The organism is Paraburkholderia aromaticivorans, from assembly GCF_002278075.1.
Classification (GTDB): Bacteria; Pseudomonadota; Gammaproteobacteria; order Burkholderiales; family Burkholderiaceae; genus Paraburkholderia; species Paraburkholderia aromaticivorans.
The window spans coordinates 114112-229454 of record NZ_CP022989.1 but is presented as its reverse complement, the minus strand read 5'-3'; the positions used below and the strand labels follow the sequence as shown (position 1 = coordinate 229454).

Sequence of the window (115343 nt, the reverse complement as noted above, 5' to 3'; positions counted from 1 at the left end):
GGAGCGCCGCTACAAGCTGATGAGCAAGCTCGGCGTGCGCAACCTCGCCGGCTACAACAACAAGATCGACGAAGCCGCCAAACGCGAAGAAAAGCTGCCGAATCCGTTCAGCCTCACGCCGGACGATCCGGAGCCGCTCACGCGCCTGCCGAATATCGTGGTGGTGATCGACGAACTGGCCGACCTGATGATGGTGGTCGGCAAGAAGGTCGAAGAATTGATTGCGCGGATCGCGCAGAAGGCGCGCGCGGCCGGCATCCACCTGATTCTGGCCACGCAGCGTCCGTCGGTGGACGTGATCACGGGTCTCATCAAGGCCAACGTGCCGACGCGGATGGCCTTCCAGGTGTCCTCGAAGATCGACTCGCGCACCATTCTCGACCAGCAGGGCGCGGAATCGCTGCTCGGCATGGGCGACATGCTGTATCTGCCGCCGGGCAGCGGCTTGCCGGTGCGCGTGCACGGCGCGTTCGTATCGGACGAGGAAGTGCATCGCGTGGTCGACAAGCTCAAGGAACAGGGCGAGCCGAACTACATCGAAGGCATTCTCGAAGGCGGCGTGACGGGCGAGGGCGACGAAGGCTCGGCGGGCGCGGGGGGAACCGGATCGGGCGACGGCGAGTCCGACCCGTTATACGACCAGGCGGTCGACGTCGTGTTGAAGAACCGCCGTGCGTCGATCTCGCTGGTGCAGCGGCATTTGCGCATCGGCTATAACCGTGCGGCGCGCCTGCTCGAGCAGATGGAGAACTCGGGCGTGGTATCGGCCATGTCGTCGAACGGCAATCGCGAAATTCTCGCGCCGGCGCGGGAAGCGGAATAGAGCGAACGACCTCGGTGTTTTGCGGCGCGGCGGCAAGTGTGCCGTCGGTTGCGAAGTCGAGGCGCGTCGCTACCCCGGCTCAGCGCAGGGAGCAACCGGCAGATTGGCGCTTTGCGGCGCCGGCCGACTCTCTAAGGCTCGTTTAAGGCTGATCGCCTAAGCTGGTATCGCAGGCAGGCACGGGCCTGCCGAACGCGGGCCACCGGGCTTCGCGCGCGGCACCCACCGCCACGGGGGCGCACAAGCTTCGCCCATGCGCCGGCGGTCACGGCCGCTCAACGAATTCAATCAAGGGAGAAAACCATATGCAGCGATTCGCGCAGCAGCACGCTCGAGAGAATGCTCAATCCGGCCGTTTCGGCCAGCTCGCCCGGACGCTCGTACGTAGCGTGGGCAGTGTGGCGATCGGCGCAACGGTGCTCTTCGCATCGCAGGCGTTCGCGAGCGGCACCGAGCAACTGAAAGCGTTCGTTTCGCAAGTGCATTCGGCGCGCGGCACGTTCGTGCAGCAGGAAGTGCGGGCGCCGAGCAAGGCGCAGGGCGCGAGCGGCACGCTGTCCACCACGGGCACCGGCAAGACCGGCACGTCGAGCGGCACCTTCACGTTCGCGCGTCCCGGCAAGTTCATCTGGCAATACGAGAAGCCCTATGCCCAACTGCTGCAAGCGGACGGCGACAAGCTCTTCGTGTACGACAAGGATCTGAATCAGGTGACGGTGCGCAGTCTCGGCGGCGCGCTCGGCGCGAGCCCGGCGGCGATCCTGTTCGGCAGCAACGATCTCGACAAGAACTTCACGCTGCGCGACGCGGGCGTGAAGGCCGGCATCGACTGGCTCGAACTGACGCCGAAGGCGAAAGACACGCAGTTCCAGCGCGTGGGCATCGGCTTCAAGGACGGCAATCTGGAAGCCATGGAACTGCACGACGTGTTCGGCAACGTCACGCTGTTGACCTTCTCGAACATTCAGAAGAACCCGCCGCTGCCGGCCGACGCGTTCAAGTTCACGGTGCCGAAGGGCGCGGACGTGATCAACGAATAAACCGCCCGCGGGCGGCGAGCGATGAGCAGAAAGCCGCGCACCGTGCGCGGCTTTTTTTTCATCGCGCGCCGCTAGCGTAGCCGCTACTCATCTGCCTGCAAAACCTGCACGGGATGCGCAGCCTTCATATCGTCGATAAACGCCTCGACGATATCCGTGCGATGCTGCCGCGCGCGCGTGACCATATGAAACGCGACGCGGTAGCGCATCTGCGCCGGATTCAGCGCCGCGAGCAACCCCTGCTTGACGAACGGCGCCGCGAAATGCCCGGGCAAGTAGCCGAGATGATGCCCCGAGAGCACGAGCATCGCGACCGCTTCCATGTTGTCCGCGACGGCGGTGACGTTGTGCGGCGTGGTCGAGCTTTCGGCTTCGGGCAGCGGATAACTGCGCCACGCCCATTCATGCTGCGCGGCCTCGGCGGGCGGCACGTCGCCCGCCTGAACAAACAGCGGATGCCCCTTCGCGCAATAGGCGAACTGATCTTCCGCGAACACCTCGGTGTATTCGAGCGACGGCACGCGGTGCCAGAAATAGCCGATGCCGATCTGAATCCGCCCATTGAGCAGCAATTCTTCGAGTTCACCGGGCGAGCGCACCAGGATCGAGAACCGCACCGACTGATCGCGCGCCCGGAACCGGCCGATCGCGTCGCTGATGCGCGCGCTCGCCGACACCGGCGTGTGGCCGATCATGCCGATATCGAGCGTGCCGACCAGCTTGCGGCCCACGTTGCGCGCCTGCATGCCGAAGGTGTCGACGGCCGACAGCAGCGCGCGGGCGGCGTCGATGAACTGCTCGCCGCGCGCGGTCAGGCTGAAGCCGCCGCGGCCGCGCTCGCACAGCCGGTAGCCCAGGCGCGTTTCGAGTGTGGCAAGCTGTGTGCTGATGGTCGACTGGCCGACGTTGAGGGTTGCCTGGGCCGGCGACACGCCGCCCGCGTCGACAATGGCGAGAAAGACGCGGATCAGCCGCAGGTCGAGATCGGTGAGTTGGGAGAACATGGGTCAGAATACATCGCCGGAAATCAATGTGAAGTTTGTGCCGTAGGTATTTTAACTTCTGGGAAACTGCTCAAGAATCGAGATTCGCCCGGCAAGGTGCGGTTCAGACGCTTCTCCTCGGCCGGTCCGCCTGATTTTGCTTGCTGCCCTTTTTCATTGCCGAGACACGATGAATACCTCTTCCTTCATTCACCCCGAAGCCGGCGAACGGCCGCAGCCGCTGTCCGGCAACGCCATGCCCCGCTGCGGCGGCATTGCGACCATGATGCGGCTGCCGAACGTCGGCTCGGCCGAAGGGTTCGACGCCTGCTTCGTCGGCGTGCCGTTCGATCTCGGCACCTCGAACCGCACCGGCGCGCGCTTCGGGCCGCGCCAGATCCGCAGCGAGTCCGTGCTGCTGCGCCCGTACAACATGGCGACGCGCGCCGCGCCGTTCGATTCGCTGCGCGTGGCCGATCTCGGCGACGTCGCGATCAATCCGTACAACCTGCACGACTCGATCAAGCGCATCGAAACCGCGTACGACGAAATTCTCCAGCACGATTGCAAGCCGATCACGCTGGGCGGCGATCACACCATCGCGCTGCCGATCCTGCGCGCGATTCATCGCAAGCACGGCAAGGTCGGCCTGATTCACGTGGACGCGCACGCCGACGTCAACGACACGATGATGGGCGAGAAGATCGCGCACGGCACGCCGTTCCGCCGCGCGGTGGAAGAGGGCTTGCTCGATTGCGAGCGGGTCGTGCAGATCGGTTTGCGCGGCACGGGCTACGCGGCGGAAGACTTCGACTGGTGCCGCGATCAGGGCTTCGAAGTCGTGCAGGCCGAGGCCTGCTGGAACCAGTCGCTCGCGCCGCTGATGGCGCGTGTGCGCGAGCGCATGGGCGACGGCCCGGTCTATATCACGTTCGACATCGACGGGATCGATCCGGCTTTTGCGCCGGGCACGGGCACGCCGGAAATCGCCGGTCTGACGGTGCCGCAGGCGCTGGAAATCATTCGCGGCTCGCGTGGGCTGAATATCGTCGGCTGCGATCTGGTGGAAGTCGCGCCACCGTACGACCCGTTCGGCACGACCGCGCTGCTCGGCGCGAATCTGGCGTTCGAATTGCTGTGCGTGTTGCCGGGCGTCGAGTATCGGGCATCCACGCGCTGAAGCGATGTGAGCGACGAGAAAAAGGCCTGCAATTGCAGGCCTTTTCGCGTTTCTGGGTGCGTGGCGCGCCTCAAGCCTCAGGCATACGCGGTCTTGCGCGTCGACACGAAGGCCAGATAGCACACCGCGCCGATCACCAGCGCGGGCAAGGTCGCGCCGAGATTCGGCAGCCATTGATTGATCGCCTGATACGCGGCGATGCCGATGGCCCACGCAAGGAAGGCGCTCAGATGCCAGCCGCCCGAGAAGCCGTAACGGCCGCGCACGTCGGCGAGCAAGGCCGCTTCGATACGGCGCTTGCGCACGATGAAGTGATCCACCAGCACCACGCCGAACAGCGGCGCGAACACCGAGCCGATCAGCAGCAGGAAGTTCTGGTACTTCGCCATCGGCACGAGCAGGGCGATCAACGTGCACAGCGCGCCGAACGCCGCCGACAGGAGGGGCACGCTGCCGCGCGTCCAGAACGTGCCGGTCGACACCGCGGCGGAGTGAATGTCGGCGAAGGCGTTGTCGATTTCGTCGATCAGGATCAACAGCAACGCGAGGCCGCCGCCGGCTTGCGCCAGCGCGCCCGTGAGCAGCGCGTCGCCGCCGCCTGCCGCGAGGCCGTAGACCGCGCCGAGCGCATAAAACCAGATATTGGCGATGCCGTAGCCGAGCAGCGTGCCACGGAACGTCTCACCGGCACGCCGGCCGAAGCGCGTGTAGTCGGCGATCAGCGGCAGCCATGACAGCGGCATGGCGACCACCAGATCGATGGCGCCGCCGAACGACATCTCGCCCGTACCCGGGCGCTGCATCAGCGCAGCCAGATCGTGTTTCGCCAGCAGATTCCACGTGAGCCACGCCGCGCCCGCGAGCAGCAGCCAGATGCCCCACCTGCGCAGAAAGCGCCGCACGAACGAGAGCGGGCCGCTGATTGCCAGCAGCGTCGCGAGCAAGCCGAAGATCACGGTCCAGATGAGCGGCATGGAGAGACCGAAGGCCTGCTTGGCGAGGGCGTCGGCGGAATCGCGCATCACGATCACTTCGAACGAGCCCCAGCCGACCAGTTGCACCGCGTTCAGCACGGCGGGCACCGACGCGCCACGCACGCCGAGCGTCGGCCGCAGCGACGACATCGCCGCGAGCCCCGTATCCGTGCCGATCACGCCGGCCAGCGCCAGTAGCACCACGCCGATCACGCTGCCGATCACGATGGCGAGCAGCGCATGCGGCAGCGACAGGCCCGGCACCAGCAGCGCGCCCGCTTGCGCGACCAGCAGCCCGATGCCGAGCGAGAACCAGAGCGCGAACGCGTCGCCGGTGCGAAACGCGCGGCGCGCGTCGGGCACCGGCGTGAGCGGTGCGTAGGTGGAACCGGCGTCGCCGGCGAGTGGATCTTGTGCCATCTGGTCTTGTCCCTGTTGGTGTTGCTTGCCGACCTGTCTGCGACGTTGCGTCGGCGGTTGCGTCTGCTGTTATGTCCGCGCTCGGGCTCCGGTTGCGAGCCCGATTGCATCGTCCGTTTGTGTTGTCCGTCTGCCGTCTGTATTGCCCGTTAGCGCCGTCCGTTTGCGGATTTTTGCACGGGCGCGGCCATGCGCGTCGTCCCGGTGTGGCGCGCGGCCTTCGTCCGGGCGCCGTCACTGTCATAATGCAGGACGTTGCCCGCACTTTCTCGTGCTGGCGTGGCTCACCGGCAGTACGCCGCCTTCACACGGACCGCGTCCGGAAAAGCCGAGATTATCCCCAAAACGTCATGTTTGAAGAAACCCGTGCCAATGTTCCGCTCGCCGAACGCCTGCGGCCCCGCAATATCGACGAAGTGATCGGCCAGAAGCACCTGCTTGGCCCGAACAAGCCGTTGCGGGTCGCGTTCGAATCCGGCGAAGCCCATTCGATGATCCTCTGGGGCCCGCCCGGCGTCGGTAAAACCACGCTGGCGCGGCTCATGGCCGATGCCTTTCATGCCGAATTCATCGCGCTGTCCGCGGTGCTCTCGGGCGTCAAGGATATCCGCGAGGCGGTCGAGACCGCGCAGATTCATCGCGCGAACGGACATCAGACGCTCGTGTTCGTCGACGAAGTGCATCGCTTCAACAAGAGCCAGCAAGATGCGTTCTTGCCGCACGTCGAGTCGGGGCTGTTCGTGTTCGTCGGCGCGACCACCGAAAATCCGTCGTTCGAAGTGAACAGCGCTTTGCTCTCGCGGGCCGCGGTCTACGTGCTGAAAAGCCTGACCGACGAAGAGCAGCGCGAGTTGCTCGATCGCGCGCAAAAGGAATTGGGCGGCCTCACCTTCACCGACGAAGCCCGCAACGCGCTGATCGGCTCGGCCGACGGCGACGGCCGCAAGCTGCTGAACAACCTGGAAATCGTCGCGCGAGCGGCGTCGCAGCAGAAAACCACCGAGATCGACGGCGCCTTGCTCGGCAGCGCGCTCGCCGAAAATCTGCGGCGCTTCGACAAAGGCGGCGACGCATTCTACGACCAGATCAGCGCGCTGCATAAATCGGTGCGCGGCAGCAGCCCGGACGGCGCGCTGTACTGGTTCTGCCGCATGCTCGACGGCGGCGCGGACCCGCGTTATCTGGCGCGCCGGATCGTGCGCATGGCGTGGGAAGACATCGGCCTCGCCGATCCGCGCGCCGCGCGCATCGCGCTCGACGCCGCCGAAACCTACGAGCGCCTCGGCACGCCCGAGGGCGAACTGGCGCTGGCGCAGGCCATCATCTATCTGGCGGTCGCGCCGAAGTCGAATGCGGGATACAACGCGTATAACGAGGCGCGCCGCTTCGTCAGCAAGGACCAGTCGCGCGGCGTGCCGGTGCATCTGCGCAACGCGCCGACCAAGCTGATGAAGGAACTCGGCTACGGTCACGAATACCGTTACGCGCACGACGAGCCCGACGCGTACGCGGCCGGCGAGACCTATCTGCCGGAGAACATGCGCGATCCGCATTGGTACGAGCCGACACCGCGCGGTCTGGAGGGCAAGATCGGCGACAAGATGGCGCGTCTGGCCGAGCTCGATGCGCAGTGGCGCAGCGAGAACAAGCCGAAGAAGGGCTAGGTTTGCCGGCGCCTCTTGCGCTGCGGCTTGCTTCGCGCATGGTTTCGCGCCTCGCTTTGGGCTTCGATGTACGCCTGGTTTCATGCGTCGCCATGCCCCTCGTTCCGCGCCGCAGCGCGCACCTTGCCGGCATTGCGCACCCGCCGACCATCTAACGCACCGGCCGCCCGCGCCGGTGCGCTAAAATCCTCCCTTCATACAACGAACACCCGCCCCATCCCATGCTCGACATTCAGCTGCTGCGCAAAGACCTCGACGGCGTCGCCAAGCGCCTCGCCGACCGCGGCTATACCCTCGACGTGGCGGCCTTCACCGCGCTCGAAGCGGAACGCCGCGACACCCAGACCCGTACCGAAGAGATGCAGGCGCGCCGCAACAGCCTGTCGAAACAGATCGGCGCGATGAAAGGCAAGGGCGAGGACACCTCGGCGGTGATGGCCGAAGTGGGCGGTATCGGCGACGAGATGAAGGCGTCGGCGGCGAAGCTCGACGAGATCCAGAAGCGTCTGTCGGACCTGCTGCTCGGCGTGCCGAACCTGCCGCACGAAAGCGTGCCGACGGGCAAGGACGAAACCGAAAACGTGGAAGTGCGCCGCTGGGGCACGCCGCGCCAGTTCGAATTCGAGGTGAAGGATCACGTCGATGTCGGCACGCCGCTCGGGCTCGATTTCGAGGCCGGCGCGAAGCTCTCGGGCGCGCGCTTCACCCTGCTGCGCGGCCAGATTGCACGGCTGCATCGTGCGCTGGCGCAGTTCATGATCGACACCCACACGCAGCATCACGGCTATACGGAGATCTACACGCCGTACATCGTGAATCCGGAAATTCTGTACGGCACCGGCCAACTGCCGAAATTCGCCGACGATATGTTCCGCGTCGAGAAAGGCGGTGACGAGAACACGGTCACGCAGTATCTGATCTCCACGTCGGAAATTTCGCTGACGAACACGGTGCGCGACAGCATTCTCGAAGCGGACGCGCTGCCGATCAAGCTGACCGCGCATTCGCCGTGCTTTCGCTCGGAAGCGGGCTCGTACGGCCGCGACACACGCGGTCTGATCCGCCAGCATCAGTTCGACAAGGTCGAGATGGTGCAGATCGTCGCGCCGGAGGCGTCGTATGACGCGCTGGAGCAGATGGTCGGCCACGCTGAGACGATTCTGCAGAAGCTGGAACTGCCGTATCGCGTGATTACGCTGTGCACGGGCGACATGGGCTTTTCCGCGGCCAAGACGTACGACCTGGAGGTGTGGGTGCCGGCGCAGAATACGTATCGCGAAATTTCGAGCTGCTCGAACACGGAGTCGTTCCAGGCTCGCCGCATGCAGGCGCGTTATCGCAATGCGCAGGGCAAGCCGGAGCTGGTGCACACGTTGAACGGCTCCGGTCTGGCCGTGGGCCGCACGCTCGTCGCGGTGCTGGAGAACTTCCAGAACGCCGACGGCTCGGTCACGGTGCCGGCGGCGTTGCGTCCGTATCTGGGTGGCCTAGAGCGGCTGGAATTGCCGGCCGCCTAATCTGGGCACGGCCGTCGCCAAGTCTCGTTGAAAATTTTTTGACGAGGGGCTTGGAAATCGAATTCAGCTGTTCTATAATCTTTCTCTCCCAAGCAACGACCCGCTTGGATCTGACAAAGCAGTGGCCTTAGTAACCCGGTTGCTGCGAGTTGGAAGACCCGGAAAGGTGGCAGAGTGGTCGAATGCGCTGGACTCGAAATCCAGTGTACCTTTAGGGGTACCGTGAGTTCGAATCTCACCCTTTCCGCCAAATTTAAAGAACCCCGCAGAATGAAAATTCTGCGGGGTTTTTGTTTTCCAGTTCCAAAAAGCGACCTGTCAAAAAAACGTCTAGGGCGATCGCGGCGGCGCATCACGAGTGGCTCATGATTCGGGGCGGTGGTTCAGGTCGAGCGTGGCGCGAGCGCACCCCCGACTGGCATTCAACTCGTCGTGCCGCAGGTCGTTTCGTGCGCGTATCGCCGCGCGCGAACGCCTCTTTGACGAACTGCTCGCTGAGACAATAGGCATCGCCCGCGTTCTGAACGACCGCGCGATATGCCGGGGCACACAGACCGGCGCCAGATGGCATTACCTGCCTTCGCACGATTCGCCCGCCCAGCGCTGCCACATCAAATGGCTCGAATGGAGACGAGTCGGACTAATGTCGAAAGCCCTGGAAACATTGAACGAGAGCGTGTCCTGAATCGGTAAAACGGGCGCCATCGGGCGCCGGTAGCGTCCCTGCCGGGCACCTTCGCCTGTCCGCAAATTCCCCCGCCGTTGCATCCAATTCCGCCCTCGCTGCGTAAATCCCCTCAAGGACGCGCAAGCCCCGCAAGATCCCACTAACCGACCGCGCGCCCCCGACCAGGAGACGCGCCCATGATCCCTTCCGCACCGACCTCAGCACTACCGCGCGGCTCGCGGGTCGCGGTCATCGGCGCCGGTATCTCGGGTTTGGCCAGTGCTTATCTTCTCGCGCGCAACCATCGTGTCACGCTGTTCGAATCGGCCGGCTACCTGGGCGGCCACACCAATACGGTGGACGTGACGCTCGACGGCCATACGTGCCCCGTCGACACCGGTTTCCTGGTGTTCAACGAGCGCACCTATCCGAACCTGATCGCGCTGTTTGCCGAGCTGGGCGTGCAGTCGCATCCCAGCGAGATGACCTTCTCGGTCTCGCTCGACGGGGGCCGGCTCGAATGGGCGGGCACCAGTCTGAACACGGTGTTCGCGCAGCGCCGCAACCTGTTTTCGCCGACCTTCATCGGCATGCTGCGCGACATCATGCGCTTTAACGGCAGCGCGCAACGCAACCTCGAACTGGCGACGCAAACGCGCGCGTCGATGGGCGAGCTGCTGACGCAAGGCGGCTACGGCGGCGCGTTCCAGCGTCAATATCTGCTGCCGATGGCCGCCGCGATCTGGTCGAGCGCCACCGCCGATATCCTCGCCTTTCCGGCCACGACCTTTCTGCGCTTCTGTCTGAACCACGCGTTGCTGCAGGTGAATCGCCGGCCGCAGTGGAAGACGGTGGTCGGCGGCGGCCGGGAGTATGTGCGGCAGATCGCCGGCACGCTCGATGATGTCCGCCTCGGCACGGCGGTACGCGGCGTGCGGCGCGATGCCGACGGCGTCGACGTGTTCAGCGACAGCGGCACCGAGCGCTTCGACGCGCTGGTGTTCGCCACCCACGCGCCGACCACGCTGCGCCTGCTGGAAGACGCCGACCATCACGAGCGCGGCGTGCTCGCCGCCGTGCGCTATCAACCGAATGTCGCGGTGCTGCATACGGATACGAATCTGCTGCCGCGGCGTGAGCGCGTGTGGTCGGCGTGGAATTACCTGGGCCGCCGCGGCGTCGACGGCACGCATCCGGTGTGCGTCAGCTATCTGGTCAATCAGTTGCAGCCGCTGCCGTTCAGGACGCCGCTCGTCGTCACGCTCAACCCGGTGAGCCAGCCGGCGCCGGGCACCGAACTGCGCCGCTTCGTCTACGATCATCCGCTGTTCGATCTGGCCGCGATCGATGCGCAGCACCGCCTGCCTTCACTACAAGGCAAGCGCCGCACCTGGTTCGCGGGAGCGTGGACGGGCTACGGCTTCCACGAGGACGGTCTGAAATCGGCGTTGCGCGTGGCCGCGGATTTCGGCGCATTGCCGGCATGGGCCAAGCTATGAAGCCGCCGGGCGACAGCGATACCGACGCCGGCAGCGCCACCGGCAACGCCGGTCCGGCAGCCTGGCTTCTGACCGGCAAGGTGATGCACGAACGTCTGCGGCCGAAGCATCATCGCTTCACGTATCCGGTGTTTTACGTGCGCTGCGATCTGGACCGACTGGCCACGCTCGAGAGCGGCTGGTTCGGCATCGACCGTTGGCGGCCGTTCAGTCTGCACCGGCGCGACCACGGTCCGCGCGACGGCAGCGACCTTGCCACGTGGATGCGCGCGCAACTATCGGACGCGGGCATTGCGCAAGCGAACGGCCGGATCTGGCTGCAAGCGTTCCCGCGCGTGTTCGGCTACGCGTTCAATCCGGTCAGCTTCTGGTTCTGTCACGATCGCGACGGCCGGTTGCGCGCGCTGCTGGCCGAAGTGCGCAATACCTTCGGCGAGCGGCACAGCTATCTGCTGAGCGCGGACGGCCACGCGCCGATCACCGCGGACACGCAGCTCATGTGCCGGAAAGTGCTGCACGTGTCGCCGTTTTGCCGCGTGGAAGGCGGCTACACCTTCCGCATCAAGGAAACGCCCCACAGCGCCTCGGTCGCGATCGACTATCGCGACGCGGACGGCCTGCTGATCCGCACCGCACTGGGCGGCCGCCTGACACCGCTGACCCGCGCGAGCGCGCTCGCCGCGCTGCTGCGCCAGCCGCTGCTGACGGTCGGTGTCGTCGTGAGAATTCATTGGCAGGCCTTGCGCCTTGTCCTCAAGAAAGCGCCGTTCTACGGCAAGCACCCCGCGCCGGCCCGCACCGCCGACGCGCCCACCGATCACGCCGCAGCCGGTCAACCGTCCACCGCTGCGCGCCCCGTTTCGTCCGATTGAGGAGATTTCGTCATGGCGTTTTCAAGAACCCTGAGCGGGCACCAAACCGCCCCCGCGTCAGGCCGTCTGTTTCTCGCCTTGCTCGAGCGGATCCAGGTGGGGCATCTGGTGCTGATCACGCCCGACGGACAACAACGCGTATTCGGCGATCCTCACGCGGCGCCCGGGGCGCGCCTGGAGATGCATGACTGGCGCGCGTGCGGCGCGATCCTGCGCAAAGGCGATATCGGTTTCGCCGACGCATGGCGCGCCTTCTGGGTCGATACGCCCGACCTGGCCGCGCTGCTGCGCGTCGCGATCCGTAACGAGCGGGCGCTGCAACGCACGGTATATGGCGGCTGGCTCGCGCAACTCTGGTACGGGCTGCGTCACAAGCTGAGGCCGAACACGCGCTCGGGCAGCCGGCGCAACATTCATGCGCACTACGACATCGGCAACGCGTTTTACGCGCAGTGGCTCGACCCGAGCTTCACCTATTCGAGCGCGGTGTTCGACGGCAATGTGCACCAATCGCTCGAAGACGCGCAGCATGCGAAATATCAACGGATCATCGATACGCTCGGTTTGCGCGAAGGCATGCACATTCTGGAGATCGGCTGCGGGTGGGGCGGCTTTGCGCTGCACGCGGCACGCCTGGGTATCCACGTGCATGGTGTGACGATCTCGCCGGCGCAACTCGAAGCCGGCCAGAAACGTGTGAGCGAAGCGGGCCTGAGCGGACTTGTGCAACTCGAACTGCGCGACTACCGCAGCTTGACCGGACAGTACGACGGCATCGTATCGATCGAAATGTTCGAGGCGGTCGGCGAAAAATTCTGGCCGACGTATTTCCGCATTGTGCGCGAACGTCTGCGGCCGGGCGCTCGCGCGCTGGTGCAAACCATCACGATCGACGACTCGCACTTTGCCGCGTATCGCGCCACGAGCGACTTTATCCGCGAGTTCATTTTTCCGGGTGGCATGTTGCCGAGCCCGCAGCGCTTCGCGCAGGCGGCGCGGCGCGGCAGGCTCGCCGCTTGCACGTCGCTCGCCTTCGGGCGCGATTACGCGGAAACTCTGCGCCGTTGGCGCGCCGCGTTCGAAGCGCAACTCGACACGATCCGCACGCAAGGTTTCGACGAGGTCTTCGTGCGGACGTGGCGGCTGTATCTGGCGTATTGCGAAGCCGGCTTCGACGAAGGACGCACGGACGTGATGCAGTTCGTTCTCTCGAAGGCAGATTGACGTGCGCGCGCTCGCGGCACTCGTGCTGGTGTTGTGGGCCGGCGCGGCCTGCGCCGACTGGCGCGGCGACGTGCAGGCCGCGAAACTCGTCGGCGAAGGCGATTTCAGCGTGCTTGGCTTCCAGCTATATCGCGCGCAAATGTGGAGCGAACGCGTGCCGGTCGATTATGACGAACGCTTCGCGCTGCATATCGTGTACGCGCGCGGCGTCACGCGCGAGCGCCTCGCGGACACCGGGATCAGCGAGATCAAGCGTCTGGCGTCCGCGCCGATACCCGCCGATACGTTGGAACGCTGGCGCGCGAACATGCTGCGGGCCTTCGTGGACGTCGGTCCCGGCGACCAGTTGAGAGCGGTCTATCTGCCGGAGAAGGGCGTGCGCTTCTATGCCGGCGACCACCTGAGTTCCGAAGTCGACGATCCCGCGTTCGCGCGCGCATTCTTCGGCATCTGGCTCGATCCGTCGACGCGCGCGCCTACCTTGCGCAAGCATCTGCTCGGCATGGCGGCGGACTGACGTGCGGCGCGCCGCACGAGGCTCAGGCGTCGTGGCCGAGCGTGCTTTGCTTCGGGCACTCCGCATCGACCGCATTCACCGCATTCACCGCATTCACCGCATTCACCGCATTCACCGCCGCAGCCGGCGTGCCCGCGCAAGCCGCGCCGCCGGTTTTCGCATGACGCCGTATCTGATAGACATTGCTGCCCATCCCGGACGACGAGGCGCCCAGCGCGCGCGCCGGGTGTTCCCGCTGCGGGGTTCGCGTGAGCTGTGCGCCGATGAAGGCGCTCGTGTCGTCGAGCACCGGCGCGAAGCCGCGCAACGGCCCCGCGATCGCGCCCACCAGCAGCGCATGCCCGACGCCCGGATAGTGCTTCACTTCGACATCCGTGTCGCCTGACGCACGCAGTTTCGCCGCGAGCCGGTCGGTGTTGCCCGGATCGACAGTCGTATCGCGCTGGCCCGCTGCGAGGAACACTGGCGGTTCGTCGCCTGCCACGAAATTGATCGGCTGACTGGCAACGCGCAAAGCGGGTGGAAAAATCTCTTCGAGTGTGGCGTCCTGCAGCGGCAGGAAATCGTACGGCCCAGCGAGGCCGACCACGCCGCTAAGGTCGCTTTTGCGCATCTGCTCGCGCGGCGAGATAGCGGCCATCGGTGGCGAGCAGCATCACGATATGCGCGCCCGCCGAGTGCCCCATCAGAAAGATTCGCGACGGGTCGCCGCCGAACTCGGCCGCGTGATCGCGCGCCCAGCGCACGGCCGTGGCGGCGTCGTCGACAAAACCGGGGAATGCCGTGTCGGGCCACGTCCGATAGTCCGGCACCACGGCGACGAAGCCGCGCGAGGCAAGCGCCGCGCCGACGAACAGATAGCTGCTGCGTGAGCCGTTCTGCCAACTGCCGCCGTAGAAGAACACCACCACCGGGCGGCCGTGCGAACCGGCTCGCGGCACGCCGGCAGTGGGCATGTAGACGTCGAGTCGCTGACGCGGCGCGTTGCCGTAGGCGAGGCCGTTCTCGGCCTGGAAACTCTTGTGCGATACGGCGGCGTTGAGCACGTCGGCGGCGCCGCAGCCGCCGAGAGCGGCGAGTGCCAGCGTGGCGGTGAAGGTCAGCAGGCGTCGAGCCATGGGAGCGGGGTCCGTCCGAAGAGATGCATTCGAACTATGTACGCAGCAACCCCGCAACCGGATGCAAACGCGCCGCGGCCCGATCGACTTAACCAGCGCTCAACCAGCGCTCAACCGGCGCTCATCCGGCATGAGCCGGCGGCCACGGCGGCATCCAGGCCACCGGTAGCGGCATGATGAGAGCGAGCGCCAGCACGACGACATTGCCGGGGATCGCCGCCATCGTGGTCGCCCGACGATTCCGGCCGCGGCCCATCGGATCGTGACAATCAATCAGCATGCCTGATTGATCCATTCGATGGACAAGCGCTGCTTACGCGTTGCCAGGGCGCGAGGCGCGGCCGCAAAGCCGTCTCCGTTCTGCTCAGAAAAACGCCATGATGCAGGGAGCGGAAGCGAGTCCTCAAACGCTTTACGGAGCGAATCCGCCGCCGGCCGCGGACCTCGCAAACCATTTCCCTGCGCGCTCGCCGCATGGCGTGCGATGAGCGTGGCCAGCGGATGCGCCGCAGCGCCCGGGCCGTCGCTCGAGTGTCAGCGCGGCCAGTTTGGCGCGGCTCGCGGCGACCCCGCGGCGATCCTCTGTACAATTGCCCGATCGATTGAACATCGACATTCCTATTCGACCCACATCGACCGAATTCATGGCCATTACCTACAAGACTCCCGACGACCTCGCCAAGCTGCGCATTTCCGGCCGCCTCGCGGCCGACGTGCTGGCGATGATCGGCGAGCACGTCAAGGCTGGTGTCTCCACCGACGAACTGGACACACTGTGCAACGACTACATTGTCAATACGCAAAAGTCGATTCCGGCAAATGTCGGCTATTTGGGCTTTCCGAAGACCGTTTGCACCTCGGTCAATTCGGTGGTGTGCCACGGCATTCCGAATCGCGGTGAGGTCCTGAAAGACGGCGACATCATCAATATCGACGTCGCGATCATCAAGGACGGCTACTTCGGCGACACGAGCCGCATGTATTGCGTCGGCCAGCCGAGCACGGTGGCGCGCCAACTGATCGACACGACGTATGAAGCGATGCTCGCCGGCATCCGCGAAGTGAAGCCGGGCGCCACGCTCGGCGACGTGGGCCATGCGATCCAGAAGATCGCGCAGCGCGACGGCTTCTCGATCGTGCGCGACTATTGCGGGCACGGCATCGGCAAGGTCTACCACGAAGATCCGCAGGTGCTGCATTACGGCCAGCCGGGGCAGGGCGTACGCCTGAAGCCGGGCATGGTCTTCACGATCGAACCGATGATCAACGCCGGCCGCGCCGGCACCACGGTGCAGCGCGACGGCTGGACCGTCGTCACCAAAGACCGCTCGCTGTCGGCGCAATGGGAACACATGATCGCCGTGACCGACGAGGGCTACGAACTGCTGACCCCATGGCCGGACGGCACCGGCAGCTACGAGGCGCCATAAGCATGCGTGGCGCACTGCGTGCGGCCGCATGGCCGCAGGCGGGCGCGCGAAATGCTGCTGAGTCTGTGCGCGCTCCGTGTGTGCCGTCACAATCCGGTAAAGAATGATTTGACTCTCGCGCCGGTTCGGTTAAAGCTACGCCTTAGGATTTCAAGGGGTTTTCGTCTGCATGAGTCCGTCATTGACCGTTCGCCGTATCGCCGCTGATCAGGGCGCCGTTTTCCGCGAACTCCGTACTGCGTCGCTGCGGGAGGCGCCCTATGCCTTCGGCGCCACGCTCGAGGACGCGTTGTCGGCCGACGCCGCCAGTTTCGACGCCACCGCCGCGGATCATGCGGTTTCCTTTACCGTTACCACCTTCATTCTCTACACCGAGGGCCATCCGGCCGGACTGATCGAAGCGCATTTCGACGACAGCGCGGCGCGCCGCGCGTTCGTCTGCGAATTGTGGGTGGCGCCGGCCGTGCGTCATCTGCGAGGCGGCGAATTGCTGGTCGATTCGGCCGCCGCGTGGCTCGCCAATGAAGGCGCCACGGAAATCTACGCGTGGGTTGCCGACGCCAACCGCAATGCCATGCGTTTTTACGAAGCGCTCGGCTTCGGTCCGACCGGCGAGCACCGGCGCGTCGCGCGAGCACCGGACCAGGCCGAAAGTCTGCTGGTGCGCCACGTGCCGACCTCTTCGCAGGTGTTTCAGCAGTGACCTCGCGAGCGGCGCGTCAGCCTGCCGCTCGATTCCCATTCGTGTCTTCTCAGCGTGCGTCGCCCGGGCATTGGCGTGACGCGCGGCCTGAATGGCCGCCATGAGGGCTACGTCAAGGGCTACGTCAACGGCCACCACGGGCCGCCACGGGCCGTCGCGAGTCCGGCGAGCGGCTCGCGCATGGCCGCATCGTCATCGCGTCCGTCCGCTCTCCCGGCAAAAAAGCTCGCCGCGCGCGTCGACGCCTGTAAAATACGCAAAAATTTTTGCCGAACGCTATGTCGCCCAAGAAATCGCCCTTTTTCGAACTTCGCAGCGGCTCTGTCGACACGCTCCTGTTCGTGGTCAAGACAACCGACCTCGACGCCATGCGTGCCGAACTGACCCGGCGCTTCGAGGCGACCCCTGAATTTTTCGCTAACGACGTCGTCGCGATCGACGTGCGGCGCCTCGCCGAGAACGAACGCGTGCCGCTCGCCGAGATCGCGCAACTGCTCGACAGCGTGCGCATGCGCCCGGTAGGCGTGGTCGCCAACGCGCAGCAGGGCTGGGCAGCGGAATCCGCGTTGCCGCTGCTCGAAGCGCGCGACCGCCGCGGCGCCGCCGCTAAATCTGCTGACGAAGAGAGCGCCGCTGCTACGGCGCCGGCTGTCACCGCCGCGACGGCCACGCCGCCGACCGACCTGTTCGAAGCCGCCGCGCTCACGCCGGCAAACGGCACGCCGGCCACGGCCGCGGCAGTGGAGCCCGCGCCCGCAGCGGAGCCGGTGCGTCTTGCCACGTCGTCGCAAACCATGGTGGTCGACAAGCCGCTGCGCTCCGGCCAGCGCATTTACGCCAAGGGCGACCTGGTCGTGCTAGGCCTCGTGAGCTACGGGGCGGAAGTGATCGCCGAAGGCAACATCCATATTTACGCGCCGCTGCGCGGCCGGGCGCTGGCCGGCGTGCAGGGCAATCACGACGCGCGCATTTTCTGCACGTGTCTGGAGCCGGAACTCATCTCGATCGCAGGCATCTATCGAACGACCGAGAACCCGCTGCCGGCCGACGTGCTCGGCAAGCCGGTGCAGATCTGGCTCGAAGAAGAGAAATTGATGATCGAACCGCTGCGGCTCACGTAAGCGACGTGAAGTCGACATGGTCGACGTAAAGCGGCGCGCTGCCTCGATCAGCCCGAGGCGCGCAGCGTTTCACGGCAAATATGGCCGCACATAATTGATGAAATTGACGAACACAAGGTAAGGGTAATGGCAAAAATCATTGTGGTGACTTCGGGCAAGGGTGGCGTGGGCAAGACGACCACGAGCGCGAGTTTTGCATCAGCCCTCGCTCTGCGTGGCAGCAAAACCGCCGTGATCGACTTCGACGTCGGCCTGCGTAACCTCGACCTCATCATGGGTTGTGAGCGCCGCGTGGTGTACGACCTGATCAACGTGATCCAGGGCGAAGCGAATCTGAATCAGGCGCTCATCAAGGACAAGAAGTGCGAGAACCTGTTCATCCTGCCGGCCTCGCAGACGCGCGACAAAGACGCGCTGACCATGGAAGGCGTCGAGAAGGTCATCAACGATCTGATCGCGATGGATTTCGAATACATCGTGTGCGATTCGCCGGCCGGCATCGAGTCGGGCGCGCTGCTCGCCATGCATTTCGCCGACGAAGCGCTGATCGTGACGAATCCGGAAGTCTCGTCGGTGCGTGACTCGGATCGCATTCTCGGCATTCTGTCGTCGAAGACCAAGCGCGCGATCGAAGGCAAGGAGCCGATCAAGGAACACCTGCTGATCACCCGCTACAACCCGAAGCGCGTCAGCGAAGGCGAAATGCTGTCGCTGACCGATATCCAGGAAATTCTGCGCATCGACCTGATCGGCGTGATTCCGGAATCGGAAGCGGTGCTGCACGCATCGAACCAGGGCTTGCCGGCGGTGCATCTGGACGGCACCGACGTGGCCGAAGCCTATAAAGACGTCGTGTCGCGTTTCCTCGGCGAGCAGAAGTCGCTTCGCTTTACCGACTACCAGAAGCCCGGGCTGCTGCAGCGCCTCTTCGGCACCAAGTAAGGGGAGCGCACGTAATGTCGATTCTTTCGTTTTTGCTGGGCGAGAAGAAGAAGTCCGCGTCGGTAGCGAAGGAACGCCTGCAGTTGATCATCGCGCATGAGCGCGCCGGCGGCCATGCGCCTGCCGATTACCTGCCTGCGTTGCAACGCGAACTGGTGGCCGTGATCTCGAAGTACGTGAAGATTTCCCATGACGATATTCGCGTGAGCCTCGAACGTCAGGACGATCTCGAAGTGCTCGAGGTCAAGATCGAAATACCGCAGGCCTGATCGTTCGGGGCCTGTTTCTTGCCGCAGCCGGTTTCCTCTGACGCGCCCGCGCGCCACCTTGCGTTACGTCATCCGGACGCAACGCAAGGTGGCGCGCGGGCGCGCCGGTTCGCGCCGCTTTGCCGCTTATCTTCGTCGTCAACAGTTCTTCAGGGTTCAGGCGCCCGGCCGTGCGCCGCCGGCGTCTTCGGCGGGACGCTCACCGTCGGCTTGCGCTTCGCCCTGAACAGGTGCTTCCACTTCAGGCACTTCAGGCGCCGGTGCGGGCGCGGGTTGCGGCAACGGCGCCAGATAGCGCGCCGACAGCGACTCGTACAACGGCGGCGTGAACACGCGCGATACGCGGCTCGCAATCAACGCGGTGGCCATCAGCGAAATCACTAGCGCGTGGCCGTTGATCATCTCCATCACGATCACGAACGAGGTGATCGGCGACTGCGTGACGGCGGCCAGGTAGCCGACCATGCCGAGCGCGATCAGCATGGGTAAATCCATCGAGCCGAACACCATGTGCAGCAGATTGCCGAAGCCCGCGCCGATCGACAGCGACGGCGCGAAGATGCCGCCCGGAATACCGGGCAGGTACGAGCCGACCATCGAGATCATTTTCAGGAACGGATAGAAGACAGACAACTGCGCGTGCCCCTCGAGCAATCCGCGCGCTTCCGCATAACCGCTGCCGAACGTCGTGCCGCCCGAAACCAGACCGACCACCGCGATCGCCAAACCGCACAGCGCGGCAAACGCGACCGGCCGCTCGGCATGCAATTGACGCAGCGGCGCCGGAATCCAGCGCCCCGTGTTCAGCAGCAGCCAGCCGAACGCCCCGCCCGCGAGGCCGGTGACGACCGCCGTGAGCAGCACGGCGAGCGCCATTAGATTGGGGAAGTGCGCGCCGATCTGAATGGTGCCGAAATAGGTGTAATTGCCGTTCAGCCCGAGCGCGACCACGCCGGCGATGATGATCGCGGTGATCAGCACGCCGCTCGTGCGCGCCTCGAAGCTGCGTGTCAGTTCCTCGATCGCGAAGACGATCCCGGCAAGCGGCGTGTTGAACGCGGCGGACAAACCCGCCGCCGCGCCGGCCAGCACCAGTTGCCGTTCGATCAATGCATTCGAGCGTGGATAGAGCCGCCGCAGATTGAACATCAGCGCGGCACCGACCTGCACGGTCGGACCTTCGCGGCCGATCGTGAAGCCGCCGAGAATCGCCAGAAACGACACGGCGATCTTGCCGAACAGAATGGGAAACGAGAGCAGCCGCGCGCCGTATTCACCGGGCTTGGCGTGAAGCGTGGCGATGACCTGCGGAATGCCGCTGCCTTCGGCACCGCGGAAGAAGGTGCGGGTGAGCCAGACGGCGAGCGCCGCGACCGCGGGCGTGATGATCAAGGGCGCCCACACATGTTCGTGTTGAACCGCGCGGAATTCGCTATAGCCCCAGTCGATCAGCCTCGCGTAAAGCACCGCGACGAGACCGACCGCAATCGCGCCCAGCCAGAAGACACCATATTGGCGCCAGAGTCGCCTTGCGCGGCGAACGACGCTGAACGAGCGGAGCGGGAGAGGCACGAACATGAGCGAGTGCAGGCGCAAAGGGTGCAGTATAAGGCGCGCCGGGCTCACAAATCGGTGTGAAAGTATTTTGAAATGGTGTAAAAGGGCTTTCTGTAAGGCGGTCGACGTAACTCGCTGTATTCATGACCGAAATGCTCTTTGCCCGGTTCGGTCAAGATCATCCCATTCGTCGGCTAAAATGTGTGGATGTTCGAACCACTCACAGGTCTTTAATGAAGCGAGTCCTGATCGTCAAGGTCACTTCCCTCGGCGATATCGTGCAGGCGCTGCCGGTCGTCGCCGATATCAAACGCGCGTTTCCCGGCGTTCAGGTGGATTGGGCCGCCGACGAAGCATTCGCCGAAGTGGTGCACTGGAGCGAGAACGTGGACCGCGTGCTGTGCGCGCCGTTGCGCCGCTTCAAGAAAGCGCGCCGGTGGGCCGATTTCAAATCGATCTGGGCGTCCATCGCCGAACTGCGCGCGTATCGCTACGATTTCATCATCGACATTCAGGGCGTGTACAAGAGCGCGATCATCGCGTTTCTGGCGCGTTCGTCGCGGCGCATCGGCTACCAGGCGCCGGACCTGGGCGAGCGCGGTGCCGCGTTTGCCTATACCGGGCGGTTCAGCCGGCGTCCGCAGTGCAATGCATGGCACGGCATGCGGATCAACGCGGGTGAGGCGCTCGGCTATCAGGTAGAAGGCCCGGCGGTGTTCAAGCTGCGTCTACCGGAGCCCGTCAGATTGCCGTTCGCGTCGAACGGCGCGCCGGTCGCGGCGTTCTTTCACGCCACCTCGAAAGACGACAAGAAATGGCCGGTGAGTCATTGGGTGGCGATCGGCCGCGAATTGACGCAGCGCGGTTTTCAGCTGGTGCTGCCGTGGGGCTCGGAAGGCGAGCGGGTCGAAGCGGAGCAGATCGCGTCGCAGTTGCCGGGCGCGACCGTGCTGCCGAAAATGAGCGTCACCGAAATCGCCCAGATGATCGACGCGTGCGCGCTCGTGATCGGCACCGACACCGGCTTCGTCCATCTTGCGCACGCGTTGCAGAAGCGCACGGTGATGATCTTCGTGGCGACCCCGCCGTCGCATTACGGCATCGAATCGCCGTTCCGCTCCATCTCCATCGGCGACGGCAAATCCGTGCCGTCTATCGGCGCCGCGCTCGAGGCCATCGACTACGTTCATACCGAGCCGCACGAGGTGGCCGTGCAACACGGCTCCGCCGCTGCCTGAGCGTGGCGTCTGTGGGTCTTCCTTGCGCAATCGTTTGCCTGAAAAGAAAAGAGGCGTGACGCGCAGTCCGCTCGAGCCAACGAGCGCCGCCTCGTAACGCCTCCGAAAAACGCCCGTGTCGGGGAACAGCGGGCGGAGAGGAACCGTTGCAAACCACTTGATCGGGCATGCACTGCGCGGTGAAAACCTTTGCGCGCGCAGTGTTGAAGCGAGCGCTTCGCAGCCGGACTTGACCCGGTTCGCCCGCAGGGCACGAGGTGTGAGCGTGACCACGCTCACATGCCGCGCTTTGGCTCCCCGCAGCCCATCTTGCAGCGGGCGCTGCGCATTACACGCCTGTTAAATCTGTCGCTTTTCGTTGATTGCCTGACTGCCTGGCCGGGCCTGTCCCGCGTCGCGCCAAGGCGTCGTGGCCGCGTGTTCATTCGCATGCATGGCGCCTCGCATCGGCGTCTCGCGCCGCGTATGCGCCGCCAGCAAGGCACCCGCCGGGGCATTCTGTTCAAAGCAGTATAGGCGGTGTTTTCTTCTGACGTGAATTCGTCGCGAGCGTGCCCCGGACGCGGCCTGTTGCAGGTGTCGATGATGTAACACCTTGGTGATCTTCCCTTACAAATGGCAACGTTCGCGCGAGGCGCCGTCGTGTTCAATCGAGTCATTCGGGGGTTTCGGCTCGAATGAATCTGACTCGATGGAGAAAAAAATGAAACGTTTAGTCTTGAGCCTGATCGCAGGCACGCTGCTCGCAACGGCGCTCGGTGGCTGCATCGTCGCACCTGCGCCGGGCTATTACTACGGCGGTGGTGGTTACTACCATCACGGCGGCTACTACTACCGCTAAGTTTCCCGCCGGGTGCCGTCGCGCCGGATGGCGCCGCGGCATCCGTGCGTATCAGGCCAGCAGCATTTCGAACGCGACGACTGCGGCGATGGCCGCGGCATTCGCCGCCAACGCTTCCACGACGATGCCTTTCCATGTCGCCGGACGAAAGCGCAATGCAAGCAGCAGCGAACCTAGCAGCGCCAGCGCAATGATCATCACGATATCCGCGTTGTGAAGATGAACGTTCATCCCTGCCTCCCTGCACGCCATAGGGTTATTTGAGTCGAGTATAGGCATGTCAAAAAGACGCGCAAGGCAGGAGATTTACTCAGGAATGCTCGTCAAGCAGAGGGCGTGAAGCGGGGGCGGCGGACGATGCCGCCGCGGCGCGAGAATCGCACGCCGCGGCCACATCGAGGGGGAAACATCGAGGGGGAAACATCAAGGGAAAGCAGGCGCCGAAGCGCCGCGCCCCGTTACATCAGCTGTGTATCGCGCGTTTCGCGCATGCACAGCACGCCGATCATACTGACGGCCGCCGCGATCGACACATACGCGCCTACCCACGGCAGCCCGCCGCGCGCGGCGAGCATCTGGGCGATATACGGCGCCACGGACGCGCCGAGAATCCCGCCGAGGTTGTACGAGACGCCCGCGCCGGTATAACGCACGTTGGTCGGGAACAGTTCGGGCAGCAGCGCGCCCATCGGCGCGAAGGTCACACCCATCAGGAACAGCTCGATGACGAGGAACAGCAGCACGAGCGGCGTCTGTCCGCTGCCGAGCAGCGGCGCCATCGTGAAGCCCGACAGGATCGCCGCGATGATGCCGACGATCAGCACCGGCTTGCGCCCATAACGGTCGGCCGCCCAGGCCGACAGCGGCGTGGCGAGCGCCATGAACACCACGGCGATGCACAGCAGGCCGAGGAACGTCGGCCGCGGAATATGCAGCACGGAGACGCCGTACGACAGCGAGAACGTGGTGGCGTTGTAGAACAACGTGTAGCAGACCACCATGGCGAGCGCGCCGAGCAGGGTAGGCACCCAGTGTTGCGACAGCAGCGTGGCGATCGGCACCTTGACGCGTTCCTGACGCTCGATCGCCGCCTGGAACGCCGGCGTCTCGGCGATTTTGAGCCGCACGTACAAGCCCAGCGCGACCAGCACGGCGCTCACGAGGAACGGCACGCGCCAGCCCCAGCTGCGGAATTGCTCGTCGCTCAAGGACAGCGCCAGCGCGAAGAACAGGCCGTTGGACGCCAGAAAGCCGATCGACGGCCCGAGCTGCGGGAACATGCCGAACCAGCCGCGTTTGCCGGCCGGGGCGTTCTCGGTGGCGAGCAGCGCCGCGCCGCCCCATTCGCCGCCGAGGCCGATGCCCTGGCCGAAACGCAAAATGCATAACAGGATCGGCGCGAGGCTGCCGATCGAATCGTAGCCCGGCACGAAGCCGATCAGCGTGGTGGACACGCCCATTACCAGCAGCGACGCGACCAGCGTCGACTTACGGCCGATGCGGTCGCCGAAGTGGCCGAACAGGAACGAGCCGATCGGCCGCGCCACGAAGGCGATGCCGAACGTGACGAAGGCCGACAAGGCCTGAGCGGTCGCCGAGCCGTGCGGGAAAAACACCGGTCCGATGACGAGCGCGGCGGCGGTCGCATAGACATAGAAATCGTAGAACTCGATCGCGGTGCCGATAAAGCTCGCGAAGATGATCCGCGAACTCTTGTTCTGCCCGGCCGCATTGGGCTGGGTCGCGGAAATCGGCGAAGTGGACATGCAGGGTCTCCATATGTCGTGATGCCGCTAGGCGCCGTGTGAGTGAGCCGGCGGTGCGCGTGGGGGCGGCATCTTTGTTTGGGTTCGCGCCTCGCTTCTCTCGCGGCCGGTGGGCGGCCACGGGTGGTGCGGGCGACGCTGCGACAGCTTACAACGGCAGCCGGTGAAGTTCGCCCGCGAATGCGGCCACACCAAGGGAATAACCAGGCGGGATGCGGGCGGTTAGCGAGCGGCGGCGGCCGGTGCGGCGCGAGGCACTGACCAGGTGGGATCAGGGCCAGCGCGCGTCGTGCCTCAAGCAGACGGCGCTCGCGGATGGCGCGGGCGGCGGCTGCAATCGGGCTCTTGCCGCGCCGGCGGGTGAGCGGGCGGCGTGAGCCGTGCCGGAAGGCTCCGGCGCAGGGAATCGGAAAATTATAGCGAGCGCGGCGGCGGCGCAGCAAGGCGGCTGCCGTGTGGCCGTGTGCGTTGCGCCGGTTCAGGCGCGTTCAATCGATGGTTTGCGCTTGCGGCGAAGCGAGTTCGCGGAGCTGGAATTTGCCGTCGTCGTTGAACAGCCAGTCTTCGAAGAGTTCGAGCTGGCCGCGGCCGTTCAACAATTTGCCCGGTGGTTGCGGCAGCGGCGCGGCGCGCCGCAAGGTGGCGAGCGCGGTGCTCTCGGCTTCGTCGTCGCCATTGGTGCGATATACCGACGACTCCACCACGTGCCCGTTGCGATCCACCGTGAACGAGACCACGACCAGCGAGCGCAGCATGGCTTGCGGCGTGCCGCGCAACACATAAGACGGATTGCGTTCGATGATGCGTCTGGCCACCGCATCGCGGTACTGGTCGAGCGTCGCGCTGTTGATGGCGGCCGCGGGCGTGGAGACGACCGGGCGTGGCGGCGGCGTGATGGTGCAGCCGGCCAGCGCGAGGCCCAGCATTGCGGCGAACAGCATGCCGCGCGGGGAAGCCGGCCACACGCCGAGGCTTGAAGCACGGCGTGCGGTGAGGCGGCGAAGGTGACGTGTGCGGGTGAGCATCGTCGTCGGAGAAACATGGGGCAGGGCTTAACTTGATGGTAGTCAAAAACCGCCAGGAAGCAATTGGCGTTCGCCCGCGGTTTGTGGCTTAGCCCCTGTAACAGGCTGAAATATGAGCGGATTGGTGCGCGGCCAAAACACGCCTACACTTTGCTGGCCTCTTTCGAGAGGCATCGGTGGAAGTCTTTCTTTTAGCCCGCTTCGCGCGGGCTTTTTCTTGTGTGCGCGATCTGCTCCAGGCGAGCCGGTACGGCGCGAAAAACAAAAGGCGAACCCGGAAACGAGTTCGCCTTTCTTGTTGGCAAGCCGCAAGCCGCAAGCCGTGGCCACGACGCACGCAAGCCGGCCGTGAGCGATGAGCGCGTGCCGGCGCCTCATCGCACACCGCGGGCCGGCTTTACTTCAATGCTGCGCGTGCCGCCTTCACCGCGGCGAGCACCTGCTCCGGTGCCGTGCCGCCCGGATGATTGCGGCTCGCCACCGAGCCTTCCAGCGTCAGATACGAGAACACGTCCTCGCCGATCAGATGCGCGACGTTCGGCAGCTCCTTGCGCATTTCTTCGAGCGTCAAATCCGCCAGGTCGCAGCCGCGATCCGCGCACACGCGCACGGCGAGCGCCACCGCTTCGTGCGCGTCGCGGAACGGCAGGCCGCGCTTGACCAGGTAGTCGGCCAGATCGGTTGCCGTCGAGAAGCCTTGCAGCGCGGCGTCGCGCATGGCCTGCGGCTTCACCGAAATACCGGCGACCATTTCAGCGAAGATGCGCAGCGTGTCCGCGACCGTATCCACGGTATCGAACAGCGGCTCCTTGTCTTCCTGGTTGTCTTTGTTGTACGCGAGCGGCTGGCCTTTCATCAGCGTGAGCAGCGCGATCAGATGGCCGTTCACGCGGCCGGTCTTGCCGCGCGCGAGTTCGGGTACGTCCGGGTTCTTCTTCTGCGGCATGATCGACGAACCGGTGCAGAAGCGGTCGGCCAGATCGATGAAGCCGACGCGCGGGCTCATCCACAGCACGAGTTCCTCGGAGAAGCGCGAGACGTGCGTCATGACGAGCGCCGACGCCGCCGTGAATTCGATCGCGAAGTCGCGGTCGGACACCGCGTCCAGCGAGTTCGCGCAGATGCCGTCGAAGCCCAGCGTCTTCGCCACCGCGTGACGGTCGATCGGATAGCTGGTGCCGGCGAGCGCGGCCGCGCCGAGCGGCAGACGGTTCACGCGCTTGCGGCAGTCGATCATGCGCTCGGCGTCGCGCGAAAACATTTCGACGTAAGCGAGCAGGTGGTGGCCGAACGTGACCGGCTGCGCCACTTGCAGGTGCGTGAAGCCCGGCATGATGGTCGAGGCGTTCTTCTCCGCCATGTCGAGCAGGGCCGTGCGCAATTCGGTCAGCAGGCCGCCGATCCGGTCGATCTCGCCGCGCAGCCACAGGCGGATATCCGTCGCGACCTGGTCGTTGCGCGAGCGGCCGGTGTGCAGACGCTTGCCGGCGTCGCCGATCAGCGCGGTCAGGCGTGCTTCGATATTCAGGTGCACGTCTTCCAGATCGAGTTGCCACTCGAACTCGCCTCGCTCGATTTCACCCTTGATCTGCGCCATGCCGCGTTGGATCGCGGCGAGGTCGTCGGCGGCGATGATCTTCTGCGCGGCCAGCATCGAGGCGTGCGCGAGCGACCCTTCGATATCGACGAGCGCCAGACGCTTGTCGAAGAAAACCGACGACGTGTAGCGTTTGACGAGCTCCGACATCGGCTCCGAGAAGCGAGCCGACCAGGCTTCGCCTTTTTTGTGCAGTTGGGACGTCATGGTGTTGGGCAGTTAAGCGGCAGTTGAGCGAGCGGTGAGGAGGCTGACGGCGCGCATGCACGTACGGTGCGAAGCAGCCGCCGAAGCGAAGAAAGACTGGGATTTTAACACTGGCGGGCGGGCTTGAAGCCGACGTGCGCCCTCTGGTGTCGGCACGAACGGCCCAGTGCGGTTCGAGCGCGCGAGGGTGAGGCGGCGCTGCCTGGTTCGAGCGGTCGGGCCAAGGCGGGTCGTGTGAGGTGTTGCCGAGTCGCTGCGCGGCGCGCCCGCTGGCCGTGGCCACGGCATGCGCAACAGCGGTTTTTGCTGGCGACGCGCCACCCACGCGTGCGTCGCCTATTCGCGCACCAGCACCACCAGCTTCAGATCCTCACGATGCGCCGGCTTGAACGTGATCTGGTCGTACACGATGCGGCCTTCGCGCGGATGGTTGAACTCGCGCCGTCCGCCTTCGCGGCCGCCCACGTCCTGCGAGGCCCAGAAGCGCGCGAACGCGTCGCTCGCGGCGGTGAGCGAGTCGATCAGCGCGCGCGTGGGCGCGTCGTTCAGATGGCGGATCGAATCGGCGCGAAATTCAGCGGCGAGCCGCCGCGCGCGCGTTTCCCAATCGACGATCAGCTCGCGCGCGGCCGGTTCGGTGAACGTGTAGCGCAGCAGATTGCGGTCGTGCGCGCCGTCAAGCCAGCCCACGAACAGGTCGGCGGCGCGCGCATTCCACGCGAGCGCGTTCCACTGACGGTCGAGCACGTAGGCCGGCGCGTTCACGAGCTGCACGGTTTGCAGCAGGGTGGCGGGCGCGTCGGCGGCGGCCGGGTCGGGCTCCGCCGGGTCGCGCTGGGCGGCCAGTTCGAACAGATAGGCCCGCTCCGCGCGCGACAGTTGCAAGGCGACCGCGATGCGCGCGAGCGCCTCGGCGGACGCGGAAACCGGGCGCCCCTGTTCGATCCACGTGTACCAGGTGGGGCTCACGCCGCACAGTTGCGCGACTTCCTCGCGCCGCAGTCCGGGGGTGCGGCGGCGCGGGCCGGGCGGCAGGCCGACCGCTTGCGGCGAAAGCCGCTCGCGGTGAGCGCGGATGAAGTCGCCGAGCGCGCGGGCCGGAGTGGCGTCGAGCGGTGGCGGGTGGTCGGCGGAAGACGGCGTGGTCATGCTGAGCGGGCGGTTGGTGTTGGGTCGGCGAAGCGCAGGGAGGTAATAGAGATACCAGAATAATTGCTTAACTTGTACTGGTACACGGCGGGCTCTATTGTAGCGATGTAGCGGCTGGAACGGCACGACGCCTGCCAGCGCTACCCGACACCCCTAACCGGAGCCTTCCATGAAGCATCACGATCAGGTCGCCGACGCCTTCGGCTCGACCGCCGCCGCCTATTTGACGAGCCCAACGCATGCGACCGGCGCCGATCTGCGGACGCTGGCCGAAGCGATCGCGGCGACGCCGGATGCGACGGTGCTCGACATGGGCTGCGGCGCGGGCCATGCGAGTTTCGCGGCGGCACCGCACGCGAAGGCCGTGGTCGCGTACGACATCGCGCCGCAAATGCTCGCGACGGTGGAGGGCGCCGCGAAGGAGCGCGGCCTCGACAATATCCGCACGCAACAGGGCGCGGCCGAGGTGCTGCCGTTCGCCGACCATTCGTTCGATTGGGTAATTAGCCGGATGAGCGCGCATCACTGGCACGATGTGCCGCTCGCGCTCGCCGAAGTGCGTCGCGTGCTGAAGCCGGGCGGCAAGGTGCTGTTCATCGATATCGCCGGCAGCGATCATCCGCTGCTCGACACGCATATTCAGGCGATCGAGTTGTTGCGCGATGCCTCGCATATCCGCGATTACCGTGCCGATGAATGGCTCGCGTTATTCGCCGCGGCGGGTCTTCAAGCATCGATTCGCGAACGTTGGCGCATCGATATCGAGTTCAGCTCGTGGGTGGCGCGCATGCGCACACCGGAGCCGCGCGTGGTCGCGATTCGCTCGATGTGGGCGTCCGCGCCGGATGAAGTGCGTCACTATTTCGATGTGCAGGAAGACGGCTCGTTCAAGCTCGACGCGCTGATGATCGAGGCGCAATGAAAAAAGCCGGGCGCGACGTTATTCGTCGCGCCCGGCTTCTGCAGTTAGCCCAATGTGGCAGTCAACCAGGCGCGCCCCAATGTGTGCGCTCAGTTGCCTGCCCTTAACGGCCTGCGAGCTTAGCCCGTATTACGCAAGCCCGCCGCGATCCCGTTGATGCTCAAATGAATCCCGCGCCGCACGCGGGCGTTGGTGTCGCCCCCGCGGTGACGCTTGAGCAACTCGACCTGCAAGTGATTCAACGGATCGAGATACGGGAAGCGGTTCTTGATTGACCGCGCGAGCAGCGGGTTCTCCGCCAGCCGTTCGCTCTTGCCCGTGATCTCCGACAACACCTTCGACGTGCGCTCCCATTCTGCGACGATCCGCTCGAACACGTGCTTGCGCAGCTTCTTGTCGGAGACGAGCGCGGCGTAGCGCGAGGCGACCGCGAGGTCGGTCTTCGCCAGCACCATGTCCATGTTCGACAGCAAGGTCGAGAAGAACGGCCACGTCTTGTGCATTTTCCGCAGCAGCGAGAGACGGCGCGTGCGTTCGGCGTCGCTCGGCGCGCCGTCCAGATACGCGGCCACCGCGCTGCCGAATCCATACCAGCCGGTCAGCAGCAAACGGCATTGGCCCCACGAGAAACCCCACGGAATCGCGCGCAGATCTTCAATCTTGCGCTGCTTCGGATCCTGCAGTTTGCGCGAAGCCGGACGGCTGCCGATATTCAGTTCGGCGATCTCCGCAATCGGCGTCGACTCGAAGAAGTACTCCTTGAAGCCGGGCGTTTCATACACCAGCGCGCGATACGAAGCCATCGCCGTGTCGGACAACTGCTGCATCGTTTCTTCGAACGCGGGCAGTTGCGCCGGCGCGATGCCGTGCGGCAGCAACGACGCTTCGAGCGTCGCGGCGACCACCGTCTCCAGATTGCGGCGGCCGATCTCCGGATTGCCGAACTTGCTGGCGATCACTTCGCCTTGCTCGGTCAAACGGATCTGACCGTCAACAGTGCCCGGCGGCTGCGACAGAATTGCCTGATAGGTCGGACCGCCGCCACGGCCGACGGTGCCTCCGCGGCCATGGAACAAACGCAGCGTGACGCCGCGTTCGTTGAAGAGCGACACCAGCGCGAGTTCGGCGCGGTACAACTCCCAGTTCGACGTGAGGAAGCCGCCGTCCTTGTTGCTGTCCGAATAGCCGAGCATCACTTCCTGCTCGTTGCCTTGGTGTTCGATCAGCGCATCGACGCCCGGCAGCGCGATCAGATCGCGCATGATGTGCGGCGCGTTGCGCAAGTCGGGGATCGTCTCGAACAGCGGGATCACCATCAGACCCGCTTGAGCCGGATCGTTCGCATTGCCGAGGCAGCCGCGCAGCAGGCCGGTTTCCTTTTGCAGCAACATCACTTCGACCAGATCGCTCACGGTCTCCGTGTGCGAGATGATGTAGTTGCGCACCGCGCGCGCGCCGAATTTTTCGCGCGTGACGCGCGCTTCTTCGAGCACGCCGAGTTCGCTCTTCACGAGGTCCGAGTACTCCGCGTACGGCAGACGCAACGGACGCGGCTGCGCCAGTTCCGAGAGCAGCACGTTGAGCTTGTCCGCTTCGGCGAGCCCCGCATAGTTTTCTTCGACGCCCGCGCGCCGGAGCAGCTCGGTGATCACCGCCTCGTGAACGTCGGAGCTCTGGCGCAGGTCGATGCTCGCCAGATGGAAGCCGAACACTTCGGCGGCGCGCGCGAGCGGCGACAGACGCGGGGCGGCGAGCGGCGCACCGTGATGCTCGGCGAGCGAATCGATCAGCACGTGCAGGTCGCGCACGAATTCGGCGGAGTCGGCGTAGGGCTTGGCGCGAATCGGCGCCGCGCCACGGCCCGCGCTGCGCACCGGCACGCTGCCTTCGCCCAGACGCACGCGCGCGCTTGCCGCAAGCCGCGTGTACATGCCGATCAACGCGCGGCGATACGGCTCGTCCGTGCGATGCGGCGACTGGTCGGGCGAGGCGGCCGCGAGTTCCTTCAACGCGTCGCTGGCGCCGGCCAGCAGATTCGACACCGACAGCTCGGCGCCGAGCTTGTGCACCTGCTCCATGTAGTGCTCGAAGATCACCGCGGCCTGGCGGGTGATCGCGTTTTCGAGCGTTTCGGCCGTGACGTTCGGATTGCCGTCGCGGTCGCCGCCGATCCAGCTGCCCATCTGGAAGAACGGCGGCAGCCGCGCTTCGAGGCCGTGCTCGGCGAGCGCTTCTTCGATATCGGCGTAGAGCGCCGGGATTTCTTCGAGGAAGGTGGCGCGGTAATACGACAGCGCGTTTTCGATTTCGTCGGCCACGGTGAGGCGCGAATCGCGCAGCATGCGCGTTTGCCACAGCGACGTGACGCGGGCGCGCAGCATCGCTTCGTTGTGCGCGCGTTCGCGGTCGGTCAGTTGTTGATCGCGTTCGGCGAGCAGGCGCGCGACGTCGTGCTGCGCGTCGAGAATGCTCTTGCGCTGCACTTCGGTCGGGTGCGCGGTGAGCACCGGCACGATCAGCGCGTTGTTGAAGAACTGCTGCAGGACCGGCGTGGCGGCCGCGCCCGCTTCGACGAGGCGCTCGAGCGAGTGGGCAATCGTGCCCGGTTGCGAGGTCGAACCGGCCAGCTCGTGAATCCGGTGACGGCGATTGCGGTGGCGGTCTTCGGCAATGTTCGCGAGATGCGAGAAATAGCTGAAGGCGCGCACCACGCTGACCGTCTGTTCGGGGCTCAGCGAGCGCAGCTTCTTGTCGAGCGTCTGCGCGGCGGCGCTGTCGTCTTCGCGGCGAAAGCGCACGGCGGTCTGACGGATCGTTTCGACCACGTCGAACACCGCGTCGCCTTCCTGCTCGCGCAGCACGTCGCCGAGCAGGCGTCCCAGATAACGGATGTCCTGGAACAGCGGATGGTCCTTGTCCTCGCGCGTGCGGCCATTGCCTTTCGACGCGGGCGCGGCGGTTTGCTCCGCCGCGGCTTGCAGCGTGGGCGCTTGCGCGGCTTTCTCGGCCTTATCGGTCTTCGGTGCGGCGACGATCTTGACCTTCGTGGAGCCGGCCTTGGCCGATTTCTGCGCCGGGGCCTTCGATGCGGCCTGCGTTGTCTTGTTCGCTGTCTTATCCGTTTTGACAGCCTTCACAGCCTTGTCCGACTTGACGGGCGTGGACGTTTTGGCGGGCTTGCCGGCTTTGGCGGCGTTGGCAGCCTGCGCGGCTTTGCCGGCGCGTTTGGCCGCTGCGGGCTGACTGGCGGCAGCAGAGGCGGTGGGCGCCGCGGCGGCGTCGGCCGCTCGAGCGTTGGGCGATGCAGTGTTGCGGCGGGCAGGGCGCGCCGATCCGGAAGACGTCACGATGGGTTTCCTCAGGGAAGCCAGGGTCTGTTGAGTGATGAACTGCTACTGCGGAACTGCACTATGAACTGCAACGAGAACAGCAAGTGAATTGCAAGAAGCGGTCTGCGCCGATGGCGATACGCCTGAGAGGAACTGCGCGCCTTCATGCTGCCGAGCGTTTGCACGACGCGCATGTGAAGCGCTTGCGGCACGTTGCGCCGCATTGCATCATCCCGCATGCCGGAGCACGGTGCGCGAACGACCGTGCTTGAACAGGCGGGGTCTGGGCCGGCGCGCGCCGCGCGAAGCCCGTCTCCTCCATCGATACCGCTTCAGCACGGCGCCCCGCCGCGTCTTGAGACGCGAGAGCGCGTGCTAACATTGATTGTTATTACATCCCGTCATTCGATCAGCAAGCTAATGAACACCGAGACGTTTTCCACGCCACCCCACACGCTTGTGATTGCGTCGCGAGAGAGCCGCCTGGCCATGTGGCAAGCGGAGCATGTGCGATGTGCGCTGCACAAATTATATCCATCTTGTGACGTAAAAATCCTCGGAATGACAACACGTGGCGATCAAATTCTCGATCGCACTTTGTCGAAGGTGGGTGGTAAGGGCCTCTTCGTCAAGGAACTGGAAGCCGCGCTGGCCGACGGCCGCGCCGACCTCGCCGTGCATTCGCTCAAGGACGTGCCGATGGCATTGCCCGAGGGCTTCGCGTTGTCCACCATCATGGAGCGCGAAGATCCGCGCGACGCGCTGGTCTCCAATACATACGACTCGCTTGCCGCGTTGCCCGAAGGCGCCGTGGTCGGCACCTCCAGCCTGCGCCGCGAAGCCATGCTGCGCATGCGCTATCCGCATCTCGAAGTGCGGCCGTTGCGCGGCAATCTGGACACGCGCCTCGCCAAACTCGATCGCGGCGATTACGCGGCGATCATTCTCGCGGCGGCCGGTCTGAAGCGTCTGGGTCTGGGCGAGCGCATCCGCGCGTTGCTCGATCCCGAAGACAGCTTGCCCGCAGCGGGGCAGGGCGCGCTTGGCATCGAGATTCGCGCCGACCGTGCGGACCTCGCGGCATGGCTCGCGCCGCTGCATCACGAACATACGGCCGCTGCCGTCGAAGCGGAGCGCATGGTCTCGCGCGCGCTTGGCGGCAGTTGCGAAGTGCCGCTCGCCGCGTATGCCACCTGGCACGACGGCGCGCTGCATCTGCGCGGCATCGTCGCGACGCCGGACGGCCAGCGCGTGCTGAGCGCGCACGCGTCGGCGCCCGCGCCCACCGTCGAGCATGCGCTCGCGCTCGGCCAGGAAGTCGCGGACGCGCTCGCGCAGCAAGGCGCGATGGACATCGTTCGCGCACTCGGCACCGCCGGCGGCGCCGCTGCGGCGGACAGCGCGGTGACCGGCGAGTGATGGCGGCCGATACTCCCGGCAACGCATCCCCAGCCGTCGACAAGGCGGCGTTCACGGTCGTGATTACACGACCGGCCGGTCAGTCGAGCGAACTGATCGCACGGCTCGCCGAAGTCGGCCTCGCCACGCTCGACTTCCCATTGATCGACGTTGCGCCCGTCACGGACGACGCCCCATTGCGCGCGGCGCTGAGTTCGCTCGAACGCTATGCGCTCGTCGTGTTCGTGTCGCCGAATGCCGTCGATCACGCCTTCGCTCACAGCGATACGATCTGGCCGCATGCGCTGCCGATCGGCGTGGTCGGTCCTGGTAGCGTGCAGGCGCTGGCGCGTCACGGCGTGAGCGCGCCGGCGTACAACGTGATCAGTCCGCCCTCCGGCGCGGATGAAGAAGCCGCCCGCTTCGATTCCGAAGGCCTCTTCGCGGCGATCGACATGGCGCTCGGCGCGACGAACCTGGAAGGCAAACGCGTGCTGATCGTGCGCGGCGACGGCGGCCGCGAGTGGCTGGCCGAGCGTCTGCGTGAAGCCGGCGCCGAAGTCGAGACCGTCGCGGCGTATCGGCGCCTCGTGCCGGAACCGTCGATCGGCGGCTGGGCGCGCGTGCACGAACTGCTCGCGGGCGTGCCGCACGCGTGGCTGCTCACCAGTTCCGAAGGCGTGCGCAATCTGCACGAACTGGCGCAAGACCACCTCACCGCCGACGAAATCGTGCAGCTCAAACGCGCCACGCTCGTCACGCCGCATCCGCGAATCGCGCAGACCGCGCGGGCATTGGGTTTTGATAGCATTACGGTGTCCGGCGCGGGCGATGAGCGCATTGTCCGCACCCTGCTTGCCGCCGTCCCGACCGTAGTTCAACCGGTACCGTCCAACCCGGCTCATTCACCGGCTAAATCACGCATGACTGAAACAAACGCATCCACGAACGCTTCACCCCAGCCTGCCGCGACCACTGCGTTGCCGCCGAATCCACCCTTCACGCCCTACGAAGCGCAAAAGCGTTCTAGCGCGAGCGGACCGCTGCTGTGGTTTGTCGTCGTGATCATTGCTTGTGCCGCGGGCGTGGGCGGCTATGCGCTCAATCGCAAGGTGGAGCGCACCGAGCAGCAACTCGTGCAGCGCCAGCAGGCCAACGACACGCAGACCAACGAGCTGCGCATCAAGACGGACCAGGCGCTCGCCACCGTGCATCAATCGGACTCGCAGGTCGCGCAACTGGAAGGCAAGCTTGCCGATGCGCAAAGCGCGCAGCAGGCGCTGCAACAACAGTACGCGGATCTCGCGCGCAATCGCGACGACTGGACGCTGGCCGAAGTCGGCCAGATGCTCTCCGCCGCGAGCCAGCAGTTGCAGCTCACCGGCAACACGCAGCTCGCGCTGTTCGCGCTGCAAAGCGCCGACACGCGCCTCGCCGCGTCGGACAGCCCGCAAGCGGTCGCCGTGCGCAAGGCGATCGCGCAGGACATCGACAAGCTGAAGGCCGCGCCGTCCACCGACCTCACGGGTCTGGCCATCAAGCTCGACAACGCGATCGACCATGTGGACGACCTGCCGCTCTCCGGCGAAGCTCCGATCCCCCATGCCACGCCGCAAGCCGCGACGTGGGCCGATACGGCCAAGGTGGCCGCGGCCACCGGCGAGCCGCGCTGGAAGGTGTGGTGGCGCGAGGTGAGCACCGGCATCGGCCAGCAGTTGACGAGCCTCGTGCAGGTGCGCCGTATCGACAATGCCGACGCGATGCTGGTCACGCCCGATCAGGGCTACTTCGTGCGCGAGAATCTCAAGCTGCGCTTGCTGTCGGCGCGTCTTGCCTTGCTCTCGCGCAACGAGACCACGCTGAAGTCCGACCTGCTCGCGGCGCAGAATGCGCTGACGCGCTACTTCGACAATTCGTCGAAGAAAACCCAGACCGTGAGCGATCTCGTCAAGCAGGTGCAGGCGGGAGCGACCGCGGTTGAACTGCCGAATCTGAGCACCAGTTTGCAGGCCGTCAATCAATACCGGAGCCGAGGTTAATCATGGCGATCCGGGGACTTCTATGGCTTGCATTGCTGTTCGCCATTGCCGTGGTGCTGGCGGTGGTGGGACGCTTCGATATGGGGCAGGTGCTGCTGATCTATCCGCCGTACCGCGTGGACATGTCGTTGAATCTGTTCGTGGTCGGACTGGTCGTGCTGTTCATCCTGCTGTATGCGCTGCTGCGCATCTTCCGCAATATCTGGCGCATGCCGCAACGCGTGGCCGCGTATCGCGCGCGTTCGCGTGTCGCGAAAGCGCATGCCGCGCTGCGTGATGCGATCGGCAACCTGTATGCCGGGCGTTTTTCGCGCGCTGAAAAGGCGGCCAAAGACGCGCTTGCGAATGGCGACAACAAGGGCGCGGCCGGTTTGATCGCGGCCACCGCCGCTCACCGCATGCATGAATATGCGCGGCGCGACGAATGGCTTGCGCAGATCAAGGACGCCGACTGGCAGGACGCTCGCCTGATGGCCACCGCCGACATGCGCGCGGATGGCCGCGACGCGGACGGCGCGCTGACCGCGCTGACCGAAATGCAGTCGCAGGGCGCGCGGCGGATTCACGCGCAGCAGATCACGTTGCGCGCGCAACAGCAGTTGAAGAACTGGGGCGAGGTGCTCAAGCTCGTCAAGACGCTGGAAAAACGCGAAGCGATTCATCCGGCCGTGGCGGTGCGCTTGCGTCAGATCGCGGCGGAAAACCTGTTGCGTGACCGGCGCCACAATGCCGACGCGCTGCTGGAGTTGTGGAATTCGCTGTCGGCCACCGAACGCCATTCGCCGCGGCTCGCGGATCTCGCCGCCGAGTTGCTGGTGGCGCTGAACCGTCCGCAGGAAGCGCGCAAGATCGTCGAGGAAGCGCTGGCGCAAAACTGGGACGCGCGTTTGCTGCGCCGCTATCCGGATACGGCGGGCGGCGACGCGTTGCCGCTGATTCAGAAGGCCGAAGCGTGGCAGAAGGATCGTCCGGAAGATGCGGACCTGATGTTCGCGCTGGGCCGCTTGTGCCTGCATCAGCAACTGTGGGGCAAGGCGCAATCGTTCCTCGAACGCGCGCTGAAACTCGCGGACAACGAGACGCTGAAGATTCGCTCGCATCGCGCGTTGGCGCGTTTGCATGAACAGCTCGGCGATACGGAGAAGGCGAGCCAGCATTATCGCGAGAGTGCGTTGGCGATGAATATTGTTTGAGGGTTTTTGGGGGCGGCGTGTGGGTTCTTGGTGCGCTGTCTTGGGAACTTGAAACGGCTGGTTTTAGTTCATGAGTTGATGGGTTGATGGCCGCAGCGGATGCTGCGGCCATTTGTTTTTGTGCGGGCGGTTGCCTGTTGTGCGAGGCTCGATTTGATCGCTTGGTGCGGTCTTAGTGCGGCGCGGTGGACGGCTGTTGCACGGTAGCGGACGGCGATTCGATCGTGCTTTGCGTGGATGGCTTTTTGCGGGGCGACGCTTTTGTTGCTTCGATCGACGCTTTTGCTCGCTGCGACGCTTTAGTCAGCAAGTTCGTCGCATGCTGCGCCGTGAGGCGGCTGCGCGCGACGCCCTTCGCGTCGAGTGCAATCACCTGGAACAACTCGCGGTCGTATTCGAGATCCTGCTGATACTGCTCGGCCGTGTCCACCAGCAATTCGAGCAACGTCTGACGACGCTTTCTTTCGTCGTGGGTAATCGCAGGATTTCTAACTATCGATGACGCCAGTGTGATCAACGTGTCCAGTTGACCCAACTGCCGGTCGCATAAATCGAACGCGGAAAGGGCAAGCTTTTCGTACTGGAGTGCGTCGGCGGGCGGACGCGAAGCCGGTTGATTTTTGACGGGCCTGGTCATGGTGCGATCTCCTTGTTGGTGGGTTGGATCGCCCGGACACGCATCTTTGGGGGGAGGGTGAGCGGGCACGAAGTAGGGTTAGCAGACCGGCGTTCCAACATTCCGGCGAGCCTTGCGGCTCCCCCACCACGGCCCGCCCATAGAAATATAGACGTGCAGCAGTAGACGCACGCCCCGCCTGGGCGGGTGTGCGGTTGGAACGTCAGGCTGCTAAACCTGGTCGCTGGGTGTTTCCCGACGACTTGGTGATTATAAGGGAGTGGGGCTGTCTCGGATTTAGTCTTGGGGGGAAATGTTGGGGTTGGCGGAAGGGATAAGAGCAATTGAGACTGAAGAGTAGTTTGTCCAGCCGTGACAGGAACTACACGCCCGGCAAGACCGACAAGCGTCAGCAGCAGATTGACGAGAGCGTTCGACGATATCTCGCGCGATTGAAACCGCAGACCGCACCAGTCCGACGGATGTGATCTGTTCAATGTGAAGACCGGGAAACGGAGCGGATTGTGGTATTAACGCCTCAAGCGTGAAACGTTTTCATGCGCTTTGAATTCAGAAATTTCTTTGCCAACAAACAGATTTGCTTCGTCAGTTTCAAGGTATTTCCTTGTTCGCCATTTGAAATTTAATCATAGACTCTGTTGGATGGACCCTGAAATCCGGAAGAGTTAATCGAAAATTCAATGAATATCTTCAATGCGATATCTGGGCTTTTATACCGGGCGGATGCGACTCTGTCTGGGCGACAAAAAGACGATAGGTTGATTCTGGAAATGGCAATCGTATTTACGCTATTTTCCCCCTTGCTTTCATATATCGCGACGAGGCCTTATCAGGGAAATTTGCCTCCGGTTGCGCCGATCGTAAAAGAAATTGGAATATTCGCTACAAAGAAATGTCCCGCGAGATCGTCAGAAAGAAATTTCTGCGTATTTCGGTCCAGTACCGGCGAACTACTTCCGGTCGAATATATAAAAGAGTATTCCGGAATCCGGGGGTTCGTGAAAACGCATGGTGACAACGTGAAATTAGAGGTGCAAGGTTTCTATCTTGTCAACGGCAAAGGTAAATACTGGATCACAAAAGTCTCAACTTTATCGGGCGAGGAATTGCTATCGGAGGTTGATTCATATTCAAAGTTGAAAAGTATGCGCAGCATGGATTTTCCACTGTCACGCTTATACATGGTCGCTGTCGTGTTGTGGATTATATCTATACGCAGTGCGTTGCGTTTTGATATGAGGAGGTTTTAAAACATGACTTCAGTTACAACGTCTCGGGCAGTATCTTCATTTGTTAATTTTCTGATCAACGGAACAGTAAGTTCCGGCGACGCCGCAAATAGCGTTTCGGGCGCATTGGATCAGAATCAGGCGGACCCACTGGTCAAATTCAGTGCAGCGGTAAGTGCCACCGCGAGTGTGACTGGGATAGCAACTGGGAGCACTCAAATGCTTCAACAGTTCGCACAGGATTCTCTGGCCGCCGGCGCGTTGATGGGCAAATTTGCGTCGAACTCCGCGAAGATTGGCCTAGTGGCTTCAATCGCCGCTGTGGCGGATACCGCGTACAAGAAAGGCGTTGGAGAAGTACAGATAAGTCAGTTGACGGGGGTAGTTGCTGCTGCGCTAAGCGTTCGCGCATTCTCTGCCACTCCAGTCTCAGCAGTCGGCCTGGGCATACTCAGCGCAGTTCTGACAGTTGCAGCATGGGAAATTCCGGCTACGGCGAAGCTCAGCGACGTGTTCGATTTCCTGAAAGCTCCGATTCTTTCCTATTACGACCAACTTTCGCCTTCCGAACAGGCGTCATTCACTGACACTTTTTCAACCACACTCGAACAATGCTTTTCCGGCTGCATTCCGGTGCCTCAAATCGACAGTGCTGGATGGATATATGACTGGCAAGTGATGATGCCGACGGGCGCAAACACTGTCCCTAAAGGTGGAGAGCGCATTACTTTTGCTAACGGCGTTGAATATATATACGGTGCACGGGTTGAAGATACACTGCTACAGTTGAATGGCATGCCTGAAAATCAGGCCGTGTGGAACTTGGCTGAATCGACCATATCGGGGCTTAATGTATTCGTAGACGGCAGCTTCTCCAATGTGTTCACTAATGATCAGATTGGCGCCGCCTCTGAAATCTGGATTTCAGGTGCGGGACAAAACTACACTGTTAGGGCAGACTCCACGGCGGGTGGCGCGGCCCCAATCCATTTTATATATGTCAATGGGACCGGCAACACGGTCACGGTGGAATGTGACAATAATTTTATATTTGTCGCAAGTGGAAATCGCGTGGATGTTAAGGGTCTAGTGAATCATGTCTATATTCAAAAATCAACGTCAGTGATATTTGAAACCGACGATCCCACTTCGCTCGCCGGTAGCACGATTGTTATCGAAGAATCGAGAGAAAAGTGGACGATTGACGATGATGGTATTGCGCATTCAAGTGCGCCTATTTCGCCGGGATTTACATTCAATCCAGGGAAAAACATATTCTGGTTTGACGATAGTGTAAAAAGCACCGTTGCCAGCCAAAGCGTAGACGGACGTCTTTATCATTCCAGCTACGACGGAAGCGGTTTTTTGGAAGAACAGCTTGTCATTTTGCCGACTGGAGGCTACACCCAGATTCTGTATAACTATCCTGAAGGTTATTACAGGCAGACTCAGATGCTTACATCGAACGACAAGGGTACAGGCGGAAGTCTGTGGAAATTCAACAAGCAAGGCCAGAATACCGAATACATTAACTATACGAGTTCCGGTACAGCATACGATTTCGTCTACGATACAAGCACGGGGCGAAATACCCTAGTAGGTACAGCTTCATTTCCACGGTTTCCGGGGGTTAGTCTGGACCTGGCGACCGGGGCTGTAACGTGGTTCGCCCGGTAGCGCCGTTCGCGCGACGCAATCGAATGTATGAAGTGGGCCGGCTACCGACCGACGTGGAGGACCGTAGCCGACCCTGAAGGGACGTTTTCGATTCCCGACAACAGCCGTTCAGCGACACCGAATTGCCACCGTATGGCGAGCAATTCCTCGCAATGGTGACCCGGTTCGTCGACGCTATCTTCCGTCGGCTACTCTCCGCGCGCAGAAAGGGGCTTTCGCATCAAGGCGTTCGGTACCACCACTCCCCTGATCCTCGGCGATCGCTGCTCAATCACTTCGAATCCGAAGTGTTCAAAAAATGGCTGCGCAGTACGACTCACATCTGAGGTGAGCGTTTCTATGCCTCGACTTCGGGCGCTTTCGTGAATGGTTTCCATGAGAAGACGGCCCGTGCCCTGCCGTGGATAATCACCCGAGACAAAAAAATGGTCGATGTAGCCGTTCTCCTGCAGGTCGGCATACCCGACGAGCAGTCCATCGGCCTCTACAACAAACGGATCGATGCCTCGCATTCGCCCCTCCCAAATCCCGAAATCCAGATCGACAGGTGCCCATGCCTCGATTTGCTCCTGGGAATAGTCTCGACTCGCAACCTGATGGATAGCAGAGAAATAAACCTTGAAAAGAGCCGCCTCGTCGCCGATGCGAAATTTACGCACATGCATTACGCTTTCTCCGCAACAGGAGTATGCAAACGCGCGATTGGCAGGCCAAGGCCCTGGCCATAACGCAATCGCGCGAATATCCTCGCCGCAGTGCAATTGTCAACGGTCTGTGCGATGGTGTCGAATGTCCCAAATTGGCCGATTCTGTTGAAAAAGTCGTGTTTTGGTTTGGGTCCCGGGCTTCGGCAGTAAGTTTCGAGTTGGGGAGTTCAGCGAGGCGGCGGTCTTGCAACGTGCGACGCCCCCCGTTTCTCGTCATGTAGCTGCCTGGTTTGCCTGCTTACCTTCAGGCGTGAGCCACTTGGCCATTCTTCGCAGATTTTGCGCAGTTGCTGCCATCAGAAACTCATCATGGGCACCGCTTGGACCACGCAGTCGCAAGCGATCAAGTTTGAGAATGCGCTTGAGGTGAGCGAAGAGCATTTCCACCTTCTTTCGCTGCCGGCGCGACTGTTTGTATTCGGGGGTTGCCGCGATGCGTCGAGCCTCATCGCGGGCGGCTTCATGGATGCTGCGCGTGATTTTGCGAAACGACATATTCGGGCAGCATTGATTCTTAATCGAACATCGGTTGCAGTTCTTTTCGCTCGATCGATACACGATAGTGTCGGCTTTCGTGATGTGCGTGCGTGGATTCTTCAGTGGACGCCAGTCGCAGCGCAGCGCGTTCCCTGCAGGACATCGATACTCGTTGGCCTCTTCATCCCAGATGAATTCGCTACGAGAGAATGTATTGTCCTTGCGCTCTGTTTTATCCCAGACTGAAACGTGCGGCTCAATTTGTTTCTCTTCAACCATCCAGCCAAGCAGTGCTGCTGTGCCGTATGCGGTGTCACCTACCAGTCGGCGAGGCTTCAGGTCCCGTTGGTGTTGAACACGATCGATCATTGTCCTGGTTGATTCGACCTCTTGTGACCGGTTCGCCGGCGTCGCTTCAACATCCACAATGATCCCTGCCTGCAGATCGATCAGGTAATTCGTCGAGTAGGCAAAGAACGCAGGACCGCCCGGAGCGGCCGTCCATCGTGCAGCAGGATCAGTCAGGGATATCTTCTTTGGAGGTGCCGAAGACGATGCTGGCTCGGACGTATCTGCGGCCACCGGATTGGCTTGCTCCAGTGCCTCAAGATATTCCCGCACAGCGCGGCTCTGGCCGTCGGCACGTCCCCAGTCGATAGGCTCGGTTCCCGGCACTCCGCGAGCAGGACTCGCGTCCGCCTTGATGATGCTTGCGTCAATGGCGAATCCCTCGCCCTTGACGAGGCCCTCGGCCATGCAACGACTCAGCACAGATTCGAATACGTGGCGCAACAGGTCGCTATCGCGAAAGCGACCGTGACGGTTCTTTGAGAACGTCGAGTGTTCCGGTACGGCGTCTTCCAGACCCAGGCGGCAGAACCACCGGTATGCGAGGTTCAGATGCACCTCTTCGCATAGACGTCGCTCGGACCGGATGCCAAAGCAGTAACCCACGATCAACATGCGAATCATGAGCTCCGGGTCAATCGATGGCCGACCCATCGGGCTGTAGAACGGCGCGAGGTGTCGGCGCAGATCTCGCAGATCAAGGAAGCGATCGATGCCTCTCAACAGGTGCGATTGCGGGACGTGGTTATCGAGGTTGAACGAGTAGAAGAGCTTGTCCTGTCCGCTATCCAGTCGACCCATCATGACGATTCGCTCCCGTCGTTTGATGTCTTCCAGGATACCCAACATTCCGCATCGCCGCCGACTTTTTCAACAGAATCGGCCGACTACAGTCTCACGCCTTAGCAGCAGTCGACCAGCATTTGTCGAGCCGTTCTGAGCCGCAAAGCGGTCGCTCCTTCGACACCTCGCGAAAAGCCTCAGCAGTAAATCACCGCCAAGGCCCGCACTTCAACCTCTCACTTATTAACCATCTTCGCCGGCACACTAACCGCCAGCAACCCACCCAGCACCATAAACGCCGCCAGCATATACATCCCCGAATCATTAGCCGCCGTAGCCTGCTTCAACCACCCCACCGCATACGGACTCAAAAACCCCGCCAGATTCCCAATCGAATTAATCATCGCGATCCCGGCCGCCGCGCCAGTCCCCGCCAAAATCGCCGTAGGCAAACTCCAAAACAGCGGCAGGGTAGTAAGAATCCCCATCGTCGCAAGCGTCAGCGAAGCCATCGCCAGCACAGTGTTATGCGTCCACACGACAGAAAGCACCAACCCAATCGCCCCCGCAAACGCCGGCAGCGCAATATGCCACCGCCGCTCCCGCTTCCGGTCTGCACTACGCGACACAAACACCATCGCCACCACAGCCCCCGCGAACGGAATCGCCGACAGCAACCCGATCATGAAAGCATCCGTCACCCCAGTCGCCTTAATAATCGTCGGCAACCAGAAGCTCACCCCATACAACCCCATCACAAACGAGAAGTACGTCAGACTGAGCATCAACACCCGCCCACTCGTGAGCACCTGCCGAATCGGCATGTCATGCTTGGTCGCTTCCTCCGCGGACACGTGCCGCTCGAGCATCTCTTGCTCTTCCTTGGTCAGCCACTTCGCCTTCGAGATCCGATCGTCCAGCATGGCGAACACCATGATCCCGACGATCACCGAAGGAATCCCTTCGAGCAGAAACAGCCACTGCCAGCCATGCCAGCCGTTCAAGCCGTTAAAGGTCTTCAGGATATAACCCGACACCGGTCCGCCGATCACACCCGACAACGCAATCGCCGTCATGAACCAAGTAGTCATGCGACCACGCCGATGCGACGGATACCAGTACGTCAGATAAAGAATGATCCCAGGAAAGAACCCCGCTTCAGCCAGACCAAGCAGAAAGCGCATCACATAAAACATCGTCGGTGTAGTCACGAACATGGTCAGCATGGAGATCACGCCCCACGACACCATGATCCGCGCAATCCACACCCGTGCGCCGACCTTATGCAAAATCACATTGCTCGGAATCTCGAAGATGAAATAGCCGACAAAGAAAATCCCCGCGCCGAACCCATACACCGCATCGCTCAGCCCAAGGTCGCTGGTCATTTGCAGCTTGGCGAAACCAACGTTGACGCGATCCAGATACGCGACCACGTAACAGAGCATCAGAAGCGGCGCGAGGCGCCAGGTGACCTTGCGGTAGGTGGCCTCTTCGAAAGTGGAAGGCGGCGCACCCGCGCCGGGATGGTGGAGCGGATTTGCGGGACTAGCCATGGTGTCTCCTCTTTTCTTGTGGAATTGAAGTACCGCCGTCGATCGATTCTATCCGCGCTGCGTCGTCTGCATGACGAATCGATACCCGGGGAAAACACTGACTGCAGCGAGGGCCGCAGCACACGAAACCCTCGCGGACCGGATGCGGCGCGGCGCTACACGCAGCGCCCGCCGTCCACTTCCAGGCACACGCCGGTGATGAACTCCGCCTCGTCCGAAGCCAGATAAAGCGCGGCATTGGCAATATCCTGCGGCGTGGAGAAACGCCCGAGCGGAATGCCGGCGAGAAAGCGCTGGCGATTTTCCGGCGTATCTTCCACGCCCATGAATTCGGACAGCAGCGCCGTCTCGCCGATCACCGGATTCACGCAGTTCACCCGAATCCGGTCCGGACCCAGCTCGACCGCCAGCGACTTGCTCGCGATAATCACCGCGCCTTTGCTGCCGTTGTACCAGACGAGCCCGGGGCGCGGCCGCACACCCGCTGTGGACGCAATATTGATGAAGCAGCCGCCGCCTTGCTCGCGGAAATACGGCACGAATTCCTGCACGCTCCAGTAGATGCTTTTCACATTCACTGCGTAGACGCGGTCGAATTCGGCTTCCGTGACTTCCATCACCGGCTTGTTGCGATGCGTGGTGCCGGCGTTGTTGACGACGATCTGCACGCTGCCGAAGTCTTCGAGCGCGGCCTCGCGCAGCGTCTGCCAGTCCTCACGCTGGGCGACGTTGCCCGCCACCGCGATCGCCTTGCCGCCGGCCAGCGCGATTTCGCTCGCCACGCGCTCGGCGGCCGGGCCGTTCAGATCGTTGACCACCACGTTCGCGCCTTCGCGCGCGTAGGTCTTCGCAATGCCTTCACCGAAACCCGATCCGCCACCTGTGACGATGGCTGTTTTACCTGTCAACCGCATAGTGTCTCCGTTGTTCGTTGTGGATGGTGATGCCTGTGCGTGCCGCGCCGTCTAACCGTGCCGGATGGCAATGGTCTTCAGCACGGTGAACCCATAGAGCGCTTCGAAGCCTTTTTCGCGTCCGTGGCCCGAATGCTTGACGCCGCCGAACGGCAATTCCACGCCGCCGCCCGCGCCATAGTTGTTGATGAACACCTGGCCGGAGCGCAGGCGGCGCGCGAGCCGCATCTGCCGTGCGCCGTCGCGCGTCCAGATGCCGGCGACCAGACCGAATGGCGTGCCGTTGGCGAGCTTCAAAGCTTCATCTTCGTCGCTGAACGACATAGCGGCCAGCACCGGTCCGAATACTTCGTCGCGCGCAAGGCGGTGGCTCGCGGGCACGTCGCGCAGCAGCGTCGGTGCCTGATAGAAACCGCTTTCTGGCGCTTCTGGAACCACCTCGCCGTGCGCCGCCATGGCGATGCCGTCGTGTTGCGCATCGTTGAGGAAATCCCACACGCGCCGCTGCTGTTTCGCGCTGATCAGCGGCCCGCAGTCGAGGTCGGCCTGCGAAGGGCCGACGCGCAACGCGTGAAACGCGCTGCTCAGCCGGTCGAGCAAGGGCTCGTAAATGGCCCGGTCGATCAGCACGCGGCTACCCGCCGAGCAGGTCTGACCTGCGTTTTGCACGATCGCCGACACCAGCACGGGCAGCGCGGCGTCGAGGTCGGCATCGGCGAAAACGATTTGCGGCGACTTGCCGCCGAGTTCCAGCGTGACCGGCACGTGATTCTCGGCGGCCATTTGCGTGACGAGCTTGCCGGTATCCGGCGAGCCGGTGAACGAGATGTGATCGATGCCCGGATGACGCGCGAGCGCCGCGCCCGCTTCATGGCCGTAGCCGGTGACGATATTCAGCGCGCCGGCCGGCAAACCGGCCTCGGCGGCGAGTTCGGCGACGCGCAGCACAGAGAGGCACGCATCTTCGGCCGGTTTGACGACGCAGGCATTGCCGGCGGCGAGCGCCGCGCCCACGCTGCGCCCAAAAATCTGCATGGGGTAATTCCACGGCACGATATGGCCGGTCACGCCGTGCGGCTCGCGAATGGTCAGCACCGTATAGCCGGTCTGGTAAGGCAGCGTTTCGCCATGCAGCTTGTCCGCCGCGCCGGCGTAAAACTCGAAATAGCGGACGAGGGCGGCCGAATCGGCGCGCGCCTGCTTGAGCGGCTTGCCGGTGTCGCGCGCTTCCAGTAGCGCCAATTCTTCCTGACGCGCCGCGACCAGCATGGACAGCCGGTAAAGAATGCGGCCCCGTTCGGCGGCGCTGGCTTGACCCCACACGCCTTCGAACGCACGGCGCGCGGCATGCACGGCGGCGTCGATATCCGCCGCGGTGCCGCGCGCGAGTTGGGTGAAGGGCTGGCCGTCCGAGGGATCGAGCACGGCGATCGTCTCGCCGCCTGATGCGGCGGACCATTCGCCGCCGATGAAATGTCGGGCTTCTTCCATGCATGCTCCTTGAGGTGTCACGAGCACCGCGCGGCGGTGACGTGGTGTTCACAAACGAGAGGCACAATCGAGAGACGCCAGACGATTATCACCCCGTTCCAACGAGGGATGCCATTGGGTGATTGGCTATAATGGCGTATTCAGCACTGTCCGGCCGCCGCGCGGCTGCTCGAGGCGAGTTCCACGTTGCATCCCGTCCGAGCAAGCGCGCCGCACGCCGTGTTCCGAATTCCATCCCGACCAGAGAGCGCTCATGAGCTTCAATAACGTCCCCGCAGGCAAAGACCTTCCGCAAGATTTCAACGTCATCATCGAAATCCCGGCGCAAAGCGATCCGGTGAAGTACGAAGCCGACAAGGAAACGGGTCTGCTCCACGTCGATCGTTTCATCAGCACGGGCATGCGCTATCCGGCTAACTACGGCTACATTCCGCAAACGCTGTCGGGCGACGGCGACCCGGTCGACGTGCTGGTCATCACGCCGTTCCCGCTGCTGGCTGGCTCGGTGGTGCGTGCGCGCGCACTCGGCATGCTGCAAATGACCGACGAATCCGGCGTGGACGCGAAGCTGGTCGCCGTCCCGCACGACAAGGTCTGCCCGATGACCGCCGACCTGAAGTCGATCGACGACGTTCCGTCGTACCTGAAAGATCAGATCAAGCACTTCTTCGAGCAATACAAGGCGCTGGAGAAGGGCAAGTGGGTGAAGGTGGACGGCTGGGCGGGCATTGAAGCCGCCCACAAGGAAATCACCGACGGCGCGGCGAACTACAAGAAGTAAGCGGCGTAATCGCAAAGTGAATGATTGACTTTGCTTTGCGGAAAACGGATTCACCGAGAGAGGCAAGCCGTAATGGCTTGCCTCTTTGCGTTTGTGCGGTTGATGTTGGGCTGTTGGGCCATTGCGGCGCTGAATTAAAAATAAAGAAGATTTCTTGAGCGTCTCGCAAGGCGCTGAGGCGGGCGCTGAGGCCAACCGCGTGTGCTGTGTGCATGATCTTCGTTCAAGATTGCGTGGATTGTTCAATTCCTTGAATTTTGTGCCTACGCATGCGCCGAACCATTCAATACTCTTTCGTTGTGTGTTTGGGCGTAAGGGTTGGGTAAATAAAACGCCATTTCCCGGTAACGACTGGATGATCCAATACGCGTGGTTTTTGAAGGTATCCACGCGCCCGCTCATTTCGCAATGAACGGCGGACGAAAAATAAATAGCAAAACGACATCCGGAGTTAACTCGTATGTTTTCTCGAGCTTTCCTGTTTGGTGTATCAGGCATTGCAATGGCGGTTTCACTGTACGCATGCGGTGGCAGCGGCTCAAACGGCCTCACGCCCGTAAGCGCCCAGAATCAGTTGACGACGGCGACACCCATCAAGCACGTCGTGGTGATTTACAACGAGAACGTCTCTTTCGACCACTACTTCGCAACCTACCCGAATGCGACGAATCCGTCGGGTGAACCGGCGTTCACGGCTGCCGCAGGCACGCCGTCGGTGAATGGGCTGAGCGGCACGCTGCTCACCAACAATCCCAACTTCATCAATACCTTGAACGGCGCGGGCGCTGCGAATCCGTTCCGCCTGGACCGTACACAGGCCGCGACGGCCGACCAGAACCATGCCTATACGGCGGAAGAGCAAGCGTATAACAATGGCGCGGCGGACCTGTTCCCGAAGTTCACGGGTAAGGGTTCGAGCGGTGGCGCGGGCGCCTTCGGCACGACCGGCCAGGTGATGGGCTACTACGACGGCAACACCGTCACTGCCATGTGGAATTACGCTCAGCACTTTGCGATGAGCGACAACGCTTACACGGACACGTTCGGGCCGTCCACGCCGGGCGCGCTGGAAGTTATCGCCGGCCAGACCAACGGTGTGCAACTGGTCAAGACCAGCCAGCAGCCATTCAATCTGACCACGGCTTCGCATTCGTACTACGTCAACGACGGCCAAGGGGGCATTACCCTCATCAATGACGTCGACCCGGCAAACGACCTGTGCTCCAGCACGACCGACCAGATTCTGATGTCCGGCAAGAACATCGGCGACCTGCTTAACGCCAAGGGCATTACGTGGGGCGGCTTCATGGGCGGCTTCAACCTGTCGACGACCAACAGCAACGGTACGACCGGCTGCAAACGCAGTACGGTGGCCCCGGTGGTCGGTCAGGCGACGGCCGATTACATCCCGCACCACAACTGGTTCCAGTACTACGCGTCGACGGCAAACCCGCAACATTTGCGTCCTAGCGCGACAGCCGCCATCGGCTACACGCTCCAGTCCGACGGCAAGACGGTCGACCCGGCAAACCACCAGTACGACTCCGACGATTTCTTCGCCGCGGTGAAGGCCGGAAACTATCCGTCGGTCAGCTTCATCAAGGCGCCGGCTTTCCAGGACGGCCATGCCGGCTACTCGGACCCGCTCGACGAACAGGCCTTCACGGCGAAGATAGTCAACTTCCTGCAGCAACAGCCTGACTGGAAGAGCACGGCGGTGATCGTGGCGTGGGACGACTCGGACGGCTGGTACGACCATGCTTATGCGAATCCCACGAGCGCGTCATTCGATGCTCAGGCGGATCAGTTGAACGGCGCGGGCAAGTGCGGTACGGGAACGGCTCCGAACGGCGTCAACGGTGCGCCGGTCAATGGACGCTGTGGTCCGGGCACGCGTATTCCGTTCCTCGTGATTTCGCCGTGGGCAAAGGTCAACTATGTCGACCACACGCCGATTAGCCAGGCATCCGTGGTTCGCTTCATCGAAGACAACTGGCTGGGCAGCCAACGCATCGGCGGCGGCTCCTTCGATGCGACGGCCGGCAGCATCATGGGTCTGTTCAACTTCAGCGGCAACGGCAGCAACCCGACTGTGTTCGTCGATCCGAATCTCGGCACGGTGGTCTCTTCGGTACCTGCCATCTAAATTCCGTCGGGGCATCGGCGCTCGGCGCCGATACCACCCGCAACGGACGCCAGTGTTGCCAGCCCTTCAGGGTTGGCAACATTTTTTCGTTTTCAGCTTCCCTTGTCGTTGCGCATATGCCCGCCTCCTCAGCACACCCAGCCGAAACGAATCCTATTCAGCGGAAATCCCGCATCAGCGCCCGGCGCGTCCTTGTGCGGATCGTCGCCGCAGCGATTGCCATAGCCGTCGGGCTTTGCATCTGTGCGCTGCTGTACCCGGCGCGCGCGCCAGCGGTCGTGGGTGCGATGGTCGAAAACCTCACTGGGGCGAACGCCAACCCCGTCGAGCTTCAGCGCCCCATCGCACCGCCTCAATTGAGCTCGGTGGCGCAGCTTGGAAAGAAGATATTCTTCGACCCGACGCTTTCCGCGTCGGGTCGCCAGTCATGTGCGTCGTGTCACAGCCCGGAGCATGCCTACGGGCCGGCCAATAACCTGGCCGTGCAGTTGGGCGGTCCCGCTTTGTCGCAGCAAGGCTACCGGCCACCGCAGTCGCTCATGTACCTGTACCGGCAGCCGAATTTCAGCATCGGCCCCGATGCGGGAGACGCGGACAACGCGCCCGATCTCGCGCAGATTGCAAGTCAGGCCGCGGGCGTCGCGCGGGCGCAGAAGAACGCGGGCGTGGCACCGGCGGCGCCTGCAATGGTGCCGCAGGGCGGCATGTTCTGGGACGGCCGCGCGGATACGCTCCAGGCACAGGCATCAGGCCCACTGCTCAATCCGGTCGAGATGGCGAACGCAAGCATTGCGGATGTGATGGCCAAGCTCGAACGCACGCCGTACAGGAATGACTTCACGCAGCTGTTTGGGGCGCATGTGTTCGACAACACCACGCTTGCGATGTCCGAAGCCATGTTTGCGGTAGCGCGATATCAGGTCGAGGAGCAGTCGTTTCATCCCTACACCAGCAAGTACGACTACTGGCTGGAAGGCAAGGCTCGGCTCAGTCAGGCGGAACTGCGTGGACTGCGTTTGTTCAACGATCCGAACAAGGCGAACTGCGCGGGCTGCCATCTTTCGAAGCCGAGCCCCGATGGCCTGCCGCCGATGTTCACGGACTACCAGTACGAAGCGCTCGGCGTGCCGCGTAACACTCGTCTTGCGGCCAACCGGGACCGTAACTTCTTCGACATGGGTATCTGCGGGCCTTTCCGGACGGACCTGAAGGATCAGACCCAGTATTGCGGAATGTTCCTCACGCCGACGCTGCGAAACGTGTCGACACGCAAGGTGTTTTTCCACAATGGCGTCTATACGTCGCTTGAGGATGTCATGGCGTTCTACAACGAGCGCAATACCGCTCCGCAAAAGTTCTATCCGCGCGGCGCGGATGGAAAGCCTCAGAAGTACGATGATCTGCCAGTGCAGTTTCACGCGAACATCGACGACAAGGACGCGCCGTTCGACCGGAAGTTCGGCGATCAGCCCGCGATGACTGACGCCGATATTCACGACATCATCGCGTTTCTGAAAACGTTGAACGACGGATACCGGGAAGGCGCGCAGTAGGTGACGTGGCAACGCACGATCTTCCACTGAGCACGCCCCGCAAATAACGTGCTGCAGACAGAGGGCCCGCGTGCGCGCGGGCTATTTCAGCAGCATCATTTGCACAACCTTCACGGCAACCAGACCCACGGCGAGCAGCAAATAGCCGCGCAGCACCCCCATCCACACACGCTTGCTCAGCGTGAGATTCGGCGGGGGCAGTTCATCGAGCGGCGGCATGCGCCACGTATCGCGCGCGCCTTCCGGATACGCCTGTACGGCGCCTCCCGCCGTCTCGCGACGCAGCCTGCGAAGGCCGACCGTTGCGGCATAACCGAACACGGCAAGCAAGGTCCCGCCGGCGAGCGTTTCCAGAATCGTCTCGCCCGTGATGTCCGGGTAGATAACGGAGGCGGTCAGGATGATGGATAGCATCACCAGCACCCACACGACAGCGCCCGTGAATAAATTGAGCTTCTTCGAATTGACCCACGGACCGAGGACCGCGCGGTCGTTGCATAGCAGCAGCAGAAACACGGTGGCGCTCGGCAGCAGCACACCGGCGAGCGTCTGCACGGCTTCAGTCAGCAGGCCGAGCGGGCTGCCGGGAATCAGCACGAGCGCTGCCGCGGCGGCAACAATGCCGAAGTAGACGAGATAGAAACCTTTGGCGTCCGATACCGGACGATGCAACGAGTGGCGAATCCTGAAGACGTCGCCAATGGCGTACGCGGTCGAAAGCGACACGGCAGCAGCGCCGATGATGCAGGCATCGAGCAGTGCAACGGCAAAGAGCGTGGCCGGCGTGCGACCGGCGTACTTTTCAAGGCCCGCAATCACGCCGCCTGCGTCCGTGAAGTTGCCGAACTCAGGCTTGCCGGCATATAGCGCCGCGCAAAACGAAATCATCGCCACCGCGCCAATCAGCACGAACACAATACCGATCCACAGGTCGGCCTTTTCGTATTTCATGAAGCGCGGCGTAATGCGCTTGTCGACAATGTAGCTCTGCTGGAAGAACAGTTGCCATGGCGCGACGGTCGTGCCGACAATGCCGATGACCAGCAGCATCACGTCGCTCAGCTTGGAATGCGCGGGCCAGTTCGGGATGAGGAAATCGTGCGTCATCTGGCCGACCGGCGGGTGAATCGACACCAGCACCGGCACCAGCAACAGGCTCAGCAGGCACAGCACCACGGCGAATCGTTCGAAGCGCCTGAAGTTGCCCGTACTGACGGCCGCCATGGTCAGCGCCGCGGCAATGCAGACACCCAGAAACTTCGAGATCCCAAAGAAATCGAGGACGAACGTGATGCCGATGAACTCGGTGACGATGGTCAGCGCGTTGAGAATGAACAGGTCGACGACGCTGAACGCCCCCCAGAATTTGCCGAAGCGCTCGAAGATGAGGCGTGCGTGGCCGACACCCGTCACCGCGCCAAGCCGCAGCACCATCTCCTGATTGACGAAGAGGACGGGCACCAGCAGCAGCATCGTCCACAGCAAGGTCGTGCCGTAGTTCTGTCCGGCCTGGGTATAAGTGCCGAAGGCGCCTGCATCGTTGTCGCCGACCATCACGATAAGGCCCGGACCGATGATGGCGAGCAGCGTACGCAAGCGCGCCCACCAACCGGTGCGGGGCGCGGTGTCGTGATGGGCGATGGTGCCCAATGCACCTCTAATGTCGCCGACGTGCGCAGAGTCCAGCACGGCGCTGCGTGGCGTTGAGACGTTGGCGGGAGTGGCCATTTTGCTTCCTGTCCTGATTCTGATTATTGAATGGCACGGGACTCTCCGGCATACGTAAGGGCGTGTACCGTCGAATGACGACGTCGCTTGCGTATGGCGGAAAGAGAGCGCGAGGTTACGAAACGAGCGTTTTGAGGCGTCGCCAGAACGCGGTGAGTTTGTGAGGCGCCGGGGCGTGCAGTGCCAGCATGCCGTCGTAGTGGGCGCGTGATTGCTGGACGTGCGGCAGTTGCGACAGAAGGAGGCCGAAGATCATGATGTTTCTCCATGCGTCAGGCTTGACGCGGTTCGCGGAAAGCCGGCAGACATGGAGGTCGGGCGCACTATGCGCGCATCGATTGACGTCTACTCGCTTTCCTCAGGCAAAGGTAAAGATGAGCGGCATAAGGGATGACTGTCACTGTCCGGCATGGCGGCTCCTTATCGGCGTTAGTGCACGCGTGTTCGCGGCACGTGTGCTTAATCACGCATTCGTTCGCGCTATCGAATCGAATAGGCGCGAACGAATGCTGCCGCGAGCTCACGCTCGCGACGCGATGCCATGCGGACGCGCGTAATCGCTACGCCCGGATGGCGCTAGTCAAGGTGCACGGAGTGGGGTACTGCGGCGCGCACCGTCTGCCTGATGGCAAGACGGCGGCTGAGAAAGGAGAGCGCGGACGTCCTGCCGGTCAGGCAGAAAAACTATTCGAAGGTCGACTACTACAGCTGTTCAAGGCGTCAGCCCCGTCTGTGAAGATTCGCGAATTTTAGGCGCTCCCTTAAACCAAAGTCAACATGATTCGATAAGCAGAGCGAATATGATTGACGGCGCCATCCATTCTTTCAATATGACAAAAAGGAAAGGTGGGAGAAAGACAGATAAATGCTCCCGCGAAGCTGCAAGCAGTCGAGGCTATGCCGCAATATGACGGGCTTCGCCTATCCGTTGACGCGCGACGTTGCAGTTAAACTGAAGATAGCGACCCGCATCGTTACAGAGTGCTCCTGGGAGGCCACTGAGTCGACACCGCAAGCGCTCGGGTGCCGACCGCTTCACCGCATTTCAGGCAAGCATCTTCAAGAGCGCCTTTGCACTCGCCTCCGATGAGCCGGGGTTCTGCCCCGTCACCAACTGTCCGTCGACCACCACATGGCTCGCCCAATCCTGCCCTTTACTGTAGTGCGCGCCCAGCTTTTGCATCTCCGACTCGACAAGAAACGGAACCACGTCGACAAGCCCGACTGCCGCTTCCTCCGAATTAGAAAAACCGGTGACATTTTTCCCGTTCACGAACGGCTTTCCGTCGGCGCCCTTGACGTGCCGAAGCACGCCAGGTGCATGGCAGACGAACGCAACCGGTTTCCCCGCTGTCCGAAACGCTTCAATCAGCGATATCGATGTCGAGTCTTCGGCAAGGTCCCACAGCGGGCCATGGCCGCCGGGGTAAAAGACGGCGTGGTATTCCGCCTCATCGACCTCCGGGAGCGGGTGCGTATGGGCGAGCAGCGCTTGCGCGTCCTTGTCGGCACGGAAGCGTTTCGTCGACTCGGTTTGCGCGTCGGGTTCGTCACTCTTCGGGTCGAGAGGGGGTTGACCGCCCTTGACAGAAGCCAGCGTAATGTCTGCGCCCGCGTCTTTGAATACGTAGAAAGGTGAGGCAAATTCTTCGAGCCAGAATCCGGTCTTTTTCCCTGTGCTACCAAGTTGGTCGTGGGACGTCAAAACCATCAGGATTTTCATCACGAACTCCAATGTTGGGCTGCTTGACTACCAGCGGGATACCAGCGGGACATGCTTCGTATCTGACCACAGCGTTGGGCAAAGGTTGCGAGGCCTCGGAAAGCCGCGTGCGAATGCGCGCGAGGCGGTATCCGGCGAAATCCGGGGTTCAGCGCCGCCTTTACTCGGCAAGCGTCAATTTTCCGTCCGTCAGTCGATTGAGTCCGAGCGGGCCGAGACGAAGACTGACAGTCGACGCCGAACTCGTGATGCGGGGCTCTTGCGCGGCACCGCGTCGAACCGCGGCGCTGAAGAGTTGACCTTATCGCTTGTCGACCGTGATCGACCGGCAGAGGGCTGGGTCCGATCGTCCCGCCGTTCGACTTCTTCCGGTCGCTTGCCGCAGTCGGTCAAGCACTTCCAAGACGGGCGCCGATTTGCAATGCCATCCGTGAGATAGCCAGACGGATTCGCTTCTCACGCTTTGGGTCGACCCGGCCGGTTGGGATGCTGGTGCTGACGGCAAGCCTTTTGCCATAAGCGGTTTGTCCGACATACGCGGCAAAACAGGCTAGCCCGGCGGCCGATTCCTCGAATTCACTCGCTTGACCTGTTTCGCGAACGCTTTCGAGTTCGCGGAGCAACGCTGCGCGTCGTGTAATGGTCCGCGGCGTCAGTGCGGCGAGCCGTTCAGGAAGAAGTGCGATCAGGTCTGATTGAGGAAGCGTGGCGAGCAACGCTTTCCCTAGCGCGGAACAGTGTGCCGGAAGTCGCGAGCCAAGGTCCGACACGAGGCGGACCGGACGTCGGGAATCCTCCCGGGCAATGTAGACGACGTCTGCTCCGTCGAGCGTTGCCAGTTGCACGACTTCGTCGTGTGTTGCAACGAACGCTGCCGCCAGTGCGCGGAATACGGACTGATATCCGTCGTGACGCACATAAGCATTTCCCAACTCGAAAAGCTTCACGCCGATCAGGTAGCCGTCGCCGCGCTTTTCGATCCAGGCCTGCCGCTGGAGTGAATCCAGCATCAGATAGAGCGTGCTGCGCGACAGCCCGGTTGCGTCGCGCAACGCCGCTACGCGAACGGGTTCTCTCGCACGAGCCAGGATGTCGAGAACTTCTTGGGCGCGGCGCAAAGCGGGTACCTCGTAGACCTTTTCCATCGCGATGGCATTCAGTGGAGAGTTGACGGGAGGCTGTCCAACCTGTTGGACAGATTAACAACATAATAGACGGCCTCGAATCGTGGGCATAGGATGCGCGCATTCCTCTGCGTGACGGGCGACGAACATATATGGCTATTTCTTCATACTCCTGCCTTCCGGCAGATGTGGAACGGGCGGTGCTCGTAGGTCGAGTCTGGCGGCCGCAGCCGCACAACGGCCCGGCGGTGGTTGCAATTCGACAGGGTGAAGTCTTCGACATCACCAGCACGGTTCGCACGACGGCCGACCTTTTTGACCGGAGCGACGCACTCGACATTGCCCGTAACGCGCCCGGCGAGACGCTGGGAAGCGTGGACGAACTGATAGCGAAAAGCCTCGACCCGCAGGCGGCTGGGCTCAGGCTGCTCGCGCCGTGTGACGTCCAGGCAATCAAGGCGTGCGGTGTGACGTTTGCGGTCAGTCTGCTTGAACGCGTCATCGAGGAGCAGGCCGGCGGCGATGCGAGCAAGGCGAACGAAATCCGGGAGACGATCAACGCGCTGATTGGCGCGGACCTTTCGAAGATCAAGCCGGGTTCGGAAAGCGCGCAGAAATTGAAGGCCGAGATGGAGCGGCGGGGTGCGTGGTCCCAGTACATGGAGGTCGGTATCGGCCCGGACGCGGAGGTATTCTCCAAGGCGCAGCCGATGTCGGCTGTCGGTCTGGGCGCCAATATCGGTCTCTACAAGACGTCGGTCTGGAACAATCCGGAGCCGGAGATTGTGCTGGCAGTCAGCAGCGCCGGTCGAATCGTCGGTGCAACGCTGGGGAACGATGTCAATCTGCGGGATATAGAAGGCCGCAGTGCGCTGTTGCTCGGGAAGGCAAAGGACAATAACGGCTCATGTTCCATCGGACCGTTTATTCGCCTTTTTGATGACCGTTTCACGCTTGATTCCATCCGCAGGGAGAGCGTGTTGCTGAAGATCGAGGGGCCCGATGATGGTTTCGTCCTCGAAGGTGTCAGCCATATGAGCGAGATCAGCCGCGACCCGGCCGACCTCGTGAACCAGACGTATGGTCCGCATCATCAGTATCCTGATGGCTTCATGCTCTTTCTCGGCACCATGTTCTCTCCCATCAAGGACCGGGACGCCGAGGGCGCCGGGTTTACTCATCACCTCGGTGACGTAGTGACTATTTCGTCGCCCTCGCTCGGCTCATTGGTGAACACCGTCAGGCGGTCCGACGAGATTGCTCCGTGGACATTCGGCGTCCGCGCTTTATACGGAAATCTGGAGGCGCGAGGTCTGCGCGGCAATACCTGATTGGCCGCGCGCTGAAGTGCGCGTCATGGGCGTGTGCAACGGCGCCGCACGCGGAAACTAATGGGAATCGCAGTAGCTGGCGCAACGGGCCGCATGGGACGGATGCTCATCGCGGCCGTCTTGAATGCGGACGACGCAACCCTCGTTGACGCATTGAGGAAGGGGGCGCGTTGGGCCGGGATGCCGGGGCATTTATCGGTCAGACCACAGGCGTCGTCCCGGCTGCCTTGAGCTACAAGCTGCGCCACGTTTGGTGGCTGCAAAAAAACCGCGCGCGCCTGCAAGGGCCGCGCGGTTTTTTCATGGCATGTCGAACAATGAACCTGTCGCGTTGCATAGTCTTCAGAGAGCGCGGTCATGGTCGAGGTCGCATAGACGCAGCGCATCGAAAGGATGAACCGAATGCATTTTTATAATTAGGTGTAAACCCTTATCATGACCGCTCGCGTGCTTACGTGTCACCGGCTAGCTCCATGGCCTGACGCGGCGCCAATCGTCTTACTGGGAATACACCGTCCGGATGCTGAATCGCAAGTCCAACCCGTCGTCGTCTTCGCTGCGCTGGTCGAACTGGCTGTATGCCGTCGCCAGTGCGATTTACCGCAAGCGGCCGGTCTGGATGGTGTCGTTTTCGACGAGCGAGGCCAGTCTCTCGGAAGGCTTGCGAGCGGCCTGCGCATCGACGGCCATGCTCGCGCTCGGCAACGTGCTGCACGAACCGGTGTTCGCGTGGGCCGCCATCGGCGCCTTCTGGACTTGTCTCGCCGATGCCGCCGGCTCCAACCGCGCCCGCTTTGCGTCGATGATGGGCTTTGCGTTGCTGTCCACGCTGTGCGGTGGCTTGACGTCATTCGCGTCCGCGCAGGGGACCGTGGTCGCCGCGCTCGCGGTGCTGCTGTTCACGAGCCTCGGCGCCTTCGGCAGGATCTGGGGCGCGGCCACGTCGCAGGTGACGATTCTCGTGGCGACCGCATGCGTCGTGATGGTCGATCGGCCGATGCACGATGTCCGGCAAGGCATGGCGTTTCTCGGCGTGTACCTGGTCGGCTGCCTGTTCGCCGTCGCGCTGAGTCTGACGGTCTGGCGCATTCACCCATTCGGCACGAGCCGCTCGACGCTGCGCGCCGTGTATCTGCGTCTGGCCGATATCGCTCTGGATAGCGCCCGGTTGCTGGAGCGGCGCGCGGCCCGCGGCGAGTGGGCCACGCATGCCGCGAAATTTCGCGCCGATGCCCGAGCCGCGCTGGAGCGCTCGCGCAAAGTGCTGGCGCGGGTGCCCGCGTCGAGAACGGGCGGCCGCGAAACCTACGACACGCTGCTCGGCTTGCTGACCGACAGCGAAGCGTTGTTCGCTTATCTGATCGCCGTGTCCGGCGCCTGTGAGCGAGCGCCGGAGAACGCATGGCGCGCGAAACGCGCGGCGCGGCTGCTGGCCGTCATGGGCGATCTGCTGCGCGATATCGGCGCGGCCGTCAACGACGCGCAGTGGGAGCGTCTCACCGCGTTGCAACTGCGCTTGCGGCGCTTTGCGAAGCGGCTCGAAACCGCGTTGTCGGAACCCGTGTCGCTGAAATCCGATTTCGAACTGGTCGACTTCGCGCCGGTCTATGCACAGCCCGAAGGTTGGCGCGACAGCGCCACGCGGCTCTTCACGCGGATCTGGGCCACTTTCAAGGCGAACCTGTCGGTCGAATCCGTCGGCTTGCGGCATGCGGCGCGCGTCGGCGTGACGACCACCGCCGGCTTTCTCGTGATCCGCGCGCTGGGGCTGCCGTTCGGCTACTGGGCCACCATGGCGACGCTGCTGATCTTGCAGCCGTCGATTGCCGCGACCTGGCCGCGCAGTATCGAGCGAGCGGCGGGCAGCATTGTCGGCGGCGTGCTGGCCGCGGGTATCGGCTACGCGATCCATTCGCCGCTCGGCATTTCCCTCGCGGTATTTCCGCTGGTGATGGCGACCATGGCGCTGCGCCCCGTCAGCTACAGTCTGTTCGTGCTGTTTCTCACGCCGACCTTCGTGCTGGTGGCCGACTTCGCGACGCCGGGCGCCAGCGAATTCGTCTATGCGATCACGCGGCTCGGCAACAACGTGCTCGGCTGCGTATTGGCGCTGCTGGCCACGTTCTATCTATGGCCGACGCGCGAGAAGATCGACTGCCGCGCGTATCTGGGCGAGGCCGTGCGCGCCAATCTCGCGTATCTGCGAGCCGCGCTGGAGTCGCCTCGCCGCAGCGAGAAGGATATGGAGCGCTTGCGCCGGGCCGCGGGTCTGGGCAGCAATAACGCGGAAGAAGCGATCGGCCGGATGCGCCTTGAAAAACTCGAGGACTCCATGGCCGACACGGTGACGCTGACGGTGCTGAGCGTGTTGCGAAGAATGGCCGGCACCGCGACGCAATTGCGGCTGAGTACGAACCGGCGCGACACGCACGACGAACTCGGCGCGTGGATCGCGACCGTGGGCGCGGATATCGACGCCGCGTTGGATCGGACCTTGCGGCCGGTGCGTCACGCGCTGCCGGCGCGGGACGGGCTGACTTCGCTGGAAGCCGATGCGGTGGGCGAGCTTGCGCTGATGCACCGCCTGCTCAACGAGCGCATGCGCGAGGCGAGGGGATAGCGAGGCCGCGCAAAGCGAGGCGGCGAATCGCGAAGCGGCGAATCGCGAAGCAGGGCGAAGCGACTCAGGCCGCGGCGAGGCGGCGCGAGGCAGGACGAAGCCGAACGGCCTTCGTTCAGGACGCGCCCGAAGCCTGTTCTGTTACCTGTTCCGTTGACTCGTCGGCCACCGCTTCGGGCTCAGGCAGCGGCATCACCGATTCGAGCGTGCGCAATCCCGCCGCCAGCGCCCGCTTCTCGGACGGCGCGAGACGCTTGACCCAATACTCGGCGCGCGATGCGCTCGACCGGTCCGTCAATTCGAACGACGCCAACACCCGCAACGGCTTGCGCGAACGCGTATAACGCGCGCCCTCGCCGCTGACGTGTTTGTCGAAGCGCGCCTGCACGTCGACGGCGATGCCGGTATAGACGCTGCCGTCCGAGCATTCGAGCAGATAAAGAAACCACGCCATGGATGCGCTTCAGCCTTTGAACGGATTGTGTTCGCGCAGTTCATCCACATACGCGTGGATGCTGTTCTTTTCGTTGGCGAGAAAGTGGCCGACCGCATCCGCGAAAGCAGGGTGCGCGAGCCAGTGCGCCGAGCGCGTCACCGTGGGCAGGAAGCCGCGCGCCATCTTGTGTTCGCCTTGGGCGCCGCCTTCGAATGCGCCGAGCTTTTCCTCGATGCAGAATTCGAGCGGCTGGTAGTACGCGGTTTCGAAGTGCAGGCACGGCACGTGTTCGAGCGCGCCCCAGTAGCGGCCATACAGCGTGCCGCCGGTTTTGGCGTCGCGCTGATACACCACGAGCGAACTCGCGATCGGCTTGCCTTCGTATTCGGCGATCACGAGCAGCAGATTCTCCGGCATCGACGCGCCGATCATGCGGAAGAAATCGAGGTTCAGATACGGACTCGAAAAGTGCTCGCGGTAGGTTTGCCGATAGCACTTGCTGAAAAAACGCCAGTCCGCATCCTGAATGTCCTCGCCGCGAATCCGGCGCATCGTCACGCCGGCCTCCTGCACTTTGCGCCGCTCGGCGCGAATGTTCTTGCGCTTCTTCTGCTCGAGCGTGGAGAGAAAATCGTCGAAGTCGCGGTAGCCGTCGTTCAGCCAGTGAAACTGCACGCCTTCGCGTTGCATCATGCCCATGTCGGTGAGCGCGTCGGCTTCCGTTTCGGTGGGAAACAGCACATGCAGCGACGACACGTCGGCCTGCTCGGCGAACGCCATCAGCGTGGCCGCCAGATGCTTGAGCGCGTGCGTATCCGTCGATAACAACCGGTTGCCTTGCACCGGCGTGAACGGCACCGCGCACAGCAGCTTCGGGTAATACGGCAGACCGTTGCGCTTGTAGGCGTCGGCCCAGGCCCAGTCGAACACGTATGTAGTCAATCGATTTTGAGCACTTTGTGTCCAGGTAGGGTATACGTGCATCTTTATCTAAGCTTTTCGAAGGTTCCCAGCAGGGAACCGAGCTGTTGTAGGTTGAGGGCAAGCATGCCCGAAACCGGGAGGGGGTCCGGGGGAGGGGTGAGAAAAATTGAGCGTAAGTATATGAAAAATAAGTTGTTTTTCTCATTTTCTCGGCTAGATTCCTCTTTGTGCGCAACCGCCAAACGGAGTCGACCATGGAAGCAACCATCCCCGACAGCCTTGACGTCATCGTGGCGAACGAGAGGGACCGCCGTTCCCTCGCGTACCTCGTCGACACTTGTAGACTCCAACGAGTCGCCAAGGCCCGCCAAGCGCTTCCCGGACGAACACGGCCCTATGTTTCCAACATTGCCAGGATGCTGGGCGTCACCTTACCAGAAGCGGTCGTTATCACGCCACGGGCGGAAGGCCGCCGACACCTGTCCGAAATCAAGAAATTTTTGACCGCACGAGCCATTGCGGCACCTGCGCCACACGAGCGGCGCAACTAACAAATCTACGTTCAGACGCAGTATCATTTGTCTTCAGAAAGCTTTCGTAAGTCTGTCTGCTTTCAATTCCGGGGATGCCACCAAGATTCAGTTTATTGCCGACCTTGGTGTCAAGAGTGTGCGTAGTCAGCAGAAGAACTGGGCGTGGCACGTGGCAAACGAAAAAAGCTTTACAGACAAGACCAGCGCGGACGATAAGATTATTGGTTTCGAGTACCAATATTATTATTTCCTGGACCGCATCCTGAATTTGAAATCAGGTCAAACCGTCGGACTTGAAGTCAAGGATGACGTCCATACGTCGCTTGACGCTGACTTCAATATTTTGGTTCAGCTCAAACATACCGTTCGAAATAATTCGAAGGGCGACCCCGTTGCACTGACTGAGCTTGATTCGGACCTTTGGAAGACAATCTATAACTGGTCACAGGTTATTAGCGACGAGGCAGAAGGGCGAAAGCTTCCGCCTCAGCAACTTCAGTTTATAGAAAAGACCGAGTTTCATCTTGTCTCAAATAAATCTGAATCCAGGCAGAATGAGTTTCTGCAGACTCTAGACCGATTCAAAGCCGGCGAAGTTGACTTCAACACACTCTCCAATCGCCTAAAATATCTCGAAGAAAAGACCGCTGACGAGAGTATCAAGGGATACATAGCAGCGGTGCGCAAACTTCGGGTTGCGGTTTTGGAAGAGTTCTTCCGTCGCATCTACATAGAGCTTGAGCTTGACGACATTATCGGTCGCGTAAAGTGTTCACTTCTCGAGAAGATTATCGATGAGGATAAGATTGAGACAGTATTCGCTCGTCTGGACTCAAGCATCCGAACCGATAACTTCATTGCCGTAAAGCGAGGTGAATCGATACTTATCAGCTTCGACGATTTCATGAAGCGGTATCGCCGAATATTCGATGATGGGCGCACGAAGAAGTTGGTTTTTCCACGATTCACGCCGGAGCTTCCGGACGATATATTTGCTCAGAGATTTATCAGGCGTCTATTAGAGATTGGCGACATCTCCGAATCTGACGAAGAGCTCGCTGTAGATTACACCACCTATAAGTTACGGATTTCGCGATATCTGCAGCAATGGGTGCAGGAGGGCGACCTCGTCAGCGAGGAAATTGACGCCTTCCACGAGGAGGTGTTCGTGCGCTGGCGAAACGAGTTTCGGGTGGCGTTTCGGGGGTGCAGTACTCCACATCAGATTATCGACGCGGCGATGGGCTTGCTGATTACGCTCCGGCGTGACAAGTTCAAGTTGGGAGATACTGAGTTATCAACGACTCTTAGCAACGGCGAACTCTATTACCTGTCGGACGCCGGTCAGATAGGCTGGCATAAAGACTGGAGTGCCAATGAGCAGTAGATGGTCGGGATATAACAACGTTGGGATATGTTCAATCGCGTTGATGAGCGTCCTTGAACACTCAAAGAGCTTGACGCTGCCCAAAGCGCTGCTCGTGATGCCTCTGGTCATGCACGACGCGACTGTACGTTATCTGGGCGACTCACGAGTCGGGCGACGAGAGGCCGCGGCGCTGGTTGCACAGCGCCCCGATTTGTTTGCCAATTTCGCGACACGGTATGACGACAGTCTCGCTATGACAATAAACGCGATACAGCTTCTCGTCGAAGTGGAGTTTGTTCGCTTCGATGGCGGTTTGATGTTGTCGAAGTCACTGGAGGTGGACCCTGCGTTTGGTAAGCGGGCGCAAAAAATCGCAAAAGCCGCGGGTAACATCGCTTCGCTTCTCACTGGTCCGGTCGAGGAGCTGTATTTAAACTTCAGGGTGCAGCTTTGAATTTCGGCTTTGATTCCATCACACTTTGGTCACGCAAAGGCGAACGTCGCGGGCTCCAGTTCAAGCGCAATCGCCTGAACGTGATTACCGGCGAAAGTCACACCGGCAAAAGCGCGTTGCTCGATATCATCGATTATTGCTTTCTGGCGAGTTCCCACAAGCTCCCGGACAGCATCATCAACGAGAACGTCGGCTGGTATGGGCTCACATTCTACGTGAACGACAAAACTTACACGATTGCACGTAGGAGCCCAAGGGACAACGAGGTCTCAAGCGAGTATTATTTTTCGAGCACCGGGGTGGTGCCGGACATGCCCGAGTCGAATACGAAAGAAGACGACATCAGAACGATACTCGAAGCAGAGTTTCATATCACCGATAAGGTTACGGTCGCTTACGGTGGGCGCGCGCTGAAGTCGGGTTCGAAGGTCTCATTCCGATACTTCTTCCTGTTCAACACTATCTCCGAAGACATCATTACCAACAGCAAGGTGTTCTTCGACAAGCAGTCTGAGGAGCGATACCAGGAAGCTTTGCCGCGCATCTTTGACATGGCTCTCGGCATAGATGACCTCTCTAACATCGCTGCACGCGAGAAAAAAGAAGCTCTGAGGAAGGAGATTGCAAGGCTCCAGCGGAAGGAGGCACATCTTGGCCAAGGGAGAGAGACCTTTGATGAGGAAGTGCGCGATATTGCCGTCAAGGCAGCCGAATACGGTCTCATAGATAGTGACCCTGCGAGCCTGTCCATGGACCACGTCCGGCGTGCTATCAGCGACGCCGCGTCGCCGGAGACCGGGCAGGCCCTGAACAGGTACGTCGAGACCAGTGCCAAACTGTTCGTTGTGGAGCGCCGCCTTCGAAAACTCAGGCAGTTCTCTTCTGAATATCGGTCCTACAAGGACACCTTCAGGAACGCTGAAGACAGTCTCCGACCAATCGAGCAGTTGATGAAGCAGGCACCGAGCTTGGTCAAGTCGGAGATTTTCGATGACCTCATCAGCGGCCTCAAATCAGACCTGTCGGCTGTAAAGAAATCAATCGCCGGCAAGCAACCAGTGGACGGCCAGATTGGCGCGATGGTCAAATCGCTGGAGGGTGAACGCGATACGCTGCAGCGGGACCTCTCCGGACTTCCGCAAGAACCCAAGTCCTTCGCGTCTCAGCGCGAGAAATGGATGTTCGTGGGCGAGGCGATGGGGCGATTCAAGGCGTATGAGGGAGCGCGTGCTCCTGCTTCTCTGCAGACTACGACCTCCGACGAAGCTGACTTGCAGAGGCAGATGGACGCCATCGAGGTGCGGGACGTGGAAGAGACTCGCGAGGCGGTCGTCTCTATGATTAACGAGATTGCGCTTGGCCTTCTCAAGGAAACCGGAGACGCTCTAGCGAACTATGCAACCTATCAGACCGATTTTGCCTACAGGGAAAAGCGACTGCGGTTACGGAAGCCTCGGTCGAAGCTGATTGAGAACGTTGGCAGCAGCTCGAACCACATGTTCCTGCATCTGCTACATTTTCTCGCGTTGCACGAGGTCGCCATCAATCATAAGTCGATGTTCATTCCGAGCTTCCTCATCATCGACCAGCCCAGTCGCCCTTACTATCCGGACAACAAGGCCGACGACAATGTGAAGCTGAAAAACAGCGACACCGAGAAGGTATCGATTGCCTTCAATCTGCTCAACAATTTTATCGCGCGGATGAATCGGGACTACAAGACCGAGTTCCAGATGATTGTCTTCGAGCACGTGCCACGAGAAACCTTCAGGGACATGGCGTACGTGCATATACTTCCTGAATTCCGTAACGGGGAGGCTCTCATCCCGCAGTCCTGGCAAGTGTAAGAGGCGAATCTTGACCCACTGGACAAGCTGTTAGCTTCACGCTGTGCTGCGACGACTCATGTCTCCGTAGCATCGAGAAGAGTCGTGTTGCAGCTATCGCCCGGGCCAATCAAACAGTTGACACTTTGGCGAGGGCACCACGCGAGTTCGCGGATTCCTCGAAAATTGCGAATCCGAAGCGCTGCGACGTGCACGTCGTCCCCTTGGAGCATCGCATTTTCGCGCGGCTGCAGATTCGATTCGCGTTGCAACTCGGCGTTGTTTTGGGCGCTTCCAATGTAGCAGAAGCCAAGGCGGGCGGTTTGCGTCATCCGATAGCAGTCAGGCAACTCTGAAGGGGCGCGGGTCCCAGGTGCGACGCGGCAATCACCTACGCAAATCCTGCGGCCGGAAGCTCTTGGGTCTCCACGGGACTTTGATGACTAAAACGATTGCGCTACAAAGCGCATGGAAGCCATTCACCCGCAAACTTACACGTATCTGGACGCTTACGAGCTCGCCGAACTTCTCGGCCTGTCAGTCCGCACAATCATCGTGCGAGCAAGACACCGCCCTTGGCTGCTTCCATCCCGCGCCGAGCTTTACGACCAAGAGCTTTTTCGTTGGCGGAGCGATGTCGTTGAGACGTGGGTCGCGATGGGGCGGTCGGGTCGTCCGTCTTAGGAAGGTACGTCGAAGTAACGTTCGTTGCTGTTCCCGTCATTTCAGCGAAATCGAGGACTGCTCTGTCTCGACGCCATCGGCATCCCGTGACGTGCCTCTCGGCACGCTCAACGCACTTCGCCGCTAGTCCTCCAGCGGTGAAAAGAACTCCATCACGTCGACCCTAAGTAGCACCGCTAGCCGCCATATCCCATCAACGGTGACGTTTATGCGTCCGCGCTCTATCTGGCTCACGTAGGTACGGTGAAAACCGGCCGCGACGGCCAGACCTTCCTGAGAATATCCAGCTGCTCGGCGCAGCCGCTTTAGGTTCGCTGCTACCAAGCCACGGATGGGGTTTTGTTCGGGGGCTGTTTTAGACATGCCCGAAGGATGTCTAAAACCAGACTACAAATCTACACGCGTTCAGCTCTACATATTGTGGACTATCCATATTGATAGTATCCTGTGTGTCAATATGGAGCAGTTTTCTTGAGCTGTCGCTCTGTCAGTGGTTCGACGGGTGCCGAAAACCGTCGAGAACGGCCGCCTAAAGTCGAGCGCAGTCGCACAAAACTCACTGGAGTCAATGTGGATACGGTTTCTCTGGTACACGCACCAGCTTCGGCGCGAAGGTCACTGGCACAAATTGGAATCCCGCAAATAGCCGAGATTGATGGGACGACGTTTGAGCTGCCGCCAACGGAGATGTCGGGCGAGGCGAAATGGCGGGGCGACTTCATCCAATGGCTCCTACGACGCACGTTCCATTACCTAGCCTCCTTGCCGCGCAAAGATTGGGTGGAACAGCTTCTCCTCATCGAGGCCGACCTCGTAAAGCGGATTTGGCTACATGTGACGGAGGCGCAAATTGTCATCGAGGGCGCGCTTGCCACCATCCAGGATTTGTCGGATGAGGACATCGAAAGCTTGGTGCGCGGCGCGGTCCTGTTCGAAGCGCACCTCGCACATGAAGGCGACAAGCTTCGTGAGCGTTACGCGTCAATCGTGAGAAAGCACGCAAAGCGGCGCGAACTTTCCCATTCGACCGGAGCCCACCAAGAGTGAGGCGGGCAGATGACCGTTGGGCTAACGAACCTTCCGATTCTGAGAGCCACAGGGGTGCCGCGAAGCCCCGACTTGGCCGGCGGACCCGCTGAGGTGGGGAATACTAGACGGGGCAAACAAGAATGAGCGCGCCTTATGAACGTCAAAAACTGGACCCTTCCAATCCGACGTTGTACATCCGGTTCAGCGAAATCGTGCACATCGGCGAAGGGCTCGTCGACGAGAGCGTGACCAGTCGTCACGAGATGTTTGGTAAGGCAAGCATAGGTAAATCGTATGTCACTTTCTGAAAGCTTGGATGCTTCCGGCGTCGACCGTTCTCTCATGCGAGGCGTGACGAGCGGGCAACTTTCCGAGATTGAGCATCGTCGACCCCGGATAGCCGCCGATGCCGAGTTTCTGTGCAGCGCGTTCAACAACGGATTGTCTGTGCATACGCGGATGCGGTGCGCCTTCGAGAGCGCTTACCTATGCTGTTGCGAACTCGCGGAGGCGTCAGGATTGTCGTCAAAGCGAGTCGAGCATCCAAGCACAGCCGTTGTGAATGCTGCTGCAACGATGTTGGACTTAACCACCGCAGACGACGTGACGCTGCGAACATTGACTGAGTGGGCGTCGAGCAATTCGCCTTTCATGCCGCGGTTAAGTCTCGAAGACGTGTGCATGCTGGCAAGGGATGTGGCTGTGCGCACGATTCACTTTTTCGCCTAACGTCGGTTTGTTCATGAGAAGAGGGAGATGTGATTGCGCTTCCAAGTCGCGTCCGATTTACATCTTGAGCTGCTTTCACCCTTTCCCGGCTACCGAATCGTCGAGCCAGCAGTCGACGCGGATGCGCTCATCCTCGCTGGTGACATCCATTCGCACACACACGGTTTGAGGGCGTTTGCGGATTGGCCAGTCCCGGTCTTGTACGTGCATGGAAACCATGAAGTGATTAACGCGCACTACTGGGGCCTTGTTCGCGAGCTTGGACGCAATGCAAGCGGGGGCGTCGTGCGATATCTCGAGCGGTCCGTTTGTGAGATGGAAGGTGTGCGCGTATTCGGTTGTTGCCTGTGGACGGATTACGCAATGGACGGAAAACGCACTGCTGCCATGCGCGAAGCTGAGTATTCGATGCCCGACCATCAGCTCATCCGCGTTGGAGGCGGCAATCGGTTCTTGCCTTCACATGCCCTTGCAGAGCATCAGAAAGCGCGCCGCTGGTTGGAAGCTGAACTTGCTCACCCATTTGCAGGCAAAACCGTTGTTATCACTCATCACGCACCCCATCCGCATTGTGTTGACTCGCGATTTTACGGTGACCTTCTGAACGCGGCCTTTGCAAGTGACCTGTCACCGCTGCTCGAGTCGGTTGACTTGTGGGTCCACGGACATACTCACATCTCGTCGGATTTCAAGGTCGGACGTTGCCGTGTTGTTTGCAATGCGGCCGGATACGCGCGATATGCGAAGTCCGCCGAATGTGCCAAAGAACTGACGTTCGAAAACGACAGGTTCAATCCGCTCCTGGTGGTCGATGTTTAACGTTCATTGCACGACATGGTCTGTCGAATATTCGCGGACTACCGTCAGACTCTACGAAGGAGAGCACGAGACCGAGCCTGATGGTGTCGAACCGCTCTATACGGCCACAGCTGAGATTGACCCTCGAAAGCCACTGTGGGAGCGCGCGTCGAAGGCGCTTCATGACCATGGTTACGAATGGCCACTTGGTCCGTATCGCGAATATCGAACACACACCATGTTTGTCTCCCGCCAGTCGGCAGGGCACGCGCAACCCGTCCCTGAAGCTTGCTTGCAGATTCTCGCAAAAGACGACTTCATCCGCATACATACGATATTTGCGCCCGACCCATTTCGCAAAGCGGAAACGGTGCCTGTTGGCAAACACCGGACAGTAGTTGATGTTGCAAAACGTGTTATCGCTCATCTTCGAAAGCGATGACCGCGCAATGCAAGTGCACGCGACGCGATTCACGAGAGGGAAAATGCTGCGAGTAACAGTTGAACTGTGGCCAGGTGGCCGCGAGTCCGGACGGCGTGTGATTGCAACTGCGGACTTAGGGCGCGTAAAGACGGTGCCTTGGCGGATTATGAAGTCGGCCTTGAGGAAACACTGCTGCGTACGCACGTCCTGCGACCAATCTTTCATATTCGGGGACGGCGGCACGTGCTTCGCGCAAAAGCTGAGGCCTATTATCGCAAGCGTCAGAGAATTGCGCGCAAGGCGCTACGTGAGCTTGCTCGAGTTACTCAAGAAGCTGGACTCTACTGATGCAAACCGGGGAGCCGACTGTACTGGTAGTACTGAAGGAAAAGCTACAGGCAATGTTCAGCCATGACCATTGAAGACCGCATCGTACGTTCAATAAGGCGGCGCAGAGGTGTCGCTATTTTGCGCTCTGAGGTCGCGCGGCTCGGTAGCACTGCTCAGGTGGGCCGGGTGCTAGCAAAGATGGTGAGCGACGGAAGACTGGTGCGTGTTAGCAAGGGTGTATTTGCCAAGACGCGCATCAATAAGTTCACGGGGAAACTGGCACCAGCTGCGCCCTTCGATGTGATTGCCGCGCAGACGTTTCGGAAGCTCCGAATTGAAGTGTGGCCGGGACGACTCGCACGCGAGTACAACGCCGGACGCACAACTCAGATTCCCATGGCGCCCCTTGTGAGCACCGGAAAGAGACGTATCCACCGAAAAATCCAAGTTGGAAGCAAAACAATAAAGTACGAAAACTTCTGAGACCAGTCCTATGCTGAGAATCTCGATTTTTGACGGCGATTTCCATGGCACCATGGAAGAACTGACGCACGTTTGCGACATCGAAGGCTGTGTCATCCCCGACGACCGTCCTCCATTTAGCCTGTTGGAGGAATCGCTACGTGTGCTTGAGATGTGCGTTGAGCGGTACACCGTCCCTCGGCCACGCGGACCATGTTTTACTGTCTTTATCGGGCGCATGAACGGCACAGAGATGACCATCGTTGTGCGGCTGGATATTTTCGCGCGCGACGGATTGGTACGAGCCGGGGTAGAAGGAATTCTGCCTGGCTGGGACGCGGAGCCCACGCACTATCTGCCGGATGACGACGTCGTTACGATTGTGCGCAAGCTTATCGCGGGCCAGCTCCCGAAATGACAGTACCCGGGAACCGCATTCGGTGGCAAAACTCCGCTTGGCGGGTGCGTCAAAGGCGTCGCCAACTCGCGCGGCATGGGAAGCTTCTGTCGCCAATGCAGTTTTGCGAGCAAAAAGGCATATCCCGCGACCGACTTCTAGAATTGGAGCGACGCGGAAAAGTGTTCGCAGTTGTAGTTGACCAGAAACGGTACTTCCCCGCGGTGCTTGCCGACAATTCGCTCGACCAGCGACGGCTCGGGAAGCTTCTGAGACGCCTTCCGTCTGCGATGCCGCCAATGTCGAAATATCTCTTTCTGGGTGGTCGCAGAGGTTCACTTGCAGACAAATCGCCACTGCAGGCAACGCGCCGTGGGAAACGATATCGCGTAGCGCTGCGGCTTGCAGAAAGCATAGCTTCCGAATACGGCCATATTGAGGAACGGCTGAAATCAGTTGAGGTTGCGGTCAAGGTCGACATCGACGACCTATAGCAAACGAACCGTCGGTGGCGTTCTGCGGCGCAATCGAACTTCTGCTTGATGGCGCGTTCACCGTCAAGTTGGTTCGTCGGCGACCATGTCCGTTACGTTCGTGCTCGACGCCAGGTATCGCACCTTTACCAAACTAGAATGGTTGGATGACTCTTATCGAAGAGCGCCGACGCGCAGACCATGGCCGGTTGTGCAGACACGAGAGTGCGAAGACGGCGTCGTGGCAGCGCGACGCGCCCGCCAAGTTAGAATCACGCGTTGACTAACGCAGAGAAGCGAACCGATGTGTGCCATGTCCCGCCAGTCATCTTTTCATGACGTTATCAGGCTCGTCGAAGTCCAGTCGCTTGCTGACCAGAAGACTTTTTCCCGAGGTAAAGCCTATTTCCACGAGGGCATGGTTTCACGGCTCGAGGAACGCGACGGCGTACTCACCGCGAACGTCCGCGGCACTCACCGGTACAACGTCGAGTTGGGCACAGGCGAGGACGGCGAGCTGACGTACGAGTGCGATTGTCCGGTGGGTGGCGATGGCATCTTCTGCAAGCATGCCGTCGCGGTCGCGCTTTCATGGCTCGAAAACTCGGGTGAGGAAGTGTTTCATGTCGACGAAGCCGAGCCCGCAAAGCCGCGCAAGAAGCGAAAGACGTACGAAGAGCAAATCCGCGAGTACGTGGCGGCACTGGACAAAGAATGTTTGCAGGAGTTGTTGCTCGAAGCGGTTGAGCGTGACATGACGCTGCGCGACAAGCTGCTCTTCGCTGCGCGTGCGGCAAGCGCTAGCGACTTGCCGGGCATGAAAACAGCGGTGCGCCAGGCAACGCGAATTTCGCGACCGCTCGACTGGCGGGAAGCCGGAGCGTACGGGGACGGCCTGATGTCGCTCGCAGATATGCTGCGCCAGCGTCTCGCAGGGCCGAATGCGGCGCAGGTAGTCGACCTCGCGGAACTGGCGATTGCCGGGGCGGAAAAGAGTCTCGAACAGATTGATGACTCGGGCGGTGACGTCATGCCGGCAATCATGGAGCTTGCAGCTGTTCATCTAGCAGCCTGTCAGCAGACGCGACCGGATGCGGTGAAACTCGCCGAGCGCCTGTTTCGCTACCAGACGGAAGGAGTATGGGACACCTTCTACGATGTGTTGCCAGCTTACACCGAACCGTTGGGCGACACCGGACTGCGCAGGTACCGCGAGCTTGTTGTGAATGGATGGGACGCGCTACCGTCACTCGCGCCGAGCAATGAATTTCGTAGGTCGTTCGACACGCTGCGGATGCGACTTGAGCGGGCGATGGAGAGGCTCGCGGAACTCGATGGTGACGTCGACGCACTGATTCGGATTCGTTCGAAGGACCTATCGAGCCCGTACCGTTTTTTGCTGGTCGCAGAGCTTTGCGCGAAGCATGGGCGTCCCGATGAAGGGCTGACCTGGGCGGAGCGCGGGCTTAGGGAGTCAGGAAACAATACTGATGTGCGTCTGCTTGATTTCTGTATAGCCGAGTACTTGCGGCGGAAGGATTTTGAGAAGGTCGATTTGTTCGCCTGGCGGCGCTTCGAGTCGCGTCCCGTCGCCGAAGCGTTCACAGCGCTGATGGATGTCGCCAAAGCTACCGGTCGGTACGATTTAACGCGCGAGCGCGCACTCAAGCATATGTGGGAGCTTGTCCGCACGGAAGAGGCTCCGTCCAAAGCGAAGCGCAGCCACTGGCAAACGCCGAGCCGTACCGAACTGGTCAAGGTTTTTCTCGCCGAGCACGAACGTGAGGCCGCATGGGAGGCATTCTGCGGAGGTCCAGTAGCGGTAAGCATGTGGGCAACGGTGGCGGCGGTTCGCGCGAAGACCCATCCGCACGACGCCATTGCGCTGTACCACCGCTTACTGCCAATATCGGCGGAAAATGGCACACGGAACGCGCGATATGACGAGGCTGCTGGAATCGTACGGGCCATCGGCCGGTTGAGAGCAGAACTGAGCGAGCACGCGCTGTTCACCATAGAACTCGATGAAATCCGGAAGGCTTATCGTGCTAAGCGAAATTTCATCAAGATGCTGGCTGCGTTTCAATAGTTCTGCGGTCGACCTCACCGCCTTTTGGCCGCCGACAGGGTAGCGCGAGCGATTGCATCATGCTATTTCGATGCGGCCCATATGAGGAGGCTGCCCATGTACTCAGATATCAAAGAGTGGACGCGTATCCGAGCGCGGGTTCTCGCCAAGGGCGAATCTATCCGGTATGTCGCAAATGCCGAAGGGATAAGCCGGAACACTGTCCGGAAAATGGTCCACTTCGAGTTGCCCCCAGGCTACTGCAGGGTCACCGACAATACGAGAGATGGTACCCACCGCCGAAAACTGGCAGTGCCATGGTCAGCGGTCCAACGCATCGTACGTGCACTCCCGGAGCGCGGGGCAGCGCGGTTCCTGGCCCGCTTGTTTAGCGAGGACGAGACGGAGGAACTCGAAGAGGCAGCCGGGCGTCGATTGCGCACATGGGGTGTCGAATCTCCGACGATAGGCTCTGCTGAGCGGAGCCGACAGCGATGGCAGAACTGGATATATCAAGTCGAACAGGGTGTCGTTTCTGTGCCAGCAGGTGAGGATGGCAGGCAACAGGACAGGCTGATGCGAATGTTGTTACCGGTCTCAAGGAACCAGCGCCATAAGTCGCTTACCGTGCTTGCACATGAAGCAGGTTTTTCCTTACGTGAAATCGCGACGCATCTCGCAGTTAGCCGCGCATCCGTTCGCACGTACATCGGCGACTACAAGGCGGGTGGATTGGAATCACTGTTCGCAAAAGCGAACCGCTCCCGAAGGGAGGACGACGAAGCGTTGAAGAGCGCGGTTTTCACGCTGTTGCACGAGCCACCGTCTGCATCAGGCATTAACAGGACGACATGGAAAATGGTCGACCTGCGGCGCGTGCTGGCGGTGCGTGGGCATCATGCGGGCATGGATGCTATTCGGTCGATACTGCGGCACGCCGGCTATCGTTGGAAATCGGCCAAGATTGTCCTCACGAGCACCGACCCCAATTATCGCGAAAAACTTGGCCACATCCGGTCGATTCTAGCCAACCTTCAGCCTGACGAACGGTTCTTCTCTATCGACGAGTTTGGACCCTTCTCCGTCACTGTGAAGCCCGGCCGCGTGCTGGCGGCCGCCGATGTTCAGCCGAATGTTCCGCAATGGCAGAAATCGAAGGGGTGTCTGATTTGCACCGCCGCACTGGAGTTGTCGTCCAACCGGGTGACGCATTTTTATTCCACGGCCAAGAACACCGATGAGATGATTCGCATGGCAACTGCCCTGCTCGACGAGTACGGTTTGATGCGGAAGCTGTATCTCTCGTGGGACGCAGCCTCCTGGCATCTTTCGAGGAGGCTGTCGGCGTTCATCTCTGACCACAATGAGTCAGCGCAATCGCGTCATCAGCCGATTCTGGAACTGGCTCCTTTGCCTGCAAGTGCTCAATTCCTGAATGTCATCGAATCAGTCTTCAGTGGCATGGCGCGGGCCATTATTCACAATAGTGACTACGCGTCCGCGGATGCTGCGAAGGCGGCAATTGACCGCTATTTCGCAGAGCGCAATCAGCACTTCACGGAACATCCGAAACGCGCGGGCAAAGCAATCTGGCGAAAGGAGCGGACGACGAGCGAGTTTTCGGCTGCGAACAATTGCAAGGACCCGGCATACAGATGAATCGTACGGGACATCATTATCGATACGGAGGGGCGGCCGGTGGTGCGGAAGCGGCCGATGATGATGGCGCTTGGGCGGCGGTGGCTGCTTGCACCTGCGAACAAGGTGTCCATGTACCCAAACGCGCCGGCATTCCATAGCCGGCGGGACCGTTCGGAGGTTACCGAAGGTACGGCACAACGGTGCCTTCAGTTGGGCTGTTGCAATTTCAGAGTGTTCAACACTAACCCTTTCTCTGGGCTATTGAAGACGCTTGCATAGCGCTCATCAGGGCCAGGAAAGTTGAAGCTATGTGCTAGTTATTGGACCGTCTTTGCCGGCATGCTGCTGTCGTTCGTCTTCATGCCCGACATATCCATAGAGGCCCGGTCTGCCGTTTTGCTCATGTCGCCAGGAACCCTGTTCCACGGGCTCGGAACCGGCTCGCTGTGGTGCGTCATCCCCGCGGTTGCTGCACCGTGAGCGCCGCCGCTGCCATTGCCACCGTGGCCGTTTCCGCCAGCCTGCGCAAGCGTAGCGGCACACACGCAGAGGGACGCGACAGCGACACGCGCGACGAACGTTTTCATCGTCAACTTTTCCATGGTGTTTCTCCGTGATATCGGCTCATGCGTTAGCCGCGCCGAAGTCTCAAATACCGCTAAACACCGAGTGCTTGCGTAGCGGCGAGCGCAAGCAGCGACTCCCATCTGAACGGGGCAAACATGCCCTGCATCCAGATGCGAAGTGTGTGCGTTAGTCGTGGCTCGACACCAAAAATGACATGGCTGCGCTGAATTCAAACCCGAGACGGTGCGCGCTTGCCTTTTACTTCGGCATCGGAACCTTATCGACCACCATGATGACGCCGTTGCTCTGCGTCACGTCGTAAGTTGATATGTCGGCGGTATGGCCGCCGGCATCCATGACTACGATGTTGTGCGGACCATTCTCGGTGAACGTCAGCGGCTCCCCATTGACCGTTGTCAGTTCCGCCTTGCCACCACCTGCCTTGATAGCCTGGTCGAGCTTGCGGAAGTCGTAGCGCCCAGGAATGACGTGGTAGGTGAGGATGCTGGTCAGCATCGCCTTGTTTTCAGGCTTGACGAGCGTGTCGACTGTGCCAGCCGGCAATGCAGCAAACGCTTCGTTTGATGGTGCGAACACCGTGAATGGCCCTGCGCTCTTCAAGGTATCGACGAGACCAGCTGCTTTGACCGCAGCGACGAGCGTGGTGTGGTCAGCCGAGTTGACCGCGTTGTCCACGATGTCTTTGCTCGGATACATGGCTTGACCGCCGACCATGACTGTGTCGCTGGCGGCGAAGGCACCTGAAACAGCTGCCGACAATGTGACAGCTACGAACATAGTCTTGTAATTCATCATGTACTCCCTCTGAGTTACCACGCGTGGTTGCGCGGTCTTGAGCTCATATACGGGGATTACTCGCGCCTGGATTAAAAAAACGGACTGCATCGCCGCGATGTAGCCTGATGCGGCCCTGTTGAACGACGAGCTGCGGGATTGTGCTCTCCGACAATCGAAATGCACCACATGCCAGCATCGGCTACAGAAGTGTTACGGCGCATGCCGTAGAGCTTCCCTTGCTGCAACCGTCGTGTTCGAGGCAGGAGGGGGCTGTCGCTTGTCACAGTCGAAGTGCAACCTTCACAGGCGGTGACCTGAGTCATCGCAATCAAGTCCTCGTGCATTGACGTGTGTGCTTTCAATCGCAAGTCCCAACTGTGCGTCGGGTGTTTTCAAACGCTGGATGAAACTCCCGGTTGGAAGAAGATGGCCGACCACCGGCGCCATCAGGTGATTAACGAGCGCACGAGGCGACAGGCCAAAGTGCAGCGGGAGCCCTTGGGGTTGCCGGCGGAGCCTTCGTTTGCGGCCATTTGAATCGAAGCCGCAGGGGCGGCCGCCATCATTTCGCGAATAACACGGCGCCGCGATATCAAGCGTTGCACCTGTCTTGGACAAATTTGCGCGCCACTAGGTCTGTCCGAAGTTGGTCGGCATACCAAGCGAATTCAGTGGCGAAGGGCGATTGTTCGACAAGCGTCGCCATCTCATCCGCGTCCCAGACATAGAGGAAGAACGTTTGAAGCTGAAGCTCTCTATACGGACGTGCCCTATCCAAAAAGTGCTCTAGCCCGCTTGCCACTTGGAGACAAAACGCTCGGAATGCATTGATTGCATCGATATCACGGGAGTCGCGTCCGACGTGAGACAGGCCATAGAGATTGGGGAATAGGTTGTCACTTTCAATAACGCTACCAGACAAAATCGATTCTTCTGCCCGCTTGCGCCAAGAAGCAACGCAAGTTGACAAGATTTGTGCGTCATCGATGTACATGGGGGCATTTTCAATCCTGTACCCGTCAACAAGTCGAATCTCCCCGTGGCGCGTGGCGACAGTCACGAGAAAATCCAATCCGTACGTAAGTGGAACGCTGTTGACGAATTCGACGGCGATAGAGAATATCTGAGCCCCGCCCCGTTGAATGCAATTCGCGGCCAGGGTGGCGACGGCGCGACTAAATTCGCGCGTAGATGACGTGTGAAGTCCCTCCTCTGTGCACGACCGAATGAGCTCTCGGACGACTCCTGTGCAGTCGACGGATTTCGCAGTGTCGATATAGGCAATCATGTGATTGACCATCTCAGTCGCTCTTGCATAATCCAGGTCGTTTAGCATGTCTCCGAGCTGGCTTGGCTCAGCTAGCATTTCGTGGATATCTGCGACTTCCTGGACGCCGGTCACTGAGGTCAAAGTGAAGAATCGAATGAGCCGAGACAGTTCAGATATCCGGAGATGGCTACGGAGCGGCGAATTCGAACCGGTGCCGTTCGTAATTGGGAAGAGGAACTTGAGCGCAGCCGTCGCAACCGCCTTGTCAGCATTGTCTGGCGGCAAGTGCGCCTGCCACGCTGTTCGCCTCTCTTCTTTCGTGTTCGAAAAATACATTGACCAATCAGTGGAGCTGGCCTCTTCCTCCACTGACCAGAAGAACCCCGTGAACTGCTCGGGGTTCTGGACTACCGCGTCGCGGATTCCTGGAAATCGTTGGAAGAGCGCTTCGGCCACGATGACGTCTGACGCGTTGACTTCGTGGGTTGTGCTGGTCAGGCTAAGCGTGAGGCGATTCATGAGCCTCACGATATCCCGCGGATACCGACAGAGGCTGCACGTCAGCGTGGTGGCCCGCCCCAGCAGCTCGGATTCGAAGGGCTCGGGTTCGCGATGGATACGCTTCAGCAGGCTGGCAAGCTCGCCAGAAATGTGAGACTGCAACTGCCACGGAAATGCAGGTGAGATGGGGTACGCAACCTGCACGATTTTTTCGATGTAGGCGTTGCCCCCTGCGACCGGGCCACCGCCAAGACTTTCGCTAACTACGTTTCGGTCGTACGCGAGTAAATAAGCGACGCGTGGGAAGTCCGCGACTGCCTTGATTGTGCGGAACACTGCCTTGATTTCATCAGGCGTCAAGCGGTCAAGGTCGTCCACAATGACGACAATGCTGCGGTCAAGCTTGGCGAGCGCCTTGATAACTTCTCTTTTTCGTTCACTTAGCCCAGCTTTGACGGATACGAGCTTCTCAGCTTCTTCGACTATCTTCTTCGCGTTATCCGCATTCTCACCGGCTTTGTTCGCCAATTTTCCTGCTTCGTGAAGCGCGGTACCGACAGTATCCGCCGCAACTCCCACGAGACTTACCCCGGGAGCGTATTTGAGATATTTCAGGTGGCGTAGTAGCCCAGCGTATCCCAGTATTTTTCCTGCTGCGTCCAGCGATTTCTTCGCACGCTTCTTGCCTGCGTTCATCCCGATGCCGGAAGCGAGCTCGGTCAAAAGGGCCTCAACCAGCGCGTCCGCACCTGCGAGCATCCATGGGTTGAACTCGACGACGATTGGTGCTCCGTCAGCAGCCGTCTTGAGCGACTCGATGATATAACGCACCACGGTTGTTTTACCTGAACCCCACGGCCCTTCAACACCTATGACAACGCCGGGACTCTTCGGCGGTAGCACCAGTAGGCGACCAAGTTGCTCCGCAAAAGGCTTCCGACTGTAGAGGTCATTTGTAACTTGCGGCTGGTCATGCTGGAACATGGCGGGTTCGGCGGTAGGCATTTGCGCAACTTCCACGGAGAGGTTTTTGTGTGAAGAACCGCGATGCTAACGTCATTTCATCGCCCCATGTACAGACACGAAGTTGAACAGGGCTGGAAGGTTGGTAGCCTGCGGAAGGAGAAAAAGACGAGAACGTGGATTCGGAATTCCGCACGACCAGCGCATGGCATCCTGGTCGCCTTACTTTGGTCGCAGTGGTCGACACTGGCCGAACCAAGTTCACTGTTCTTTGCCGCCGTACGGACCAGTCACAGCCGGAGGAGCTGCCACTGGCCTTGACCGCTGTATCATCCCCGTTGAGTCTACTGACTGCGTTTAAGCGTGACGAATCCACTCAACCTCGACCTACGGGCGCGAGCCGAACTGCTTGCCTATCTTGTTTCGTCGCACCTGCTCGCGAAACAATTGACGGGTCACTGGCTTTCGCCCGACCACGTCGTGGAGTCCACGACCTTGTGGTTAAACACAAATGGGGGGCGCTGATGTCATGCAGCGGGTCATGCTGTCGAGTCGCGCTCTGGAACTGGTCCGACAGTTGGAGGCGGCACCGCTGTCCGCTTTTTCGCGACAGACGTTTACCATGCTGTTTTGTGAGAACTTGAGGCTGGACTTCCGGTCGGAAACAGCGCGGACCATCTACCAGCACTGCTTGACCTACCTTGTTGGTACGCGGTGGTCTTAACGGGTCGGGATGCCTGCCGATGAGCGTCTACCTGATTTGTCTTTGCGCGATATTGCCGGGCTAGCAGCTGGCGAGTAAGGAAGCCGCATTGGGCGCCCTGGCTCGATTGCAAAGTCTGCCGCCTTCGCTAGGCGGTCGAGCACAATGGCGAACTCCGGATGGTGCGAGTAGAGCCAAGTTGTAACCACCTCGTTCCGCATCCAGCCCCGAACGTAACTGGCGGCAAGCGCCAGATGAAACAGGTCATCGTCGTATTGCCAGCGCAGCTCTGCCGCTTCGAGTTGCATCTGAATGAGCCTCCGTTCCATCCTGGCCAGTCGGGTTGCGCAATCGGGGTGAGACTGTCGCCCCCGAGCATCATCGACCCTCTCGCTTGATGGCGTCGCTGCCAGTAGGGCCCTAGCGAAATCTCCGCTGAGGTTATCCATTGCGACCATCGTCCGGGCAGCTGCAACCTGACGCGCCGGAGTCATCCTTGCGAGCGCTGCGACTGTCCGCTTCGGAAGCGTTTGCCCGACGACCAGGGCGAACGCTTCCGCACAGATTCCTAGCGGTCTTTCGCACGCGGCTTGAGCCGCGTTTGAACGACGTATGAATCTCGCAGGTTGGGCTTGCGTCATTAGCGCCGCTCCACGAGTCGTTGATGAAGGAGCTTCGGTATCGAGGTAGACCCCTCGGCACGTAACAGCGCCACGAAGGCGGGGTCCGACAGCAGCTCCAGCAGGACCTTTGTCGTCAGAGCCATCTCGCCGCGCGTCGCCTGCATATGTCCGATTGCAGTTCGCTGTCGCGCACGCTCCAGCTTGAGAACGTCTTTGGCCCCGTTCCTCCGGTGTCGCTTTTCTACCGGCACGACGACGTTCAGGTTGACCCCTGCTGGTTTTGATTCGCCATTTTGCCGGTGCAGGTTTGGCTCAATTCCAGAGGGACTGATGTCTGGTCGGCGCGGGCGCATCAAGAAACTCTCCAACAGGATGTCGTGCGTCCCAATGTTTCCAGGGGGACGCGCTCAGCGATGTCAAGCAAGGGTGTCAGATTTGATTGCTGATAGGCTTTGAAATATGCCTGGCCGTACCGGTGGACTTCCTCGCGTATCAATACTTTCTGAGCTACTCGGGGATACTTGCCCGATTCGCTGCGAAAGTGGTCAGGTTTAAGTACACTTGCATTCCATTGATGCCTCGATTCCAACCTGGGCGTGGTCCTGCCGGTTGAGGGGCGGGCACACGCGGAGCAAAGGTACGTGAATACGGGTTGACCTATGCGTGTATTGATATATGAGCACGACAACGCGTTCGCTGAAGTTTTGCGGGAGGCTTTGCGGGCGCGAAGTTACGCTGTCGACCGGGTTAGCAGCAGTCGGCACGCCGCACTCGCGCTCGAAAATGACATTTATGATTTGATTCTTTTCGGAATCGATGGCGACCTTGGCAGCCTTTCAATCCTCAAGGAATATCGTTCCGGCGGCAGTGCGGCAAGCGTTGTGGCTTTCAGTTCGCAGCATTCCGTTGCGGAGCGGACCCTCGCATTTGAGGCGGGTGCCGATGCCTGCCTCGAAAAGCCCGTCGATATAACTGAACTTACAGCGCGGATTCGCGCACTTATGCGGCGGCGCATCGGACAACTTCGGTCCGTCGTGTCTTATGGCACGCTGACGCTCGACGATGCTTCATGCAGTGTGTGGGCTGATGATGCGCCTATCGCTTTAAAGACCAGAGAGTACGCAATATTGCGCATCTTCTTCACGGAGCCTAACCGCTTTTTTTCCGCTGCTTATCTTGAAGAGAAAATCTACGGCTGGGGAGAAGAGGTCCAGAGCAATGCAATCCAGGTACATGTGCATAGCCTGCGAAAGAAGCTCGGCACTCAGCGCATCGAGACGCGCAACGGAGCGGGGTATCGGTTAGTGACGAACTCAGCGGACGTGACGTGCAGATTAAGGACCCGGCAGACTGCCGCAGTGGCGGAGCACGGCGAACAGGGCCATCAGGAAAGAGTCGTTTCGTAGGTTGTGCTCTGGTTCACGGTCAACGCCCATGCGTCGCGCGCGAACAGAAATTCAATCATCAGCATTTCCATGGTGTTTCTCCAGTGACGTCGGCTCGTGCGTCAGCCGTGCCGAAATTGCATGTGCCGCTAAAGCCCTACCGGTTGCGCGGTGGCAGCCCGCAGGCAGGCGCTCGCACCCGAACAAAGCAGGGGGCTCATTTATCCCGACCTGTTTATCCCAGTCCTTGAAGAGAGTGGGCTCGTCATCGACGTTGGACACTGGATTGTGCGCGAAACTTTGAACGCGTTGAGTGAACTCACCGAGGCAGATGCCGGACCAATTACGATGTCGACTAACGTGTCGGCGACCCAATTGCGTGATTCGCGGCTTGTGCCAACACTCGCGCTCGCCACCAAAAAACGTGGCGTTAATGCGTCGAAAGTGGTCATTGAGATAACGGAATCCGCGCTGATTGATAACTTTGAAGATGTTCAGCACGTCCTTGGAGCGATTCGAGCGTTGGGTATCAAGATAGCGATTGATGATTTCGGCACCGGATATTCGAGCCTCAGGTACCTGATAAGATTCAGCCCGGATATCCTCAAGCTGGACAAATCATTCATCGACGACATCGCTGACGACAGTTCGGCAAAGACGGTCGTCGAAGGAGTTATCGACCTAGCTCATAAACTCGGTATGTCGGTGGTAGCAGAAGGCGTGGAAACGCAGCAGCAGCTCGACATGCTGAAAGCATCGCAGTGCGACAAGGTGCAGGGGTATCTGCTCGGACGTTCAGGCCCCGCTTCGGATATTCTGGAACGTATCAATCGCTCCGCTGCTAAAGTTTTATAGTAATCGGTCGATAAGCGGTATATCGCGCAAAGTCATCGTGATTGAAGGTCTTCCTCGATTTGCAGGTCATGGCGTGACAGGGTGGTTGGCCTGATGTTTGGGCAGGGTACGTTTGTGTGGCGGAACCGGGTATAGGACAGAGCGTGGACAACGAATTCGAAGCTGTGCGGATAGCAGAACTGGCCATACTGGGCACGGACCGGTTAGACGGGGTCCCATTTGGCGTCATCGGATTTACCTCGGATGCACTTGTCACGGTCTATAACGCGACCGAATCGAAGAACGCCGGATTGCGGGCGCAGCGAGTATTAGGGAAACATTTCTTCGAAGAGGTGGCCCCGTGCATGAATAATTTCATGGTGGCGCAGCGCTTCGAAGACGAGGAGGCAATTGACGATATTGTTCCCTACGTTTTGACCTTGCGCATGCGCCCGACCCCGGTGCGGCTCAGGCTGCTGAAAGCGCCGGACTGCGCGACGCGGTTTGTCCTGATTGAGCGAAAGGCGGCCCATTGAACGCGGTGAATCCAGACACGAACGACCTCGAGTCCGAATACGAGGCGTTACTCTCGTTCATGTACCTGTCCCCGGTCGGGATTATCCGCAGCGACCAGGCGGGTCTCGTGGACATGATGAACCCCCTTGCCGCGCAGCTTCTCATGCCTCTGGTAAAAGGCGGCGGTATCGAGAATATTTTCGATAGCCTGGCGTCAGTGGCGCCGGAGCTGCGCAACCTGGCGGCCAGCTTTGAGGGCGAGCGGGGGGCAGTGTGTGAAAACCACCGGGTGTTTGTGACGCCGGCCAATGAGGGGGCGGTCGTGCTCGCCTGTTCCATCATCAAGGTGGGTGAGAATCTGCTGATGACGGTGCTGACGGACATTTCCCGGCAGGTTGCGGCCGAGAGAAGAGCGCGGCAAACAGAATCGTGGCTGGCCGGAATCTACACGAGCGTCAACGACTTTGCTTTCTTCTCGCTTGATGCGCAAGGGCGTATTGAAAGCTGGAATCCATCGGTTGAACGCCTGACGGGATTTGGCGAGACCGACGTCGTCGGGCACACACTCTCGTGCTTTTATGCCCGCGACGAGCACGTATCGCACCGCTCACCGGAGCATATCGCGCTAACGCGTGACGAGGGTTGGCATGTAGAGGAGTTCTGGTGTGAAACCAGGGGCGGTCGACGCTACTGGGGGCAGGTTCTCGTCGCGGTGCTGCGCGAAGAGGAAGGGGAGATAGCGGGGTATTCGGTCGTTCTGAGAGACGTGACGGAGCGCAAGGTAAACAGCGATAACCTTGCGCGCCTGCTTACGACCGACCATCTGACTGGCGTATCGAGCCGAGCCCACTTTTTTGAAATTGCGGAGGCCGAGGTGGCACGTGCCGAACGGCATGGCCGTGCATTGTCGGTTGTTATGCTGGACGCGGATTACTTCAAGCGTATCAACGACACGGCAGGGCATCAAGCGGGTGACGAGGTTTTGAAACGCATCGCTGGCGAGGCGAAGGGACTGTTACGGACATCCGACACTGTGGCGAGGCTCGGAGGTGAGGAGTTCATTCTTATGCTGCCGTCTACGACGACCAGCGAGGCAGTGGCGGTCGCTGAGCGATTGCGCATTGCGGTCGAGCGAGCACGAATCGACACAGCGGTCGGGAAATTGAAGACGACGGTTAGTCTTGGCGTCGCAACCCTAAGCCACGCAAACCCGACGCTGCAGAGCCTGCTAGCCGCTGCTGACCGCGCACTTTATGAGGCGAAAAGAGCTGGGCGAAACTGCGTGCGCGGCGAGATGCTGGATTCAACGGCGGTTTCCTCTTCCACCTGCGAAGAAGATAGTGCGGGTCAAAACTGACCGATGCCCGGCGACGGGGAAAACGGTCGCAATCCCAACCAGCAAACATTGGCGGCGTTAGACAGAGATGGATTCGTTGAAGATTCATAGCCACGACGGGAGTAACGGACAATCGCAAAAATGTTCCGGGTGCAGGGACGCAACGCCGTTGCCTGTCGAGATTGATTTCGCATTTCAGCCCATCGTCGATGTGAGCGCCAAGGCCGCGTTTGCATACGAGGCGCTCGTGCGTGGTGCGCACGGGGAATCCGCTCATTCGGTGCTATCGCAAATCGATGACGCGAAGAAGTATCAGTTCGACCAGCATTGCCGGCAGGTTGCTATCGCGAGTGCCGCCGCGCTAGGTCTTGACGCGTTTCTCTCCATCAATTTCATGCCCAACGCGGTCTATAGGCCAGAGGTGTGCATAAGGAGCACCCTGGACGCTGCGCAGAAGCATGGCTTCCCAATCGAAAAGATTATATTCGAGACAGTCGAGGGAGAACATCTGGCCGACCGTTCTCATCTCGTCGAGATTTTCAGGGCATACAAGAAATTTGGTTTCCTGACAGCAATTGATGATTTTGGAGCCGGTTACTCGGGGCTCGCGCTCCTCGTGGATTTCCAGCCAGACATTATCAAGCTCGACATGGAACTCCTCCGCGGCATCGACAATGACTCGGTGCGTCAGCGCATCGTACGTGGCGTGATATCAATATGTGACGACCTCGGCATCCGCGTGGTCGCGGAGGGCATCGAAACCAAAGGGGAGCGTGACTTCTTCGTTGCACATGGCGTCAGCCTGATGCAAGGTTACTTCTTCGCGAAACCGGGTTTCAAATCGATTCCGCAAATCGATACGGCCGCGTATTTTCCGTAACTGTGAATATGGTCAAGTAGCCGCTGGCGTACGAACACCTTGACGCGGCTTCCTGGTGCGGCGAGCATCCTTGCCGAGCCCGTCTCCTGCGGTTGCGCTGTTCCGTGCATGAGGTTGGTGTGGAACTGTTCAAGTTTCGCTTGGGTGCGACATCGAGCTTGATGCGGAGCGGGCTACGCCGAAGAATTTTGTGACGACAGCGACGTCATTTTCAAGAGCGAGTATTTTGTTGGCAGCAGCACGCGCCCGTTGGACCGACGAGAAACCCGCGAGGAACATCCTGACCACGAGCGGGTCGAAATGTGTGCCGCTACCCGCAGTAATTACTGCATTGGCGTCATCGTCAGTCATCTTCGTGCGGTACACCCTTGGCTCCGTCATCGCATCGAAGGCATCGGCGACTGCCACGATTCGGGCGGCCAATGGTATGTTGGCTCCCACCAGGCCGCTCGGGTATCCACTGCCATCGAATCGCTCATGGCGGTGGCGCGCCACCTGCGAGGCAAGCTGAATGAGCGGGTCCGAACTGCCAGCAAGAAGGTCAGCGCCGATGGCCGAATGGCGCTCTATGATGCTCCGCTCCTCGCCGTTTAACTTTCCGGGCTTTAGCAATACTTTGTCCGGGATGCCAAGCTTCCCGATGTCATGTACGGGCGTAACCAGGCGTATGCGTTTCCGTTCGATGGCATCCCGGCCCACCAAATCCGCAAGGCAGTCTGCGATGAAGGCGGTTCGAATAAGATGACCGGCAGCTTGGGGGTAGCGCGCGCAGCCAGCGAGAGTCAGGCTTGCTAGCGTTACCACGACGGGGTATTTCACATTCACGACTGAACTTTAATTCGACAAGCGTTGGCGACAATCATCAAACCGGACTGGCAATTCAGCGAGACTTTGCCATACATGTTCTGAAGACTTGAGCGCAGGGCTCGCATAAAGGGCGACGTTCCTGCCGGGCGCTATTAAGGTCAGACTGCAGTCGCCGACACTTTGACTTTAATGGCCGGCATTTTACGCTCGTAGTGGTGGGGTTCCAAGAGGAGGCCATCGCTAATTCTGGATAATCATGGAAAATCTTTCGCATATATTTTATGACCGCCCTGGCAAGCTTGGGGGGGTGACCTCGTGCGAATTGCGAACCGAAGGTCATGGCGAATTTCGCGAACGGGTCACGGATGGAGTGCCGATATGCCGGCCGCCCGACACTCAGTGCATAGCCGCACTTGGGGTCGCACGCCTGGCATCGCTGGCCGCTGGCGGTGATTTTTCGGATGTCGTCCCCGCTTCGCTGGGGTCTCAGGAAATCTTTCCCGACGGTGAGCGTCATTCGATACTATCGCAGCGACCCACTTCGTTCCGAGGTTTGTGAAGGCAACTGCGCCGCTCTTTCCAATGTGACATTTCGTCGATTTTGAAGCTGCCATACGCTAAAGAGCGTTGGCGGCTAATGTGCTGCAGACGATGCCCGTATCTATGAGGTTTCACCCCGCGGGGAGTCTGTGCGCCGATATGGAAATCCGCGGAGAATTCAAGAACGCCAGCCGCCTGCCGTTAACGCATACGGGAGCCCGTGCTCTGCGACTCAAGATAACCCCCCAAGGGCGCTTCAACATGGCCACGCGCTCTGGTGCCAGCTAATCCATATCCCTGTAAGTTTCGACTTCGCGCCAATAGGTATGTTCAGCCCCGTCACCCTCCTGGTTGTCGCAATCATGTCCAGTTTGGTGAGCACGGCGGTGTTTGGTTCGCTGCTGCACGCACAGATACAAGGGTTGCGGCGCTGGATTTGCGCAAACGCCGTCGTAGTCGCAGCGCTCGTCCTCCTCGCACTGCAAGCGCCCGCCCCTGCAGCACCGGTTATCGTTGTCGCGAGCGCATTGCTCGGAGCTGCGGCGCTCATGATGTTGCAGGGCTGTCGCGAGTTTTTTGGTCTTCGGCCTTCGCGTTCGTTGGAGTACGTCGCGTACTGCGCCTTGCTGCTTGGGATTGTCTATTGGGGATACCTGTCGCCAAACGTCAACGCCAGAATTGCTTTGCTATCGGCGTTTCTTGCGTATGCCCGTCTCGCCATCGGCTGGACTGTGTTCAGGTTGCGGCCGCCGGGCAGACCGAAATATTGCTATCAGTTTTTGTCGGGTGCGGCATTCCTCGGTGCGGCTGTCCACGCATCACGCAGTATCGCCTGTGTAGTGGGGTGGGAGCATCAGACTACCTTTCTGGCGCCGACGCCGATAAACATTGCATTCCTCGGTCTTGCCATATTAGCGCTGCCATGTCTTTCGATTGGCGTCGTCATGCTTGCTCACGACCGGATGGCTGAGCGGATGGAGCGCCTGGCAAACGTCGACGGGCTGACCGGCGCGCTTGTGCGCCGTGCTTTCCTTGCCCAGGCCGAGTCATTGCTGGATGAGGCCAGGAATTCGAGGTTGCGGCTGTCTATTGCAATTCTGGACCTCGACAAGTTCAAGGCAATCAATGACGAGCACGGGCATGCCGGCGGCGACCAGGTACTTGCGCATTTCGCTTCCACAGTATCAAGCGGCTTGCGCAGCGGGGATGTCTTCGGCCGCCTCGGCGGAGAGGAATTCGCTGTCCTGTCTCAGTCCACCGGGCAGGTCGACACCTTTCGTCTGATAGACCAACTTCGCGTCCGTATCGCAGCATCACGTCTCGCTGTTGCGTCAGGCGAAGTCATCTACACCTTCAGTGCCGGCGTCGAGGAGTACCAGGAAGGCGACACGTTGGCCAACATGATGGGAAAAGCGGATGCCGCGCTATACACCGCAAAAGCCATGGGTCGGAATTGCGTTGTCGGTACGCGGTTGGCTGACAGTCAACGCGCTTAAGATGCCCACGGCGGGAGCACGAATGAGCGAACTGACGGACCTGCATGAGAATCGCTGAATTTCTATTCGTTCTTCCCCATTGCTTGCTCGCAGAACGCCTGCTGTATTTCCCGCTAGTTTAGGCAACGTAGGCGTACAACTGAATGCGCACTCTCTGCGAAGGACGGCCCGAAATGGGGCTTGCTCAGGCGGTCGGGATGCCGCGTCGGGAATACAGGGACATGCTGACCTGCGCCCGGCCGCGCTTTTGAGGAGAGCGGTGGTGCGGCGCTGGGAGTAGTGCCGGGGACCTGAAATAAGCCTCGGTAAAAGTTAAAACATCATTCGCTAGATGTCTTTTTACTTCTTCATCGACATGAAGAGCCCTTTAAGACACAAAGCCATAAGTGGATGGAGGTCTTTTTAGCTCACGGGTCTGACCTATCTTTCCGTGAGGCTGCTGCGTTGACGGGCTACGCGAGTGCCGCAGGACGGCAGCAAACTCGCTTCGGTCAGCAAGCAACGACTGCTGGGCAGGCGCATGGCGTCATGTTCGGTTCTCGGGTGACACGACACCACGCAGCCCGGAAGCAATTTCCCCGCCTTTTGATGCGAATTCCGTCTCCGCTCTTTTGTGCTGTCACGGAAGTGCAAGACTGGCCCGGCAGAATTCCGGACAAAATCAGGATGTACGTAATGGGGTAGGTGCGTGACCAGAACATATAGGGTGCTGTTTCTCTGCCGGGGGAATTCCGCACGCAGCATCATCGCCGAGGCACTGCTGCGCGAACTGGCAGGCCACCGGTTCGAAGCATTCAGCGCCGGGGCCGAGCCGGCAGCGCGCGTTCATCCACTGGCCCTGCCGCAACTGCGTGCTGGCATCTCCGACCTCGAGCGGCTTAGTCCAAAAAGCTGGCTTGAATTCACGAGCGAGTGGGCGCCGCAGATGGACCTTGTCATCGCCATGGATGGCTGTGTAGAGGAATATCACGCGCCCGTGTTTCCGGGTGCGCCGCCCTTTTTCAGGTGGAATTTTGCAGACCCGCTCGCGGAAGGTATGACTCAGGCCGAGTGTGCGCGCTCGTTCGAAACGGTTTTCTGGCAAATTTTGCGCCGTGTCACGCTCTTCATGGAATTGCCGGGATACGCGGGCGCGCCGGAGCCTGTAACGGCCGTCAACCCTGACTCCTGCGGAAACGAGGTCGCGTGCGACGGTTAGCCGGTTACTGCCGGCGCACTTCAGATTTTCACTGTGCAGTCCTTCTCGCGGACCATCGTTTGAACCTTGAGGTGCGTGGCCGTCTACGTCACGGCAACATGTTGCGCCAAACGCTTGCAGCGAGCGCAGGGGGGCGCAGTGGTGACCATAAGCAGGTCGTGGGGAATGCTTCCAGGTGGTGGCTCCCGCGGCGGGTATTCGGAGCGGAAACCAGCGCTATGGCGAGCGAACGCCATCGTCCCCAGCAGCGGTGAGTATTCGCGCCTTTCGGGTCTTTCGAACATGATGGGGGAAGGTCGTGCGCGAGTGCGCGGTCGGACTTTCCTAGCACGGTCGACTTGCCGGGAAACTCCCGGGCAATCCAAGGGCGCCAAGCGCCAGTCTCTTCCCGCGTTACCGCGCCCATGCGGCCTGTTGGAGGTGCCAGCCCACGTGAGCTGAGAACAGGGCAGCTACCTGCGCCTGGCGCGGAAGAATTCTGTGATTAACGTCATTATCCCGGTGGGGCGACGTAATCGGGACAATGTAGGGTGAAGATGAAAGTGAATCAGGCGGGTAGCCGTCAGACGGTGGGGCAAAGCCAAGGTGCCTGGCCCGGAGGGGACATCCTGAGCGGAAAGGCTGTCCGTAGGGCAATCACATTCGTCGTGGTCACCATCATCCTTTCGGCGATTGCGTTGAGCACGTTTCTGGCGATGCGCCAGACGCGCGAGCAGGACAACTCGCTGCGAACGCTGCAAGCTTCGGGGCGTCTGAAGCAGGACCTCGACCAGGTCCAGCAGATGATGCTCGATGAACATGGTCAGCTTTACACACTGGTCGGGACTCGTGCGTTCTACAGGCGGGCGGCCTATATCTTCCCGCTGACGGCGCTACTCGACCTGACAGGCGACGCGCGCGGAGGGTGCCGCCGGAGCGATGCGTGCCTCTCCCGGCTCGACGACCTGGACAGGATGATTCGAACGCTGGCGAGGCATAGCAATGCGCTTGCGATACGGGCGACATTGCATCCGGGGAGTGTCGGGTTGACCGACCCCGCACTGAGCGAAATTGACGCCTACTTCTACAGCGTTCTCGAAGAGGTCGTTGATGCGAGGATGGAGGCTGACACCGCTATCAGTTCCACTGTCGGTAAGTCATCCTCGGACGCCAAATGGGTCGCCGATGCTGTGCTGGTCTGCGGTGCGACGGCGGCCGTCCTGCTGCTTGCGCTCATGCGCTGGAACTCGCTTATCTCGGACCGGTTAAGAGCGGCCCTGCACTCCGCCGATAGGGCTCGGGCGAAGTACCAGCGGTTCTTTGACGAACATCCGTTGCCTATCTGGATATTTGACAATGCCTCTCTGGGCATCGTTGCTGTCAATGCCGCCGCGCTACGTGCATTCGGCTATTCAGAATCCGAGTTCTTCACCATGTCGATGCGGGATGTGCGTCCAGCAGATGAACTCGCCCGCCTGAGAGAAACTCGCGAATCGAAACCCGAGGCGGTCTACGGCGAAGCTCAGTCAATCGGCGTGTGGGTGTATCAGACGAAAGCGGGTGAACGTCGCTTGATGGACGTTCACCATTTGAACGTGGAATTCGAAGGTGCTCCGTCCACCATGGCGGTCATGTTGGACGTTACCACCGAGGCGACGGCCAGGTCAGAGCTGTTCAAGTCGAAGCAGACCCTCGAGTATGTACTCGACCATATTCCGCAGGGCATCGCATGGAAGGACGCAGACCATCGCTACGCTGGTGGCAACGAGATTTATGCGCGCGACGCGGGGCTACCATCCCGAAGCGCCCTGATTGGCCTGACTGACGGGGATTTGCGATGGGGAGATGACCCAAAGGAGGTAAGGGACGAAGATGTACGCGTGATGCGTGGCGAACTGACAAAGAGGCACTTTGAGCGTGCAGCGGTTGCCGTCGATGGTTCAGAAGTCTGGATTTCAGAAACCAAGCTGCCGCTGGAAGACCAGAGCGGCAACATCACCGGCGTGCTCACCGCCTACGAAAACATCACTGCCCGACGCGATGCCGATTTGGCTCTGCGCCTGCAAGCGAGGGCGATAGACGCGAGCATCAACGGAATTATTATCGCAGAGCGGCTGAATGACCGTCATGTCATCACTTTTGCCAATCCAGCCTTCGAGCGTATCACCGGGTATTCGCCGGCAGACGTCGCGGGCACTGACTGCAATACGCTCTTTGGGAAGGACGGTGAGGCGCAGAAGTGGGAACGCATTCGTCAGGCCATGGACAGCAACACCGACGCGAACGTCACGCTGTTCTGCACGCGCAAGAGTGGCGAGCGGTTTTGGGTCAATGTCCTGGGCGCTCCAGTGCGCGACGGGAACGGAGAGGTCACTCACCATGTTTGCGTCATGAGTGACGTCACCGCGGTGGTCGATTATCAGACCCGCCTGCAGCATCAGGCGCGGTACGATGCATTGACTGACCTTCCAAACCGCACCCACCTGAACGAACACCTGACGGAGATGATTCGGCGCGCTACCAGGACCGATGGACAGGTATCGGTGCTCTTCCTCGACCTCGACCGGTTCAAGGTGGTCAATGATTCACTCGGGCATCGGGTAGGCGACGCGCTTCTGGCGTGTGTCGCGAAACGCCTGCAGCGACTGGTGCGCTCCTGTGACCTGGTCGCGCGTTACGGCGGAGACGAGTTCATCATCGTTGTCGAGCCTTCGAAGGACGGACAACTCATACCGATGCTTGACGGACTGATTGTCGAAATAGGAGAGCCCTTTCATGTGGGCGAGCAGGAGTTGTATGTCGAAGCCAGTATCGGCGTCAGCACCTATCCGCAGGATGGTGACGATGCCGACACGTTGATAAGGAATGCGGACGCGGCGATGTACCTGGCGAAGGCGAACGGACGCAATGGCTACCAGTTTTACCAGCCGGAGTTGAATCGCGCGGCCGCCGAGAAATTGCAGCTTTCGGGTCGTTTAAAGCGTGCAGTGAAGAATCAGGGTCTGCAGGTGGCCTATCAACCCCAAATCGACATGGTGACGGGCCGCGTTCAGGGTGTCGAGGCGCTGCTGCGTTGGCATGACGAGGAGCTTGGCGTCGTATCACCTGCCATATTCGTTCCGGTCGCCGAAGAAACGGGATTGATTCAGGGCATCGGCGAATGGGTGTTGCGCACAGCGTGCCTGCAGGCCGGCCGATGGCGCGACGCTGGGCTGGCGCCAATCCGGGTATCGGTAAACGTTTCGCCGCTTCAGCTGGAGCACTCGGACCTGTTGAGCATCGTTCGCTCGGCGCTGGAAGAGGCCGACTGGCCTGCGGAAATGCTCGAGCTCGAAGTGACAGAAGGCGGGCTGATGCGCAATGCCGACGCGGTGGCGCGGGTGTTGCGGGACCTGCGCCGGCTTGGGGTAAAAATCGCAATTGACGACTTCGGTACCGGTTACTCGAGCTTGAGCTACCTGAAACGCTTCAGTATCGACCGCATCAAGATTGACCGGGCGTTCATTCAGGAAATCGGTCGCGACACCGAATACGAGGCGTTGACACTTGCCGTCATCGCCATCGCCCGCGCGCTGAAATTCGATGTCGTTGCGGAAGGCGTGGAGCTGGACGTTCATCGACGCTTTCTGGTTGAGCATGGCTGCCTCGAAGGACAGGGTTTTCTGTACAGCCCAGCTGTCCCTGAAGCTGAAATCGCGAAGATGCTGCGACCAGCGTTGCGCGACGCAACTGACGCGACGGCACCTGACGGAACCGACCTATATTCGTGATAGCGCCATCTGTTGTTGCTGGGATGATATAGCCTGGGCGATTAACAATAGCGGTCTATACGGTTTATACGCCTGCGATGACCGTGAACGAGCCCGGCATCAGCAAGGCCAACGTGTCAGAGGGAGGGGCAGCAAGCAGGTTCTCGCGGACAATCGGCGACATAGAAACTGTCAACCGATTTTTTTGCCGCGCGTTTGGCTGTTGCGGCAAGCGAAGCAATGGAATCGCTATCGATATCGAGGTCCGCAGCAACTGGCACTACGCCTACGGCGATGGTGACGAAAGGATAAAAGCGCACGTCGCCGTGACGGTCCTCCCCATGTATTCCTCCCGCTTCGATATCGGCCGACGTATAAAGTTGTCGCGCACTCTGATTGAAGCGCTGCATTGCGGCGCGAATCCGAACTTCCCAATCCTCGCTCTGGTAAAAAATGAGGAAGTCATCGCCGCCCACATGGCCGAGAAAATCCCGGCATGGATTACATGCATCACTGAGGATGGATGCCGCGAGCTTCAGCATTTCATCGCCCTTCCAGTACCCATACTGGTCGTTGAAGGGCTTGAAATTGTTCAGGTCGCAATAGCACGCATGAAATGGTGCGCCGCGCTCTACCAGGCGCTTGATGTGCATGTCGATTGGAATATTGCCCGGCAGTGACGTCAGCGGATTAGCGTACCTCGCTGCTTCTATACGAACTTCCGTGACAGCGCGTACCAGCGCCTCCCCGGTGGCAAGACCGACATATCGCCCGTTTTCGACGACGACCAGTCCCTCCGCCAGGTAACGCTGGTCGTCGCCGGTCAACAGCTCAGCCAGTTCCTGCATTGTGGCGGTTTTTTCGACCAGCACGGGTGACATGTCGGCAAACGCTGCGCAGCTCTTCCTGCCGAAAATTTCCCGGTAGAAGGGACGCGCGTAGGCATTAACAAAGGCGCGTCGATTGACCAGTCCGACCGGCCGTCCTTCATCGGCAATGACAATCGCGTGCAGGTCCGGACAGTTCGTAAGCACATCGAGGACATCATCGTTCGTCGCCGCGGGCGACAGCGTTGGCGCGGCGATGACAAGCTTGCTAGCGGAAAACGCGCGCGGAGACCCCACCATGGTCTCGGGAAACACCGTTATCGCACTGTCATGAATTGCTGAAAGCGCAGCGTCTTCGAGCCGCTCAACCGGGTGGAAATTCGGCCTGCCGAGAAAAAATCCCTGGCCATGTTCGATGCGCAGGTCACGACAGACCATCAGGTCTTCTGCGTCTTCGAGACCCTCTGCTATGAGTTGCACCCGTCCCGCTTCCGCGAGTTGGCACACAGAGCGCAGCGCCTCGAAACGAAAAGGCGAAGTCCTCGCTCCGCCAATAATTGAATTGTCGATTTTAATGTAGTCTGGCTCCAGGCTAATCCAGAGACCCAGGTTCGAGAAACCCGAGCCGTAGTCGTCGAGAGCCAATTGCAATCCAGATTCGCGCAAAACGCTAACAGCCGACCCGAGCGACCGGAGGTCGCCGACGGCAGACTGCCCTGTCAGCTCGATGACCATCCGGTCAGGGCTGAACTGCAGGGACCGCAAAAAGACCAGTATTTCCTCCTGGCAGGTGGCGAGTTCCCGGACGGCGGCCGCACTGAAGTTCACGAACAGTTTGCCCGGCAACTGAGCTTGACTGAACGCCGTCAGGGACAGGCGCGCGGCGAAACGCTCCAGATGAACCATACAACCTTCGCGCTGAGCAAGTCCGAATAGTGCAGCAGGACTCTCCAGCGCTGACTGGGCGGGACCACGAAGCAGTGCCTCGAACGCGATGACGTCACCCGACGCAAGCATCCCGATAGGCTGGAAGGCTGGTCGGAGGAGCTGCCCTTTGATGCACTCAGCAATCGATACAGTCATTTTTTCCACCCAACGAAGTACATCCGGCCGGAAGTGGCGATTTTTTAACGTCCGGAGCTAAGGTCGCTGCGCAATAATCGTCGATGCGTAACACGAGCATTCCTCGTCGGCATCTTTCAACGTGCTCGGCACTTTCGCATATCCGCACTGCGCCGATGACTCGCACCTGGAAACACCGATGAGAGCTTCTCGTGCGGCCCGACGATGGAAGCCGCCAATCTCTCAACGAGCGGTCACTGCGCGAGAAAGCCTTTGCGGCTATCTCGCTTCTCGTAACAGTTTGCGAAATTGTCCGAAACTGCGCTCCATGTCCTCTCATACGGCTTAACGGCACTCCGGCGCATTTAAACAGGGTCCTAGGTTGATTGAGGCAAAGGCGTAAACGTTATCTTTAATTCAAATTTCCTATTGCTTTCGCGCTGGCCACTATATTTATCTAATTTGGCCGGGGAATGTGAAGTGGCGGTGTCGCGTTGAAGGTGCTTTATCGCAAATGGCATAGCACGCCGACGGTCAGAATGAGGACGACAATGACCCAGTTCCACGTGACGAGGTTCGGTCGTCATCTTGCCCAAGCGCGTGCAAGCGGCGGCATGGATGTTGTGCGGATGCCCGTCGCGCAATGCGGTCATAGCCGATGAGCGCGAGATTGTTAGCCGTGGCGAATGGAGAGGCGCAGCCGTGCCGAGAATTATTTCACCGATGGCGCCTGCACATCGCAGGGCGGCACCAGTCGGGCACCATTGGAGCCTGTCGGACAAGTTGCATGCGGAGCAGGATGCCCTGAGAAAAGGGCTTACAGCGAAACGCGACCAGGGTACCAGCCTCTGTTTTCCCGCCAGGACTGCGGGTCCGGAGATGTCCTGATGTCGTCCGTTCCCTGTCAATAGGCCGGCCAAGGTCTGCGTCAGAGTTGAAACGTCTGAACGGCCTGTCTCAACTGTTGAGCCTGTATCTCCAGAGCGTTCGCGGCACTGACGCTGTCTTGAACCAAAGCCGAGTTTTGCTGGGTCATGTGGTCCATGAGTGAAACCGCCGCATTGATTTGGTCGATGCCCGCGCTTTGTTCGCGAGAGGCGTGTGCGATTGCTTCGACGAGTTCTGACACGCCTGTAACGGAGCCAAGAAGTTCTACGATAGTTTCGCCGGCAACCTTTACCGCGGTTCCGCTTGAATCCACCTCTGTCGTTACATCTCTAATGAGCGCCGCGATTTCCTTCGCAGCCTTCGAGCTGCGCTCCGCAAGACCCCGTACCTCCTGCGCAACAACAGCAAATCCACGGCCCTGAGTGCCAGCGCGCGCCGCTTCCACAGCCGCGTTCAGTGCAAGCAGATTGGTCTGGAAAGAAATGCCTTCGATGACTGAAGTGATTTCCCGTATCTGGGCGGAACGTTGGGCGAGACTTTGCATCCGGCGGACTGCGTCCGCAGCCGCGCGGTCGCCTTCGTGCGCCTTGTCCGAAGCCACGTTTGCAAGTTCGCGCGCCTGGCGCGCGTGGTCCGCATTCGCCTTAACAGTGGACGCAAGCTGTTCCATGCTCGCTGACGTTTGTTCGATACTTGCAGCTTGCTCTTCAGTCCGGCTGGACAGTGCGGTGTTGCCCGCGCTGATAGCGGAAGTAGTAGTCGCGATGGTGTCCGTCGACGACTGAATGCCACCAATCATCGATGCCAACCTCGAACGCATCAGGCTCATTGCGTACATGACACTGTGCGTGTCGCCATGTTTGACGGGAACGACCACGGACAAATCGCCCTCGGAGACCCGGTGGGCGATGCTAGCCGCCACCGCTGGCTCGCCTCCCAGTTGCAGGAAGAGCATGCGTGCCATCGAAGTGCACAGAAGGGCCACAATGCCGACGCCGATGGCGATAGACGCGGCAACGACCCATTGCACAACGCGACTGGTGTTCATCGCCCGGTCATACTCTCCTTGAGCAGCGACAAGTTGAAGTTCGCGCAGCTGTGCTCCTTCAGCCTTCACGGCCGAAGCCGTAGGTTCGATGGTTTGAGTCACCACCCACTGTGCTTCTGAGAGGTTGTTTGCCTGCAGCAACTGCGCGACGGGCTTGAATCCCTTGTCGCGGAGCGTGCGCCAGTTGGACACGAATTGTGCGGCAAGCTTTTTCTCGTCGCCGACCAACTGATAGCTCAGAAAACTGTCGATGAGATGGTCAATTTTCTCGATGCGGCGCGCTGTTGCCTCAGTCACTGCCTGGGTTTTCGCGGCGGAAGGGTCGAGCACTGCGTCACTTACAGAGAAATGCGTCTCCCCCACGAGCTCATCTATTGCCGATATGGTCTGGAGTGCCTTTGCGCTGCCCTCGAAGACGTTTTTCAGGGCGTTCGTTCCCTGCGTCATGCCAAAAAGTCCTGCAACTCCAACGGCAATGAGGATAGCGGCGACGGCCGTCGTCACAATCAGGAGGCGGCTTTTTACGGTGAGTTTGCTCATGGCGGGGGGCTGCATACTTCGCAATTCGGTGGGCGGGCGGCTAGCACACGCGGGTTCATACAGGACTTGTGGCGGAGCGCAGCCATCAGCGTGGCGTGCGTCTTGTTTACGGCCGGCGTCGCACGATATTCAGTGAATGTTTTGTGACGCAATGCACGGATTTGGTGCGCATAGGAGGCGTCAGTTCTGTGAGGCTGGATAGCGTTGCTCGACGTGGCGTCTTAAGCACGGGTGTACGAAGCGACAGGTCGGCTGACGCGGGGCGTAGGGCACAGGGCCTCGTCGGCGTCATGGCCGCTGTGGCCATCGGAGACGCAGACGCATCCATGTCGCCCGCGTAAGTTGTTCAAGCCCATTGCGCCTGAGCAGCGGGTTTCCCAGCGCCGTTCATCCCCTAGAGTCCTCCCTGCCAAGCCGGTTTCCGTAGATGCCAGCGCTGACCGCTGCCGATAGCGAGACCTGCCGCGTGCATTATCGTGAACGTCGGATAAGAGAAGTGGTTGTCGATGACGTTGGCGCTGACTTGACCAGGCGCGAACAGGTGCGTCTCGTCTCGGGTTACAGAACGAGGGCGCACCCGGTCCCATCTGACGACAATTGTCTTGTGCTGCTCGTTGGCCCACTCGTCATCGGCAACGACCCGCACCGCCCGGGAGCGAGCCCGCAGATTCCCGGGTTTGTTGGTCTTTTGAATGGCAGGTCCCGACATTGTCCTGATGGGTTGGCGACACACTCGCATCAACGGCATATATCAATTTGTGACGGCGTCGTCGAACGCTCATGCATTGTCAAGACCTTACTGGCTGCCTGCATCGCGGCGTTTGCCGTTGCCGACCTGGTCCCCATCCAATCCGTGTCGTCGCTATCTGGAAAGCGAGAACTGAACTCTGCGTGCATTGGCCTGAGCAAGGCGATATAGCCGTGCCCGAGACCGTTTTCTAACAGACGACTCGCCGCCGCGTTCGCCTCGTCCCACAACAGTTCGAACCTCCGGCTTGCCTCAATGAATGATAGTCGTGTCGCCAGAAGCTCCGCGAAGTCGGCCGCAATTTGGGTCACGGTGCGGTTTTGGTTCGCTTGACCAGTTTCTTTCGATGTCATGTCTTGCGGTAAAGGTAAAGCACCACGCGTCCAGAGGATTGGCGGCGTAAATCTAGAAAGTGGCCTGGCAGAGCATCAGGGCCACGCTCCTTAAAAGGCCTGTGACTGCTCGCAGGATGTGAAACCCTCGCGCCTGGCGCGAAGAGCCTGAACTTTCGGACGTCTTCGAAGAAGGGATGTCACGGCAGCGAAAAATGTTCCCTTTAGAATTCTCGCAAAAATTTATCGCCAGAATATGACTGGGGCGTTCTATGGTTCAGAAATGCAACGTCCTGTTCTCGTGTCGCGGAAATTCCGCTCTTGGCGTCATGGTCGAGGCATTGCTGCGCAAACTTGGCGGCCTGCGATTCGATGCATTCAGTGCTGACATCGAGCCGGCAGTCGATATGAGTCTACGGACGCTTGAGCAGCGGCGCCCCATGATTTCCGGACTAGGCAAGCTACGGGCAAAGACTTGGGGCCCGTTCGTCGGCCCTTCTGCTCCGGAAATGGATGTGGTCATTGGGACGTGCTGCGGAGGGGCCGGACCTTCGCGATACTGTGGTATATCTCTTACAACCTAGGACGGGAAGCCCGGCTTATGCGCTGGATGCTTTCGCACACGCAATCAAATACGCAAATGGAAGAATATGAATAGCCGCTGACGTGGTCAGGTGAGTACCGACCGGTCGAGTAGGGGGGCAAAGCTGCTGCGCGAATTGCGAGACCCGTCTGCGCTGGCACGAAATGCCGCGGGATGGGCGTCACGAGCCAGCGAACGGGTGCACTGCACCCCCATAACAGCTTCAGCAAACGACTGCCACTGCATCCACCGCTGTGAGCCAGTGAATCAACATTTCAAACCTGGAGGAGTTATGCCTGTTCGGCATGAGGAGCAGCACCGTCTGGAATCCATTAGCTGGTTGCGTGCCGCTGTACTGGGCGCCAACGACGGGATTGTCTCAACGGCCAGCCTCGTTGCCGGCGTAGCCTCCGCGCACACTACTCACGGAAGCGTAGTGCTGACGGCTGTGGCCGGCCTGGCTGCAGGGGCCATGTCGATGGCGACGGGAGAATACGTCTCGGTTTCCTCGCAGGCGGATACGGAGAAGGCGGCGCTGGTCCAGGAGCGGGCGGAGCTCGATGCCGACCTCTCCCGCGAGCATCGAGAATTGACGGCAATCTATGTGCGGCGGGGCCTGGATTTGCCGCTTGCGAGGCAGGTTGCCGAAAAGCTGATGGCGCACGATGCGCTGGGTGCTCATGCTCGCGATGAACTGGGCATCTCGGAGGTCACTGCCGCCCGTCCTCTGCAAGCAGCACTGGCTTCTGCCGGCAGCTTTGCGGTTGGCGCCGCGTTGCCGGTTATCGTTGCCGCACTCGCGCCCGAAGCCGTACTACTGCCGGCCATCGTCGTCTCTGCTCTTGTTTCGCTGGCGGCCCTGGGTGGCTTGGCCGCGAAAGCTGGCGGGGCGAAAGTCGGCCCGGGTGTTATCCGGGTGGTATTCTGGAGCGCCTTAGCCATGGGCGTGTCCTCAGGTGTCGGTGCCTTGTTCGGAGCGGTTGCCTGAAGCGCCGGACGCCATCTGAAAGCGATACGTCCGGGACAACGCTGCCGAAAGACAGCCGGGAAACGCCAAGACTGCTTACAAATATCGAGGTCTTACGCCCACCGGTTTGTCGCGTCTGGCGTTCTTGCTGACACACGTCAACGGAGCGCGACATGAATACCAACCTGACTTCCAGTTTGCCGCAAGGCGGTCGTATCCACCGTCTGTTTGCAGCCCGGGCAGTGGCCGTTGTCCTGGCTAGTGCGACTGGCATCGCTGCGATGACCGGCATTCTTCCGATGTCCAAGGCAACGACCGCGCCTTCAACGCAAGCTGTACCGGTCGTCGCTCAGGCCGCCAACGCGCTGCTTGTATTGCCGCAACCACAACCTTGTGAGGTTTAGGCCTTCGACCCGGTATTTTCGTTATGCACTTATTGGTATGGCGGGATTTTCCGCAACCCTCCTGGTAAGGCAGAGCTCAATTGGCTTTCGGCAACTTATCGTTGTACGATTTAATCAGGTGGGGCGATAGCGTCCGAAACCATAGCGGTTCGTGGAATGTCACGGATCGGCGTAATCGCGCCGGGGATGATCGGCATAATGAGGCCACCAGAAGTGGCCCCGAAACGCGATTTCGAAGGGACTCAAGAATGCGGTTTTTTGCCGGATTTTGCAACGGCGTTTTCGCCATTTTCAGGCATTGGTTTGGGCTTGCGGAAGCTCTCGCCCTCGATCACTACCCGATAGGCGCCGTGGCGTAACCGGTCAAGCGTAGCGGCGCCAAGAATGCGGTTATCGGGGAATGCGTCGCCCCATTCACTGAAGTCGAGATTTGAAGTCAAGACCGTCGCGGCCTTCTCATACCTCGCGGCGATCAGATCGTGGAAGTCTTCGTCGTGGGGCGGATGCAGGGGTTTGAGCGCGAAGTCGTCAATGATCAGCAGGGGCGAGCGCACGAACTGCTGGAACTTGCGCTCGTAAAGGCCTGTGGCGCGCGCCGCGTGCAGTTTCTTGAGCAGGTCAGTCTGCGTGATGAACAACACGTCGCGCCCCTGGCGGGCAGCGCAGTGGCCCAGGGCCTGAGCCAGGTGCGACTTGCCGACGCCCGTTTGGCCGACCATCAGAATGCAGACCTTCTCGTCGATGTAGCGGCCCGTGGCCAGATCGTGAATGTGTGCTCGATTGAGTTTAGGCAGCAGGTCGAAGTTGAAGCTCTCGAGCGTCTTGCCCAGCGCGAAACCGGCGCGGGCGAGCCGCGCGCCGAGCTTCTTCTGGTCGCGCCGCGCGACCTCGTCATGCAGCAACATGGCGAGGAACTCGGTGTAGGCGAGCTGCCCGTCGATGGCCTGGCGGTTGCGCTGCTCGAGCGAGTCGAGGATGCCCGACAGGCGCAGTTGCTTGAGGATGGAATTCAGTTCTGGACTCGGATTCATGGTGTTCAATGCAGCAGGATAGATTGGAGATCGCGGCCGAAGCGGCCGCCGTTCAGATAGGTGTCGGCGGGCGCCGGCGTTTGCGCGGGGGCCGCCGCAGGCTGGCTGTCCAGCCCCTTGTCGAGAATGGTCTTGATGGTGCGGTACTTCGGGCTGGAGAACGTGAGTGCGCGTTCGCAGGCGGCGTTCAGTCGTGCATCGCCGTACTTCTCGCGCATACGCACGATGCCCTGCGCGCCGCGCAGGTTCACGAGTACCTTGTCGTTGAACAGCGCGAGAATCACTGCGTGGCAGGCCGGCCCGATCTCCTTTGCCCGGGCCAGACACCACTGCGGGTCGTGCTCGAGCCAGGCCTGCGCTTCAGGTGGCTGGTGCTCCCGTACTGTCGAGCGATCGCCGGGCTTGCGCTTGCGAGCGTGTGTCGCGACGAGCTCATGCCGGTGGAACACCTGCACCACCGTGTCGGTCGCCTTCAGCCACAATTGCTTGCCGACCAGCGTGAATGGCACGGAGTACAGCACCTTCTTGTAGACGACGTGCCCATCCGTATGTACCTTGACCTCGCTCCACACCGCGAGCACCGGCGGCACATCGGGCAGTGCCGTGAGCAGGGGCTTCTCGATGGCGAAGCGCGCCAGCGGCTGTTGACGTGTTGTGCCGTGATCGCGTACACCGGCCTGCTGCATTACCCAGTCACGCAACTGCCGGTTGGCATCGGCCAGATCGCGGAACTCGCGCAGCGGCACGAAGGATCGTTTGACGTATTTGACGCCCGATTCAACGATTCCTTTTTTTTGCGGATCCCGTGGCGGACATGCGTCAATCCGGAAACTGTACGCTTCGGCAGCCGAAGCATACGAGCGCTGTACCTCGGGATCGTACATGCAGGCCTTCGTGATCGCGCACTTCGCATTGTCGATGATGACGCGACCTGGGCAGCCACCGAACCATTCGAACGCACGCCTATGGCAGGCCAGCCATGTCTCGACCGTCTGGTCGAGCACAATCTCGGCGTACTGATGCCGCGACCAGCACAGGGTCATGACGAAGATCCACGTCTTGAGCGGAATGCCCGACTCGTGTGTGAGCACCGGCCCGGCGCCGAAGTCCACCTGCACGGCGTCAGCTGGCGCCCACTCAAGGATGGTCGTCGCAGCGACGCCTCGCTCAGCCTTCAGGTGCAGCAGGAAGCGGCGTACCGCCGAATAGCTGCCGCTGTAACCGTGGTTGCGTTGCAGCGCGCTGAAGATCGTCGTGCCTTGTACGTCGGCATCGAACCAGCCGCGCACCAGATCGCGAAACGGCTCAAGCGTGGAGACGCAACTGCGGGGCAGCTTCGGATTGCGGCCGAAGATGCCAGCGAGTTCGGCGTCGTCTGGCAAAGGGCGCCCGGGATCGAGCCAGCCCTGGTTAAGCGCGACCTGCCGTACAGTCTTCAGCTTGCTGCGCCCCATCAGGCGCGCGCCGGCAATGTCGCGGTCAGAATCGCCCTGACGCATGCGCGCCAGGACCTGTCGATACTCAAACACTTCGAACCTCCTTCTACTCATCGGCCCTCCGGGCAAAGAATCCGAAGGTACCGGGTTGCGGAAATTCGAAATGCGTTTCGGGCTGCAGCCCGACATAACAACGAGCCGGTCAAGTGGCCCGATTACGCCGATCCTGAGGTGGCTCCTATACGCCGATCATCGAGTGGCTCCAATATGCCGATCCTGCACTGGCTCGATTACGGCGATCATCTGGTGGCTCGATTACGCCGATCCCGGAATGGCCTCATTACGCCGATCCGTGACATGGAATTCGCAAGTGCGGACGTACCGGCCGCTCGCTATCTCTGTCGACAATAATGTGTTCGCAGGTATTCCGGAAAATGAGTTCCAACATACACGTGTCGACAGCAGCACGAGCATGTACACCTAACCCCGGCGACGAGGGAAAGAGAGGGAATTCGATAACCCGGACCATGTCGGCGGCCGACGCGTTTGCTTGTCTGGCGACGTCAGTTTCTTCGGATGCAGTGCGGCGCGCTCACGCATTGCATCTGGACGCGGACCCTGAAATCCTCCACAAGCTTCGCGTCTCGCTCCGTCGTTTGCGGTCGCTCTGGTGGGCATACCAGCCACTGCTCGACCGGCAAGACTCGGAGCTGCAACGGGGCGAGTTCAAATCGCTGGCCAATGCCGCAGGCAAAACGCGCGACTGGGATGTCCTGCGCGACCTGCTATCGGCCGAACAGTCGATGCACGAATTTGCTTCACTTCTCGAATTCGTCGACGAGCATCGTGCCGCAGCGCTGTCGTTCAGTCGAAAGACAATCGGGAACGCCGGTGTCGAGCGGATAATCGAGCGCGCACTGACAGGCGCCCGACACCAGCTGGATTTGCGTGCCGTCAGCCCCACGATTGACGCGTTTGCGCGGGAACGTGTGGAATCGGCTGAGAAAGCGCTCATGAAAAGAGTGAAAAGAGTTGCCTTGCAGGAAGGGGTAGGCTACGCGACGCTTCACGACGTACGAATCGCCGGGAAGAAGCTGCGATATCTGCTGGAGTTCTTTTCGCCAGTCCTTGACGGTAGCCATGAGGATGGCATCGCACGCCTGACGTCCGTGCAGGACGAACTTGGCAAACTCAACGACGTCGTCACAAGCGAGACACTATTGCGGGAGTATTCGTTCCAGCTCGGCGAGCCGAAGACGGTCGAGGCGGCCGTGGGCTTTCTGGAAGAACTGAGAAAGCGCCACATGCGCGCCGCACGTGAAATCCTGCGCAGGACGACGGGCTAATCGGCCAAGGAAGCAGCTTGCTTGCACATTCCAGAGCGAGTGTGATTTTTTCGCCGGATTTTCGTTTCCTCCTTTCGGCGAGACACGTCAGTTGACAGCGACCTCGTGAGGAGTTCCAGTACCGTTGATACCGTTCCTCGCACACTTGAAATGCCGGTGTCGTAGTCGGCGCCTACCGTACGTATCATGACACGATACATGCGGCGATACCGAAAGCCGCTCATCAGACTGTATTTCTCAACATCAGGCGCGCAGCAGATGTAAGGATAACGAACTGGTTATGAGAAAGCATCTGATGATGCAGGATGCCGCGAATCGACTGGATGAAACTCTGTGGCGGCGGTCTAGTGCCTGTCTTGCGAAACCCCGCGAAGGTTTTCCCGGACACGTTTAGCGACCAGGACTGTCAGGTAGTCCAGGACACGCGCCCCGTCACTGTATTGAGCCCACGTCTCGGCGTACATCCTCGATACGGTCTCGGTTGGGGTATTGGTGTCAGAGGCGATTGCCTTGACGACGTCTTCAAAGTTAAGGTCGGCCATTGTGCGCTCCGGGCGTGCTGCAAGAGTGATGGGAGCCAGCTGGAAGTCGATTAAACGACGTTGTCGGCCTCCGTGCAAATTGAATCATCCTATGGTTGACGCAAACTGGTTATCCTCGTCTTGTCTGAACATACCCAGCTGTCTTTCGAAAGAAGGTGTGCTTATTCCAGTGTGCTTACTCCCTAGAATCTTTATCGTCAGAACCTGGATGCGTGGCTAACGCTCGCATTGTACGAATCCGGTCACATCGGCGGCTTGCTGAACTTGTCTATGTGATTCCACAGCCTTGCAAACAGGTCTACGGACAGCTTTCCAGTCGGCGCCTCGCGGGGCGCTCACCACAAAGCCGGGAAAAGACTCATAAACGATATATACTGTTTATATCGTTTATTGAGGCTGGAGATGGCCATGATTGAACCCCGTATCAGGAAGCCGACGAAGAAGGCGTTTCACTTTCCGAAGAATGGCAATGGACGTGCAGCAGCCGATGAGACGCAAGCAGAGGCGCCGGACGCGGTAACCACTGATACTCGGGCTGCCCCGACAAAGACGAAAAAACCAAAGCGGGTGCTAGCGGTCGACGCGACGCCAACTGGCGGAGCCGTAGAGGACAAGGCGAAGCGTGTGAAGAAGGAGAAGGTCGTGCGCGACAGTTTCACAATGCCGAAATCCGACTACGACAAAATCGCAGCATTGAAACAGACGTGCCTCGACGCGGGCGTGTCGGTCAGGAAAAGTGAGCTTCTGCGCGCGGGACTGATTCTGCTCGAGGCGGCATCGGCGAAGCGGCTGCTCGCGGCAATTTCGGCTGTCGAAACGGTCAAAACCGGTCGACCCGGAAATTCGTAACGTGGCGCTTACAAGCGACCAGCGCGCGCACGGCATGGACACTCCTGGTCGAGGACAGAACATGCCAGACAAACATCTCTCGAGCAGGTTTGATGCCGAACTTAATCTGGTCTCGACGAGGCTGCTCGAAATGGGTGGTCTGGTCGAGTCACAGATTGCGTGCGTGCTGGAAGCGCTGACGACGTTCGACCTGACACCTCTTGAGCATGTCGGCGACGTTGAGCGTCGACTCAATCTCATGGAAATAGAAGTCGACGACGAAGTGGTTAACATTATTGCCCGTTGGCAGCCGGCGGCCTCCGACCTGCGCCTTCTGATGGCGACTTCGAAGTGCGCGGCCAACCTTGAGCGTGTTGGCGACGAGGCACGGAAGATAGCGAAACGCACTCGCCGCGTCGTGATGGACGCAGGCGCGTGGAACCTCAACATCACCGAAATCAAGACTTCTGGCGAAATGGCTTCACACCTGCTTCGCGGAGCACTGGACGCAGTTGCGCGCATGGACGCAACTGCGGCCGCGCAGATTGTCCTCGACGACGAAGCCCTCGACGCCGAATTTCGGGCCTTCGTAGTCAAGCTTGTCACGTCCATGGAGGAAGACCCTCGGACAATTCAGACTGGGCTCGACTACCTGTTCATCGCGAAATCCATTGAGCGTATCGGCGACCATGCCGCCAACATTGCCGAATCCGTCATCTATGCCGTCCGTGGCACCGACATTCGCCACGAGCATCGAAAGCAGCGTGGGCGCGGAACCTACGGCAATTGAGGAGCGGATGGTTACAGTCGCGCTGGAGTCCGTCGTTATGTGTCGCACGTGCGACGCCGAGTTGCATTGGAAAGGCAATCACAGCTTCCGGAAGCAGCAGTAAAGAAATTGCTGGTGAGCATGCTACTCGGGGGCGTAGAGGGTCATGTCCACACCGTGTTGCATGATGATGTGCACCGTCGCGCTGATGACAAACGTGACGAAGGAGGCCACGCCGAGTGAAGAAGCGTCCCTTTGGCCTGCATCGCCTACGTGATGCAGCACCGTTGCCGTTGCTATCCACGCCACACCGAAGCTGATTCCGGCGAGCACATCAGAAAACCAGTGCACGCCCAGATAAAGGCGTGAGAACGAAATCAGGAGAATAAACAGTGCGGTGGCAGTCGCAATACGCAGCCGTGCGGCGCTGCCCCACGCGCGCGCAACGAAAAACGCGAGAAATCCATAGGTGACAACGCTCAGCGTTGCATGATTGCTGGGAAAGGAAAATCCCTGCAGGCCCTCATACATCGATGACGGTCGCGCACGGCGCATGGCAAACTTCATTGTTACGACGAACGCCTGTGCAAGCACTACCGCCAGTATCCAGTAAGTGGCACTTCGCAGCCGCCTTTGCCAGACGAGCCACGCAAGGACGACGAGAATCACCGGGATGGTGACGGCAGCATCGCCCATTTCCGAAGCGGCGACCATAATGGAGTCGAGTAGCGGGAAACGGATAGACTGGAGCGCCGCGTGAATCCTGACGTCGACCGTAACAAGCGGGTCCCCGCTAACGACATCCTCCAGCACGCCAAGGAAAAGCCACGTACCACCGACAGCTAGTACGCCAGCAACGAGCAGGTTGCGGATTCCGATGCGCTTGAAGAGCAAACGCCAGTTCATGCTTCACCGCCAGACGTCGTTGTCCTCGCGACGAGCGTAATCAGCGTCGCGATACAGAATCCAGCGCCTGCATAGAACGTTGTGCCTGCTCCAAACCGGTCCCAGAGTTCACCCGCGACGACACTCGCCACAAGCATCGCCAGTCCGCTCATCAGATTGAAGAAGCCGAACGCGGTGCCTTTCAGGTCCGGCGGTGCTGCATGTGCAACCATCGTCGCGAGCAGGCCCTGCGTGAGCCCCATATGCAGGCCCCACAACGCGACACCCAGCAATACGACCGGCCAGTGGCTTCCGTGTGCAAGCACGACATCCGACGCAATCAGCACCACAAGGCCGATGGCGAGTAGTCTGGTGTGGCTCATCGAGTCAGCCAGTTTGCCAAAGGGATAGGCAGAGACGGAATACACCAGGTTCATTGCCACCATCACCAGCGGCACCAGCGCAATCGGTACACCGCCCTGCATCGCGCGCAGGATGAGGAATGCCTCGCTGAACCGCGCGAGCGTGAATACCGCTCCGATGAACACCACCCACCAATAAGACCGGCTCAGCTTCTTCAGGCTTTCGAGCTTCATCGGGTTAACACGTTTCGCGTCCGAATGAAGCGCGGGTTCCTTAACGCCGAACACCAGCAATGCCACCGCGACCAGTCCGGGAATCACAGCCACCCAGAATACGCGGCGAAAGTTGTCTGCCCACAGCAGCATCAACACGACGGCGAGCAAAGGTCCGAGAAACGCGCCGACCGTGTCGAGCGATTGTCGCAAGCCATAGGCGGCCCCACGCAGATGTGGGGGTGTGATATCGGCGACGAGTGCGTCGCGCGGGGCACCCCGCACGCCTTTGCCGATTCTGTCGGCGACGCGCGCTGTCAGTACGATGCCCGCCGTCGGCGCGAGCGCAAACAGCGGTTTGCTCAACGCGCCCATGCCGTATCCAATGACCGCCAGCCACTTCCGGTTGCCGAGGTAGTCGCTCAGCGCACCGGAGAACATTTTCACAATCGGTGTGGTCGCTTCGGCGACGCCCTCAATCAGACCAACCATCATCGCGCTCGCACCCAGGCCAGTTACCAGGAACATCGGCAAAAGGCTGTGAATGATTTCCGACGAGATGTCCATGAACATGCTGACAAAGCCGAGCATCCAGATACCACGTGGGATTTGGCTAAGCGTGCCGGCGCGCGGCGTGGAATTGGTCTGCATCTTTTCTCGATTCTGGAATTGCCGCGTACAACAGCTGTACAGCCCTGCGCGGGTGTGACGCCATCATAAAACCGTGCCAATGACAGGGCGATGTTCTACACGAACTCAACGCCTCAGGGATGCTTTCCGAAGTTGCTTCTCGCGCCTGTACACATAAAGGGCTGGCAGCAGGTTCGTACTGAGCAAGCCGCTCCAGATTAGCCCACCCAACGTAACGATTGCGAGCCCCTGTTCAGGGGCGGCACCTTTGCCGAAACCGAGCGCCGTCGGCAGCAGGCCCAGTGAGGCTGTCAGCACAGTCAGGAGAATCGGCCGGAAGCGCACGTCAACAGCGTCGCGCACGGCTTCGACCACCGGGAGTCCTTGCGCTTCGTTTCGCTTTACCAACTGCAGCAAGACGATGCCGTGGTTCAGGCTCACTCCAATCAGGGTAAGAAACGCAATCAAACCGATGGCGTTGAGACCGACACCACTCACCACCAGGGCAATAGCTCCCCCGGAGAACGCCAACGGCATCTGCAGCAGAAGCAGACCGGGCACGAGGAGGCCATCGAACTGTAGTGTCAGGATACCTAGCATCAGCGCGAGAGCAACTACGGCTGCCACGCCAACATTGAGCGCGGCATGTTCGAGTTGCGGATATAGGCCACCAAACCTCACCTCGTATCCCGCCGGTAAGGGAAGCGTCGCGAGGGCCTTCTTTGACGCTGAAATGACCTGGCCGAGCGGCGCAGTGGGCGTCGCCAGAATCTCGACCGCCCGCAGTCCGTTCAGATGCCGTATGACGTTGGGTCCGGTCGCCATGCGGACGTACGCCACGTCTTTCAACGCAACCCACCCATTGGCCATTACAGGAAGCTGGTTGAGCTGCTCGATGGACAGATGCGTAGGGTCGGCGAGTCTCACGAACACATCCAGGTGACCATTGCCCTCTGGAACGGTGGCGACCGTTTGTCCCGCCAGAAGGATGTGCAACTGGGAAAAAAGCGCCGCCGGCGTAATGCCGTGGAGCGCGAGACCATCGGGATTGGGCGTGATTTGCAACTCTGTTACGGGATAGGCATCGTTGTTGAAGACGTCCGAGAGGTCGGATATGCCTGAGAGCCGACGTGTAACCTCGTTCGACAGTGACTGCAATGCTTCAATCGAATCGCCGTAGACATCGATGACAAACGGTTGCGGCAGGCCGGACAGCGTTTCACCCACCCGTTCGAGCGTCGGTGTCCCAATGACTGTCTGGACCGCCGGGAGCTTTGAAGCATCCAGAACCTGCTTGCCGACTCGGTCGAGACTGCTCGCGTTCACATCAGGTTTTAGCGCAATCTGAATCTCGCCTGCATAGGCAGGCTCGGTGTATGAGGTTCCCGAAGCAGACCCCACGCGGGAAAACACGTGCGCAACAGGCGGGAGGCCCATCAATCGTTGCGTGATGCGGTCCGATGCGTCCTGGGCGTCATGCAATGAAGTTCCAGGCGGCAGCGTAAAACTTTCGAGTAGCACGGCCTCGTTAGGAAGCGGCAGGAAATCGACAGGCACCAGCACAAGCCCAGCCACCGAGACCACGAAAATGGCGATGCAGGACCACAGCGAAACACGCGGATGACGCAGCGCAACTTCGAACAGGCGCAAGTTGCGGCTTTTGAGCCATGCGACCGCACGCGAACCAGATGTGACGCGCTTCTCGATATGCGGTCCGATGAATCCCAGCACAAGCGGAATCAGACTCAACGAAATAAGTAGTGACGCAATGAGACTCACTGTCATTGCAAGAGAGAACGGGACGAAGAAAAGTCCGGCGAGGCCTCCCACGAACACAAGCGGCAGGAATACCGCGACGGTCGTCATCGTCCCTGAAATGTCGGGACCGGCTATGTCGCGCAAGCCACGTGCAACACCTTCCCAGCGACCGTCACCCGCCTCCCAGCGGTGATAAATGCTCTCGAGTACGATGATGGCGTCGTCGGCAAGCAGGCCCACCGCGACTGACAGGGCGCCGAACGTCAGCAGATTCAGCGTCTGTCCCATCAGGTACAGCCCTGCGATACCGAGCAGCAGCGATAACGGAATGCTCAACGCTATCGCCCAGATGCCGCGGCTGGCACCGAGCATCCAGAACAGCACTGCGACCGCGAGCACGGCCCCAATGGCCAGATTCCTGGTCAAATCCGAGGCGACCACGCCGACAATGTGCCCCTGGCTGTAAATTCGCACAAAGCGTGCCCCGCCGGGCAGTTGGGGTTCGAGTTCCTGCAGAGCCTTATCAACTGCGTCGACGACAGGTAGCGTCGAGGCCCCCGGTTGCTTGAAAACAACTAGAGCAATGGTCGGCCGGTTATCGAGTTTCACGGAGTGATGAGACGGGAGCGCAGACCGGATGACCTCTGCAACAGCGCCTAAAGGCAACGTGGCGCCAGGGCTCCCAACGAGCATGCGCACGTAGCCGGAGGTACTCGTCGGCAGACTTCTGCCTTCCATGAATGCGTCCTGATGTCCGAGGTTGACATACCCGCTCGGCACCATCGCTGTCGCCGCGTCGAGCGATGCTGCGAGCGCCGACGCAGAGACGTTGAAACGCTGAAGCCTTGCAAGGTCGGGGCGCACCCATATCGCATCTGCTCCGGGTCCGGCGACCGACACGCGTTGTACACCAGCGACCGCCCGGACACGTGGTGCGAAATTTGACTCGACAATACGCTGGATTTGGGACGCGTCCACGCCGTCAGGAATCTGGATTGCGTAGTCCGCCACCTCATTTATGGCATTGCCGGAGATTTCCGTCGTCAGAGTCGTACCTTTGGGTAACGAACTGTTGATGCGTCCGATAACACCGTTGACGTCCTGAAGCGCACTTGCTGCGGTGGTCCCCTCCGAGAATCGCGCTTCAATCTTGACGGAACCTTGCCCTATGACTGTCCGCACGTCGCTCAATGACGCGAGCGACGACAGTTCGGCTTCGACCGGTCGGGCAATCAGCCCCTCCAGGTCCAACGTTGTCGCGCCCGGCAACTGCGCGACGAAGCTCACTTGCGGCATATTGAACTGCGGCAACACTTCCGCGTGAATGTTCAACAGCGCGTAGACACCATACGCAATCAGCCCTGCGTAGAGCATGACCCAGAGTAGCGGCCTCTTGACGATATCGTTGAGCATTGTTCTTCTTTGTAAGCGACGTCAATCGGCTTGCTGATAACGCGTAGCAAAGTCCTGGTGAAAGAGAAGATAGGCGTCCTGCGTCACGACGCGTTCGCCCGCCACGAGACCTTGCCTGACTGATGTCCAACCGCCGTCCGACAGGCCCGGAACGACCTGGCGGCGACGGCTGCCGCTCCGGTCACGCACCAGTACCCACCATTGACCGGCGTCGAGAATGAGCGCAGTTGATGGGATAGCCACTTGCCTGTCATCGGACAAGACCAGAGAAACGTTGCCAACCGCCCCCGGGTCAAGGGTGTAGCCTGGTCCAGCTTTGAGCCAGACTTCCACCTGACCCGGAGCGGTGAGACTGCGCGATACATGCTGAACAACCACTTGAACAATTACATTGTTGCCCTCGGGCAGAAAAACGCCCTTGATTCCCGGCACAATCGGGCTGGCATTGCTTCCAGACAGGTCGGCGACTACGTAGAGGCCAGCTGTAGGCGCGATGGTTGTGAGCGCCTGCCCCGCATTCACGTACTGACCATCGGCAGCGCTAACGGCCGTCACCATCCCGGCGGCCGGTGCACTAATGGTGGTGAGACTTGCGTAGCCGCGGGATGCCGCCTGCGCCGCTGCAAGTTGTTGACGCGCGGTGTCGAGTTCGGCATGTGCGCGAATGACCGCATCGCGAGTACTGAGTTGTTCCTCCAGCTTCTGTTGTCCGATAGCGGCGGCCTGGGTCGCGGCCCTCACTCGAATCTGGGCCGACTTCAGGTCCGCGGCAAGACGTGCGGTATCAGTCGATATGGTGGGACCGGTGAGCCGTGCAACCACTTGCCCAGCCCGCACTTCTTCACCCGGAATCACGCGCAGGCTGGAAACGACGCCGGCAGTAGGCGCGCTCAGTACGGTACTGGAGGCTGCCTGCACGCGGGCGGGTGCCGAGAAGGTGGATGCAAGGCGCTTCTGGACCGCTGGCATCGTCACGACATCTTCCGCAGACGCGGGATGACTACCAACGGAGCACGCGCCGATAACTGCAATGAAGACCAACAGGCGGACAGATGTCATGGGTAGCCTATTGAAGCGGTTGGTGGTCAATCGCGCTCACGCCAATCAAGGTACAGAGTTCGACTTGCTGTTGAAGGACGGAATTCGCGAGTTTCGTTGTCGCAACGCGTTGACTCAGCAAGCGGACTTCAGCGTCGGCCATTACCGGGAAGGTCACGTCGCGAGCGGCATAGGCAACACGTAACATCTTCAGTGATGCTTCGAGCGCGGCTTCCGTGGACTGCGAGCTGTGAAGACGTTCAGTTAGCAAAGTCAGTTCGGAACTGATGCCGTCTACGGCCGTATATGCGTCGTCGAGTCGTTGCCCGTATTCCTGGTAGAGGCTCTCCCGGGTGGCCTTTTCGACGGCGATATTGCCCCGGTTACCGTTGAACAGCGGCAGGGTCACAGAGACGGCAAGTCCCGAGGTATAGATGGCCGACGTGTCGCGGCCTCTTGTGATGCCAACATCGAGCCGCGGAAACTGTGCAAGTAGCGCTGCGCGATAGCGCTCGTCCTGTTCGTCGTACCCCGCGCGCAGCGCGAGCAAATCGGGCCGATGCTGGCCAAGGTTTGAAAGCGCAAGGACGATGAGGTCCTGCGGGACTTCCGATGGCTCCGGCGGAGCCACGAGCGCCAAATGCGAACCGGGCGGAAGGTCAAGGAGCCTGGCTAGTTCCTGCTCGGCCTTGAGATGCTCCTGTCGTAGCGTGCCCAACTGCTGTACGTTGTCACCGTACTGTACTTCCGCGAGCAGGGCCGCGTCTCGTGTTACCTCGGAGCGCGCGAGTGCCTTCTGCAATCTTTCGGTACCGTCCCTCTGATACGCCACGAGCTGCCCGACTTCACCCTCGAGGCGCTGGAGGGTCACGTTAGTGACGTACAGCGCGTAAGCGCGGTTCGCGACCTGCCATTTCACCCATTCCAAAGCGAGCTGTTGCTTCTCACTGGCTTTGGCGGCCGCTCGCTTCTTTGCGGGGCGGTCAACCAGCGCCGACACCTCGTAGCTGAGCCCGGCCATGAACGCTGGGACAAAACCGGCGGCTCCGGGACGGTCGGTACTGAATGTCAGCGTCGGGTCCGGCAACAGCCCGTCTGCATATTCTCTGGCAGTGGCGACATCGAGTTCCCGCTCCGCGCGCCGGATGTCGGGGCTACGCTGAAGTGCCCGCTCGACCACCTGGTCCACGGTCAGCGGCGCGTCTGTAGTCGCTATGTCATATGACCATTGCGGCGCTTCTGGAAGAGGCTTGGGCGCATACGAAGCACATCCGCTTAACGCTACAGCCAGCGTCACCTGAGCGAACCGTGCGAGCGCATTTGCACCTCTACGTCGCCGACCGGTTGCGGTAATGCGCTCTTGCAACCTACTATCGCAAATACGATGGCTCACGGTGAGTGTCCGCCCGAAAAAACGCTTCAGATACTACTTCGCCAGACTTAGATTTGACTTAGCAAGTTGGTACCGGCCGGTGGAAATAATGAGAATTCTGCTTGTAGAAGACGACGAAATGATTGGCGGTGCAATCGTACAGGCGTTGAAGGACGCCGCCTACGCGGTTGACTGGGTATGCGATGCTGATTCAGCGACAGGTGCGCTGACAGGACGCGAGCACGATGTCGTGCTTCTTGACCTTAACCTGCCGAAGCGTGATGGCATTGATGTGCTCCGGTCATTGAGGGCAAAAGGTAGCAAGGCTCCCGTCATAATTCTCACCGCGCGCGATAGTGTGGATGACAGAATTGCCGGGCTCGACGCGGGCGCCGATGATTACCTGGTGAAGCCGTTTGAAATCGGCGAGCTGCTCGCACGTATTCGGGCGGTCACGCGCAGACTCGGCGACCACGGTGACGCAAAAATGACGAGCGGGAATCTGACGCTGGATTTAAATACACACCTTGCGGTGTACGGCGACACCGAATGCAGTCTGACCGGTCGCGAGTTCGCACTGCTGAGCGCGCTCATGATGAAGCCTGGAACAGTCCTGTCGAGAAGCGAACTTGAGCGGAAAGTATATGCGTGGGAAGAGCAGGTCGAGAGCAATGCCGTGGAGGTGGTGATTCACGGTATCCGCAAGAAGCTTGGAGCGTCGGTCATTCGCAACGTACGAGGTGTGGGATGGTTGGTAGACAAGCAAAGCAATCGCGTTCCCTGACGTTGCAACTGTCTGTCTGGATTGGCTGCGTAATCGTCGCGGTTGGTGTGATTGCCTGTGCGTTGTCGTTTCTGTTCGCCTATCAGGAAGCCAGGGAACTGCAGGACGGGCAGTTAAACGAAATTGCCGCTCTCATCGACAGTCGGGCTCTTGAGTTCAGTGGTTCCCGGTCATCGATTGAAAGTTCACCGGATAAGGACGTCAAGGTGGTCATTGACAGGCTCAATGGAACGTTGACAGGTTTCGCACAGGCGGCGGGACTCATCGTACCCAACACGTTGACGGACGGGTTTCATGACTTGGATGACAATGGCAAGGGGTGGCGCGTCAACATCAGAACACTGCGCAGCGGAGAACGCATAGCGTTGGCGGAACCCTCCGCGCTGCGCGATGAAATTGCACGGGACGGCGCAATGAGAACGCTTGTACCCATGCTCATTCTTCTTCCCGGATTGGGCGTCGTCATTGTGGTGATTGTCAGAACAAAGCTGGGTCCACTCTCCCGGCTGGCGAATGTTGTGGACCAGCAAACTGATGTATCGCTTGAACCGTTGTCTGAAGACGGAATAACCAACGAAGCGTTGCCGTTTGTCAGGTCCATTAACCGCCTCATTTCGCGTTTGCGCGAAGCCATCAGTCTCCAGCGCCGATTTGTCGCGAGCGCTGCGCACGAATTGCGCTCACCGCTTGCGGCATTGTCGCTGCAAGCGGAAAACCTCGGCACAACCATCACGTCACAAGACGCTCGAGAGCGGCTGACGGCCTT

The 115343-nt window shown here is 60.6% G+C and carries 91 protein-coding genes, 1 tRNA gene and 3 pseudogenes (2 of these 95 only partly in view); 55 read left to right on the top strand and 40 right to left on the bottom strand.

Annotation, left to right across the window (positions count from 1 at the left end; translation table 11 throughout):
• Both CJU94_RS00990 and lolA read left to right on the top strand, forming a co-directional pair.
• A protein-coding gene (locus CJU94_RS00990; protein ID WP_167397506.1) for a DNA translocase FtsK crosses the window boundary here: on the top strand, positions 1–823 show its 3' end. It extends 1493 nt beyond the left edge of the window; only the last 823 of its 2316 coding nucleotides appear in the window; its start codon lies off the left edge, out of view; it ends in the stop codon at positions 821–823.
• Positions 824–1128: 305 nt separating this feature from the next.
• Positions 1129–1863, top strand: coding sequence for an outer membrane lipoprotein chaperone LolA (gene lolA / locus CJU94_RS00985; protein WP_095417172.1), 735 nt, complete (start codon positions 1129–1131; stop codon positions 1861–1863).
• A gap of 83 nt (positions 1864–1946) precedes the next feature.
• Here lolA and CJU94_RS00980 read toward each other — a convergent pair whose 3' ends face one another.
• Complete coding sequence (locus CJU94_RS00980; RefSeq protein WP_095417171.1) at positions 1947–2867, bottom strand: LysR family transcriptional regulator; 921 nt, start codon at positions 2865–2867, stop codon at positions 1947–1949.
• Between the two features lie 169 nt (positions 2868–3036).
• Between CJU94_RS00980 and speB the strand changes: the two genes are divergently transcribed.
• Positions 3037–4026, top strand: coding sequence for an agmatinase (speB, locus tag CJU94_RS00975; RefSeq protein ID WP_095417170.1), 990 nt, complete (start codon positions 3037–3039; stop codon positions 4024–4026).
• A 77-nt stretch (positions 4027–4103) separates the two neighbouring features.
• Here the strand turns inward: speB and cytX are convergent, their stop codons facing one another.
• Positions 4104–5420, bottom strand: a complete 1317-nt coding sequence (gene cytX, locus CJU94_RS00970; protein ID WP_095417169.1) for a putative hydroxymethylpyrimidine transporter CytX — start codon at positions 5418–5420, stop codon at positions 4104–4106.
• A gap of 350 nt (positions 5421–5770) precedes the next feature.
• Between cytX and CJU94_RS00965 the strand changes: the two genes are divergently transcribed.
• From CJU94_RS00965 to CJU94_RS00935, 7 genes are all read left to right on the top strand, one after another.
• Positions 5771–7084, top strand: a complete 1314-nt coding sequence (locus tag CJU94_RS00965; RefSeq protein WP_095417168.1) for a replication-associated recombination protein A — start codon at positions 5771–5773, stop codon at positions 7082–7084.
• A 221-nt stretch (positions 7085–7305) separates the two neighbouring features.
• On the top strand, positions 7306–8601 hold the full coding sequence (gene serS / locus CJU94_RS00960; RefSeq protein ID WP_095417167.1) for a serine--tRNA ligase: 1296 nt from the start codon (positions 7306–7308) through the stop codon (positions 8599–8601).
• Positions 8602–8761: 160 nt separating this feature from the next.
• A tRNA-Ser gene (locus tag CJU94_RS00955) sits at positions 8762–8851 on the top strand.
• Between the two features lie 614 nt (positions 8852–9465).
• Entirely contained in the window at positions 9466–10767 is a 1302-nt protein-coding gene (locus tag CJU94_RS00950; RefSeq protein WP_095417166.1) for an NAD(P)/FAD-dependent oxidoreductase, read from the top strand.
• Positions 10764–11639 carry a DUF1365 domain-containing protein gene (locus tag CJU94_RS00945; RefSeq protein ID WP_095417165.1) on the top strand — a complete coding sequence of 292 codons (876 nt, stop codon included), beginning with the start codon at positions 10764–10766 and terminating at the stop codon, positions 11637–11639. Before CJU94_RS00950 ends, CJU94_RS00945 begins: the two co-directional genes overlap by 4 nt.
• Before the next feature lie 12 nt (positions 11640–11651).
• Positions 11652–12863 (top strand): SAM-dependent methyltransferase, encoded by a 1212-nt coding sequence (locus CJU94_RS00940; RefSeq protein WP_095417164.1) that lies wholly within the window; start codon positions 11652–11654, stop codon positions 12861–12863.
• 1 nt (position 12864) lies between these two features.
• Complete coding sequence (locus CJU94_RS00935) at positions 12865–13380, top strand: chalcone isomerase family protein (RefSeq protein ID WP_095417163.1); 516 nt, start codon at positions 12865–12867, stop codon at positions 13378–13380.
• A gap of 256 nt (positions 13381–13636) precedes the next feature.
• Here CJU94_RS00935 and CJU94_RS00930 read toward each other — a convergent pair.
• A pseudogene (locus CJU94_RS00930) lies at positions 13637–14498 on the bottom strand (alpha/beta hydrolase); the annotation flags it as partial.
• A 121-nt stretch (positions 14499–14619) separates the two neighbouring features.
• Positions 14620–14778 carry a hypothetical protein gene (locus CJU94_RS40685; RefSeq protein ID WP_157763701.1) on the bottom strand — a complete coding sequence of 53 codons (159 nt, stop codon included), beginning with the start codon at positions 14776–14778 and terminating at the stop codon, positions 14620–14622.
• A gap of 364 nt (positions 14779–15142) precedes the next feature.
• Between CJU94_RS40685 and map the strand changes: the two genes are divergently transcribed.
• The 5 genes from map to minE all read left to right on the top strand — a co-directional run bounded on the left by map (position 15143) and on the right by minE (position 18963).
• A complete protein-coding gene (gene map, locus CJU94_RS00925; RefSeq protein WP_095417162.1) occupies positions 15143–15928 on the top strand; it encodes a type I methionyl aminopeptidase in 786 nt (261 codons plus the stop codon).
• 169 nt (positions 15929–16097) lie between these two features.
• Complete coding sequence (locus tag CJU94_RS00920; RefSeq protein WP_095417161.1) at positions 16098–16631, top strand: GNAT family N-acetyltransferase; 534 nt, start codon at positions 16098–16100, stop codon at positions 16629–16631.
• Between the two features lie 278 nt (positions 16632–16909).
• Positions 16910–17752: a septum site-determining protein MinC gene (gene minC / locus CJU94_RS00915; RefSeq protein WP_095417160.1), complete on the top strand. Its 843-nt coding sequence runs from the start codon at positions 16910–16912 to the stop codon at positions 17750–17752.
• 126 nt (positions 17753–17878) lie between these two features.
• Positions 17879–18694, top strand: a complete 816-nt coding sequence (gene minD, locus CJU94_RS00910; RefSeq protein WP_007175863.1) for a septum site-determining protein MinD — start codon at positions 17879–17881, stop codon at positions 18692–18694.
• A 14-nt stretch (positions 18695–18708) separates the two neighbouring features.
• The gene (minE, locus tag CJU94_RS00905) at positions 18709–18963 is read left to right on the top strand and encodes a cell division topological specificity factor MinE (protein ID WP_012432104.1); all 255 of its coding nucleotides are present in this window, start codon (positions 18709–18711) and stop codon (positions 18961–18963) included.
• Positions 18964–19119: 156 nt separating this feature from the next.
• On the opposite strand, the gene CJU94_RS00900 is transcribed toward minE, so the two are convergent.
• Positions 19120–20541: a chloride channel protein gene (locus tag CJU94_RS00900; RefSeq protein ID WP_095417159.1), complete on the bottom strand. Its 1422-nt coding sequence runs from the start codon at positions 20539–20541 to the stop codon at positions 19120–19122.
• Positions 20542–20753: 212 nt separating this feature from the next.
• Between CJU94_RS00900 and waaC the strand changes: the two genes are divergently transcribed.
• Together waaC and CJU94_RS41310 are read left to right on the top strand one after the other, a co-directional pair.
• A complete protein-coding gene (gene waaC / locus CJU94_RS00895; protein WP_095417158.1) occupies positions 20754–21758 on the top strand; it encodes a lipopolysaccharide heptosyltransferase I in 1005 nt (334 codons plus the stop codon).
• A 703-nt stretch (positions 21759–22461) separates the two neighbouring features.
• Positions 22462–22599, top strand: a complete 138-nt coding sequence (locus tag CJU94_RS41310; protein ID WP_167397505.1) for a hypothetical protein — start codon at positions 22462–22464, stop codon at positions 22597–22599.
• A gap of 51 nt (positions 22600–22650) precedes the next feature.
• On the opposite strand, the gene CJU94_RS00885 is transcribed toward CJU94_RS41310, so the two are convergent.
• From CJU94_RS00885 to CJU94_RS00865, 5 genes are all read right to left on the bottom strand, one after another.
• Entirely contained in the window at positions 22651–22830 is a 180-nt protein-coding gene (locus tag CJU94_RS00885; protein WP_062126844.1) for a hypothetical protein, read from the bottom strand.
• 227 nt (positions 22831–23057) lie between these two features.
• Positions 23058–24365, bottom strand: coding sequence for an MFS transporter (locus CJU94_RS00880; RefSeq protein WP_095417156.1), 1308 nt, complete (start codon positions 24363–24365; stop codon positions 23058–23060).
• A 488-nt stretch (positions 24366–24853) separates the two neighbouring features.
• Positions 24854–25306 (bottom strand): energy transducer TonB family protein, encoded by a 453-nt coding sequence (locus tag CJU94_RS00875; protein WP_244220978.1) that lies wholly within the window; start codon positions 25304–25306, stop codon positions 24854–24856.
• Positions 25307–25787: 481 nt separating this feature from the next.
• Positions 25788–27194 (bottom strand): argininosuccinate lyase, encoded by a 1407-nt coding sequence (gene argH, locus CJU94_RS00870; protein ID WP_012432112.1) that lies wholly within the window; start codon positions 27192–27194, stop codon positions 25788–25790.
• A 336-nt stretch (positions 27195–27530) separates the two neighbouring features.
• Complete coding sequence (locus CJU94_RS00865; RefSeq protein ID WP_095417154.1) at positions 27531–28343, bottom strand: helix-turn-helix transcriptional regulator; 813 nt, start codon at positions 28341–28343, stop codon at positions 27531–27533.
• Positions 28344–28512: 169 nt separating this feature from the next.
• Between CJU94_RS00865 and CJU94_RS00860 the strand changes: the two genes are divergently transcribed.
• On the top strand, positions 28513–29265 hold the full coding sequence (locus CJU94_RS00860; protein ID WP_095417153.1) for a class I SAM-dependent methyltransferase: 753 nt from the start codon (positions 28513–28515) through the stop codon (positions 29263–29265).
• 119 nt (positions 29266–29384) lie between these two features.
• Here CJU94_RS00860 and ppc read toward each other — a convergent pair whose 3' ends face one another.
• Entirely contained in the window at positions 29385–32612 is a 3228-nt protein-coding gene (gene ppc / locus CJU94_RS00855; protein WP_095417152.1) for a phosphoenolpyruvate carboxylase, read from the bottom strand.
• Positions 32613–33014: 402 nt separating this feature from the next.
• On the opposite strand from ppc, the gene hemC reads away from it, so the two are divergent.
• Genes hemC through CJU94_RS00840 form a run of 3 tightly spaced genes read left to right on the top strand, consistent with a single transcriptional unit; the run spans position 33015 to position 37224 of the window.
• The gene (gene hemC / locus CJU94_RS00850) at positions 33015–34013 is read left to right on the top strand and encodes a hydroxymethylbilane synthase (RefSeq protein WP_091796279.1); all 999 of its coding nucleotides are present in this window, start codon (positions 33015–33017) and stop codon (positions 34011–34013) included.
• Positions 34013–36031 carry a fused uroporphyrinogen-III synthase HemD/membrane protein HemX gene (gene hemDX / locus CJU94_RS00845; RefSeq protein ID WP_095417151.1) on the top strand — a complete coding sequence of 673 codons (2019 nt, stop codon included), beginning with the start codon at positions 34013–34015 and terminating at the stop codon, positions 36029–36031. Before hemC ends, hemDX begins: the two co-directional genes overlap by 1 nt.
• Positions 36032–36033: 2 nt before the next feature.
• A complete protein-coding gene (locus CJU94_RS00840) occupies positions 36034–37224 on the top strand; it encodes a heme biosynthesis protein HemY (RefSeq protein WP_095417150.1) in 1191 nt (396 codons plus the stop codon).
• Between the two features lie 172 nt (positions 37225–37396).
• Here the strand turns inward: CJU94_RS00840 and CJU94_RS00835 are convergent, their stop codons facing one another.
• The gene (locus tag CJU94_RS00835; protein ID WP_095417149.1) at positions 37397–37861 is read right to left on the bottom strand and encodes a hypothetical protein; all 465 of its coding nucleotides are present in this window, start codon (positions 37859–37861) and stop codon (positions 37397–37399) included.
• A 680-nt stretch (positions 37862–38541) separates the two neighbouring features.
• On the opposite strand from CJU94_RS00835, the gene CJU94_RS00830 reads away from it, so the two are divergent.
• Both CJU94_RS00830 and CJU94_RS00825 read left to right on the top strand, forming a co-directional pair.
• The gene (locus CJU94_RS00830; protein ID WP_095417148.1) at positions 38542–39111 is read left to right on the top strand and encodes a hypothetical protein; all 570 of its coding nucleotides are present in this window, start codon (positions 38542–38544) and stop codon (positions 39109–39111) included.
• A 3-nt stretch (positions 39112–39114) separates the two neighbouring features.
• A complete protein-coding gene (locus CJU94_RS00825) occupies positions 39115–40767 on the top strand; it encodes a hypothetical protein (protein ID WP_157763700.1) in 1653 nt (550 codons plus the stop codon).
• 188 nt (positions 40768–40955) lie between these two features.
• Here the strand turns inward: CJU94_RS00825 and CJU94_RS00820 are convergent, their stop codons facing one another.
• From CJU94_RS00820 to CJU94_RS00800, 5 genes are all read right to left on the bottom strand, one after another.
• Positions 40956–41432, bottom strand: a complete 477-nt coding sequence (locus tag CJU94_RS00820) for a GNAT family N-acetyltransferase (RefSeq protein ID WP_095417146.1) — start codon at positions 41430–41432, stop codon at positions 40956–40958.
• 255 nt (positions 41433–41687) lie between these two features.
• Positions 41688–43103, bottom strand: a complete 1416-nt coding sequence (locus CJU94_RS00815) for a transposase (protein WP_095418279.1) — start codon at positions 43101–43103, stop codon at positions 41688–41690.
• 215 nt (positions 43104–43318) lie between these two features.
• Entirely contained in the window at positions 43319–44638 is a 1320-nt protein-coding gene (locus CJU94_RS00810) for an MFS transporter (RefSeq protein WP_091796259.1), read from the bottom strand.
• 155 nt (positions 44639–44793) lie between these two features.
• The gene (locus tag CJU94_RS00805; protein WP_095417145.1) at positions 44794–45552 is read right to left on the bottom strand and encodes an SDR family oxidoreductase; all 759 of its coding nucleotides are present in this window, start codon (positions 45550–45552) and stop codon (positions 44794–44796) included.
• Between the two features lie 51 nt (positions 45553–45603).
• A complete protein-coding gene (locus CJU94_RS00800) occupies positions 45604–47043 on the bottom strand; it encodes an aldehyde dehydrogenase family protein (protein WP_095417144.1) in 1440 nt (479 codons plus the stop codon).
• Positions 47044–47296: 253 nt separating this feature from the next.
• Between CJU94_RS00800 and ppa the strand changes: the two genes are divergently transcribed.
• The 3 genes from ppa (at position 47297) to CJU94_RS00785 (ending at position 51523) form a co-directional block, all read left to right on the top strand.
• Positions 47297–47824, top strand: a complete 528-nt coding sequence (ppa, locus tag CJU94_RS00795; RefSeq protein WP_095417143.1) for an inorganic diphosphatase — start codon at positions 47297–47299, stop codon at positions 47822–47824.
• A 460-nt stretch (positions 47825–48284) separates the two neighbouring features.
• Complete coding sequence (locus CJU94_RS00790; protein ID WP_095417142.1) at positions 48285–49970, top strand: phospholipase C; 1686 nt, start codon at positions 48285–48287, stop codon at positions 49968–49970.
• Between the two features lie 116 nt (positions 49971–50086).
• Complete coding sequence (locus tag CJU94_RS00785; RefSeq protein WP_095417141.1) at positions 50087–51523, top strand: cytochrome-c peroxidase; 1437 nt, start codon at positions 50087–50089, stop codon at positions 51521–51523.
• Between the two features lie 81 nt (positions 51524–51604).
• On the opposite strand, the gene CJU94_RS00780 is transcribed toward CJU94_RS00785, so the two are convergent.
• From CJU94_RS00780 to CJU94_RS00765, 4 genes are all read right to left on the bottom strand, one after another.
• Positions 51605–53251: an NRAMP family divalent metal transporter gene (locus CJU94_RS00780; RefSeq protein ID WP_095417140.1), complete on the bottom strand. Its 1647-nt coding sequence runs from the start codon at positions 53249–53251 to the stop codon at positions 51605–51607.
• Positions 53252–53366: 115 nt separating this feature from the next.
• Positions 53367–53507, bottom strand: a complete 141-nt coding sequence (locus CJU94_RS41305) for a hypothetical protein (RefSeq protein WP_167397504.1) — start codon at positions 53505–53507, stop codon at positions 53367–53369.
• A gap of 789 nt (positions 53508–54296) precedes the next feature.
• Complete coding sequence (locus CJU94_RS00775) at positions 54297–54974, bottom strand: type 1 glutamine amidotransferase domain-containing protein (RefSeq protein ID WP_095417139.1); 678 nt, start codon at positions 54972–54974, stop codon at positions 54297–54299.
• A gap of 389 nt (positions 54975–55363) precedes the next feature.
• A complete protein-coding gene (locus tag CJU94_RS00765; protein ID WP_095417137.1) occupies positions 55364–56119 on the bottom strand; it encodes an IclR family transcriptional regulator in 756 nt (251 codons plus the stop codon).
• Positions 56120–56250: 131 nt separating this feature from the next.
• On the opposite strand from CJU94_RS00765, the gene CJU94_RS00760 reads away from it, so the two are divergent.
• The 3 genes and pseudogenes from CJU94_RS00760 (at position 56251) to CJU94_RS00750 (ending at position 60049) form a co-directional block, all read left to right on the top strand.
• On the top strand, positions 56251–57429 hold the full coding sequence (locus CJU94_RS00760; RefSeq protein ID WP_095417136.1) for a fumarylacetoacetate hydrolase family protein: 1179 nt from the start codon (positions 56251–56253) through the stop codon (positions 57427–57429).
• A gap of 60 nt (positions 57430–57489) precedes the next feature.
• Positions 57490–57644 (top strand): annotated as a pseudogene (locus CJU94_RS42390) (4-hydroxy-tetrahydrodipicolinate reductase); the annotation flags it as partial.
• A gap of 305 nt (positions 57645–57949) precedes the next feature.
• Positions 57950–60049, top strand: a complete 2100-nt coding sequence (locus tag CJU94_RS00750; protein ID WP_095417135.1) for an FUSC family protein — start codon at positions 57950–57952, stop codon at positions 60047–60049.
• 115 nt (positions 60050–60164) lie between these two features.
• On the opposite strand, the gene CJU94_RS00745 is transcribed toward CJU94_RS00750, so the two are convergent.
• Both CJU94_RS00745 and CJU94_RS00740 read right to left on the bottom strand, forming a co-directional pair.
• A complete protein-coding gene (locus tag CJU94_RS00745; RefSeq protein ID WP_095417134.1) occupies positions 60165–60503 on the bottom strand; it encodes a GIY-YIG nuclease family protein in 339 nt (112 codons plus the stop codon).
• A gap of 9 nt (positions 60504–60512) precedes the next feature.
• A pseudogene (locus CJU94_RS00740) lies at positions 60513–61418 on the bottom strand (GNAT family N-acetyltransferase); the annotation flags it as partial.
• A gap of 245 nt (positions 61419–61663) precedes the next feature.
• Between CJU94_RS00740 and CJU94_RS00735 the strand changes: the two are divergent.
• The 4 genes from CJU94_RS00735 (at position 61664) to CJU94_RS00720 (ending at position 65612) form a co-directional block, all read left to right on the top strand.
• Positions 61664–61960 (top strand): CppA family protein, encoded by a 297-nt coding sequence (locus CJU94_RS00735; RefSeq protein WP_095417133.1) that lies wholly within the window; start codon positions 61664–61666, stop codon positions 61958–61960.
• A gap of 151 nt (positions 61961–62111) precedes the next feature.
• Positions 62112–63329 (top strand): ABC-three component system protein, encoded by a 1218-nt coding sequence (locus tag CJU94_RS00730; RefSeq protein ID WP_157763698.1) that lies wholly within the window; start codon positions 62112–62114, stop codon positions 63327–63329.
• Entirely contained in the window at positions 63319–63765 is a 447-nt protein-coding gene (locus CJU94_RS00725; protein WP_095417131.1) for a three component ABC system middle component, read from the top strand. Before CJU94_RS00730 ends, CJU94_RS00725 begins: the two co-directional genes overlap by 11 nt.
• The gene (locus tag CJU94_RS00720; RefSeq protein WP_095417130.1) at positions 63762–65612 is read left to right on the top strand and encodes a DUF3732 domain-containing protein; all 1851 of its coding nucleotides are present in this window, start codon (positions 63762–63764) and stop codon (positions 65610–65612) included. The genes CJU94_RS00725 and CJU94_RS00720 overlap by 4 nt, the downstream gene beginning before the upstream one ends.
• 786 nt (positions 65613–66398) lie before the next feature.
• Here CJU94_RS00720 and CJU94_RS00710 read toward each other — a convergent pair.
• Positions 66399–66638 (bottom strand): helix-turn-helix domain-containing protein, encoded by a 240-nt coding sequence (locus CJU94_RS00710; RefSeq protein ID WP_095417128.1) that lies wholly within the window; start codon positions 66636–66638, stop codon positions 66399–66401.
• A 207-nt stretch (positions 66639–66845) separates the two neighbouring features.
• On the opposite strand from CJU94_RS00710, the gene CJU94_RS00705 reads away from it, so the two are divergent.
• From CJU94_RS00705 to CJU94_RS00680, 6 genes are all read left to right on the top strand, one after another.
• Positions 66846–67322, top strand: coding sequence for a hypothetical protein (locus tag CJU94_RS00705; RefSeq protein WP_157763697.1), 477 nt, complete (start codon positions 66846–66848; stop codon positions 67320–67322).
• A gap of 744 nt (positions 67323–68066) precedes the next feature.
• Complete coding sequence (locus CJU94_RS00700; protein ID WP_095417126.1) at positions 68067–68852, top strand: metallophosphoesterase family protein; 786 nt, start codon at positions 68067–68069, stop codon at positions 68850–68852.
• Positions 68853–69666: 814 nt separating this feature from the next.
• On the top strand, positions 69667–70068 hold the full coding sequence (locus tag CJU94_RS00695) for a DUF6088 family protein (RefSeq protein WP_095417125.1): 402 nt from the start codon (positions 69667–69669) through the stop codon (positions 70066–70068).
• Between the two features lie 10 nt (positions 70069–70078).
• A complete protein-coding gene (locus CJU94_RS00690; RefSeq protein WP_095417124.1) occupies positions 70079–70465 on the top strand; it encodes a hypothetical protein in 387 nt (128 codons plus the stop codon).
• Positions 70466–71230: 765 nt separating this feature from the next.
• The gene (locus CJU94_RS00685; RefSeq protein WP_095417123.1) at positions 71231–73006 is read left to right on the top strand and encodes an SWIM zinc finger family protein; all 1776 of its coding nucleotides are present in this window, start codon (positions 71231–71233) and stop codon (positions 73004–73006) included.
• A gap of 96 nt (positions 73007–73102) precedes the next feature.
• Positions 73103–74644, top strand: coding sequence for an IS630 family transposase (locus CJU94_RS00680; RefSeq protein WP_157763696.1), 1542 nt, complete (start codon positions 73103–73105; stop codon positions 74642–74644).
• Positions 74645–74943: 299 nt separating this feature from the next.
• Here the strand turns inward: CJU94_RS00680 and CJU94_RS00675 are convergent, their stop codons facing one another.
• The gene (locus tag CJU94_RS00675) at positions 74944–75228 is read right to left on the bottom strand and encodes a hypothetical protein (protein ID WP_095417122.1); all 285 of its coding nucleotides are present in this window, start codon (positions 75226–75228) and stop codon (positions 74944–74946) included.
• 223 nt (positions 75229–75451) lie between these two features.
• Positions 75452–76006: a fasciclin domain-containing protein gene (locus CJU94_RS00670; protein ID WP_095417121.1), complete on the bottom strand. Its 555-nt coding sequence runs from the start codon at positions 76004–76006 to the stop codon at positions 75452–75454.
• A 333-nt stretch (positions 76007–76339) separates the two neighbouring features.
• On the opposite strand from CJU94_RS00670, the gene CJU94_RS00665 reads away from it, so the two are divergent.
• Complete coding sequence (locus CJU94_RS00665; RefSeq protein ID WP_341868356.1) at positions 76340–76528, top strand: DUF1289 domain-containing protein; 189 nt, start codon at positions 76340–76342, stop codon at positions 76526–76528.
• Between the two features lie 55 nt (positions 76529–76583).
• On the opposite strand, the gene CJU94_RS00660 is transcribed toward CJU94_RS00665, so the two are convergent.
• From CJU94_RS00660 to CJU94_RS40675, 3 genes are all read right to left on the bottom strand, one after another.
• Positions 76584–78767 carry a KAP family P-loop NTPase fold protein gene (locus CJU94_RS00660; RefSeq protein ID WP_095417119.1) on the bottom strand — a complete coding sequence of 728 codons (2184 nt, stop codon included), beginning with the start codon at positions 78765–78767 and terminating at the stop codon, positions 76584–76586.
• A 678-nt stretch (positions 78768–79445) separates the two neighbouring features.
• Positions 79446–80069: a plasmid partitioning protein RepB C-terminal domain-containing protein gene (locus CJU94_RS00650; RefSeq protein ID WP_095417117.1), complete on the bottom strand. Its 624-nt coding sequence runs from the start codon at positions 80067–80069 to the stop codon at positions 79446–79448.
• Positions 80069–80407, bottom strand: coding sequence for a hypothetical protein (locus CJU94_RS40675; RefSeq protein WP_157763695.1), 339 nt, complete (start codon positions 80405–80407; stop codon positions 80069–80071). Before CJU94_RS40675 ends, CJU94_RS00650 begins: the two co-directional genes overlap by 1 nt.
• Positions 80408–80710: 303 nt before the next feature.
• Here CJU94_RS40675 and CJU94_RS00645 point away from each other — a divergent pair, with 303 nt between their 5' ends.
• The 5 genes from CJU94_RS00645 to CJU94_RS00625 all read left to right on the top strand — a co-directional run bounded on the left by CJU94_RS00645 (position 80711) and on the right by CJU94_RS00625 (position 85002).
• The gene (locus CJU94_RS00645) at positions 80711–81457 is read left to right on the top strand and encodes a response regulator transcription factor (RefSeq protein WP_095417116.1); all 747 of its coding nucleotides are present in this window, start codon (positions 80711–80713) and stop codon (positions 81455–81457) included.
• 150 nt (positions 81458–81607) lie between these two features.
• Complete coding sequence (locus CJU94_RS00640; protein WP_095417115.1) at positions 81608–82291, top strand: EAL domain-containing protein; 684 nt, start codon at positions 81608–81610, stop codon at positions 82289–82291.
• Positions 82292–82434: 143 nt separating this feature from the next.
• The gene (locus CJU94_RS00635) at positions 82435–82806 is read left to right on the top strand and encodes a PAS domain-containing protein (protein WP_095417114.1); all 372 of its coding nucleotides are present in this window, start codon (positions 82435–82437) and stop codon (positions 82804–82806) included.
• 5 nt (positions 82807–82811) lie between these two features.
• Complete coding sequence (locus tag CJU94_RS00630; RefSeq protein ID WP_244220977.1) at positions 82812–84143, top strand: sensor domain-containing diguanylate cyclase; 1332 nt, start codon at positions 82812–82814, stop codon at positions 84141–84143.
• Positions 84144–84210: 67 nt separating this feature from the next.
• Complete coding sequence (locus CJU94_RS00625) at positions 84211–85002, top strand: EAL domain-containing protein (protein WP_095417112.1); 792 nt, start codon at positions 84211–84213, stop codon at positions 85000–85002.
• A gap of 129 nt (positions 85003–85131) precedes the next feature.
• On the opposite strand, the gene CJU94_RS00620 is transcribed toward CJU94_RS00625, so the two are convergent.
• Positions 85132–85827 carry an HD-GYP domain-containing protein gene (locus CJU94_RS00620; RefSeq protein WP_095417111.1) on the bottom strand — a complete coding sequence of 232 codons (696 nt, stop codon included), beginning with the start codon at positions 85825–85827 and terminating at the stop codon, positions 85132–85134.
• An 848-nt stretch (positions 85828–86675) separates the two neighbouring features.
• Here CJU94_RS00620 and CJU94_RS00615 point away from each other — a divergent pair.
• The 3 genes from CJU94_RS00615 to CJU94_RS00605 all read left to right on the top strand — a co-directional run bounded on the left by CJU94_RS00615 (position 86676) and on the right by CJU94_RS00605 (position 92792).
• Positions 86676–87845, top strand: a complete 1170-nt coding sequence (locus CJU94_RS00615; protein ID WP_095417110.1) for a GGDEF domain-containing protein — start codon at positions 86676–86678, stop codon at positions 87843–87845.
• Positions 87846–88533: 688 nt separating this feature from the next.
• Positions 88534–89043 (top strand): arsenate reductase ArsC, encoded by a 510-nt coding sequence (locus CJU94_RS00610; RefSeq protein WP_095417109.1) that lies wholly within the window; start codon positions 88534–88536, stop codon positions 89041–89043.
• A gap of 536 nt (positions 89044–89579) precedes the next feature.
• Entirely contained in the window at positions 89580–92792 is a 3213-nt protein-coding gene (locus CJU94_RS00605) for a sensor domain-containing protein (protein ID WP_095417108.1), read from the top strand.
• Between the two features lie 116 nt (positions 92793–92908).
• On the opposite strand, the gene CJU94_RS00600 is transcribed toward CJU94_RS00605, so the two are convergent.
• On the bottom strand, positions 92909–94681 hold the full coding sequence (locus CJU94_RS00600; protein WP_095417107.1) for an EAL domain-containing protein: 1773 nt from the start codon (positions 94679–94681) through the stop codon (positions 92909–92911).
• 907 nt (positions 94682–95588) lie between these two features.
• Positions 95589–97136 (bottom strand): methyl-accepting chemotaxis protein, encoded by a 1548-nt coding sequence (locus tag CJU94_RS00595; RefSeq protein ID WP_095420162.1) that lies wholly within the window; start codon positions 97134–97136, stop codon positions 95589–95591.
• Positions 97137–99091: 1955 nt separating this feature from the next.
• Between CJU94_RS00595 and CJU94_RS00575 the strand changes: the two genes are divergently transcribed.
• Both CJU94_RS00575 and CJU94_RS00570 read left to right on the top strand, forming a co-directional pair.
• Positions 99092–99787 (top strand): VIT1/CCC1 transporter family protein, encoded by a 696-nt coding sequence (locus tag CJU94_RS00575; protein ID WP_095417104.1) that lies wholly within the window; start codon positions 99092–99094, stop codon positions 99785–99787.
• 152 nt (positions 99788–99939) lie between these two features.
• Positions 99940–100170: a hypothetical protein gene (locus CJU94_RS00570; RefSeq protein ID WP_244220892.1), complete on the top strand. Its 231-nt coding sequence runs from the start codon at positions 99940–99942 to the stop codon at positions 100168–100170.
• Positions 100171–100412: 242 nt separating this feature from the next.
• Here CJU94_RS00570 and istB read toward each other — a convergent pair whose 3' ends face one another.
• Both istB and istA read right to left on the bottom strand, forming a co-directional pair.
• Positions 100413–101201 carry an IS21-like element helper ATPase IstB gene (gene istB / locus CJU94_RS00565; RefSeq protein ID WP_095417103.1) on the bottom strand — a complete coding sequence of 263 codons (789 nt, stop codon included), beginning with the start codon at positions 101199–101201 and terminating at the stop codon, positions 100413–100415.
• A 5-nt stretch (positions 101202–101206) separates the two neighbouring features.
• Positions 101207–102730, bottom strand: coding sequence for an IS21 family transposase (gene istA, locus CJU94_RS00560; RefSeq protein ID WP_208645355.1), 1524 nt, complete (start codon positions 102728–102730; stop codon positions 101207–101209).
• Between the two features lie 434 nt (positions 102731–103164).
• Between istA and CJU94_RS00555 the strand changes: the two genes are divergently transcribed.
• Entirely contained in the window at positions 103165–103983 is an 819-nt protein-coding gene (locus CJU94_RS00555; protein ID WP_157763694.1) for a CHAD domain-containing protein, read from the top strand.
• Positions 103984–104327: 344 nt separating this feature from the next.
• On the opposite strand, the gene CJU94_RS00550 is transcribed toward CJU94_RS00555, so the two are convergent.
• Positions 104328–104525 (bottom strand): DUF3562 domain-containing protein, encoded by a 198-nt coding sequence (locus CJU94_RS00550; RefSeq protein WP_095417101.1) that lies wholly within the window; start codon positions 104523–104525, stop codon positions 104328–104330.
• Between the two features lie 408 nt (positions 104526–104933).
• On the opposite strand from CJU94_RS00550, the gene CJU94_RS00545 reads away from it, so the two are divergent.
• Both CJU94_RS00545 and phoU read left to right on the top strand, forming a co-directional pair.
• A complete protein-coding gene (locus CJU94_RS00545; RefSeq protein WP_095420161.1) occupies positions 104934–105374 on the top strand; it encodes a hypothetical protein in 441 nt (146 codons plus the stop codon).
• A gap of 61 nt (positions 105375–105435) precedes the next feature.
• A complete protein-coding gene (gene phoU, locus CJU94_RS00540) occupies positions 105436–106143 on the top strand; it encodes a phosphate signaling complex protein PhoU (protein WP_095420160.1) in 708 nt (235 codons plus the stop codon).
• Between the two features lie 123 nt (positions 106144–106266).
• On the opposite strand, the gene CJU94_RS00535 is transcribed toward phoU, so the two are convergent.
• The 5 genes from CJU94_RS00535 to CJU94_RS00515 form a co-directional block, all read right to left on the bottom strand.
• A complete protein-coding gene (locus tag CJU94_RS00535) occupies positions 106267–107028 on the bottom strand; it encodes a phosphatase PAP2 family protein (RefSeq protein ID WP_095417100.1) in 762 nt (253 codons plus the stop codon).
• Positions 107025–108233 (bottom strand): MFS transporter, encoded by a 1209-nt coding sequence (locus tag CJU94_RS00530; protein WP_095417099.1) that lies wholly within the window; start codon positions 108231–108233, stop codon positions 107025–107027. The genes CJU94_RS00535 and CJU94_RS00530 overlap by 4 nt, the downstream gene beginning before the upstream one ends.
• Positions 108234–108338: 105 nt before the next feature.
• Positions 108339–111383 carry an efflux RND transporter permease subunit gene (locus tag CJU94_RS00525; protein ID WP_095417098.1) on the bottom strand — a complete coding sequence of 1015 codons (3045 nt, stop codon included), beginning with the start codon at positions 111381–111383 and terminating at the stop codon, positions 108339–108341.
• A gap of 21 nt (positions 111384–111404) precedes the next feature.
• Positions 111405–112472: an efflux RND transporter periplasmic adaptor subunit gene (locus CJU94_RS00520; RefSeq protein ID WP_157763693.1), complete on the bottom strand. Its 1068-nt coding sequence runs from the start codon at positions 112470–112472 to the stop codon at positions 111405–111407.
• Positions 112450–113610, bottom strand: a complete 1161-nt coding sequence (locus CJU94_RS00515; protein ID WP_095417096.1) for a TolC family protein — start codon at positions 113608–113610, stop codon at positions 112450–112452. Before CJU94_RS00515 ends, CJU94_RS00520 begins: the two co-directional genes overlap by 23 nt.
• Before the next feature lie 292 nt (positions 113611–113902).
• Here CJU94_RS00515 and CJU94_RS00510 point away from each other — a divergent pair, with 292 nt between their 5' ends.
• Both CJU94_RS00510 and CJU94_RS00505 read left to right on the top strand, forming a co-directional pair.
• Positions 113903–114577 carry a response regulator gene (locus CJU94_RS00510; protein ID WP_095417095.1) on the top strand — a complete coding sequence of 225 codons (675 nt, stop codon included), beginning with the start codon at positions 113903–113905 and terminating at the stop codon, positions 114575–114577.
• A protein-coding gene (locus CJU94_RS00505) for a sensor histidine kinase (RefSeq protein ID WP_095417094.1) crosses the window boundary here: on the top strand, positions 114541–115343 show its 5' portion. The gene runs 541 nt beyond the window's last position; only the first 803 of its 1344 coding nucleotides appear in the window; the start codon lies at positions 114541–114543; its stop codon lies beyond the right edge, outside the window. The genes CJU94_RS00510 and CJU94_RS00505 overlap by 37 nt, the downstream gene beginning before the upstream one ends.

What these genes read in the sequence shown, in the direction of transcription:
- lolA (WP_095417172.1), top strand. Translation starts at nt 1,129, where the DNA reads ATGCAGCGATTCGCGCAGCAGCACGCTCGAGAGAATGCTCAATCCGGC.
- CJU94_RS00980 (WP_095417171.1), bottom strand. Translation starts at nt 2,867, where the DNA reads ATGTTCTCCCAACTCACCGATCTCGACCTGCGGCTGATCCGCGTCTTT.
- speB (WP_095417170.1), top strand. Translation starts at nt 3,037, where the DNA reads ATGAATACCTCTTCCTTCATTCACCCCGAAGCCGGCGAACGGCCGCAG.
- cytX (WP_095417169.1), bottom strand. Translation starts at nt 5,420, where the DNA reads ATGGCACAAGATCCACTCGCCGGCGACGCCGGTTCCACCTACGCACCG.
- CJU94_RS00965 (WP_095417168.1), top strand. Translation starts at nt 5,771, where the DNA reads ATGTTTGAAGAAACCCGTGCCAATGTTCCGCTCGCCGAACGCCTGCGG.
- serS (WP_095417167.1), top strand. Translation starts at nt 7,306, where the DNA reads ATGCTCGACATTCAGCTGCTGCGCAAAGACCTCGACGGCGTCGCCAAG.
- CJU94_RS00950 (WP_095417166.1), top strand. Translation starts at nt 9,466, where the DNA reads ATGATCCCTTCCGCACCGACCTCAGCACTACCGCGCGGCTCGCGGGTC.
- CJU94_RS00945 (WP_095417165.1), top strand. Translation starts at nt 10,764, where the DNA reads ATGAAGCCGCCGGGCGACAGCGATACCGACGCCGGCAGCGCCACCGGC.
- CJU94_RS00940 (WP_095417164.1), top strand. Translation starts at nt 11,652, where the DNA reads ATGGCGTTTTCAAGAACCCTGAGCGGGCACCAAACCGCCCCCGCGTCA.
- CJU94_RS40685 (WP_157763701.1), bottom strand. Translation starts at nt 14,778, where the DNA reads ATGCTGATTGATTGTCACGATCCGATGGGCCGCGGCCGGAATCGTCGG.
- map (WP_095417162.1), top strand. Translation starts at nt 15,143, where the DNA reads ATGGCCATTACCTACAAGACTCCCGACGACCTCGCCAAGCTGCGCATT.
- CJU94_RS00920 (WP_095417161.1), top strand. Translation starts at nt 16,098, where the DNA reads ATGAGTCCGTCATTGACCGTTCGCCGTATCGCCGCTGATCAGGGCGCC.
- minC (WP_095417160.1), top strand. Translation starts at nt 16,910, where the DNA reads ATGTCGCCCAAGAAATCGCCCTTTTTCGAACTTCGCAGCGGCTCTGTC.
- minD (WP_007175863.1), top strand. Translation starts at nt 17,879, where the DNA reads ATGGCAAAAATCATTGTGGTGACTTCGGGCAAGGGTGGCGTGGGCAAG.
- minE (WP_012432104.1), top strand. Translation starts at nt 18,709, where the DNA reads ATGTCGATTCTTTCGTTTTTGCTGGGCGAGAAGAAGAAGTCCGCGTCG.
- CJU94_RS00900 (WP_095417159.1), bottom strand. Translation starts at nt 20,541, where the DNA reads ATGTTCGTGCCTCTCCCGCTCCGCTCGTTCAGCGTCGTTCGCCGCGCA.
- waaC (WP_095417158.1), top strand. Translation starts at nt 20,754, where the DNA reads ATGAAGCGAGTCCTGATCGTCAAGGTCACTTCCCTCGGCGATATCGTG.
- CJU94_RS41310 (WP_167397505.1), top strand. Translation starts at nt 22,462, where the DNA reads ATGAAACGTTTAGTCTTGAGCCTGATCGCAGGCACGCTGCTCGCAACG.
- CJU94_RS00885 (WP_062126844.1), bottom strand. Translation starts at nt 22,830, where the DNA reads ATGAACGTTCATCTTCACAACGCGGATATCGTGATGATCATTGCGCTG.
- CJU94_RS00880 (WP_095417156.1), bottom strand. Translation starts at nt 24,365, where the DNA reads ATGTCCACTTCGCCGATTTCCGCGACCCAGCCCAATGCGGCCGGGCAG.
- CJU94_RS00875 (WP_244220978.1), bottom strand. Translation starts at nt 25,306, where the DNA reads ATGCTGTTCGCCGCAATGCTGGGCCTCGCGCTGGCCGGCTGCACCATC.
- argH (WP_012432112.1), bottom strand. Translation starts at nt 27,194, where the DNA reads ATGACGTCCCAACTGCACAAAAAAGGCGAAGCCTGGTCGGCTCGCTTC.
- CJU94_RS00865 (WP_095417154.1), bottom strand. Translation starts at nt 28,343, where the DNA reads ATGACCACGCCGTCTTCCGCCGACCACCCGCCACCGCTCGACGCCACT.
- CJU94_RS00860 (WP_095417153.1), top strand. Translation starts at nt 28,513, where the DNA reads ATGAAGCATCACGATCAGGTCGCCGACGCCTTCGGCTCGACCGCCGCC.
- hemC (WP_091796279.1), top strand. Translation starts at nt 33,015, where the DNA reads ATGAACACCGAGACGTTTTCCACGCCACCCCACACGCTTGTGATTGCG.
- hemDX (WP_095417151.1), top strand. Translation starts at nt 34,013, where the DNA reads ATGGCGGCCGATACTCCCGGCAACGCATCCCCAGCCGTCGACAAGGCG.
- CJU94_RS00840 (WP_095417150.1), top strand. Translation starts at nt 36,034, where the DNA reads ATGGCGATCCGGGGACTTCTATGGCTTGCATTGCTGTTCGCCATTGCC.
- CJU94_RS00835 (WP_095417149.1), bottom strand. Translation starts at nt 37,861, where the DNA reads ATGACCAGGCCCGTCAAAAATCAACCGGCTTCGCGTCCGCCCGCCGAC.
- CJU94_RS00830 (WP_095417148.1), top strand. Translation starts at nt 38,542, where the DNA reads ATGAATATCTTCAATGCGATATCTGGGCTTTTATACCGGGCGGATGCG.
- CJU94_RS00825 (WP_157763700.1), top strand. Translation starts at nt 39,115, where the DNA reads ATGACTTCAGTTACAACGTCTCGGGCAGTATCTTCATTTGTTAATTTT.
- CJU94_RS00820 (WP_095417146.1), bottom strand. Translation starts at nt 41,432, where the DNA reads ATGCATGTGCGTAAATTTCGCATCGGCGACGAGGCGGCTCTTTTCAAG.
- CJU94_RS00815 (WP_095418279.1), bottom strand. Translation starts at nt 43,103, where the DNA reads ATGATGGGTCGACTGGATAGCGGACAGGACAAGCTCTTCTACTCGTTC.
- CJU94_RS00810 (WP_091796259.1), bottom strand. Translation starts at nt 44,638, where the DNA reads ATGGCTAGTCCCGCAAATCCGCTCCACCATCCCGGCGCGGGTGCGCCG.
- CJU94_RS00805 (WP_095417145.1), bottom strand. Translation starts at nt 45,552, where the DNA reads ATGCGGTTGACAGGTAAAACAGCCATCGTCACAGGTGGCGGATCGGGT.
- CJU94_RS00800 (WP_095417144.1), bottom strand. Translation starts at nt 47,043, where the DNA reads ATGGAAGAAGCCCGACATTTCATCGGCGGCGAATGGTCCGCCGCATCA.
- ppa (WP_095417143.1), top strand. Translation starts at nt 47,297, where the DNA reads ATGAGCTTCAATAACGTCCCCGCAGGCAAAGACCTTCCGCAAGATTTC.
- CJU94_RS00790 (WP_095417142.1), top strand. Translation starts at nt 48,285, where the DNA reads ATGTTTTCTCGAGCTTTCCTGTTTGGTGTATCAGGCATTGCAATGGCG.
- CJU94_RS00785 (WP_095417141.1), top strand. Translation starts at nt 50,087, where the DNA reads ATGCCCGCCTCCTCAGCACACCCAGCCGAAACGAATCCTATTCAGCGG.
- CJU94_RS00780 (WP_095417140.1), bottom strand. Translation starts at nt 53,251, where the DNA reads ATGGCCACTCCCGCCAACGTCTCAACGCCACGCAGCGCCGTGCTGGAC.
- CJU94_RS41305 (WP_167397504.1), bottom strand. Translation starts at nt 53,507, where the DNA reads ATGATCTTCGGCCTCCTTCTGTCGCAACTGCCGCACGTCCAGCAATCA.
- CJU94_RS00775 (WP_095417139.1), bottom strand. Translation starts at nt 54,974, where the DNA reads ATGAAAATCCTGATGGTTTTGACGTCCCACGACCAACTTGGTAGCACA.
- CJU94_RS00765 (WP_095417137.1), bottom strand. Translation starts at nt 56,119, where the DNA reads ATGGAAAAGGTCTACGAGGTACCCGCTTTGCGCCGCGCCCAAGAAGTT.
- CJU94_RS00760 (WP_095417136.1), top strand. Translation starts at nt 56,251, where the DNA reads ATGGCTATTTCTTCATACTCCTGCCTTCCGGCAGATGTGGAACGGGCG.
- CJU94_RS00750 (WP_095417135.1), top strand. Translation starts at nt 57,950, where the DNA reads ATGCTGAATCGCAAGTCCAACCCGTCGTCGTCTTCGCTGCGCTGGTCG.
- CJU94_RS00745 (WP_095417134.1), bottom strand. Translation starts at nt 60,503, where the DNA reads ATGGCGTGGTTTCTTTATCTGCTCGAATGCTCGGACGGCAGCGTCTAT.
- CJU94_RS00735 (WP_095417133.1), top strand. Translation starts at nt 61,664, where the DNA reads ATGGAAGCAACCATCCCCGACAGCCTTGACGTCATCGTGGCGAACGAG.
- CJU94_RS00725 (WP_095417131.1), top strand. Translation starts at nt 63,319, where the DNA reads ATGAGCAGTAGATGGTCGGGATATAACAACGTTGGGATATGTTCAATC.
- CJU94_RS00710 (WP_095417128.1), bottom strand. Translation starts at nt 66,638, where the DNA reads ATGTCTAAAACAGCCCCCGAACAAAACCCCATCCGTGGCTTGGTAGCA.
- CJU94_RS00695 (WP_095417125.1), top strand. Translation starts at nt 69,667, where the DNA reads ATGACCATTGAAGACCGCATCGTACGTTCAATAAGGCGGCGCAGAGGT.
- CJU94_RS00690 (WP_095417124.1), top strand. Translation starts at nt 70,079, where the DNA reads ATGCTGAGAATCTCGATTTTTGACGGCGATTTCCATGGCACCATGGAA.
- CJU94_RS00685 (WP_095417123.1), top strand. Translation starts at nt 71,231, where the DNA reads ATGTCCCGCCAGTCATCTTTTCATGACGTTATCAGGCTCGTCGAAGTC.
- CJU94_RS00680 (WP_157763696.1), top strand. Translation starts at nt 73,103, where the DNA reads ATGTACTCAGATATCAAAGAGTGGACGCGTATCCGAGCGCGGGTTCTC.
- CJU94_RS00675 (WP_095417122.1), bottom strand. Translation starts at nt 75,228, where the DNA reads ATGGAAAAGTTGACGATGAAAACGTTCGTCGCGCGTGTCGCTGTCGCG.
- CJU94_RS00670 (WP_095417121.1), bottom strand. Translation starts at nt 76,006, where the DNA reads ATGAATTACAAGACTATGTTCGTAGCTGTCACATTGTCGGCAGCTGTT.
- CJU94_RS00660 (WP_095417119.1), bottom strand. Translation starts at nt 78,767, where the DNA reads ATGCCTACCGCCGAACCCGCCATGTTCCAGCATGACCAGCCGCAAGTT.
- CJU94_RS00650 (WP_095417117.1), bottom strand. Translation starts at nt 80,069, where the DNA reads ATGACGCAAGCCCAACCTGCGAGATTCATACGTCGTTCAAACGCGGCT.
- CJU94_RS00645 (WP_095417116.1), top strand. Translation starts at nt 80,711, where the DNA reads ATGCGTGTATTGATATATGAGCACGACAACGCGTTCGCTGAAGTTTTG.
- CJU94_RS00625 (WP_095417112.1), top strand. Translation starts at nt 84,211, where the DNA reads ATGGATTCGTTGAAGATTCATAGCCACGACGGGAGTAACGGACAATCG.
- CJU94_RS00615 (WP_095417110.1), top strand. Translation starts at nt 86,676, where the DNA reads ATGTTCAGCCCCGTCACCCTCCTGGTTGTCGCAATCATGTCCAGTTTG.
- CJU94_RS00605 (WP_095417108.1), top strand. Translation starts at nt 89,580, where the DNA reads ATGAAAGTGAATCAGGCGGGTAGCCGTCAGACGGTGGGGCAAAGCCAA.
- CJU94_RS00600 (WP_095417107.1), bottom strand. Translation starts at nt 94,681, where the DNA reads ATGACTGTATCGATTGCTGAGTGCATCAAAGGGCAGCTCCTCCGACCA.
- CJU94_RS00595 (WP_095420162.1), bottom strand. Translation starts at nt 97,136, where the DNA reads ATGAGCAAACTCACCGTAAAAAGCCGCCTCCTGATTGTGACGACGGCC.
- CJU94_RS00575 (WP_095417104.1), top strand. Translation starts at nt 99,092, where the DNA reads ATGCCTGTTCGGCATGAGGAGCAGCACCGTCTGGAATCCATTAGCTGG.
- CJU94_RS00570 (WP_244220892.1), top strand. Translation starts at nt 99,940, where the DNA reads ATGAATACCAACCTGACTTCCAGTTTGCCGCAAGGCGGTCGTATCCAC.
- istB (WP_095417103.1), bottom strand. Translation starts at nt 101,201, where the DNA reads ATGAATCCGAGTCCAGAACTGAATTCCATCCTCAAGCAACTGCGCCTG.
- CJU94_RS00555 (WP_157763694.1), top strand. Translation starts at nt 103,165, where the DNA reads ATGTCGGCGGCCGACGCGTTTGCTTGTCTGGCGACGTCAGTTTCTTCG.
- CJU94_RS00550 (WP_095417101.1), bottom strand. Translation starts at nt 104,525, where the DNA reads ATGGCCGACCTTAACTTTGAAGACGTCGTCAAGGCAATCGCCTCTGAC.
- CJU94_RS00545 (WP_095420161.1), top strand. Translation starts at nt 104,934, where the DNA reads ATGATTGAACCCCGTATCAGGAAGCCGACGAAGAAGGCGTTTCACTTT.
- phoU (WP_095420160.1), top strand. Translation starts at nt 105,436, where the DNA reads ATGCCAGACAAACATCTCTCGAGCAGGTTTGATGCCGAACTTAATCTG.
- CJU94_RS00535 (WP_095417100.1), bottom strand. Translation starts at nt 107,028, where the DNA reads ATGAACTGGCGTTTGCTCTTCAAGCGCATCGGAATCCGCAACCTGCTC.
- CJU94_RS00530 (WP_095417099.1), bottom strand. Translation starts at nt 108,233, where the DNA reads ATGCAGACCAATTCCACGCCGCGCGCCGGCACGCTTAGCCAAATCCCA.
- CJU94_RS00525 (WP_095417098.1), bottom strand. Translation starts at nt 111,383, where the DNA reads ATGCTCAACGATATCGTCAAGAGGCCGCTACTCTGGGTCATGCTCTAC.
- CJU94_RS00510 (WP_095417095.1), top strand. Translation starts at nt 113,903, where the DNA reads ATGAGAATTCTGCTTGTAGAAGACGACGAAATGATTGGCGGTGCAATC.